104 protein-coding genes and 9 pseudogenes (1 of these 113 cut by a window edge) are annotated in these 113,104 nt (G+C 68.4%); 59 read left to right on the top strand and 54 right to left on the bottom strand.

All coding sequences use genetic code 11. The features are described 5' to 3' along the window. A protein-coding gene (locus tag KPL78_RS26240) for a FadR/GntR family transcriptional regulator (RefSeq protein WP_219765998.1) crosses the window boundary here: on the top strand, positions 1–118 show its 3' portion. Its footprint begins 524 nt before the window's first position; 118 of the gene's 642 nt are visible here — the last part of the coding sequence; its start codon lies beyond the left edge, outside the window; the stop codon is at positions 116–118. Positions 119–129: 11 nt separating this feature from the next. Here the strand turns inward: KPL78_RS26240 and KPL78_RS26235 are convergent, their stop codons facing one another. Further along, the gene (locus KPL78_RS26235) at positions 130–1,041 is read right to left on the bottom strand and encodes a phosphate/phosphite/phosphonate ABC transporter substrate-binding protein (RefSeq protein WP_219765996.1); all 912 of its coding nucleotides are present in this window, start codon (positions 1,039–1,041) and stop codon (positions 130–132) included. Between the two features lie 231 nt (positions 1,042–1,272). Here KPL78_RS26235 and KPL78_RS26230 point away from each other — a divergent pair, with 231 nt between their 5' ends. The 3 genes and pseudogenes from KPL78_RS26230 to KPL78_RS30925 form a co-directional block, all read left to right on the top strand. Then, positions 1,273–1,677: a cupin domain-containing protein gene (locus tag KPL78_RS26230; protein ID WP_219765994.1), complete on the top strand. Its 405-nt coding sequence runs from the start codon at positions 1,273–1,275 to the stop codon at positions 1,675–1,677. Positions 1,678–1,949: 272 nt separating this feature from the next. Further along, on the top strand, positions 1,950–2,315 hold the full coding sequence (locus KPL78_RS26225; protein WP_369412869.1) for a recombinase family protein: 366 nt from the start codon (positions 1,950–1,952) through the stop codon (positions 2,313–2,315). Next, a pseudogene (locus KPL78_RS30925) lies at positions 2,294–2,623 on the top strand (aldo/keto reductase); the annotation flags it as partial. The gene KPL78_RS26225 and the pseudogene KPL78_RS30925, both read left to right, overlap by 22 nt. Positions 2,624–2,732: 109 nt before the next feature. Here the strand turns inward: KPL78_RS30925 and KPL78_RS26220 are convergent. After that, positions 2,733–5,615, bottom strand: coding sequence for an ATP-binding protein (locus tag KPL78_RS26220; protein ID WP_219765991.1), 2,883 nt, complete (start codon positions 5,613–5,615; stop codon positions 2,733–2,735). Positions 5,616–5,795: 180 nt separating this feature from the next. On the opposite strand from KPL78_RS26220, the gene KPL78_RS26215 reads away from it, so the two are divergent. The 11 genes and pseudogenes from KPL78_RS26215 to KPL78_RS26170 all read left to right on the top strand — a co-directional run bounded on the left by KPL78_RS26215 (position 5,796) and on the right by KPL78_RS26170 (position 17,733). After that, positions 5,796–6,479 (top strand): type 1 glutamine amidotransferase domain-containing protein, encoded by a 684-nt coding sequence (locus KPL78_RS26215; RefSeq protein ID WP_255569474.1) that lies wholly within the window; start codon positions 5,796–5,798, stop codon positions 6,477–6,479. Then, positions 6,479–9,091, top strand: coding sequence for a 2Fe-2S iron-sulfur cluster-binding protein (locus KPL78_RS26210; RefSeq protein ID WP_255569498.1), 2,613 nt, complete (start codon positions 6,479–6,481; stop codon positions 9,089–9,091). The genes KPL78_RS26215 and KPL78_RS26210 overlap by 1 nt, the downstream gene beginning before the upstream one ends. Before the next feature lie 4 nt (positions 9,092–9,095). Further along, positions 9,096–10,199 carry a hypothetical protein gene (locus tag KPL78_RS26205; protein ID WP_219765987.1) on the top strand — a complete coding sequence of 368 codons (1,104 nt, stop codon included), beginning with the start codon at positions 9,096–9,098 and terminating at the stop codon, positions 10,197–10,199. A gap of 141 nt (positions 10,200–10,340) precedes the next feature. Then, on the top strand, positions 10,341–11,105 hold the full coding sequence (locus tag KPL78_RS26200; protein WP_219765986.1) for an alpha/beta hydrolase: 765 nt from the start codon (positions 10,341–10,343) through the stop codon (positions 11,103–11,105). A 14-nt stretch (positions 11,106–11,119) separates the two neighbouring features. Further along, positions 11,120–12,349: an MFS transporter gene (locus KPL78_RS26195; protein WP_219765984.1), complete on the top strand. Its 1,230-nt coding sequence runs from the start codon at positions 11,120–11,122 to the stop codon at positions 12,347–12,349. 35 nt (positions 12,350–12,384) lie between these two features. Next, positions 12,385–13,500 carry an SMP-30/gluconolactonase/LRE family protein gene (locus KPL78_RS26190; protein ID WP_255569472.1) on the top strand — a complete coding sequence of 372 codons (1,116 nt, stop codon included), beginning with the start codon at positions 12,385–12,387 and terminating at the stop codon, positions 13,498–13,500. Between the two features lie 98 nt (positions 13,501–13,598). Continuing rightward, positions 13,599–15,032, top strand: a complete 1,434-nt coding sequence (locus KPL78_RS26185) for an aldehyde dehydrogenase family protein (RefSeq protein WP_255569497.1) — start codon at positions 13,599–13,601, stop codon at positions 15,030–15,032. Positions 15,033–15,450: 418 nt separating this feature from the next. Further along, positions 15,451–15,699, top strand: a pseudogene (locus KPL78_RS30920) (efflux RND transporter permease subunit); the annotation flags it as partial. 19 nt (positions 15,700–15,718) lie between these two features. Beyond that, positions 15,719–16,273, top strand: a complete 555-nt coding sequence (locus tag KPL78_RS26180; RefSeq protein ID WP_369412863.1) for an efflux RND transporter permease subunit — start codon at positions 15,719–15,721, stop codon at positions 16,271–16,273. Beyond that, positions 16,207–16,929 (top strand): Bug family tripartite tricarboxylate transporter substrate binding protein, encoded by a 723-nt coding sequence (locus KPL78_RS26175; protein WP_219766130.1) that lies wholly within the window; start codon positions 16,207–16,209, stop codon positions 16,927–16,929. The genes KPL78_RS26180 and KPL78_RS26175 overlap by 67 nt, the downstream gene beginning before the upstream one ends. A 21-nt stretch (positions 16,930–16,950) precedes the next feature. Then, positions 16,951–17,733: an AAA family ATPase gene (locus tag KPL78_RS26170; RefSeq protein WP_369412868.1), complete on the top strand. Its 783-nt coding sequence runs from the start codon at positions 16,951–16,953 to the stop codon at positions 17,731–17,733. Between the two features lie 283 nt (positions 17,734–18,016). On the opposite strand, the gene KPL78_RS26165 is transcribed toward KPL78_RS26170, so the two are convergent. Then, a complete protein-coding gene (locus KPL78_RS26165) occupies positions 18,017–19,390 on the bottom strand; it encodes an MmgE/PrpD family protein (protein ID WP_219765978.1) in 1,374 nt (457 codons plus the stop codon). Beyond that, positions 19,387–20,379 carry a Bug family tripartite tricarboxylate transporter substrate binding protein gene (locus KPL78_RS26160; RefSeq protein WP_219765976.1) on the bottom strand — a complete coding sequence of 331 codons (993 nt, stop codon included), beginning with the start codon at positions 20,377–20,379 and terminating at the stop codon, positions 19,387–19,389. The genes KPL78_RS26165 and KPL78_RS26160 overlap by 4 nt, the downstream gene beginning before the upstream one ends. Before the next feature lie 205 nt (positions 20,380–20,584). Between KPL78_RS26160 and KPL78_RS26155 the strand changes: the two genes are divergently transcribed. Continuing rightward, entirely contained in the window at positions 20,585–21,538 is a 954-nt protein-coding gene (locus KPL78_RS26155; protein ID WP_219765975.1) for a tripartite tricarboxylate transporter substrate binding protein, read from the top strand. Positions 21,539–21,550: 12 nt separating this feature from the next. Here the strand turns inward: KPL78_RS26155 and KPL78_RS26150 are convergent, their stop codons facing one another. After that, positions 21,551–22,633 carry a mandelate racemase/muconate lactonizing enzyme family protein gene (locus tag KPL78_RS26150; RefSeq protein ID WP_219765974.1) on the bottom strand — a complete coding sequence of 361 codons (1,083 nt, stop codon included), beginning with the start codon at positions 22,631–22,633 and terminating at the stop codon, positions 21,551–21,553. A 194-nt stretch (positions 22,634–22,827) separates the two neighbouring features. Between KPL78_RS26150 and KPL78_RS26145 the strand changes: the two genes are divergently transcribed. Beyond that, positions 22,828–23,601 (top strand): SDR family NAD(P)-dependent oxidoreductase, encoded by a 774-nt coding sequence (locus tag KPL78_RS26145; RefSeq protein ID WP_219765972.1) that lies wholly within the window; start codon positions 22,828–22,830, stop codon positions 23,599–23,601. 21 nt (positions 23,602–23,622) lie between these two features. Here the strand turns inward: KPL78_RS26145 and KPL78_RS26140 are convergent, their stop codons facing one another. The 5 genes from KPL78_RS26140 to KPL78_RS26120 are packed head-to-tail and all read right to left on the bottom strand — an operon-like array spanning position 23,623 to position 27,885. After that, positions 23,623–24,060 carry a nuclear transport factor 2 family protein gene (locus tag KPL78_RS26140; RefSeq protein ID WP_219765970.1) on the bottom strand — a complete coding sequence of 146 codons (438 nt, stop codon included), beginning with the start codon at positions 24,058–24,060 and terminating at the stop codon, positions 23,623–23,625. 18 nt (positions 24,061–24,078) lie between these two features. Then, the gene (locus KPL78_RS26135) at positions 24,079–25,038 is read right to left on the bottom strand and encodes an NAD(P)-dependent oxidoreductase (RefSeq protein ID WP_219765968.1); all 960 of its coding nucleotides are present in this window, start codon (positions 25,036–25,038) and stop codon (positions 24,079–24,081) included. Between the two features lie 15 nt (positions 25,039–25,053). Next, positions 25,054–26,037, bottom strand: a complete 984-nt coding sequence (locus KPL78_RS26130) for a Bug family tripartite tricarboxylate transporter substrate binding protein (RefSeq protein WP_219765967.1) — start codon at positions 26,035–26,037, stop codon at positions 25,054–25,056. 31 nt (positions 26,038–26,068) lie between these two features. Beyond that, positions 26,069–26,890: an amidohydrolase family protein gene (locus KPL78_RS26125; protein ID WP_219765965.1), complete on the bottom strand. Its 822-nt coding sequence runs from the start codon at positions 26,888–26,890 to the stop codon at positions 26,069–26,071. After that, positions 26,887–27,885: a Bug family tripartite tricarboxylate transporter substrate binding protein gene (locus KPL78_RS26120; protein ID WP_219765963.1), complete on the bottom strand. Its 999-nt coding sequence runs from the start codon at positions 27,883–27,885 to the stop codon at positions 26,887–26,889. The genes KPL78_RS26125 and KPL78_RS26120 overlap by 4 nt, the downstream gene beginning before the upstream one ends. 171 nt (positions 27,886–28,056) lie before the next feature. Between KPL78_RS26120 and KPL78_RS26115 the strand changes: the two genes are divergently transcribed. The 5 genes from KPL78_RS26115 to KPL78_RS26095 all read left to right on the top strand — a co-directional run bounded on the left by KPL78_RS26115 (position 28,057) and on the right by KPL78_RS26095 (position 32,620). Continuing rightward, on the top strand, positions 28,057–29,073 hold the full coding sequence (locus KPL78_RS26115) for an NAD(P)H-quinone oxidoreductase (RefSeq protein WP_219765961.1): 1,017 nt from the start codon (positions 28,057–28,059) through the stop codon (positions 29,071–29,073). Beyond that, positions 29,070–29,870: an IclR family transcriptional regulator domain-containing protein gene (locus tag KPL78_RS26110; RefSeq protein WP_369412867.1), complete on the top strand. Its 801-nt coding sequence runs from the start codon at positions 29,070–29,072 to the stop codon at positions 29,868–29,870. Before KPL78_RS26115 ends, KPL78_RS26110 begins: the two co-directional genes overlap by 4 nt. A gap of 92 nt (positions 29,871–29,962) precedes the next feature. Then, positions 29,963–30,805 (top strand): amidohydrolase family protein, encoded by an 843-nt coding sequence (locus tag KPL78_RS26105; RefSeq protein ID WP_219765957.1) that lies wholly within the window; start codon positions 29,963–29,965, stop codon positions 30,803–30,805. A 10-nt stretch (positions 30,806–30,815) separates the two neighbouring features. Then, entirely contained in the window at positions 30,816–31,640 is an 825-nt protein-coding gene (locus KPL78_RS26100) for an amidohydrolase family protein (RefSeq protein WP_219765955.1), read from the top strand. 23 nt (positions 31,641–31,663) lie between these two features. Continuing rightward, a complete protein-coding gene (locus KPL78_RS26095) occupies positions 31,664–32,620 on the top strand; it encodes a Bug family tripartite tricarboxylate transporter substrate binding protein (RefSeq protein ID WP_219765954.1) in 957 nt (318 codons plus the stop codon). A gap of 28 nt (positions 32,621–32,648) precedes the next feature. Here the strand turns inward: KPL78_RS26095 and KPL78_RS26090 are convergent, their stop codons facing one another. Next, entirely contained in the window at positions 32,649–33,551 is a 903-nt protein-coding gene (locus KPL78_RS26090) for a cupin domain-containing protein (protein ID WP_219765952.1), read from the bottom strand. An 81-nt stretch (positions 33,552–33,632) separates the two neighbouring features. Then, a complete protein-coding gene (locus tag KPL78_RS26085) occupies positions 33,633–34,442 on the bottom strand; it encodes an IclR family transcriptional regulator (protein ID WP_219765951.1) in 810 nt (269 codons plus the stop codon). Positions 34,443–34,588: 146 nt separating this feature from the next. Here KPL78_RS26085 and KPL78_RS26080 point away from each other — a divergent pair, with 146 nt between their 5' ends. From KPL78_RS26080 to KPL78_RS26070, 3 genes and pseudogenes are all read left to right on the top strand, one after another. Next, the gene (locus KPL78_RS26080; RefSeq protein WP_219765949.1) at positions 34,589–35,380 is read left to right on the top strand and encodes an HpcH/HpaI aldolase family protein; all 792 of its coding nucleotides are present in this window, start codon (positions 34,589–34,591) and stop codon (positions 35,378–35,380) included. A 37-nt stretch (positions 35,381–35,417) separates the two neighbouring features. Continuing rightward, positions 35,418–36,341, top strand: a complete 924-nt coding sequence (locus tag KPL78_RS26075) for a DUF6282 family protein (RefSeq protein ID WP_219765948.1) — start codon at positions 35,418–35,420, stop codon at positions 36,339–36,341. A gap of 91 nt (positions 36,342–36,432) precedes the next feature. Further along, positions 36,433–37,218: pseudogene (locus KPL78_RS26070) on the top strand (transposase). A 615-nt stretch (positions 37,219–37,833) separates the two neighbouring features. Here KPL78_RS26070 and KPL78_RS26065 read toward each other — a convergent pair. Further along, a complete protein-coding gene (locus tag KPL78_RS26065) occupies positions 37,834–38,205 on the bottom strand; it encodes a hypothetical protein (protein ID WP_219765947.1) in 372 nt (123 codons plus the stop codon). A gap of 270 nt (positions 38,206–38,475) precedes the next feature. On the opposite strand from KPL78_RS26065, the gene KPL78_RS26060 reads away from it, so the two are divergent. The 6 genes and pseudogenes from KPL78_RS26060 to KPL78_RS26035 all read left to right on the top strand — a co-directional run bounded on the left by KPL78_RS26060 (position 38,476) and on the right by KPL78_RS26035 (position 45,070). After that, positions 38,476–39,261: an alpha/beta hydrolase gene (locus KPL78_RS26060; protein WP_219765945.1), complete on the top strand. Its 786-nt coding sequence runs from the start codon at positions 38,476–38,478 to the stop codon at positions 39,259–39,261. A gap of 30 nt (positions 39,262–39,291) precedes the next feature. Next, positions 39,292–39,717: an organic hydroperoxide resistance protein gene (locus KPL78_RS26055; protein WP_219765944.1), complete on the top strand. Its 426-nt coding sequence runs from the start codon at positions 39,292–39,294 to the stop codon at positions 39,715–39,717. A gap of 124 nt (positions 39,718–39,841) precedes the next feature. Continuing rightward, positions 39,842–40,792: a helix-turn-helix transcriptional regulator gene (locus KPL78_RS26050; RefSeq protein ID WP_219765942.1), complete on the top strand. Its 951-nt coding sequence runs from the start codon at positions 39,842–39,844 to the stop codon at positions 40,790–40,792. Between the two features lie 170 nt (positions 40,793–40,962). Then, on the top strand, positions 40,963–43,833 hold the full coding sequence (locus KPL78_RS26045; RefSeq protein WP_219765941.1) for an ATP-binding protein: 2,871 nt from the start codon (positions 40,963–40,965) through the stop codon (positions 43,831–43,833). A 183-nt stretch (positions 43,834–44,016) separates the two neighbouring features. Further along, positions 44,017–44,202: a hypothetical protein gene (locus KPL78_RS26040; RefSeq protein WP_255569471.1), complete on the top strand. Its 186-nt coding sequence runs from the start codon at positions 44,017–44,019 to the stop codon at positions 44,200–44,202. Between the two features lie 54 nt (positions 44,203–44,256). Then, positions 44,257–45,070: pseudogene (locus KPL78_RS26035) on the top strand (IS5 family transposase). 276 nt (positions 45,071–45,346) lie between these two features. Here the strand turns inward: KPL78_RS26035 and KPL78_RS26030 are convergent. Beyond that, entirely contained in the window at positions 45,347–46,561 is a 1,215-nt protein-coding gene (locus KPL78_RS26030; RefSeq protein WP_255569470.1) for a LysR family transcriptional regulator, read from the bottom strand. Between KPL78_RS26030 and KPL78_RS26025 the strand changes: the two genes are divergently transcribed. Genes KPL78_RS26025 through KPL78_RS26010 form a run of 5 tightly spaced genes read left to right on the top strand, consistent with a single transcriptional unit; the run spans position 46,529 to position 52,784 of the window. Then, positions 46,529–48,013 (top strand): ABC transporter substrate-binding protein, encoded by a 1,485-nt coding sequence (locus tag KPL78_RS26025; protein WP_255569469.1) that lies wholly within the window; start codon positions 46,529–46,531, stop codon positions 48,011–48,013. The genes KPL78_RS26030 and KPL78_RS26025 overlap by 33 nt on opposite strands. A gap of 26 nt (positions 48,014–48,039) precedes the next feature. After that, positions 48,040–49,068, top strand: a complete 1,029-nt coding sequence (locus KPL78_RS30505; RefSeq protein WP_255569468.1) for a serine hydrolase domain-containing protein — start codon at positions 48,040–48,042, stop codon at positions 49,066–49,068. Then, positions 49,065–50,063 carry an asparaginase gene (locus tag KPL78_RS30915; RefSeq protein ID WP_369412862.1) on the top strand — a complete coding sequence of 333 codons (999 nt, stop codon included), beginning with the start codon at positions 49,065–49,067 and terminating at the stop codon, positions 50,061–50,063. Before KPL78_RS30505 ends, KPL78_RS30915 begins: the two co-directional genes overlap by 4 nt. A 36-nt stretch (positions 50,064–50,099) precedes the next feature. Then, the gene (locus KPL78_RS26015; RefSeq protein ID WP_219765936.1) at positions 50,100–51,803 is read left to right on the top strand and encodes a M28 family peptidase; all 1,704 of its coding nucleotides are present in this window, start codon (positions 50,100–50,102) and stop codon (positions 51,801–51,803) included. A gap of 30 nt (positions 51,804–51,833) precedes the next feature. Then, positions 51,834–52,784 carry a Bug family tripartite tricarboxylate transporter substrate binding protein gene (locus KPL78_RS26010; RefSeq protein WP_219765934.1) on the top strand — a complete coding sequence of 317 codons (951 nt, stop codon included), beginning with the start codon at positions 51,834–51,836 and terminating at the stop codon, positions 52,782–52,784. Positions 52,785–53,004: 220 nt separating this feature from the next. Here KPL78_RS26010 and KPL78_RS26005 read toward each other — a convergent pair whose 3' ends face one another. Further along, complete coding sequence (locus KPL78_RS26005) at positions 53,005–53,550, bottom strand: TetR/AcrR family transcriptional regulator (RefSeq protein WP_219765933.1); 546 nt, start codon at positions 53,548–53,550, stop codon at positions 53,005–53,007. Between the two features lie 179 nt (positions 53,551–53,729). Here KPL78_RS26005 and KPL78_RS26000 point away from each other — a divergent pair, with 179 nt between their 5' ends. From KPL78_RS26000 to KPL78_RS25980, 5 genes and pseudogenes are all read left to right on the top strand, one after another. Next, entirely contained in the window at positions 53,730–54,743 is a 1,014-nt protein-coding gene (locus KPL78_RS26000; protein ID WP_255569467.1) for an efflux RND transporter periplasmic adaptor subunit, read from the top strand. Continuing rightward, entirely contained in the window at positions 54,740–57,877 is a 3,138-nt protein-coding gene (locus tag KPL78_RS25995; RefSeq protein WP_219765930.1) for an efflux RND transporter permease subunit, read from the top strand. The genes KPL78_RS26000 and KPL78_RS25995 overlap by 4 nt, the downstream gene beginning before the upstream one ends. Before the next feature lie 13 nt (positions 57,878–57,890). Continuing rightward, the gene (locus tag KPL78_RS25990; RefSeq protein ID WP_219765928.1) at positions 57,891–58,439 is read left to right on the top strand and encodes a GNAT family N-acetyltransferase; all 549 of its coding nucleotides are present in this window, start codon (positions 57,891–57,893) and stop codon (positions 58,437–58,439) included. A 149-nt stretch (positions 58,440–58,588) separates the two neighbouring features. Then, positions 58,589–58,950: pseudogene (locus KPL78_RS30910) on the top strand (plasmid partitioning protein RepB C-terminal domain-containing protein). A gap of 345 nt (positions 58,951–59,295) precedes the next feature. Then, positions 59,296–59,421, top strand: a pseudogene (locus tag KPL78_RS25980) (IS481 family transposase); the annotation flags it as partial. Here the strand turns inward: KPL78_RS25980 and KPL78_RS25975 are convergent. The 7 genes from KPL78_RS25975 to KPL78_RS25945 all read right to left on the bottom strand — a co-directional run bounded on the left by KPL78_RS25975 (position 59,391) and on the right by KPL78_RS25945 (position 64,408). Then, entirely contained in the window at positions 59,391–59,831 is a 441-nt protein-coding gene (locus tag KPL78_RS25975; RefSeq protein WP_255569492.1) for an acetoacetate decarboxylase family protein, read from the bottom strand. The pseudogene KPL78_RS25980 and the gene KPL78_RS25975 overlap by 31 nt on opposite strands. Before the next feature lie 192 nt (positions 59,832–60,023). Next, positions 60,024–60,845, bottom strand: a complete 822-nt coding sequence (locus KPL78_RS25970) for an acyltransferase domain-containing protein (protein WP_219765924.1) — start codon at positions 60,843–60,845, stop codon at positions 60,024–60,026. Next, on the bottom strand, positions 60,845–61,771 hold the full coding sequence (locus tag KPL78_RS25965; RefSeq protein ID WP_219765923.1) for an AEC family transporter: 927 nt from the start codon (positions 61,769–61,771) through the stop codon (positions 60,845–60,847). Before KPL78_RS25965 ends, KPL78_RS25970 begins: the two co-directional genes overlap by 1 nt. Further along, a complete protein-coding gene (locus tag KPL78_RS25960; RefSeq protein WP_255569466.1) occupies positions 61,768–62,577 on the bottom strand; it encodes a triphosphoribosyl-dephospho-CoA synthase in 810 nt (269 codons plus the stop codon). Before KPL78_RS25960 ends, KPL78_RS25965 begins: the two co-directional genes overlap by 4 nt. Positions 62,578–62,633: 56 nt before the next feature. Further along, positions 62,634–63,323: a malonate decarboxylase holo-[acyl-carrier-protein] synthase gene (gene mdcG / locus KPL78_RS25955; RefSeq protein WP_219765920.1), complete on the bottom strand. Its 690-nt coding sequence runs from the start codon at positions 63,321–63,323 to the stop codon at positions 62,634–62,636. After that, positions 63,316–64,035, bottom strand: a complete 720-nt coding sequence (locus KPL78_RS25950; RefSeq protein WP_219765919.1) for a biotin-independent malonate decarboxylase subunit gamma — start codon at positions 64,033–64,035, stop codon at positions 63,316–63,318. The genes mdcG and KPL78_RS25950 overlap by 8 nt, the downstream gene beginning before the upstream one ends. Beyond that, entirely contained in the window at positions 64,022–64,408 is a 387-nt protein-coding gene (locus KPL78_RS25945) for a Clp protease/crotonase-like domain-containing protein (protein ID WP_219765918.1), read from the bottom strand. The genes KPL78_RS25950 and KPL78_RS25945 overlap by 14 nt, the downstream gene beginning before the upstream one ends. Positions 64,409–64,745: 337 nt before the next feature. On the opposite strand from KPL78_RS25945, the gene KPL78_RS25940 reads away from it, so the two are divergent. Together KPL78_RS25940 and KPL78_RS25935 are read left to right on the top strand one after the other, a co-directional pair. After that, on the top strand, positions 64,746–65,354 hold the full coding sequence (locus KPL78_RS25940) for a helix-turn-helix domain-containing protein (protein WP_219765916.1): 609 nt from the start codon (positions 64,746–64,748) through the stop codon (positions 65,352–65,354). Positions 65,355–65,738: 384 nt separating this feature from the next. Beyond that, a complete protein-coding gene (locus tag KPL78_RS25935) occupies positions 65,739–66,359 on the top strand; it encodes a response regulator transcription factor (RefSeq protein WP_219765915.1) in 621 nt (206 codons plus the stop codon). A 298-nt stretch (positions 66,360–66,657) separates the two neighbouring features. Here the strand turns inward: KPL78_RS25935 and KPL78_RS25930 are convergent, their stop codons facing one another. From KPL78_RS25930 to KPL78_RS25910, 5 genes are all read right to left on the bottom strand, one after another. Further along, complete coding sequence (locus tag KPL78_RS25930; protein WP_219765913.1) at positions 66,658–67,698, bottom strand: cytochrome d ubiquinol oxidase subunit II; 1,041 nt, start codon at positions 67,696–67,698, stop codon at positions 66,658–66,660. A gap of 4 nt (positions 67,699–67,702) precedes the next feature. Beyond that, a complete protein-coding gene (locus KPL78_RS25925) occupies positions 67,703–69,088 on the bottom strand; it encodes a cytochrome ubiquinol oxidase subunit I (RefSeq protein WP_219765912.1) in 1,386 nt (461 codons plus the stop codon). A 2-nt stretch (positions 69,089–69,090) separates the two neighbouring features. Further along, a complete protein-coding gene (locus KPL78_RS25920; protein WP_219765910.1) occupies positions 69,091–71,391 on the bottom strand; it encodes an FdhF/YdeP family oxidoreductase in 2,301 nt (766 codons plus the stop codon). Between the two features lie 66 nt (positions 71,392–71,457). Further along, positions 71,458–71,976 (bottom strand): Dps family protein, encoded by a 519-nt coding sequence (locus KPL78_RS25915; protein WP_219765909.1) that lies wholly within the window; start codon positions 71,974–71,976, stop codon positions 71,458–71,460. After that, positions 71,897–73,216, bottom strand: a complete 1,320-nt coding sequence (locus KPL78_RS25910; protein WP_255569490.1) for a cupin domain-containing protein — start codon at positions 73,214–73,216, stop codon at positions 71,897–71,899. Before KPL78_RS25910 ends, KPL78_RS25915 begins: the two co-directional genes overlap by 80 nt. Before the next feature lie 314 nt (positions 73,217–73,530). Between KPL78_RS25910 and KPL78_RS25905 the strand changes: the two genes are divergently transcribed. The 6 genes and pseudogenes from KPL78_RS25905 (at position 73,531) to KPL78_RS25885 (ending at position 77,492) form a co-directional block, all read left to right on the top strand. Then, on the top strand, positions 73,531–73,899 hold the full coding sequence (locus tag KPL78_RS25905) for a hypothetical protein (protein ID WP_219765905.1): 369 nt from the start codon (positions 73,531–73,533) through the stop codon (positions 73,897–73,899). Positions 73,900–73,988: 89 nt separating this feature from the next. Further along, positions 73,989–74,840, top strand: coding sequence for a PAS domain-containing sensor histidine kinase (locus tag KPL78_RS25900; protein WP_219765904.1), 852 nt, complete (start codon positions 73,989–73,991; stop codon positions 74,838–74,840). Further along, entirely contained in the window at positions 74,837–75,304 is a 468-nt protein-coding gene (locus KPL78_RS25895) for a response regulator transcription factor (protein WP_255569465.1), read from the top strand. Before KPL78_RS25900 ends, KPL78_RS25895 begins: the two co-directional genes overlap by 4 nt. A gap of 12 nt (positions 75,305–75,316) precedes the next feature. After that, positions 75,317–75,493, top strand: a pseudogene (locus tag KPL78_RS30490) (LuxR C-terminal-related transcriptional regulator); the annotation flags it as partial. A 50-nt stretch (positions 75,494–75,543) separates the two neighbouring features. Continuing rightward, a complete protein-coding gene (locus tag KPL78_RS25890) occupies positions 75,544–76,002 on the top strand; it encodes a response regulator transcription factor (protein WP_219765902.1) in 459 nt (152 codons plus the stop codon). Between the two features lie 314 nt (positions 76,003–76,316). After that, positions 76,317–77,492 carry a cysteine desulfurase family protein gene (locus tag KPL78_RS25885; protein ID WP_219765901.1) on the top strand — a complete coding sequence of 392 codons (1,176 nt, stop codon included), beginning with the start codon at positions 76,317–76,319 and terminating at the stop codon, positions 77,490–77,492. A 7-nt stretch (positions 77,493–77,499) separates the two neighbouring features. On the opposite strand, the gene fdhD is transcribed toward KPL78_RS25885, so the two are convergent. The 3 genes from fdhD to KPL78_RS25870 form a co-directional block, all read right to left on the bottom strand. Next, on the bottom strand, positions 77,500–78,291 hold the full coding sequence (fdhD, locus tag KPL78_RS25880; RefSeq protein ID WP_219765899.1) for a formate dehydrogenase accessory sulfurtransferase FdhD: 792 nt from the start codon (positions 78,289–78,291) through the stop codon (positions 77,500–77,502). 298 nt (positions 78,292–78,589) lie between these two features. Continuing rightward, complete coding sequence (locus KPL78_RS25875; RefSeq protein WP_219765898.1) at positions 78,590–78,967, bottom strand: Rossmann-fold NAD(P)-binding domain-containing protein; 378 nt, start codon at positions 78,965–78,967, stop codon at positions 78,590–78,592. Between the two features lie 183 nt (positions 78,968–79,150). Continuing rightward, entirely contained in the window at positions 79,151–79,399 is a 249-nt protein-coding gene (locus KPL78_RS25870; RefSeq protein WP_219765896.1) for a hypothetical protein, read from the bottom strand. A 427-nt stretch (positions 79,400–79,826) separates the two neighbouring features. On the opposite strand from KPL78_RS25870, the gene KPL78_RS25865 reads away from it, so the two are divergent. The 3 genes from KPL78_RS25865 to KPL78_RS25855 are packed head-to-tail and all read left to right on the top strand — an operon-like array spanning position 79,827 to position 83,110. Beyond that, a complete protein-coding gene (locus tag KPL78_RS25865) occupies positions 79,827–80,702 on the top strand; it encodes a MurR/RpiR family transcriptional regulator (protein WP_219765894.1) in 876 nt (291 codons plus the stop codon). Then, the gene (locus KPL78_RS25860; RefSeq protein ID WP_219765893.1) at positions 80,699–82,069 is read left to right on the top strand and encodes an aspartate aminotransferase family protein; all 1,371 of its coding nucleotides are present in this window, start codon (positions 80,699–80,701) and stop codon (positions 82,067–82,069) included. Before KPL78_RS25865 ends, KPL78_RS25860 begins: the two co-directional genes overlap by 4 nt. A gap of 21 nt (positions 82,070–82,090) precedes the next feature. After that, positions 82,091–83,110: an amino acid ABC transporter substrate-binding protein gene (locus tag KPL78_RS25855; protein WP_219765891.1), complete on the top strand. Its 1,020-nt coding sequence runs from the start codon at positions 82,091–82,093 to the stop codon at positions 83,108–83,110. A gap of 140 nt (positions 83,111–83,250) precedes the next feature. On the opposite strand, the gene KPL78_RS25850 is transcribed toward KPL78_RS25855, so the two are convergent. The 22 genes and pseudogenes from KPL78_RS25850 to KPL78_RS25750 all read right to left on the bottom strand — a co-directional run bounded on the left by KPL78_RS25850 (position 83,251) and on the right by KPL78_RS25750 (position 103,507). Continuing rightward, on the bottom strand, positions 83,251–84,270 hold the full coding sequence (locus tag KPL78_RS25850) for an amino acid ABC transporter substrate-binding protein (RefSeq protein ID WP_219765890.1): 1,020 nt from the start codon (positions 84,268–84,270) through the stop codon (positions 83,251–83,253). Positions 84,271–84,302: 32 nt separating this feature from the next. Next, positions 84,303–84,989 (bottom strand): HAD-IA family hydrolase, encoded by a 687-nt coding sequence (locus KPL78_RS25845; protein ID WP_219765889.1) that lies wholly within the window; start codon positions 84,987–84,989, stop codon positions 84,303–84,305. Positions 84,990–85,030: 41 nt separating this feature from the next. Further along, entirely contained in the window at positions 85,031–85,726 is a 696-nt protein-coding gene (locus KPL78_RS25840; RefSeq protein ID WP_219765887.1) for a GntR family transcriptional regulator, read from the bottom strand. A gap of 379 nt (positions 85,727–86,105) precedes the next feature. Continuing rightward, complete coding sequence (locus KPL78_RS25835) at positions 86,106–87,608, bottom strand: AMP-binding protein (RefSeq protein ID WP_219765886.1); 1,503 nt, start codon at positions 87,606–87,608, stop codon at positions 86,106–86,108. A gap of 12 nt (positions 87,609–87,620) precedes the next feature. Beyond that, positions 87,621–88,793 carry an acyl-CoA dehydrogenase family protein gene (locus KPL78_RS25830; RefSeq protein ID WP_219765884.1) on the bottom strand — a complete coding sequence of 391 codons (1,173 nt, stop codon included), beginning with the start codon at positions 88,791–88,793 and terminating at the stop codon, positions 87,621–87,623. A gap of 3 nt (positions 88,794–88,796) precedes the next feature. Beyond that, positions 88,797–89,975 carry a dihydrolipoamide acetyltransferase family protein gene (locus KPL78_RS25825; protein ID WP_219765883.1) on the bottom strand — a complete coding sequence of 393 codons (1,179 nt, stop codon included), beginning with the start codon at positions 89,973–89,975 and terminating at the stop codon, positions 88,797–88,799. Between the two features lie 4 nt (positions 89,976–89,979). Next, entirely contained in the window at positions 89,980–90,765 is a 786-nt protein-coding gene (locus KPL78_RS25820) for an enoyl-CoA hydratase/isomerase family protein (RefSeq protein ID WP_219765882.1), read from the bottom strand. An 11-nt stretch (positions 90,766–90,776) separates the two neighbouring features. Next, entirely contained in the window at positions 90,777–91,751 is a 975-nt protein-coding gene (locus KPL78_RS25815) for an alpha-ketoacid dehydrogenase subunit beta (protein ID WP_408904499.1), read from the bottom strand. A 3-nt stretch (positions 91,752–91,754) separates the two neighbouring features. Next, on the bottom strand, positions 91,755–92,708 hold the full coding sequence (locus KPL78_RS25810) for a thiamine pyrophosphate-dependent dehydrogenase E1 component subunit alpha (protein ID WP_219765881.1): 954 nt from the start codon (positions 92,706–92,708) through the stop codon (positions 91,755–91,757). Positions 92,709–92,713: 5 nt separating this feature from the next. Further along, the gene (locus KPL78_RS25805) at positions 92,714–92,923 is read right to left on the bottom strand and encodes an SDR family NAD(P)-dependent oxidoreductase (RefSeq protein WP_219765880.1); all 210 of its coding nucleotides are present in this window, start codon (positions 92,921–92,923) and stop codon (positions 92,714–92,716) included. A 29-nt stretch (positions 92,924–92,952) separates the two neighbouring features. After that, positions 92,953–93,942 (bottom strand): Bug family tripartite tricarboxylate transporter substrate binding protein, encoded by a 990-nt coding sequence (locus KPL78_RS25800; protein WP_219765879.1) that lies wholly within the window; start codon positions 93,940–93,942, stop codon positions 92,953–92,955. Positions 93,943–93,965: 23 nt separating this feature from the next. Continuing rightward, positions 93,966–94,358: a MaoC family dehydratase gene (locus tag KPL78_RS25795; protein WP_219765877.1), complete on the bottom strand. Its 393-nt coding sequence runs from the start codon at positions 94,356–94,358 to the stop codon at positions 93,966–93,968. Beyond that, positions 94,355–94,735, bottom strand: a complete 381-nt coding sequence (locus KPL78_RS25790; protein ID WP_219765875.1) for a hotdog family protein — start codon at positions 94,733–94,735, stop codon at positions 94,355–94,357. The genes KPL78_RS25795 and KPL78_RS25790 overlap by 4 nt, the downstream gene beginning before the upstream one ends. Continuing rightward, positions 94,732–95,148, bottom strand: a complete 417-nt coding sequence (locus KPL78_RS25785) for a Zn-ribbon domain-containing OB-fold protein (protein ID WP_219765874.1) — start codon at positions 95,146–95,148, stop codon at positions 94,732–94,734. Before KPL78_RS25785 ends, KPL78_RS25790 begins: the two co-directional genes overlap by 4 nt. Position 95,149: 1 nt before the next feature. Next, positions 95,150–96,304 (bottom strand): thiolase family protein, encoded by a 1,155-nt coding sequence (locus KPL78_RS25780; RefSeq protein WP_369412861.1) that lies wholly within the window; start codon positions 96,302–96,304, stop codon positions 95,150–95,152. Further along, positions 96,301–97,437, bottom strand: a complete 1,137-nt coding sequence (locus tag KPL78_RS25775; protein WP_219765873.1) for an acyl-CoA dehydrogenase family protein — start codon at positions 97,435–97,437, stop codon at positions 96,301–96,303. Before KPL78_RS25775 ends, KPL78_RS25780 begins: the two co-directional genes overlap by 4 nt. An 8-nt stretch (positions 97,438–97,445) precedes the next feature. Beyond that, positions 97,446–98,228 (bottom strand): IclR family transcriptional regulator, encoded by a 783-nt coding sequence (locus KPL78_RS25770; RefSeq protein ID WP_255569463.1) that lies wholly within the window; start codon positions 98,226–98,228, stop codon positions 97,446–97,448. A gap of 359 nt (positions 98,229–98,587) precedes the next feature. Beyond that, a complete protein-coding gene (locus KPL78_RS25765; RefSeq protein ID WP_369412859.1) occupies positions 98,588–99,796 on the bottom strand; it encodes an MFS transporter in 1,209 nt (402 codons plus the stop codon). 10 nt (positions 99,797–99,806) lie between these two features. Further along, positions 99,807–101,249: an NAD(P)-binding domain-containing protein gene (locus tag KPL78_RS30485; RefSeq protein ID WP_255569462.1), complete on the bottom strand. Its 1,443-nt coding sequence runs from the start codon at positions 101,247–101,249 to the stop codon at positions 99,807–99,809. Between the two features lie 82 nt (positions 101,250–101,331). Next, positions 101,332–101,763 (bottom strand): PadR family transcriptional regulator, encoded by a 432-nt coding sequence (locus tag KPL78_RS25760; protein ID WP_255569461.1) that lies wholly within the window; start codon positions 101,761–101,763, stop codon positions 101,332–101,334. Between the two features lie 84 nt (positions 101,764–101,847). Then, positions 101,848–102,281: pseudogene (locus KPL78_RS25755) on the bottom strand (integrase core domain-containing protein); the annotation flags it as partial. 251 nt (positions 102,282–102,532) lie between these two features. Beyond that, positions 102,533–103,507, bottom strand: coding sequence for a Bug family tripartite tricarboxylate transporter substrate binding protein (locus tag KPL78_RS25750; RefSeq protein WP_219765866.1), 975 nt, complete (start codon positions 103,505–103,507; stop codon positions 102,533–102,535). A 156-nt stretch (positions 103,508–103,663) separates the two neighbouring features. Here KPL78_RS25750 and KPL78_RS25745 point away from each other — a divergent pair, with 156 nt between their 5' ends. The 3 genes from KPL78_RS25745 (at position 103,664) to KPL78_RS25735 (ending at position 105,208) form a co-directional block, all read left to right on the top strand. Beyond that, the gene (locus tag KPL78_RS25745) at positions 103,664–104,335 is read left to right on the top strand and encodes a GntR family transcriptional regulator (RefSeq protein ID WP_219765865.1); all 672 of its coding nucleotides are present in this window, start codon (positions 103,664–103,666) and stop codon (positions 104,333–104,335) included. 61 nt (positions 104,336–104,396) lie between these two features. Continuing rightward, positions 104,397–104,666, top strand: coding sequence for a hypothetical protein (locus KPL78_RS25740; protein WP_219765864.1), 270 nt, complete (start codon positions 104,397–104,399; stop codon positions 104,664–104,666). A gap of 245 nt (positions 104,667–104,911) precedes the next feature. Further along, positions 104,912–105,208 carry a LysR substrate-binding domain-containing protein gene (locus KPL78_RS25735; protein ID WP_219765863.1) on the top strand — a complete coding sequence of 99 codons (297 nt, stop codon included), beginning with the start codon at positions 104,912–104,914 and terminating at the stop codon, positions 105,206–105,208. Positions 105,209–105,271: 63 nt separating this feature from the next. Here the strand turns inward: KPL78_RS25735 and KPL78_RS25730 are convergent, their stop codons facing one another. After that, positions 105,272–106,027 (bottom strand): IclR family transcriptional regulator, encoded by a 756-nt coding sequence (locus tag KPL78_RS25730; protein ID WP_219765861.1) that lies wholly within the window; start codon positions 106,025–106,027, stop codon positions 105,272–105,274. A gap of 144 nt (positions 106,028–106,171) precedes the next feature. Here KPL78_RS25730 and KPL78_RS25725 point away from each other — a divergent pair, with 144 nt between their 5' ends. From KPL78_RS25725 to acnA, 4 genes are all read left to right on the top strand, one after another. Further along, positions 106,172–107,164 carry a Bug family tripartite tricarboxylate transporter substrate binding protein gene (locus KPL78_RS25725; protein ID WP_219765860.1) on the top strand — a complete coding sequence of 331 codons (993 nt, stop codon included), beginning with the start codon at positions 106,172–106,174 and terminating at the stop codon, positions 107,162–107,164. A 14-nt stretch (positions 107,165–107,178) separates the two neighbouring features. Continuing rightward, complete coding sequence (locus tag KPL78_RS25720; RefSeq protein ID WP_369412858.1) at positions 107,179–108,333, top strand: CaiB/BaiF CoA transferase family protein; 1,155 nt, start codon at positions 107,179–107,181, stop codon at positions 108,331–108,333. 62 nt (positions 108,334–108,395) lie between these two features. Next, positions 108,396–109,376: a Bug family tripartite tricarboxylate transporter substrate binding protein gene (locus tag KPL78_RS25715; protein WP_255569459.1), complete on the top strand. Its 981-nt coding sequence runs from the start codon at positions 108,396–108,398 to the stop codon at positions 109,374–109,376. Between the two features lie 49 nt (positions 109,377–109,425). After that, positions 109,426–111,987, top strand: coding sequence for an aconitate hydratase AcnA (gene acnA / locus KPL78_RS25710; RefSeq protein ID WP_219765857.1), 2,562 nt, complete (start codon positions 109,426–109,428; stop codon positions 111,985–111,987). Positions 111,988–112,081: 94 nt separating this feature from the next. Here acnA and KPL78_RS25705 read toward each other — a convergent pair. Next, a pseudogene (locus KPL78_RS25705) lies at positions 112,082–112,959 on the bottom strand (integrase core domain-containing protein); the annotation flags it as partial. Positions 112,960–113,104: the final 145 nt, after the last annotated feature.

Here is a 113,104-nt window from a genome sequence, read left to right as displayed (position 1 = left end):
CCGGTCGGTGGCGCATCACCGGGCCATCCTCGACGCGCTGCTCGGGCGCCGGCCAGAGGAAGCGATGCAGGCGATGCAGCACCATCTGCTCGGCGTGCGCAGCAACCTCGCGGACTGAGGGCCTGCGCGTCAGCATGGCCGGAACAGCTCGTCGAACGTCCAGCGGCGCGTCGTCAGTTCCTGCTCCATGAGATAGTCCTGCAGACGGTCGATGACGGCGCGGTTTGCGGCGCAGAGCCCGTAGGGCATCGGGTCTTCGCCGAACAACGCCATGGTGTCGCGCCACGTCGCCTCGCCCCATGGCAGGAAGGTCGACGCGAGGCGTCGCTGCCGCGCCCGCTGCTTGGCGTGCTGGTATGCCTCGACGACAGCGACCGGCAGCGCCGCCTGGCGTTCTGCCTCGGCCTGGTGCAGCACCACGACGTGGCTGATGGGATAGATGCCCGTCCGTTCGAACCAGCGCCGCTCGGCGGCCTGCCAGTCGGGCAGGAGGGGGCGGAAACGCCGTGCCGCCTGCGGGAGGAGGAGGTCACGACTGCGCGGCGCGAGCAGCGCGTCGATCTCCCCATCCGCCAGCGCATCCTCGAGGTCGCGATCCACCGGTGTGACGTGGGCGCTGACGGGGGGATCGAACCGTGGCGTGGCCGGGGCGAACCAACGCAGGGCCGACCAGTGCAGGCCAAGATCCTCGGCCATGATGCCGCGCGCCCACACGCCGGCCGTCATGCTGTAGTCGGCGATGCCGACGCGCCGTCCGGATAGGTCGGCGACGCAGGAGATCGGATCGTCACGCCGGACCAGCATGGTGCCGTGGCGGAAGGCGCGGGCGGGAAAGACGGGAACCGCGGTCAGCCAGTCAGCACCACGATCACGCATCATGATGTAGTTCGAGAGCGAGAACTCGCAGGCCGCGAAGGGCTGGCGATGCAGGACACGGGCAAAGAGCTCCGGCCGATCGAGGGTTCGGTAGTCGAGGGCGAGGCCGTGGCGCACGGAACGGATCTCAAGCGTGTGCTCGTAATCGCCGCCGTAGAGGATCACGCTGCGCTCCGTCGTTTCGTGGACGCTAGATAGGCGGCGATGGGACGGCGGCGTCAATTTGAACCAAGCGCAAAAGGTTCCGCTTTTGCGAAATGGTGATGGTGAGGCTTCTCAATTCACGCATATTAACTTTGATATGGCCGGCAGATTTTTCGGCCGGAGTTGAACCAACAAATAAATGGTTTCTTCTGCGCCACGCATTGGGCGTGGCGGATCGAAAGGAGGTCCCCTATGGCTGACGAACGCAGGGCCCATTGGCCAAAAGACCTACAGGACGAGATCGAGGCGCGCGCGTGGAACGGATGCGTTGGCACCAAGCTCCTATCGGAGACTGCCAGGGTCCGCGTCTGGCACCTGCACATTCCGCCCGGTGTCCGGTTTCCGTTTCACCGCCACGTGCTGAACTACTTCTGGACCGCGCTCGCGGACGGGCGCGCCCGCAACTTCTTCGAGGACGGGCGTGTCGCCGATTCGGAGATCCAGCGAGGCCTGACGCGGCATTTCGAGTTCGGACCCGGGGAATACCTGCTGCATTCGGTGCAGAACATCGGAACGACGACGCTCGACTATACAACAGTGGAATTTCTCGGCAGCCCCAACGCGCCGCTGCCGTTGCCGCCGGACCATTCGAACTGACGATCAACTTGGCAGCCTGTCGGCTTTGCGTCTGTGATCGTTGGGCCGGTCGGGCGGTGGTTCATACGGCCAGGCGCACGCGGTGAAGCCAGCGGCAATGGTGAGGCCGCGCAGGAGAAAGCCCTTGCCTCCGCAACGCCTCGGCCAGCAGGGCGGGCTCCTCCGCGGTAAGCTTCTCCCGCGCCGCCTTCTCCAACAGCGGCGGCAGCGCGTCCGCCAGGCCAGATGGATCGGCCCTCAACACCAGGGCAAGCGGGGCGAGATAGGCCTAGCTGGTCCGCGGCGCGGGCGGCGTCCGGCCCGGCGCACAGGCACCGCGTCTCGCGGTCGGACTGATCCGGGTCTTGATCGCCGAGCAGGGTCAGAGCGGGCTGGGGCTGGAGGCACAGCGGGCCAGCATCCGGTCCTTCGTCGCCGCGCAAGGCTGGATGCTGGTGGTGGATTACTCCGACATCGCCTCCGGCAAGGACGACCGCCGGCCGGGGTTTCAGGCAGCGCTGTCCCGCTCCCGGCAGCTCGACGCCGTGCTGGTGGCAGCGCAGCTGGATCGGATCACGCGCCGCGCCCACACGCTGTCGCAGCTGCTGGAGGACGGGTCTCCATCCGCGTTGCCGACATGCCTGACGCGGACGACCTGATGCTGCGGATCTATGCGGCGATGGCGCAGAAGGAGCGCGAGCTTATCAGCGAGCGGAGCGGACCAAAGCGGCGCTGGCAGCCGCCAAGGCTCGCGGGAAGGTCCTGGGCGGGGATCGCGGCTATGCGCCAGCGCCCCGGGATCCTCGACGAGCTGGCGAGGATCAGGGCGCTCACCGCGCGCCATGGGGTGAGCATGAAGGCGGCAGGCCTGCAATTCGCCTTGGCGCATCCTGCCGTCGCCGCCGTCATCCGCGGCGCCAGCCGGCCAGGCCGCATCGCCGAAAACCGCGCCGCGCTTGAGGAGACGGTCCCCCTCGATTACTGGCGGGCGCTTCGGCAGGACGGCATGGTCGACCCGGCGGCCCCGCTGCCCGGCGGCGGGGAGGTGACCGGCAGCCTCGATCGGGCGCGCCTGGCTACGCCAGGGCGCGGCGTGCCTCATCCTGCGGCGTTGCGCGCAGCGGATCCAGCAGGCGCCGGGCCGCCACGAGGTCGGCAATGTCATCCCTGGCATCGAAGCGCGCCAGGATGGGTGACAGCACCGCATCGGCATCGTCGCCCCGGCCATCGGCCGCCCAGCCCTCGGCCAGGGCCAGGGCCGCGCGCAATTCGAAGAAGCGCGCGCCAGACCCGGCCGCCATCGTCATCGCCGCGCGGAAGGCGCGTTCCGCACCGATCCTATCTCCCTCTCGCCGGTGGAGAAGCCCCTGCACCCGCAGCACATCCGGCTGACACCAGCGCTCCTCACTGCGCTCCATGATCTCCAGGGCGGCACCAAGGCTCTCCCGCGCAACCTCCACGTCACCAAGGGTCAGCGCCGCCTCCGCCAGCATGGTGAGCGAGCTGGGCAGCCGGATGAGGAAGCCGGAGGTCCTGCGCGCGGCGAGCACGCTCCGCACCCCGTCGATCGCCGCCGCATCGCCACGCACCATACGGATCAGGCCGCCATAGAATCGTACGCTGGGCGCCCAGATCGCGATGTCACGCCGGCTGACATTGGCAGCCAGGGCAGAGACATGCTGTTCCACCTCCTCGATCCGCCCGCTCCACCACGCGATGGGAATCACCGACAGCACCAGCACATTCGCCTGCGAGACACCGTGACCGGTCGCCGCCTCCAGCGCCGCCTGCGCCGCAGCGGCGGCCTCCCGCGGATGGCCGCTGATCCAGGCGACGAAGCCGAGCGACGTCTGGATCCCCACATGGGAATCGATCTGGAAGCGCGTGATGCGCGCTCGCCGGTCGGCATTGTCGTGGCGCCGCGTCAGCTGCCGCAGCGCCTCATGCGCGCCGCTGACATCGCCCAGGTAGAACTCAGTGATGACGCGCAGCCGTTCGCCCGCCGGCGCCGCGGCGCGGTCGCCCGCCGTCTCCCGCAGCGCCTCGAAGCGCCGGAGGCTCGCCAGGGCCTGGCGATGCCGCCCGCCATAGCACCACAGCATCGCGAGACCCCACTGCGCGCGGAGCTGATAGTCGATATCGCCGGTCAGCTCCGCGAGCCTCAGGCCTTCGAGCCAGGCCGCCTCGGCGGCCGGATCGAAGCGCTCGGTATAGCTCAGCCGCCAGGCATGCGCCGTCGCGAGCTTCATCCTCACGCTGGCGGCGCAGGCCTCGAGTGCCGGGGATTGCAGCGCGCGACGGAGGTACCGGCTGCTCTCGTCGACCGAGGACAGCTCGTCCCACAGCGGCAGCGCGCAGGCCGTCAGGCGGATGCCCAAGGCCGGGTCGCCATCCTCCCCGAAGGCCCAGTCGAGCGCCCGGCGCAGGTCATTGGCGTGGTGCCCGTAAAGCGCGGTCCAATCCTCGCGGACGCGCCAGTGCCACTCCGCCTCGGCCCGTTCGTACAGATCGAGCAGGAAGCGCGCATGGGCGGCGCAGACGCGCTGCATCTCGCCCGCGCCGCGCAGCCGTCCGGCGGCATAGCTGCGCGTCGCGTCCAGCAGCCGGTACTGCATCGCCCCCTCGGCGAAATGCGCGGATAGCAGCGACTTGCCGGCCAGGCTCTCGATGCAGGCCGCGATCGCCTCGGCCGGATGCGCAAGACCTTCCGCGACGCCGACCGCTTCCTCCAGGGTGAAGATGCCAGCGAAGACCGAGAGCAGGCGCAGCACCGCTGCCTCATCCTCCGACAGCAGGCGGTAGCTCCAGTCGAGCGTCGCCAGCAGCGTCTGGTGACGGAGCGGCGCCTGCGCCGGCCCGTAGCTCAGGGGCTCGAAACTGCCTTCCAGAAGGCGCAGCAGGGTCGCCGGATCACAGTCGCGCAGGCGCGGCGCGGCGAGCTCAATGGCGAGCGGGATGCCATCGAGCCGGCGGCAGATCGCCGCCACGGCAGCGGCGTTGGTGTCGTCCATAACGAAGCCCGCCGCCTCGCGGCCGCGCGCGACGAGCAGCGCGACGGCGGCGAAGCCCATCGCCCGGTCGCGATCCCCACCTTCATCCGCCGCGGGACAGGACAGGGGCGACAGGCGATAGACCGTCTCCGCCCGGGACCGGAACGCCTCCCGGCTCGTCGCCAGGATCGCGATATCGGGCAGCGCGCCGCGGATATGGTCCGCGGCCACCGACGCCGCGTCCAGCACATGCTCGCAATTGTCGAAGATGAGCAGCATGCGCTGCCCCTGAAGCCTGTCGACGATCGCGCCCAGAATATCCTTCTGCGCCCCGCTCGACCCGGTCGCGGCGGCAATCGCCGCGGAGACCAGATGGGAATCGCCGATCGCGGCGAAGTCGACGAAGCAGGCGCCGTCCGGATGGAAGGCCGCGGCCTGGCGCGCCGCCGCCACGGCAACGGTGGTCTTGCCCACGCCTGCGGGGCCCACGATGGTCAGGAAGCGCCGCCATGCCAGCATTTCGGCGATGCGCGCGATGTCGTCCTCGCGGCCGACAATCCCGGGCAGGGCGGGCAGCCCGCCATCCCGGCAGGAGGCGACGGCGGCGGGCGCGTCGGCGGGCGGCGCGTGCTCCACCTGCACCGTCGCGACGAAGCGATAGCCCCGCCCCGGCACCGTAGCGATGATGGGCAGCGCCGATCCGGTATCGCCCATGGCGCGCCGCAGGGCCGCGATATTGACCTTGAGGTTGTCCTCATGGACGTGGGTGTCCGGCCAGGCGCAAGCGATCAGCTCGGCCTTGCTGAGCAGCCTGCCGGGATGTTCGACCAGCAGGCGCAGCAGCTCCAGCGCGCGGCTTCCGACCCGGACCGGCCGATCGCCACGCAGCAGCAACTGCCGGCTGGGAACCAGCCGGTAGTCGCCGAAGCGATAGGCCCTGTTGATGTCTTCGGTGGCGCGCTGCTCCATGGCTTCCCTGGCGGTCAACGAGCAGACGGATAGGACCGGCGCCGCGCCTGCGGCACAAGCAATACCTTCGGCGTTTTACCGGATTTTACCGCCGGCACCGTGGAGCGCGGCCCTAGCCTTGCGCGCCCGGACGGAAGCGCCCCTCCGGCGCAGCAGCCGGCAGGTGGCATGAAAATTCTCATGGTTGTCACGTCACACGACCAGCTCGGGAACAGCGGCAGGAAGACGGGCCTCTGGCTGGAGGAGCTGGCCGCGCCCTACCTGGTGTTCCGCGATGCCGGTCTCGAGGTCACCATCGCCTCGCCCAAGGGCGGCCGGGCGCCGATCGATCCGGGGAGCCTCGCGGAGGCCGGCCAGACGGAGGACACGCGCCGCTTCCTGCAGCACACCGAGGCGATGGATGCGCTCGCCAAGACGGTGCCGCTGTCCGGGGTCAACCAGTCGGACTTCGACGCGGTATTCTTCCCCGGCGGCCATGGGCCGCTCTGGGATCTCACCCATGACCGCCATGCGCTGTCGCTGATCGAGCAGACCCTGGCAGCCGGCAAGCCCGTGGCGCTGGTCTGCCACGCACCCGGCATCCTGACCAATGTGAAGGCGTCGGATGGCGGCCCGATCGTGGCGGGGCGTGCGGTCACCGGCTTTACCAATGCGGAGGAAGCGGCCGTGCATCTGACCGATGTCGTGCCCTTCCTGTTGGAGGACGTTCTGCGCCGCCAGGGCGCGGCCTTCTCCGCGGCAGCCGATTTCACCCCGCATGTGGTGGAGGACGGGCTGCTGATCACCGGCCAGAACCCGCCCTCCTCGACCCAGGCGGCGCTGACGCTGCTGGATACCCTGCGAGCGCAGGCTCCCGCGTCGTGATGACGACCGAGGAGGATGCTAAGGTCGTCGTGATCGGTTCCGGCATCGGCGGCATGACCGCCGCGCGGATGCTGGCGGAGTTCGGCGGTCGCCGCGTGCTGATGCTCGAGCAGCACTACACGCTGGGCGGCCTGACACATGAATTTACGCGCGAGGGGCGCTACCACTTCGGCACCGGCGTGCACTACCTCACGGCCGGCCCCGGCGCGATGCTGCACTACCTGGCCGATGGGCGGGTGCAGTATCACCGCCTGCCGCATGACTACGACCGGCTGCATTTCCCCGGTTTCGACTTCGCCGTCCCGGCATCGGAAGACGAGTTCCGCGCCAGGCTGAAGGCACGGTTCCCGCAGGAAGCCGATGGCATCGACCGGTTCTTCACCACGGCGCGCAGGGCCGCGCGCGGCATGACGGCACGCAACCTCGTCGCCTCGACGCCTTTCCGCGCGGCGCTGATGCCGGTGCTCGAGCGGCTATATCCCGACACCTTTCGCACGATCCGGGAGGTGGTCGCACACCATGTCCGCGATCCGGCATTGCGGGCCATCCTCTCCGCGCGCTGGGGGCTGTTCGGCCCGCCGCCCGCGACAAGCGCCTTCGGCGGCCACGCCAATGTGGCGATCCAGGCCTTCATGCAGGGTGCGACCCATCCGGTCGGCGGGCCCAGGGAACTCGGCCGCGCCATCATGGGCGGGCTGGAACGCTTCGGCGTCGTGTTGCGGCCGCGCCAGCGGGTGCAGGGCATCATCGTCGAAAAGGGCCGCGCCGTGGGCGTCTCCGTCGAGGATCGCGCGACCGGGCGGCGCTACACCGTCCGAGCGCCCTGCATCGTGTCGGCGATCGGGGCGCGCAACACGGCGCGCCTGCTGCCGCCTGCCCAGGCCGAGCGGTGGGAGCGGGCGTTGGCGCCGCTGCCGAAGGAAGTCGCGACGCTACTGCTGTTCATCGGCCTCGACCGTTCGCCCGCCGCCTTCGGGCTGGACGGCGCAAACCACTGGTTCATGCCGGATATCGACGACGATGCCGGCATCGCGCGGCCGCTCGGGGAGGGCATCCTCTTTGTCTCCTTCAGCTCGCTCAACAACCCCGCCGCGCGCGCTCACACGATCGAGGTGATGCAGTTCGTCGATCCCGAGATGTTCCGCGCCTGGTCCGGGACCGAGCAGGGCGCGCGGCCCGATGCCTATGCGGCGCTCAAGGCTGCGGTGACGGCGCGGCTGATCGACCGGCTCGACGCGCGATGGCCCGGCCTCAAGGCCAGCATCGCCTTCGCGGAGCTGGCGACGCCGCTGTCCTTCGTGACCTACCAGAACAGCGTCGATGGTGCCTTCTATGGCCTGGCCACCAGCCCCGCGCGCCTACGCTCGCCCATCGCGCGGTGCCGGACGGATGTGCGCGGCCTGTATTTGTCCGGGCAGGATGCCTGGGGCCCCGGTATCGAGGCCGCGTTGTGGGGCGGCATCATGGCGGCGAATGCTGCCTTGGGCTTCCGCGAGACGGGACGCATGTGGCGGGCGATCCGCTCGGCCAGCGTGACGCCCGAGCCTGCTGCCCCATGGCGGGGCTACATGCGCGTGTCGCGCGTCGAGGCCATGACGCCGACAATCCGGCGAATCCGCTTCGAGCCGCTGAACGGTGGCGCCCTGCCCTTCCGGTTCCAGGCCGGCCAGTATGTGACGCTGGACCTGCCCGTGGCGGGCGACACCATCGCGCGCTCCTATTCGATCTCCAGCGCGCCCGGGGAGCACGGCTTCTTCGAGATCGCAGTGAAGCAGGAGGAGCAGGGCCTTGGCTCCACTTTCCTGCATCAGGCGCTGGCGGTCGGTGACGCGTTGCGGCTGAGCGCGCCCTTCGGGACCTTCACCCTCGATGCGGCAGCGGAGGCCGAGGCGGAGAGCCTGTTGCTCATCGCCGGCGGTGTCGGGATCACGCCGATCATCAGCATGCTCGCTGCCTTGGCGGAGCGGGGCGATACGCGGCCGATTACGCTGCTGGCGTCCTTCCGGTCGGAAGCGGACATCCTGTTCGCGCCGGAGCTCGACGCCTTCCGGCAGCGCCTGCCCGGCCTCGAAGCGCGGATATTCCTGACGGCGCCCGATACCGCCTGGCGCGGCGAACGCGGCCGGATCAGCGTCGCCACGCTGCGGCCCTGTGTCTCCGATGCCTCCCGCGCGTATCTGTGCGGCCCGTCCGCGATGATGCAGGCGATGATCGCAGCCTTGCAGGCGTGCGGCCTTCCGCGCGAGGCGATCCACACGGAGGCTTTCGTCTCAAGCCGGACCCGGGCGACACGCGCCGAGCGTGCGCAGGCGATCGCGATGGCGGCGGAAGCGGCCGGAATCGCTGCCTTCTGGATCACCACATCCGACGGGACGCGCTTCGACTGCCGGCCGGGCCAGACCGTGCTGGCGGCGGCGAATGCGGCGCAGGTGCCGTTCGCCCAGTCCTGCGGCGAGGGCTCCTGTGGCAGTTGCCATGCGCGCGTGCTCGCCGGGCCCTTCGTGACGCTCGGCCAGGCGCTGTTCTCGGAGGAGGAGGTCGCGGCCGGCCATGTGTTGGCCTGCCAGACCCTGCCGCAGGGTGACCTGGCCATCGCGCGGCCGGGAGCCTGATCGCATGACCCCCATCCGACGTGCGGGCGTCGCGGTTCTCGCCCTCATCGTCGCGTCGGCGCCGGCCGAGGCGCATGTGAAGTGGTTCGCGCCCTATATCGTCGGCGCGCCGCCGCAGCCGATCGGCGCGACATTGGCCAATCGCTGGTTCTGGGTCGGCATCGCCCTGGTCCTCCTCTTCTTCATCGCGGCGAGGCTGATCGAGCAATCCAGGGCCGGCGAGGCGGTCCTCCGCGCCATGGACCGGATCACAGATCCGCTGTGGGGGCGTCTCGACGATTTCGTGCGCGCCGTCATCGCGGCCTTCTTCGTGGCGATCTTCGCGGTGGGCGGCGTCTATCTGACGCCCGATCTCAGGACGCCGGCCGAATGGGTGTCCTGGATTCAGCTGCTGATCGCCTGCCTCGTCTTCTCCCGCCGGACGCAGCCACTCGCGGCGGCCGGCCTCGTCGGCCTCTGGCTGATGGCCTTGCGCGACTACGACGTGTTCCATCTGCTCGACTACCTCGCGCTGGGCATCGGCGTCGCGGCCTATCTGGTCCTGGAGGCATGGTCCAACCCGGCCTGGCGCAGGCATCGCTTCGAGGCGCTGCGCTGGGGCGTGGCAATCGCGCTGATGTGGTCCAGCCTCGAGAAGTTCGCTTACCCTGAATGGTTCGACCCGCTGGTGGATGAAAAGCCCTTCCTCACCCTCGGCATGCCGCGCGAGGCCTTCATTCCGATGGCCGGCGTCGCCGAGTTCACGATGGGGTTCGGGCTGCTCTGGACGCCGCTGGTGCGCAGGCTGTCGGCCATTGCGCTGTTCTTCATCTTCAACGCCGCGGTCTATCCCTTCGGTCGCGTCGACCTGATCGGCCATGCGCTCATCATGGCGATCATCGTTGCCATCGCCGCCGACCATACCCGCGAGATCCACCTCCTGCCCCAGATGAGGCGTGGCCTCATCACCATCCCCGCGGCCCTTGCGGTGGCGCTCGCCGTCTTCAGCACGGGGTATTGGGGCTTGCATGTCAGGATCTATGGCGTCGACGGCGTCGTCGCGACGAACGGCCAGAGGCTGACGCACACGCCCAATCCGGAACACCCGCACACGATGCCCGCGCGCTGACGAGCCACGCCCTTTTACCCGAATTAACCGGCCCATTCCGGCCGCCGGCCCTAGGGTTTCGACACGGCAGGCTCGGCGGAGTGGCCCGATGACCGAAGACAATCATGCGGTGGATGCGCGCGGGATGAGAGGGAGACAGGCATGTCGATCGGCAGGGTTCTGCGAAGCATGGCGGCCGTGGCCGCCTTCCTGCTGGCAGGGAGCGTCGCTGCGGATGCACAGCAGCTTCCGGCCGTGAGGAACATCGTTCTCGTTCACGGCGCCTGGGCCGATGGCGGAAGCTGGCAGGATGTGTACCGCCTGCTGCGCGGACGCGGCTATGCGGTGAGCGTCGTGCAGAACCCCTTGAGCTCGCTTGCCGACGACGTTGCCGCGACGCGACGTGTGCTGGACCGGCAGGACGGGCCCACGCTGCTTGTCGGCCATTCCTATGGCGGCGCGGTCATCGGCGAGGCCGGCAACCATGAGCGTGTCGCGGGCCTCGTCTATGTGGCGGCCTTCATGCTGGACGCTGGCGATTCGGTGGCGGCCCTGACGGCCAGCGGATCACCACCGCCGCTGCGACCGTCCAGCGACGGCTACCTGTTCTTCGAACCCTCCATCTTCCCGCAGGCCTTCGCGCAGGATCTGCCGGCGGAACGCGGCGCCTTCCTGGCGGATTCGCAAAAGCCTGTCGCCGGCGCCGCCTTCGCCGCCGCGGTCACCAGCCCCGCCTGGCGCACGCGCCCGGTCTCCTACGTCGTCGCGACCGAGGATCGTATCATCCCGCCAGCAGCGCAGCGCCAATGGGCGGCTCGTGCGAACGCAATCATCACTGACGTGCGCGGCAGCCACGCGATCTACATCTCGCAGCCCCAGGCGGTGGCAGAGGCCATCGACCGTGCGGCGCGCGCCGCGGCGCGCTGAGAGGAGGGCGCGCCATGCTGGACCGGGCGTATCACCCGCAATGCCGCGCCGCGGCGGCGTATTGCACGGATGCCGCGCAGCAGCGCAAACGCGGCCTGACCCTCTTCGCGCTCGCCTTCGGGACCTTCTGCATCGGCACCTCCGAATTCGCCAGCATGGGCATCATCCAACTCTTCTCGGCGAGCCTCGACATCAGCATCCCAACCGCGACGCATGCGATCACGGCCTATGCCTTCGGCGTCGTGGTCGGCGCGCCGCTGATCACGCTGGCGGCAGCTCGGCTGAACCGACGCAGCCTGCTGCTCGGCCTGATGGCGCTGTTCGTGTTCGGCAACCTGCTCTCCGCTGTCGCGACGGATCTCAGCCTGTTCGTGGTGGCGCGGCTCATCACCGGCCTGCCGCAAGGCGCCTATTTCGGGGCGGGCGCGGTCGTCGCCTCCTACATCGTCGGGCCGGGGCGTGGCGGTAGCGCCTTCGCGCTGGTGATGACCGGGCTGACGGTGGCGACGATCGTTGGCTCGCCCCTCGCCACCTTCCTGGGTCAGCTCATCGGCTGGCGCAGCACCTATGGTGCGGTGGCGGGGCTGGGCGTGCTGTCCGTGCTCGCGCTCTGGGCCTGGGTGCCGCGCTCGGACGCCCTGAAGGGCGGACCGGTGGTGCAGGAACTCACCGCGCTCCGCAAGCCGGCAGTCTGGATCATGATGCTGGTCGCAGCACTGGGCATCGCCAGCATCTTTGCGGTCTATACCTTCATCGCGCCCATCGTCACCGATGTCGCGCAGCTGGACCCAGGCTGGATCCCGGTCGCGCTGGCGCTGTTCGGCATCGGCATGACAGTGGGCAACCTGGTCGGCGGCAGGATGGCGGATGCGCATCCCTCGCGCGGCCTGCTGGTCGGCTATGCGACCACGCTCGCCGTGCTGGCCGCGCTCGCGCTCGGGGGGGCGGATGCCTGGGTGCTGATGGTGGCGCTGTTCGGCGTCGGTGCGACGACGATGGCGGCAATCCCAACCATCCAAGTGCGCCTCACGCGCTTCGCGCCGGAGGCGCCGACGCTGATGGGGGCGATGAACCTCGCTTCGCTGAATGTCGCCAACGCGATCGGCGCCTGGGCAGGGGCGGTCGTCATTGCCAGCGGCTTCGGGCTGCTCGCCGCGGCCTGGGCCGGCTTTGTCCTCACGCTGCTCGGCCTGGCTCTGTTTGCCCTCACCATGCCGCGGGCGCCGCAATGGGCGCCGGGCTGAAGCAGCGCGCTGCCAATTCGCGGGAAGGTACTCTCTTGGCGCGAACCATCACCCGCAAGGCCGCTGGCCTGGCCGCCGTCCTCCTGGTGATTGCCATCGGCTATCTCTGCCTCTGGCCGATCCCGGCGGAGCCGGTTTCCTGGCACGCGCCGACCCCGCCGGGCTATGTCGGCGCCCATGCGCCGAACACCCGGTTGGCCGGCCTCCGCATGATCGACCTAGGTGATGAGGTGGGCCCCGAGCACATAGCGATGGGTCCGGATGGTAAGCTCTATGCCGCGATAACGAGCGGCAATCTGCTGCGCATGGACCCGGATGGCGCCAACCGGGAAGTCTTCGCGAATACGGGCGGGCGGGTGCTGGGCTTCGATTTCGATGGACGCGGCCGCATGGTGGTGGCGGACGCCATGAAGGGGTTGCTGGCAATCACGCCGGATCGGCAGGTGTCGATGCTGACCGACCGTGTCTCGCCGGGTGATCCCATCCGCTATGCCAACGCGATCGTCGTGGCACCCGATGGAACGATCTACTTCACGGATGCATCCGCGCGCTTCGCGCCTTCCGCATGGGGTGGCACCTATGAAGCCAGCGTCCTCGATATCCTGGAACAGTCGGCCAGCGGCCGGGTTCTCGCCTTCGACCCGGCGACCGGGCGGACCCGCCTCGTTGCCCATGGCCTCTCCTTCGCCAACGGAGTCGCGCTATCTTCTGACGGCCACACGCTGTTCGTGGCCGAGACGGGCCGCTACCGCATCTGGCGGATCGATGGCCACGCCGAGGGCCTCGACGTGGGGAGCAGTTCACCACGGGCCCGCGTGCTGCTCGACAACCTGCCGGGCTATCCTGACAACCTGATGCGCGGGCGCGGCGGCCGCATCTGGGTGGGCCTGTTCAAACCGCGGAATCCGGCCGCAGACAGTCTCTCCGAGCGGCCATTCCTCCGCTCTGTCCTGCTCAGGCTGCCTCGCTTCATGCTGCCGCTTGGCGAGTCATACGGGCACGTCCTCGCCATCGACGAGGATGGCCGCGTCATCGCCGATCTGCAGGACCCGAGCGGCGCCTATCCCGAAACCACGGGCGTCACTGAGACCGCGGAACGGTTCTACATTCACAGCCTCCATGCGCGCGGGATTGGCTGGATGCCGCCCTAACCTGCGCCACAACACGCGCGCTATCGGCCCGGAGAGGAGCGCGTGCCGTGCCGGCGGGCACGCCGCACAAGCATCGGTAGAGCCGCCTCCAACCGCGGCTGTCTGGCTTCCACCCGACTCAACGCCGACCAGCACGCTCAGGGAGCAAGTCCATGCAAGACATCATCAGCAGGCAGCGCGCCCATTTCGACACCAGTGCGACCAAGCCGGTCTCCTTTCGGATCGAGCAGTTGCACCGATTGAAGCGGGTTCTCGAGCAGCACGAGGGCGCGCTTCAGGAAGCGATCGCTGCAGACTATGGAAAGCAACGCTACGAGACCTTCATCACGGAATTGCTTCCAGTCTACAGCGAGATCGATGCAGCGATCGCGAACGTCGCCGCATGGTCGACGCCCAGCCTGGTGGCGTCCTCGCCCTTCACCTCGCCGGGCCGGTGTTACGTCATGCCGGAGCCGCTCGGCGTTAGCCTGGTGATCGGACCGTGGAACTATCCCGTTCAATTGACCCTGGTGCCTGCCGTCGCCGCACTGGCCGCAGGCTGCACCGTCGTGCTGAAGCCCAGTGAGATGACCGCCCATACAAGCGCGGTGATCGCTAGCCTCGTTGCCGCAGCGTTTGATCCGGCTTATCTCACTGTCGTCGAAGGCGGCGTGAGTGAAACCAGCGCGCTTCTGGCACAGAAGTTCGACATGATCTTCTTCACGGGCAGCGTTGCCGTTGGCCGGATCGTCTATCAAGCCGCAGCCAAGAGCCTGACGCCGGTCGTGCTCGAATTGGGCGGCAAGAGCCCGACCATCGTGGCGCCCGACGCCAACCTTCCTCTCGCAGCGCGACGGATCGCATGGGCCAAGTTCCTCAACGCCGGCCAGACCTGCATCGCGCCCGACTACGTCTATGTTCATCGCTCGATCTATGAGGAATTTCTCGATGCTGTAGCGAAAGAAATTGCTTCCAGTCGATATGGACTGGAGAATCAGAACTTCGTCCGGATCGTCAACGCGCGGAACCTGGAGCGCGTGGCCGCTCTCATCGATCAGCGAAAGGTCTTCACCGGCGGCCTGGTCGACGTCGATCAGCGCATGATCGCGCCAACTGTGTTGCGCGACGTGGATTGGAGCGACCGCGTCATGGGCGAAGAGGTGTTCGGCCCCGTCCTGCCGACGCTCGTCTATGACGACATTGAGGACGTCGTCAGCCAGATCAAGCAACGCGACAAGCCGCTGGCCCTTTACCTATTCACCGAAGATGCCGGGACGAAGCGCAAGATCTTGTCCGAACTCTCCTTCGGAGGCGGGGCAATTAATGATGCCGTCGTCCAGGTTACAAACGGCGATCTGCCATTCGGCGGCGTGGGGACCAGCGGCATCGGCAGCTATCACGGCGAAGCCGGCTTCAGATCGTTCTCTCACTATAAGAGCATCGTGGACCGCGACGCCGTGACGACTGCGGAGGAGCAGCAGTTCCGATACTCCCCATACAATGATGATGATCTAGAGATTATGAGGCAAACCTTCGGCATCAGGCCGGGCTGATCGAGGCTCGCCTTAGCCACGGGGCCTGGGTTTCCGGATCGGGGGCGGTGATGGGGATCGCGGCGGGCGCCCTGGTGCCCACCTGGCCAGCTACGTAGTTGGGGGCGGATTCAGAGGTGACGGCACTACAGCAGCCATCCCGCTGACGGCACGCGCCGCTTCGGCGATGCGCCGGGCCGGCGTGCTGGCCGCATGTTTGCAAGGCCGCCCTCAGCCGCGGCGTGTTGCAACGACGGGCTCATGGGTGGGGGTTGCTGGTGCGGCTTTCACCCCCTGGGTGGCTGGCTCCCACGCGGGCATGACATGCGCGGTCGGCCTCGCCACCTCAACGGTCACGGGCACAACGAATGCAGGTGCGGCGAATGTCTGCTTTGCCGGGAAGCCGCCCTCCCAGGAAGCGGCGCGGACGTAAGCCTCGATGCGCCGCGGCCTGTCCTTGATCGCCCCGCCCGACCGCAGGTGTACCATCTCGACGACCCTGCTGCCGGACGCGCCGGCACGTCGTGGAATGGTCAGCAACTCGCGTCTGTTGGAAGCCTCGGGCCTCGCGCCGAAGGCGGCTGCGTGGCAGGCGATGGAGGAAGTGACCGGCCCCATCGTCGCCATCACCTCGGTGCTCGCGGCGGTCTTCGCGCCGGCGGCCTTTCTCGCCGGGCTGCAGGGCGAGTTCTACCGCCCTGTTCGCGGTGACCATCGCGGTCTCGACGGTGCTCTCCGCGATCAACTCGCTGACGCTGAGCCCGGCGCTCGCCGGCGTCATGCTGCGCCCGCACGGCGCGCCGCATCGCGGGCCGCTCGGTGCCTTCTTCCGGCTGTTCAACCGGGGCTTCGACGCGACGGCCGCAGCCTATGGCGGCTTCGTGCGGCGGGCGGCGCGGGCGGGGGCAGCGGCGCTCGTGCTCTATGCCGGGCTGCTCGGCCTTGCCTGGACCGGGCTGCAGCGGGTGCCAACGAGCTTCGTGTCGCAGCAGGACAAGTACTACCTGGTCGGCATCGCCATCCTGCTGGCCGGCACCTCCATCGAGCGCAGCGAGGCCATGGCGCGCGAGATGTCGCGCATGATGCTGGAGGCGCCTGGCGTCGAGAGCGTCGTCGCCTTCCCCGGTCTGTCGATCGACGGCTTCGCCACCCTGCCCAATGCCGCGGTGGTCTTGCCGCGCGAGCCGCAGCCCGTCTGGCGCCCGACGGAAACGCGGTCATCTTCAGCACGAACTCCACCCATGCCGCCAACCCGCAGCTGATGCGCGAACCCGGGTACGATCCGATCCGCGACTTCGCGCCAGTCACGTTGATCGGTCTGGCACCACTCGCCCTCTTCGTGAGGTCCGACTTCCCGGCGCAGACGCTTTCCGAGTTCCTGGAATACGCGAAGGCGGAGCAGCGCCAGATGAACTTCGGCACCGGGAACACCGGTAGCTTGGTAGCGGCGCACCTGCTGATGCGCCGTGGCGGCTTCCAGGCGGAGCAGATCTCCTACCGCGGCACTCCGGAAGCGATAACGGACCTACTCGCCGGACGCCTCCAGTTCGTCGTCACCGACATGGGGCCAACTAGGGGACATGTGCAGGCTGGCACCCTGCGGCCGATCGCGGTCACCTCGCGGACTCGCAGCGTCGCGCTGCCAGACGTGCCAACGATGCAGGAGTCCGGCCTGCCGGACTTCGACTTTGCGTCCTGGAATGCGATCCACGCCAGAGCCGGTTCGCCGCCCGAGATCATCGGGACGCTGAACAGGGCCTTCGTCGAGGCGATCCTTAGCCCGGAGGGAACGGCGTTCTTCCGTAACCTCGGTATCAACACTGCCCCCGGTACACCTGAGCAGCTAGGCGAATTCAACGCGAGCGAATTGCAGAGGTGGGGGGAGTTCGTGGCCCTGGCACAGATTCCGAAAACGTGAGCCGCGGCGCGACGATGGCTTATCACGAGGGGCCAGCCCCGTCCGACCGGTCGAGCGCCTCCGCCTCAGGAGTTCCTGCTCGCGCCGTTGATGCCGCTGGGGAAGGTGGGGCTGATCTTTGGCGCGGGAGGCATTGCGAAGTCATTGGTCGCGCTCGGCGGCTTCTCGGTCCTGGGCAGCCAGATCCCGCTGGAAGCGGCGGGCGCCAGCGTCTTCCTGACCCTCGAGGACGACACGGCGGAAGTGCACCGTCGGATCGCGGCATTGGATCCGCTGGGCCGGCGCGACGGCGCGCCCTGTTTCGTCATCCCTGCACTCGATCTTCCGGGCTTCGACCCCGCCCTCGTCACAGCGGAAGGACGTGTCGCGGCCTTGACGGCGTTCCCGATCGACGGCCTCGACCGCCTACGCACCAGCGTTGCAACGGAGACGGGTCGCAAGGTGCGGCTACTGGTGCTGGATCCCGCCGGTGACTTCCTGAACGCTAACGAGAACGACGCCACCTTCGTGAAGCTGCTAGTGCGCCATCTGCGCTCCATCGCGGCGCGTCATGGCTGCACGATCAGTCTGCTCGGGCACGTGGCGAATCCGACGTGCCGCTGGATGATCTCCGGATCTGACGTGATCCAGTCCACTTCGCCACCCACTTGCGCGCAGGCCGCGCCGACGGCGTTAGTGACCGCGTGGTGTTCGATCCGCGTGACATCGGAGACCCCTTCCATGCGATCGGGGACGATGAAGCTGCCGCCGCCGACCGCGGCGAACGGAACGGCAGCAGCATCCGTCTTCAAGGCATTGTCGTAGCCGTTGCCAAGGCTGCCAGCGCGCGGCTCGATTCCGGACTCGCCGGGCGCGCGGCGTAGTGGATGGAGCCGTCGTGTCTGAGCCTACCGCCGTGATGCACCGGGGGGTCTGTCACTGCCTCAGCTCGGTCCGCCAGCTCGCGCCAGTCGCCCCGTGCGCCCTGATCGACTCTTCCCGGGCGGCCTCCTCATGATCACACAATGTCCGTGCAAAGCAGTGCCTAGGATTGGATATCCGTCATCGGCCGCCGAGGCCCGCTGGCCACGCTTGGCCACCATCGGACTCAAGGGGCCAGGCCATGGAAGAGCGACGCGACATCGTCCAGCCTGTCGAGCCGAAGAAAGCCCTCGGCTGCCCGCTCCGCCTGCGCCGGCGTTAGGACGCCGTCCGTATTGGCGCGGAACTTCGCGAGGATGTCCGCTTCCGCCATAGGGTTGGCACGCGTTCCGCGCATGTCGTCGATACGATGCGATACCACCCGGCCATCGCGAAGCCTTACTGCCACCCCGCCGCCGGATCGCGTGGCGGTGGTGCCGGGATCATCCTCGTACTCGACGAGATCGGCGATGGCATTGATGGCGGGATCGCGCAGGCTCGCCTCGGCATAGGCGTCCTTGTCCATCCGTCCGCGGACCAGGGCCTCCGCCACCGTATGCTGCAGGCTGATGCGACCATGCCAGGTGGTGGCCGGACGGCGCTTGTCGGCCACCGGCTCGCACATCGTCGCGAAGGATCGCTGACCGATCCGGCAGGTCACGCCGACGAGGTCCTCCGGCCGGATCCCGTGCTGTTCGCGCAGCACCAGGGCGCATTCGATATGCGGCATCATGGTGAAGGCGCAGGGATGCACCTTGGAGGCGATGTTGAGCACCTCCCACACCTCGCCCAGCCCATCGCAGAACGCCGCGAAGCGCAGATCGTCGCGGCCCTGCACATGGCTGCGGAACCAGCCGAAGCGGCCGTCGAAGACCGGCCTCGGGCCGGAGATGCCGGCCTCGGCGAGTGCGAGGGCACGCATCGCGCCGGTCGCTGCCATGCCGACATGCATCATCTTGGTCGAGCTACCATCCTCGAAGGAGGCGTTGATCCCGGCCGACAGGCTGCCCGCCGCGCCGATCGCGTCCGCGATCAGCCCGGCGCCGTGGCCTCGCAGCTTCGCCAGCCCATAGACGCCGCCGAACACGCCGAAGACCGCCGTCGGATGGAAGCCCAGCGTATGCAGCCGCACCGGCGTGACGAGGCCAAGCCGGCAGGTCAACTCGCTGCCCACCAGCACAGCCTCGATCAGCGCGCGGCCGGACAGGTGGCGCCGCTGGCATTCGGGGAACGCGACGGCGACCACCGGGGCAGTCGGGTGGATGAAGCTCTCGATATGGGTGTCGTCGAATTCCAACGCGGCGGTCATGACGCCGTTCACGAAGGCCGCGGCCATCGGCGAGACATCCTCGGCATCGCCGAGGATGCGCGCCCCCGCGCCCTGATCCACCGCCAGCGCCGCCCGCTTCGCCGCGACGACGAGGTCGAGCTGGCGCGCCGCCAGCATCACGCCCACCAGGTCTAGGATGCGCAGCTTTGTGCTCTCCACCACCGCTTGCGGCACGTCCTCCAGCGACAGCGCGGCCACCCATGCAGCGGCACGCGCATTCAGACCCGTCATTCCCCGGTGATCCCGGCGGTGCGGATGATGGCGCCGAACTGCCGGTTGTCCTCGCGCAGATCCTCGGCGAGTTGGGCGGGCGAGCGGTAGCTCGGCACGACGCCGACGCGCCCTAGGCGTTCGAGGAAGGCGGGATCGCGCAGCATGGCCTCCACAGCCTCGGCGTAGGTGGCGACGATCTCGGGCGGCATGTTCGGCGGGCCCATCAGCGCCTGCCAGCCTGAGGTACGAACATTGGGATAGCCCTGTTCGGCGAGCGTCGGGATATCGGGGAATTGCGGTAGGCGGCGGTCGCCCACGGCCGCCAAGCCGCGCAGGCGCCCCTGCTGGACATGCTGGATCACCACGGTATCGATCATGAAGTCCACATCGCCGCTCAGCATGGCCTGCACCCCCGGCGCCGAGCCGCGGAAAGGGATATGCGTCGCGTCGATGCCGGCTTCGCGGCGGAACATCTCGGTCATCACATGCAGCGTGGAGCCGACGCCGGAGGAGCCGTAGTTGAGCTTGCCGGGGTTGTTCTTCCCATAGGCGACCAGCTCGGCCAGCGTCGTCACCGGCAGCGTGTTGCGCACCGCGAGCAGCCGCTGCGATTCGCTGATATTGGCGATGGCGGTGAAGCCGGTGACCGGGTCGTAGCCGACATTCGCGATATGCGGGAGGATCGCGAAGATCGCATTGCCCGCCAGCAGGATGGTAGTGCCGTCCGGTGCCGCGCGGCTGACGGCGCGCGCCGCGATGGCACCACCCGCCCCGCCCTGGTTTTCCACCACGACCGGTACGCCGAGCCGCTGCGACAGCGCTTCCGCCACCATGCGGCCGACCAGGTCGCCCGTGCCGCCGGCGGCATAGGCGACGATCATGCGGATCGGACGGTCGGTGAAGGCGGCCTGTGCCGGCACGCCCAGCGCGGCGGCGACCCCGCCCAGCAGCAGGCGGCGTGTCCAGGCCGGGGACCGCGCCTCCCGCCTCGTCCCGTCACCGGTCATCATTGCCTCCCTTGTCTTGGACGTCTGCGTGTTGCCGACGTCGCAGCGGCGTCGGTCCGCTCACCTGCTCTAGCAGCCGCCCCGGCGCGTCGCCCGGTTTGCCCGCGATCATTCCGCAATACGGAAAACGAACAGAGGTGACGCGGCCCGCTGCCCGCCATCGGGCAGGATGCGGGCTCGGCAGAAAGGTCGGGAGGAAGAAACGATGCAAACCACGCGCCGCCCTATGCTGCTTGCCGCCGCGACCGCCCTTGTCGCCGGCGGAGCGGGGCCAGAGAGCTATCCCAACCGCGCCATCCGCGTCATCGTCCCCTATGCCGCCGGCGGCACGGACCAGTACATCCGGCTGCTGCAACAGGAATTCGGCCAGGCGCTGGGCCAACCCGTGGTGATCGATTCCGTCCCCGGCGGCGGGGGCGGCGTCGGCGCCAACCGCGTCCGCACCAGCGCTGCGGATGGCTACACCCTGCTCTTCGCCAGCACGGCGGCGCTGACCGTGGTGCCGCGCCTGCAGAACCAGCCCTATTCGGCGGCGGATTTCGCGCCGATCTGCAACCTGGTTGCCATTCCCATCATGATCGCGGCCAAGCGCGGCGCCCGCTTCCGCGCCATCGACGAGATGCTGGCCGAGGCGCGGCGGCAGCCCGAGAGTGTCAGCATCGGCTCGCCGGGCATCGGCAGCACGCCGCACTTGGCCGCCGAGGCGCTGGCCCGCGCCGCTGATGTGAAGCTGCTGCAGGTGCCATACCAGGGCATCGCGCCGGCCATGGCCGCGCTGCTCGCCGGCGATATCGACCTGGTCTCCGGCGCGCCCGGCATCATCATGCCGACGGTCGAATCGCATGGCATCATCCCCCTGGCGCAGACCGGCGCATCCCGCATCACCGCGCTGCCCGACCTGGTCACGCTGAAGCAGGCAGGGCTCGATGTCGAGCTGGTGACGCGCTTTGCCTTCTTCGCGCCGAAGGAGACGCCGGTGCCGATCCTCGACCGGCTCGAGCAGGCCTTCCTGCAGGCGGCCGCGGCGCCGGCCTATGCCGATGCGATGCGGCGCGCCTACAACGAGGTGGTGTTGCTTGACCGCCGTCAGCTCGCCACGGCGCTGGCCGAGGAGGATGCGGCCAATGCGCGGCTGATCCGGACGCTCGACATCCGGTAGGACGCTGACGGTTCACGCATAGACGACGCCACAGCCCGGCCCCGCCGGCACCGCGATCATGCCGTCCTCGATCGGCAGCGGCGTGAAGGGATCGTCGAGGATGTGGTCGTGTTCCGACAGCTCGCAGGCGAAGGGTAGCTGCCGTAGCGAGGCGGCAGCATGGGCCGAGGCCGCCTGCAGCAGCGCCGGGCCGAAGGCGGCACCCATGCGCGTCGCGACCTGCCCGGCCTCCAGGATTCGCGCGGCGGTGACGAAGTTGCGCACGCCGCCGAGCTTGGTGAGCTTCAGGTTCACGACATCCGCGACGCGGCCTTCCACCACGCGCAGGACGTCGGCGACGGTCTCCACCGTCTCATCCGCCTCGACTGGCACCGGCAGGGTGCGGGTGAGCAGCGCCAGGCCCTTCCAATCGGCCGCGGGGACCGGCTGCTCGACCAGCGCGATGTCGAAGGGCTCGATCCGCGTCCAGGCCGCGAGGAAGCCTTTCGCGCTGTAGGACTGGTTCGGATCGAGGGTCAATGCGATGTCGACGCCGACCGCCGCGCGCACCTCGGCGACGCGCCGGGCATCGAGCGCGCCGTCGCCGGAGAGCTTGAGCTTCAGGCTACGATAGCCCTTCGCGGCGAGCGCGGCCGCAGCCGCGGCCATGGCCTCCGGCGCCTTGATCGGCAGGATGCGCGATTGCGGAATGCGGTCGCGGAAACGCCCGCCCATCAGGGCCGAAAGTGGCAGGCCGGCACGCCGCGCCGCGAGGTCGTGCAGCGCCATGTCGATCGCCGCCTTCACCGAGCGGCTGCCGGCCAGCGAGGCCTCGACCAGATCCATGATCGCGGCGAGATCCGCCACGTCGCGCCCCACCAGCAGGGGCCGCAGGAAGTGCAGCGCCGCTTCGGCGCCGGCGCCATGGGTGGAGATCGCGGGGATCGCATGGGCATAGCCGAGCCCGGTGACGCCATCCCCATCCGTCAGGGCGAGCACCCAGCCCTGCAGTTCCGGCACGGTGGCGCGGGCGAAGGTCCAGTTGGCATCCGCCTGGCGCTGGGTGCAGGGATGCAGCGTTGCGCTGGCGATGCGCGCGCCCGGAGTGTCGGTCATCGGTTGTGGTCCTTCGATGCTGGTGCGGACGATGAAGCGGCCCCGATTTCGCCATCCGGAACGGCCGGTGCGGCGTGTCGCGCGACCACGCGTTGCGGCCGCAAGATGCGCGGCGCAGCGGGACGAGCCGGCGGGCGGCCAGCGATCGGGCCCGGCCCTGCCGTGACGACCGGCGATACAGGGAGACAGACGGCATGAGCGAATTGAAGAACGGCAATCTCGGCCCCTTGAGCCTCGATGGACGCGTCGCGGTGATCACCGGCGCCAGCAGCGGCATCGGCGCGGCCTCGGCGCAGCGCCTGGCGGAGCTCGGGGCGCGGATCGTCATCGGCTACAATAGCGGGCGCGACCGGGCGGAGGCCCTGGCCGCGGCGCTGCCCGGCAGCGGCCACATGCCGCTGCACCTGCCGCTCACCGATACGGCGGCGATCCGCGCCGCGGCGGCCGAAGTCGACGCGCGCTACGGCCGCGCCGACGTGCTGGTGAATTCCGCCGGGACGACGCGCGCAGTGCCGCATGGTGACCTCGAGGCCATGGACGATGCGACCTTCGACAGCATCCTGATCACCAATGTACGCGGGCCCTTCGCGGTGATCCGCAGCTTCGTCCCGCTGCTGCGGCGCAGCGGCGATGCGGTGGTGGTCAACATCTCCTCGCTGGCGGCGATGACCGGGCTCGGCAGCTCGGTCGCCTATTGCGCGTCGAAGGCGGGGCTCGACACCATGGCGATGTCGCTCGCCCGGGTGCTGGGGCCGGAGATCCGCATCATCGGCATCTCGCCCGCCGGGGTCGATACCGACTTCGTCCCCGGGCGCAGTCGCGAGGCGGTGCTGAGGCAGGCCTCCCTGTCGCCGCTGAAGACGGTCTGCCAGGCCGATGACGTGGCCATCGCCGTGGCGGCGGCGGTGACGCATCTGCGCCTGACGACGGGGACCACGCTGCTGGTGGATGGCGGGCGACATCTGTGATCCCCGTCGCGCCGGCCGTCCTCAGCCTGAGGTCGGCCGGCTGCCCTTGAACAGCGGCTTCGTGGTGCGGGAGGCGTAGCGCCACTTGCCATCCGCGCCGCGCACGCATTCGTCGGTCACCGCACCGATCAGGATCGGCGGCTCGGACATCAGCGGCGGCTTGCCGTCCTCAGCGTAGAGGCACATGGTCCATTCTGCCGTCGCGTGGTTCTCGTCATGCACGATGACGTGGAAGTTGTGGATCAGGTGCCGTGCGACGCGGTCGCCCCGCGACTCTCGCTCGGAATAGAAGCCCTTGATCGCCTCATGGCCCTGCCGTGCCTTGTGGCTGGTGGTGTAGACGCCGTCCTCGGTGAAGAATTCGTGGGCATTGCGGCCCCAGTCGGAATCGACATCGCGCCAGAAGGCGATGTTCAGCATTTCCAGCTCCTGCCGGATGCGCAGCTCGTCGATGGCCATGGCGGTGTGTCCCTTGCCTTACAGGTAGTCGGTGAATTGCGCCGGATCGACCAGCGTCCCTTCGTCCAGCCCGCGCAGCGCGGCCTGGACCATGGCGATGCGCGCCTCCTTCGTGCTGGCCCCGGCATGCGGGGTGGACAGCAGATTGGGCTGGCGCAGCAGGCGGTCATTCTCCGCCGGTTCATGGGCGAAGACGTCGATGCAGGCGGCGACCAGCGCGCCGCTCTCCAGCCGTTCGAGCAGCGCATCCTCGTTGACGATGCCGCCACGGCAGGTGTTGACCAGGACGCAGTCGGGCCGCAGGCGGGCGAGCGTCGCGGCGTCGTAGAGATTCTCCGTCGCCCGGCCGCGCGGGATGTGCAGAGACAGCACCTCCGACCGCTCCAGCAATTCGTCGAAGCCGACCGGGGTGACGCCATGCGCGGCGTAGAACTCGGGATAGTCGCGGATGTCGTGGGTGATGATGGTGCAGCCGAAGGGCCGGAGGAGGCGCACCACCTCCTTGCCGATATGGCCGCAGCCATGCAGGCCGACGGTGCGCCCGGTCAGGCTGCGGCCGACGCGGGTGCGCGGCCTTTCGCCGTTGCGCATCGCCAGGCTGAGCGGCGTGACCCAGCGCAGCCCGGCGATCATGAAGCACAGCGCGAGTTCGGCCACCGCCAGGCGATTGACGCCGGGCGTGAAGCCCAGCCGCACGCCATGGCGCTGGCAGGCCGCGAGGTCCACCGTGTTCAGCCCGACCCCGAAGATGCCGATGTTGCGGATATGGGGCAGCGCCTCGAGCACGCGGTCATTCACCACGTCGCCGCCCATGATCGCGCAGTCGCAATCGGCGAGGAAGGCGATGATCTCCTCCGCCGTCATCCGGTGGCGGATATCCTCATTGAACTTCGCGTCCGGATACGCGGTGCGGATCAGGTCGCGCATATAGGGCACGCTACCGATGGCGCCGTTGGTGACGCCGGGACGACGGAACACGATGGCAGGCCTCCGTCAGTCGATCGAGATGCCGGCGGCCTGGATGATCGGCCGCCACAGCGCCACCTCGGCGGCCATGCGGCGCGTCAGGTCGGTGGGCGTGCCGCCGAGCGGCGTCAGGCCGAGCGGCGGCAGCATGGCCTTGGTCGCATCGAGCGCGAGATAGCTGTTGGCTGCCTCGTTCAGCGCGCCGATCATGACCTCGGGCATATGCGCGGGGCCGAGTAGGGAGATCCAGCCGGTGGCCTGGAAATCCGGGACACCCTGCGCTTGAACCGGCGGCGTCCGCGGCAATTGCGGGATAGGTGCAGCCGAGGTCACGCCGAGCGCCTTCAGCGTGCCGTTCTCGATATGCGGCAGATAGGTGGTGACGAGGTCGATGCCCATATCCACCGCGCCGGCCAGCAGGTCGTTCGTGAGCGGGGCGGAGCCGCGATAGGGCACGATGTTGAGGCGGATGCCGGTGCGGTACATCAACAGCTCGACCGCAAGATGCGCCGCCGAGCCGAGCGGCGGGGTGCCACAATTCACCTTGTCCGGATTGGCCTTGGCGTAGTCGATGAGCTCCCGCACGTTGCTGTAGGGCATCTGGCTGCGCGCGGCGAGCACGATCGGCAATTCGGCGAGCGCGGCGATGGGCGTCAGGTCTGTCGTCGGATTGTAGGGCATCGACTTGAACAACAGCGTGTTGTTGGTGATCGGGCCGTTCGTCGTGACCATCAGCGTGTAGCCATCCGGGGCCGAGCGGGCCACGGCGGCCGTGCCGATATTGCCGTTCGCGCCCGACCGATTGTCGATCACGAAGGACTGGCCGAACTTCTCGGTGAAGTAGTTGGCGATGGAGCGCGCCAGCACATCCGTCGAGCCGCCCGCCGGCCAGGGCACGATGATGGTGACGGGGCGCGCCGGCCAGGCTTGCGCCGCGACGTCGCGCGCTGCCACCGCGATGCCCGCGCCCAGCGCGAGCCCGCCGATCTGCCGCCGTGTGATCATGGACATGGTCTGCTCCTCCCCGGTTCGTTGCGAATGGTCAGGCGCCGAAATACAGCCGCATGGGCGTGTCGCCGCCGATCAGCCGGCGCGTCGCGGCATCCGGCACCCAGTCGTGCAGATCCGCGACGGCCTGGGCATAGGTCGCCTTGTCCTCGAAGGCGGCGAAGGGCCAGTCGCTACCCCACAGCAGCCGCTCCCCGCCCGAAACGCGCAGCAGCGCCTGGGCATAGCTGCGCGCGGCCTCGCGCGAGGGCGCGCGGAAGCCGGCGGACATCTTTACCCAGGTGCGGCCGCGTTCCACCGCCGCGAGCAGCGCCTTGAAGCCCGGGCAATTGACGCCGAGGCGTTCGTCCGGCTTGCCGAAATGGTCGATCACCAGCTTCACGCCGGCATCCTCGACGGCCTTGATGACGCCCGGCAGCGCCTCGCCGCTGACCAGCGTGTGCACATGCCAGTCAAGGTCCCGCACGCGGCGCAGCAGTAGCCGATATTCATAGGAGCTGAGGTCCGGCGGATCCGGCACGCGGCGGAAGAACAGGCGGATGCCGACGATGCCTTCGGCCTTCATCCGCTCCAGCGTGTACATGTCGGTGTCCGGCCGCACATAGGCGGTCGCGCGCAGCCGCGGATACCGGCGCAGGGACCGGATGACATAGTCGTTGTACTGCCCGTGCAGGCTCGCCGCCGCGACGACGCCGAAGCCGACGCCGTGACGATCCATGATGTCGACGAACTGCTCGGCCGAGGCGTCCTCGGGCGGGTGGTGCCAGGCCCAGGAGGTGAGCGGCATGTCCGTGGTGTAGAGATGAAAGTGCGTGTCCACGAGCGGCGTATCGGTCGGCCCGGCGGTCTCGGTCATTCGCGTGGTATTCCTGCGGCTTCGACGATGGTCTTCCAGAGCGGCACCTCGGCCCGCATGCGCGCCGCCAGCGGGTCCGGCCCGTCCAGCATGGTCTCGGCGCCGACTTCCGCCATGCGTTCGGTCAGCACCGAGCCCTGGCGCAGCGGTGCGAGCTCGCGCATCAGCATCGCTGCCGCGCCGGGCGGCAGGTCGCGCCCGCCGAACAGGGCGAACCAGAGCTGCACGCCGTCGTATTCCGGCACGGATTCCGCGATGGTCGGCACATCCGGCAGCAACGTGCGCGTCAGCGCGCAATTCGCCAGCGCGCGCATGCGGCCGGCGCGGATATGCGGTAACACCTCGATCGGGCTGAGGAAGCCGGAATCGACCTCCCCGGCCAGCACCGCCGTCGCAGAGGGTGCGGAGCCGCGATAAGGGATGTGCAGCAGGTCGACGCGGCCGCGCGCGCGCAGCACCTCGGCGGCGAGGTGCACCGTGGTGCCGATGCCCGAGGAGCTGAAGCTGACCTTGCCCGGTTCGGCCCGCGCCTTGGCCAGGTAGGCGAGGAAGTCGCGGAACGGCGAATCCTCACGCACCACCAGCAGGATGGGCGAGGCGGCCGTCATGGTGACCGGCACCAGGTCGGTCATCGGATCGAAGCCCGGATCGCGCTGCAGCGCCGGCACCACGGCGACCGCGGATGTGGTGTGGAGCAGCGTGTGCCCATCGGTCGATTGCACCGCGGCACGGATGCCGACGGCACCGCCGGCGCCGGAACGGTTCTCCACCACGAAGGGCTTGCCGAGCTTGCGCTGCAGGACTTCCGCGATGATGCGAGCCGGGATGTCGGTGGTCCCGCCGGGCGCGAAGGGGACGATGATGCGTGTGGGTCGGCCGGGCCAGGCGTCCTGTGCCAAGGATGGTGATGCCACGGTGAGGGCAGCGCCGGTCAGCAGCGCCCGGCGCGGCAGTCCGATGGGGCGGCGGGCATCCCGGTCGAGGCCTGGCGGCATGGTGTTCCTCCGCGGCGCGTGAGCCCGTGCCGTTGCGCAGCAGCCTATGCAGGCCGGCCAAGGCCATCCACGATGCCGTGCCCGAATTCCGGCATACGGAATGGCGGGCGAGGGGCCGTGCGCCGCTCGGGGGCCGTGATAGGTGACGCCCGGATCTGGGAGGATGCGCCGATGCGGGCAATCGAGATCAGGGGCAAGGGTGGCCCCGAGGTGCTGGCGCTGGCCGATCGGCCGGTGCCCGCCTGCGGGCCGGGGGAGGTGCTGGTGCGGGTCGCCGCCGCCGGGGTGAACCGGCCGGATGTGCAGCAGCGCAAGGGGCTGTATCCGCCGCCGCCGGGGGTCACCGACATCCCCGGCCTTGATGTCGCGGGCATCGTCGAGGCGGTGGCACCCGGCGTCGACTGGCCGCGCCCGGGCGATGCGGTCTGCGCCCTGGTCTCGGGCGGCGGCTATGCCGAGTATTGCGTGGTGCCAGCGCCGCAATGCATGCCGCTGCCGCACGGCTTCAGCTTTGCCCAGGCGGCGACGCTGCCGGAAGTCTTCTTCACCGCCTGGAACAACGTCTTCTGGCTGGGCCGCATCGCCGAGGGCGAGACGCTGCTCGTCCAGGGGGGCACCAGCGGCGTCGGCATGGCGGCGATGCAGATGGCCCGGGAACTGCGCGGCGCGACGGTCATCGCCACCAGCAGCTCCGCCGACAAGCGCGCGGTCTGTCTTGAGTACGGCGCGCAGCACGCGGTCGACTACCGCGAGGCCGATTGGCCCGACCAGGTGCGCGCGCTGACCGGCGGACGCGGCGTCGACGTCATCCTGGACGGCCAGGGCGGCGACTACACGCCGATCGAGATGGGGCTGCTCGCAATGGACGGCCGGCTGGTGCTCATCGCGAGCCACCGCGCCCCCACGGCGGAGATCAGCACGCGCGAGGTCTATATACGCCGGCTCACGTTGACGGGCTCCACGCTGCGTGCCCGCCCGCCGGCCTATAAGGGCCGCATCGCGCGGGAGCTGGTGGAGCAGGTCTGGCCGCTGCTGGAGGATGGCCGCATCCGGACCCATATCTGCGGCATCCACCGGCTGGAGGAAGCGGCAGCCGCGCAGGCGGTGCTGGACGCCAACGCGCAGATCGGCAAGCTGGTGCTGACGGTCGCCGACGACGCGATGGCCGTCCCGGAGCCCGCACACTGAACGACCCGCCTGTCCAGTCCGTCCTGCGTGCCCTGTCGATCCTGCGCGAGCTGAACCGGCAGCAGCACACCACGGTGGACCAGCTTCACCGCGTCACGCTGCTGCCCAAGCCGACCATCATGCGCCTGCTCGGCACGCTGATGACCGCGGGGCTGGTGGCCAAGGGGGAGCGCGGCATCGGCTATCGCGTCACCTCGGATGTTCAGGCGCTGAGCTCGGGCTTTCACGGCGGACCGCTGGTGGCACAGGCGGGCCGGCCCTGGGTCGCGGACCTGACGCGCCGGCTGCGCTGGCCGGCGGCCATCGCGGTGCTGGATGGCGCTCGCATCGCCATCAGCGTCAGCACGGCGGCGAGCAGTACCATGTCGCCCTTCCACGCGACGATCGGCGTGCGGCACAGCCTGGTGACGCGTGCGCTCGGCCGCGCCTATCTCGCCTGGTGCCCGGAGGAGGAGTTGCGCATCCTGCTGCGCATGCTTGAAGTCTCGAGCGACCCCGAGGACCGCCCGCCGAACCTCGAACGCGTGGTGCGAATGGTGATCGCCACCACGCGGCGCCAGGGCTATGCGCTGCGCGACCCCAAGGTGGAACCGCGCTCCTCCAACACCGTCGCCGTGCCGATTATGCTGGATGCGGCGGTGGTCGGCACCATCGGCATGAGCTTCTTCCGCTCGGCGGTCTCGCAGCGCGCCTTGCTGGAGGATCTGGTGCCGGCGCTGCGGCAGGCGAGCCTTGAGATCACGACTTCGATGAAGCGGCTTCAAGGCAACACGCCGGAGCCCGCCGGGCCGGTCTGACGCGGCATTCCAGGATGCGGAATGCGGGCAGATCGCCCTTCTGGGTCGCGGCAGGGCGGCACTAACCTTCCGCCAACATCCGAGGAAACGCCATGCAGTCCGACGGGCGGCACGCCACGCCGCGCTATGCTGTGCCGGAGCTGGCCTGCGACGCGCATTGCCACGTCTTCGGCCCGGCCGACCGCTTCCCTTATGCGACGACGCGCACCTATACGCCCGAGGACAAGCCCAAGGAGGTGCTGGCCACGCTGCATCGCCGCCTTGGCCTGGGCCGCGCGGTGATCGTGCAGGCGAGCTGCCACGGCACCGACAACCGCGCCATGGTCGATGCGCTGCGTGCGGATCCTGCGCGCTATCGCGGCGTCGCCATGATCGACGATGCCACGCCCGATGCCGAACTGCAGGAGATGCATGCGGCGGGTGTGCGCGGCATCCGCTTCAACTTCATCAAGGCACTGGGCGGCGGGCCGGACATGGCGCTGGTGCGCCGTGCCGCCGACCGCGTGCGGCCGCTGGGCTGGCACCTGGTGCTGCATCTGCAGGGCGATGGCGTGCGGGAGAAGGAAGAGTTCATCCGCGGCGCCGGCATGCCCGTGGTGATCGACCATATGGGCCGCGTCGATCCCGCGCTCGGCGTCGAAGGGCCCGCCTTCCGGACGCTGCTCGCGCTGATGGAGGACCCGCGGATCTGGGTGAAGCTGAGCGGTGCGGAACGCATGGCGCGCTCCCCCTTCGCCGAAGCTCTGCCTTTCGCGCGCGCGCTGCAGCGCGCCGCCCCCGATCGCGTGCTGTGGGGCACGGATTTTCCGCATCCGAACCTCGCCACGCCGGTGGATGAGATGGAGATGCTGAACCTCATCCCCGACTTCGCGCCGACACCTGCGGACCACCAGCGTCTGCTCGTCGACAATCCCGCCGCGCTCTACGGCTTCTGAGAGGACCACCATGCCCGCGGTCGATTCCCACGCCCATGCCTTCGATCTGACGCGCCAGGGCTGGGGCGGCGATCGCGGCTTCGACATCCAGCCCAATGAGTTGGGCACGGCGCGGCAGTTCCTGCACATGCTGTCCTGCCACGGCTTCACCCATGGCGTGCTGATCAATCCCCTCGGCGGCTACGGCGCGAACAACACCTATATGCTGGAGGCGATCGCCGAGGCGGGCGGCCGGCTCAAGGGCGTGGCACTTCTACCGGACGGCACGCCGGAGGCCGAGATCCGCCGCATGGTCGAAGGCGGCATCGTCGGCATCCGCTTCAACCTCGATTTCCCAACCAGCCCGCCGCTGCAGGGCCCGGCCGGCGAGCGTGCCCTGGCGCGCGCACGCGAGGTCGGCTGGTTCGCGCAGATCCATTACCACCATGGGGAGTCGATCATCGACGCGCTGCCGGTGCTGCGCAGCGCGGGGCTGCCGGTCATCATCGACCATAGTGGCCGGCCAGAGCTCGATGGCGGGCTGGACCAGACGGGGTTCCAGGCGCTGCTGGAACTCGGCCGCAGCAGCGACGCGGTGATCAAACTCTCGGGCGTGTTCCGCTTCAGCCGGACCGGATCGCCCTATGCCGACACCGACCCCTACATCGCCGCGCTGATCGAGGCCTTCGGCATCGACCGCTGCATCTGGGGATCGGACTGGCCCTTCCTGCGTGCGCGGGAGCGTGTCGATTTCGGCCCGCTGCTCGCGGCGCTGCACCGCGTGATCCCGGATGAGGCGGACCGCGAGACGGTGCTGTGGACCAATCCGGCGCGGCTGTTCCGCATGAGCGCGTGACCGGCAAGGCAAGGGAGACGACCATGAGCATGACGCGACGCGGCGCCCTGACGTCCGGCGCAGCCCTGGTCCTGGGTGCGCGCGCCGCCCGGGCCCAGCAGGGCTATCCGGACCGCGCCATCCGCGTGATCGTCCCCTATGCGGCGGGCGGCGCGGACCAGTTCATCCGCCCGCTGCAGAACAGGATCAGCCAGGCGCTGGGCCAGCCGATGGTGATCGATTCCGTCACCGGCGCCGGCGGCGCGGTCGGCGCGACCCGCGTGAAGACTGCGGCGGCGGATGGCTATACGCTGCTTTTCGCCGGCACCGGCGCGCTGACGGCGGTGCCGCGGCTGCAGCACCTGCCGCTGTCGATCGCCGATTTCGCGCCGATCGCGAACCTGATCGCCATCCCTTATGTGCTGGCCGGCCGGCGCGGCGCCCGCTTCACCGATTTCGTCGGCTTCCTGCGGGAGGCCAAGGCGCGGCCCGAGGGCCTCAGCTACGGCACGCCGGGCGTCGGCAGCACGCCGCATCTGGTGATGGAATCGCTCTGCCGGGCGGCCGGGATCACGCTGCTGCACGTGCCCTATTCCGGTGTGTCGACCGCGGTGGTGGCGCTGCTGGCCGGCGATATCGACCTGGTGATGGGCGCACCCAGCGCCATCATGCCGCTGGTCGAACGCGGCGTGATGCCACTGGTGCAGACCGGCGCGCAGCGCAGTGCCGTGCTGCCCGACCTGCTGACGCTGCGCGAATCCGGCCTGGATGTGGAGCTGGTCACCCGCTTCGGCTTCTTCGCGCCGAAAGGAACCGATACGGTGGTGCTGGACCGCTGGGCTGGCCTCATCCTGGAATTCGGGGCCGAGCCCGCCTTCATCGAGGCGATGCACCGCGCCTACAACGATGTGGAGCTGCTCGACCGCGCCCGCTTCCAGGGCTTCCTCGCGGCGGAAGATGCTGCGACGGCGCGGCTGCTCAGCGAACTGAACCTGCGCTGACGCCGCGATGCGCCAGCGCAGGCCCCCTTCAGCCCTTGGGCATCGGGTAGTCGGCGTCGTTCAGCACCCAGCCTGGCTTCATCGAGAAATCCACCCGCGGCGGGCAGAAGATGTCGACCATCTGACCCGCTTCCTCGGCGCGCGACGTGTGCAGCGACGGCGGCGGGATCACAGTGACGGACGGCGCCTTGCAGTATTCGTGCTCGTCCTCCTGCCAATGCGTGCTGTTGGTGGTCCAGGGCCAGCGGATGTGGTGCGTGTAGGCGCCGTTGAGCACCAGCGAGCATTGCTCGAAATCGTCGTGGTGATGCGGCGACAGTTTGGTCAGGTCGCGCGGCCCGGCGGCGGGGTCAAGGTAGTTCACCATGAAGGTGGTGCATCGCCAGATCTTGCCGAAGCGGCCCGGTTCCTTCGGCACGTCCAGCGTATAGCTGCGGATGCGGAAGCCGTCCGGCGGGGTCGGCCAATTCTGCAGCGGCGGGATGCGCGGATCGGGCTCGGTGAAGCCGGCGGCGTTGCTGCACTTGGCCGCGAGATCCTCGGAGCGCGGCGTGAACAGCCGCACGATGCGCCCGGCGGCCGTGACGGTGATGCTGCTGTCGCCCGGCGGGATGAAGGTGACCGAATAGCCGTCGATGGTCTTGGTCTCGCCGCCGGCGGTGACCTCCGCCGCGATGCCGCGGTCGGGCAGCAACAGCACGTATTCGTCGGGCTGGCCGCTGCGCGTGAGCGTGGCGCCAGCCGGCACCTCGGAATAGGCGACGATGAAGTTGCGGCCGCGCGCATACCAGGTCCGGAGGCCATCGGCCTCTTCCTGCGGCGGTGTCTCATAGAATTTCGCGTAGTGCGCCGCTGTGAAGGGGCCGGTCACGGCCGCGGGGGCGGCGGCGGGGGCCAGCGCCGCGCGCGGATCGGACGCATCATAGGCCATGGGACGTCTCCTGAGCGGGTTCTTCCGCTAATTTGTCTCGCAGAACGGAACATTATTCCGTTGACAGATCCCACTCTGTTGTCAGCGCGGCAAGCTGTCAACGCCGTCGCGCGCGACCCCGCCGAGCTGCGCGGAGATGCGCGCCGCCGCCTGTCGCAGATGCCGGATCTGCGGCGCGGAGGGCTCGGCCTCGATGAACTGGATGGAGCCGAGGATGGCGATGGCGCCGACCATGCCGCCGCCGCCCTCGAAGATCGGTGCGGCCAGCGCATTGACCCCGAGCAGGCTCTCGCTCGGCGCCACCGCCCAGCCGCGCTCGAGGATGCGCGCGAGCTCCTCCCGCAGCACGGTGGGGCTGGTGATGGTGTGCGGCGTGCGCATGTCGAGCCGCGAGAGCAGCACGCGCTCGCGCACCGCGGGTTCGGCATGCGCCAGGCCGAGCTTTCCCTGCGCCGTACAGTGCGGCGCCAGGATCGAGCCCGGCTTGACCGCGATTTCGATGGCTTCCCGGCCCGGCAGCGTCGCCAGCACCACGGCGCCGGTGACCTCGACGCGGCTGATCACCACCGATTGGCCCAGCGTGTCGCGCAGCGCGCGCATCTCCTCCCGCGCCAGGGCCGAGAGGTCGAAATTCTCCGCCACCGTCCGGCCCAGTGTCACCAGGCGGCTGCCGACGCGGTACTTCTCCGATTCCGGCGACTGCACGATGTAACCGGTCTCCACCAGCGTGCGCAGGTGGCGGTGCACGCGGCTCTTCGTCGTGCCGAGCGCGCGGGCGAGCGCGGTCACGCCAATGCCGCCCCGCTGCTCCGCCAGGAATTCCAGGATGCGGATGGCCATCGCCACCGCCTGCAGCCCATCGCCCGAGGGTGCGCCACCGATCTGCGACATGGCCTGTGCTCTCCTTGCCGGCGGGGTGCGCTTGACTTCGCGCTGGTCCGGCGGGATGGTCGATTAATAGGTCCGACGTTCCGTCTAACAGAACACACTTGGCTCGGTCAATCTGCCCGGGCCCGATCCGAGGGAACACCCAGTCCATGGTCCCATCACCGGCCGCCGACAGCTTTCGTGCGCGCCTGCAGCGCGGCGACATCCTTGCCGGCACCTTCCTGAAGACGCCGACCCTGCATGGATCGGAGATCCTCGGCAGCCTCGGCTTCGATTTCATGGTGGTGGATGAGGAGCATTCGCCCTTCGACCGCCAATCCACCGACGCCGCGCTGTTCGCCGCCCGCGCCACCGGTGCGGCCGGGCTGGTGCGGGTGCAGAGCCCCGCGCCACATCACCTGCTCTCCGTGCTCGATTGCGGGGCGACGGGCGTGCTGGTGCCGCATGTCGCCTCAGCCGCCCTGGCGCAGCAGGTGGCGGCGGCCTGCCGCTACCGCGGCGGCAAGCGCGGCTATTCCGGATCGGTGCGCGCCGCGGGCTATGGCGGGGGCAAGATGTGGGACTACATCGCCGCCGCCGATGCCGGCGTGACGGTTGTCGCGCAGATCGAAGACCCCGAGGCACTGGACGAGATCGATGCCATCGCCGCGACCGATGGTATCGACGCGCTGTTCATCGGCCGCGGCGACCTGACCGCCGCGATGGGGGCACCCACCAATGACGCGCCGGCGATCCGCGACGCGGTGGACCGTATCGCGGCGGCGGCGACGCGCGCCGGCAAGCCGGTGATGGTCTTCGTCGGCGGCATGAAGGAGGCCGAGTGGCTGCGCGACATCGGCGCCACCGCCTTCGTCTATTCCTCCGACCAGGGCCTGATGAAGCAGGCGGCCACGAAGGCGCTGGCCGATATCCGCAGCCTCGGCGCCGCAAAGCCGGCCTGACCGGCGCGATGCCCCCACGCCAGACAAGGATGAGAAGATGAGCACCACCACCCAGGACATGTCCCGCGAGGCTGAGGTCGCGGAGCTGCTGGTCGGCGCCGTGGACCTGCATTGTCATTCCGGCCCGGCCGCCATGCCGCGCACCCTGGATCATCACGAGGCGCTGCTCGACTGCGCCGAGGCGAAGTTCAGCGCGCTGCTCTACAAAGATCACTTCTACCTCGGCGTCTCCCACGCCGTGATGCTGGAGAAGCTGTTCCCGGAGCTCGGTGTGAAGCTGTTCTCCGGCCTTGCGCTGAACAACGCCTCGGGCGGCATCAACCCGCATGCGGTCGACCATGCTGTAAAGATCGGTGCGAAGATCATCTGGATGCCGACGCTCTCGGCGGCGAACCACATCGAGCAGATCCTCGGCCAGGGCAAGACCTTCCCGAAGACGGCGAAGAAGATGCTCGACGCCATCCCGCTGCGCGCGACCGACGCCAATGGCGCGATCACCGACGACACCAAGCAGGTGCTGGACATTATCGCGGAGGCCGATGTGATCCTGGCCGGTGGCCACCTGGATGCCGCGGAGATGATCAAGGTCTTCGAGGAGGCCGGCAAGCGCGGCGTGAAGCGCATGCTGGTCAACCACCCTACCTACCTGATCGGCTGCACCGATGACGACATCCGTACCCTCGTCTCGCTGGGCGCGCATATCGAGCATTCGATCTGCATGTGGGTGGAAGGCAAGTCGAAGAAGTTCACGCCGGAGGAGCTGGTGCATCTGATCGAGGTCGCCGGCGTGGATCGCACCATTCTCTCCTCGGATCTCGGCCTGCTCGGTTCGCCGCGGCCAGTGGAGGGCTTCCGCCAGGTGGTGAGCTTGCTACTCGACCAGCAAGTCTCGAAGGCGGATATCGGCAAGCTGGTGCGGTCCAACGCGGCGCGGCTGCTGGGGCTGGACGCCGTCGTCTAGAGCGGCGTTCGACCTGCTTGAATCGCGAAGGTCCTTCCCCCACGCGGTGTGGATCTGCTTCAAGCTGCCTGTCGGGAGGGGGCCGACAGGCATGTCGAAGGCATTGTCGGTGGATCTTCGCGAGCGTGTTGTTGCGGCGATCGAGGCTGGATCCTCGTGCCGGGCAGCCGCTTCACGCTTTGGCGTCGGCATCTCCAGCGCGATCCGCTGGGCGTCCTTGAAACGTACAGCGGGCTCGGTGGCGCCGGGGCCCCTTGGCGGCCATCGCCGCTCGGGATGGATCGAGAGCCATGCGCCGCTGATCCTCGGCCCGCTGGAGCTGACGCCGGACATCACGCTGAGCGAGTTGCGCGCGGAACTGGCCGATGCGGGCGTGCCAGTCGGCGTCGGCACCTTGTGGCGGTTCTTCGCGCGGCGGCGGATCACACTGAAAAAAAGTCGGCGCACGCGGCCGAGCAGCAGCGCCCCGGCATCGTGACGCGGCGCTGGGATTGGTTCGAGGGGCAGTTGGAACTCGACCCCGACCGCCTGGTGTTCATCGACGAGACCTGGGCGTCGACGAACATGGCCCGCACCCGTGGACGGTCACCGCGCGGCGGACGGCTGCGTGCCGCCATCCCGCACGGCCACTGGAAGACGACCACCTTCGTCGCCGGCCTGCGCAACAGCGGCATGGTGGCACCCATGGTGCTCGACGGGCCGATCAACGGCATCGCCTTCCAGGCCTATGTCGACCAAGTGCTGGTCCCCAACCTGCGGCCTGGCATCCGCGCGGACCATCGGCGGACTATGGTCCACCATCGGCAACATCATCGACACCTTCAATCCAACCGAATGCGCCAACTACTTCGCCGCCGCCGGCTACCACCCAGCATGATCGGAAGATGCTCTAGGCCCCAGAGAGTTTCCAACCCCGATTCTCTTTGCTACTTCATTCTTCTCTCTCACGACCTGTCTCTCCTGGTCGCCAGACTTTATCGGTGAGCGCGAAGCGCGTGTACCGCCTGCAAAGCGAAGACGGCCTGACCATCCGACACCAAAGTCCCGCGACACAAGAGGGCGTAGCGGTAGCCCGTGAGGCGGCCGGACGCGGCAGCACCGAACGAGATCTGAGCGATGGACTTCGCCGCCGACCATTGTTCCACGGTTGGCCAATCCGCATCCCGGCCGTGCTCGAGGCCCGCACGCGAGAGGCGCTCTCGACTGTGCTGAGAGGCAGTTTCCATCCTCCGACGTGGTGCAGGAGCTCGACCACGGATGCAGGCCGAATGCTCGAACGCCTCCTGGTTCGCGTCCCAGGCCGACGCAAGGCAGCCGCTTGAGGCCGCGAAACGAGAGTGCAATGAGGAGCGGCCGCGTGGGCCGCTGCGGAACCTGACCTCATAGGCGTTCGTCGAGCAGGCTCAACAAGCTCAAGAAGTTGCCTAGACGCCGGACCGGAGTTCGGTTCCGGGCCAGGATGTCGCCGTCCTACATTGCCGGCGGGCCGATTCTACGGGGTCAGGCCAGAGCCTTGGAATCTGGGGCTTGGCCCTTGATCAGTTTCTTCGGCCGCGCCGTCAGTGCCGGTTGCCGGCGTGGTGTCGTCCAGTGCCATCCAGACGCGCCCCGCATTGGCAGCGACCTGTCGTGCCGATGCCACAATCTCTACATCCACGATGCCTTGCCTGGCGGACCAGCGGCAGATGGCCTCCGCGTGCAGGAGAATCGCGGTAAGGGCGTTCGCGACTTCGCCTCTGACGCCGCACGCGGCAGGCGCGCGATCCCGGCCGCCGCATGGACAGCATGCGTCGCGCAGCGCTTCTCCGACATCAGAGGCGCAACGCTCGGCGCTGGGAATATCGGGCGCGGCCCATCGGCTCATGACGATCTCCTCTCCGCTCGTTGAGACGGCGGCAGAATGACCTGCGGCGGGTCTGATCGCCTGTAAGACACTGCAATGCGCCGTGTAGATACGAAAGAAGACATGCGCGCATCTGATGCTTCATGAGCAGACCAGGTGGGCTGCCGGAACATGACGCGAGGCATTGCGATTCCTTTCGGGTCTTTGCGCACCGATCCCCGTGGCCCGTGCCAGCCTTCCTCCGGTCGGGCTGCACCGACGCCACACCCGCCATGCCGATGAGGTGATGCCATGCTCTCCCGCCGTGCCAGCGCTGTCCTCGTTCCCGCCGCACTGCTCGCCCTCGCCGCGCCCGCCGTGGCCCAGGTCCCATCGATCAGGAACATCGTTCTTGTGCACGGTGCCTGGGTCGACGCATCGGGCTGGAAGCCGGTCTATGAGCTTCTGACGCGCCGGGGCTTCCGCGTCACCATGGTGCAGGAGCCGGAGACCGCCTTCGAGGCCGATGTCGCCGCCGCCAGACGCGTGCTCGACATGCAGGACGGCCCGGCGATCCTCGTCGGCCACTCCTATGGTGGGTCGGTCATCACACAGGCCGGGGTGCATCCGAAGGTCGCCGGCCTCGTCTATGTCGCCGCCCATGCGCCGGATGTCGGGGAGGACGAAGGCGCGCTCGGCCGGCGGATGCCGAGCGTGCTCGCCCGCACCGAGGGGGCGGTCAGGATGACCCCCGACGGCTACACCTATCTGGACCCGGAGCTCTTCCCGCGCCTTTTCGCCCCCGACCTGCCCCGCGAGCGGGCAGAGTTCGCGGCGCGCTGCCAGGTTTTCGCGAAGGCCGAAGTGTTCAGCACGCCGCTGACCGCCGCCGCCTGGAAGACGAAGCCGAGCTGGGGAATTGTCGCCGGCAACGACCAGATCATCAATCCAGGCCTCGAACGCTTCTACTACGAACGCGCCCGCGCGCCCTTCATCGTCATCGAGGGCGCCAGCCACTCCGTATACGAATCCCACCCCGTGCAGGTCGCCGCCGTCATCGAGGAAGCCGCGCGGAAGGTGCAGGAGCGGATGCCTTAGGCGGCCGCTCGTCAAGGAGATGCAGCGACCATGACCATTCTCTATGCGACCAAAGTCGCCGCGACAGGCGGCCGCAAGGGCAGGATCCGCAGCGCCGACGGCATCCTCGACCTGACGCTCGCCATCCCGAAGGAACTCGGCGGCATGGGTGGCGCGACCAATCCGGAGCAGCTCTTCGCCGGCGGCTATGCTGCCTGCTTCGAGAATGCGCTGCTGCGCGTGGCGCGCCAGTCCGGCCACCGCTTCGCCGACGGCGATGTCGAGGTCGTCGCCGAGATCGGGCTCAGCCGCAACGAGGCCGATGCCTTCGTGCTGCATGCATCGCTCGCCATCACCGTCGCCGGCGTCGACCAGGCGACGGCCGAGGCGCTGGTGCAGGGTGCCGATGCGATCTGCCCCTACTCCAACGCCATACGCGGCAATGTCGCGGTGGCGAAGACCGTCAACGTGCGGTGACGTCAGCGTGCGGTGACGCCGGCCCTGCATCCCATCCCCGCCATCGAGGCATCCATTGAACTTGGCCTCGGCCCGATGGCATGATCCGGTCCCGAACCGGGATGTCCGATGCGCGGGGATGCCGATGGATGCGCCACCGCCTGCCAGCAGCCGAACGGGTCGCGGCCGCGCCTATGGCGCGCATCTCGCTGCGTGCCTGGACCTGCCGCAGCCACGAAGCCATGTCAGCCGGACGCTTCGCAGGGGGCTGCTCGCCCTGTCCGAGCTGCGGACGGATAGGCCCTCGCGGGAGCTCAGCGCGTCCCTGGGCTATGACGATGCCTATTCGGTCGCAGTCCACCTTCGACCGATGCGGCGCGAGATGTGGCGGAACGGGCGGTTCCTGGCCGACGCGGCGCTCGAGGCCGGCACAGTCTTCATCGTGGACATGAGGCAGGATCCGCGGGTGCTCGTGCGGGATCCCTGGCACAGCATGCATGTCTACCTGCCGATATCGAGTCTGAGCGCCTGCGCTGAGGAGAACGGGATGCCGGCCTTTGCCGGACTTGCCGATCACGGTCCCGCCGGCCTCGACGATCCGGTCATGCGCCAGCTTGCCGACGCGGCTTCGGCGGCCTTCGCCCACCCGCACAGGGCGAGTGGCCTTCTTCTCGATGCGATCCTCGACGCTGTCTGCATCCACATGATCGGCCGGCACGGCGTGGCCAGGCGCGCGATGCAGGGCCGGCCCCATGGCCTGGCGCCCTGGCAGGAGCGCCGTGCCAAGGAGCTGATGGAGGCCAATCTCGACCTGTCCCTGTCGGACCTCGCCAGGGAATGCGGCCTTTCAGTTGCGCATTTCGGCCGGGCCTTCAAACGCTCGACCGGGATGGCGCCGCATCAGTGGCAGCTCAGCCGCCGCATCAGTCGCGCGCAAGCCATGCTCGCGGGTTCGGCGCTCACCATCGCGGAGATCGCGCTCGCCTGCGGTTTTTCGAGCCAGAGCCACTTCGCCACCGCCTTCCGCGAAAGCATCGGCATCGCGCCGGGGCGGTGGCGGCGGTCGACCATGACGGGTCAGCCCGGCCCCGGCTGACCGCGTCCGGAAGCAGCGGCGGACCATCGATCGCGTCATGTTCCGGCAAATCCCGTCAGGTTCCCGGAAGACAGCGCGACGCAGGCAGCCGAGATGCGCCATGGCGACCTGTCCAGAAGCCGGGGCGCGAGGAGACGACGACCGATGATCGGATCCGGATAGACGAAGTCATGCCCGATACGCCAAGCCGGGAAGCGACGGTGCAGAGGCAGGACACCTTCATTTCCTTCGGAAGCTTCCGCCTGGATCGTGCGGGCCGGCTTCTGCTGAAGGATGGCGTGCCCGTGCGTATTGGCTCGCGCGCCCTCGATCTGCTGATCGTTCTGACCGATCGCGCCGGCGAGGTGGTCGGCCGGCACGCCCTGCTGGACCTGGTCTGGCGGGACGTCGTCGTCGACGAGGCGGCGGTGCGCGTCCACATCGCCTCGCTGCGCCGGGCGCTCGGGGATGGGCAGGACGGCGCGCGCTACATCGTCAACGTCGCCGGCCGTGGCTACAGCTTCGTCGCGCCGATCACGCAGGTTGAGCCGGAGGAGTCGCCGGCCGCCGCGCCGGCGGCGCTCCGCGCCACGATACGCCCGCCCGCGCCGCCGCGGCCACTCATCGGCCGCGGCCGGGTCATCGAGAGTCTGAGCGAGTTGCTCCTCGCACGACGCTTCGTCAGCATCATCGGCGCCGGCGGCATCGGCAAGACGAGCGTGGCGACCGCCATCACCGACAGGTTGCGCACGCAATTCGGCGAGGAGAATGTCGTCTTCACCGATCTTGGCGCGATCTCCGAAGCGGCCCTGGTCCCGGGCGCCATCGTCGCCGCCGTCGGCTGCGCGCTGAGCGGCGCCGATCCGGCGACCGGGCTGCTCGACTTCCTCGCCGACAAGCGGATGCTGATCGTCCTCGATAGCTGCGAGCATCTCATCGACGCGGCCTCACGCCTCGCCGCCGACCTGTTCCGGCAGGCGCCAGGCGTCCATCTGCTGGTGACCTCCCGCGAATCACTGCGCGTCGAAGGTGAGACGGTGCATCTGCTGAGCGCCCTCGCCAGCCCGGTGGAAGACGTCCCTAGCGCCGCGGAAGCGCTGGCCACGCCGGCGGTGCAGCTCTTCATGGAACGGGCAGCCTCGGGCGGCTTCCTTGGGGCGCTGACCGACGGCGATGCTCCCATCGTCGCGGAGATCTGCCGCCGCACCGACGGCATCGCGCTGGGGATCGAGCTGGCGGCGAGCCGCGTCGGCACCTATGGCATCCGTGGCGTTGCCGACCTGCTGGCGGGCAGCGCGGAGCTACGGCTGGTCGGCCGGCGCAACGTCGCGCCGCGGCACCGGACACTGCAGGCGATGCTCGACTGGAGCTACAACCTGCTCTCGGAGGAGGAACGGCGCATCCTGGCGCGGCTCTCCGTCTTCATCGGCCTCTTCACCATGGAGGCCGCCTGCGCCGTCGCTGGCGAAGCGGAGCCCGCGACGCCCGGCGTCGCGACGATCGTCGCGAGCCTGGTCGACAAATCCCTGCTCTGGGTCGATGCGGCCGAGGGCCGCGTCTTTTACCGGCTCCTCGACATGACGCGCGTCTATGCGGCGGCCAAGCTGGAGGAGTTCGGCGAGGGGCGGCAGGTTGCGCTGCGCCACGCGCGCCATTTCGCCGAACTGTTCAGGAAACTTGGCCTCGAACATGGCGCCTATGCCGAGATCGGCCGACACGCGCCCCATGTCGGCAATCTGCGCAAGGCCCTGGAATGGAGCTTCGCCGAGCAGGAGCACCGCGCGATCGGCGTCGACCTCGCGGCCGATGCCGCGCCGCTGTTCCTCGGGCTGTGGCTGCTCGGCGAATGCCGGCACTGGTCGCGGCTGGCGCTGGACAGCATTCCGGCGGCCGGCGGCTTCTCCCAGCGCGAGGCACGGCTGCTGGAGGCGCTGGCGGTGTCCTCCATGCACACGCGGGGCAATACGGATGAGGTCAGCCAGGCGATCGAACGCGGGCTGAACCTGGCGGAGGAGGATGGCGCAGGACTGCCGCAGATGCGTCTGCTCGCGGGCCTCAACCTTTTCCTCACGCGGCTCGGCCATTTCGACAGTGCCCTGGCCGCCGCGCGGCGCTGCGCCGCCATCGCGGAGCGCAGCGGCGCGCTCAGCGACCGAATCATCGCCGAATGGCTGCTCGCCGCCGCGCATCACATCGCCGGCAATCAGGCCGAGGCGCTGGAGCATTGTCAACGCGGCTTCACCCTCGAAGCCGGTCTTGGGCGGCTGGAGATCAACCTCTTCGGCTATGACCACCGCCTGCGCGCGTCGATCGGGCTGGCCCGGCTGCTCTGGCTCCGTGGCTCGCCCGAGACGGCCTGCCGTCTGGCCCTGGAGGTGATCGAGGAAGGCGCACGCCTGCCGCCGCCGGGCAACTACAGCATGGCGACCGCCCACGCCATTCCGATCCTGCTGTGGAGCGGCAGGACGGCGGAGGCGGCCGAGCATATCGAGCTGGCCATCGTCCATTCCGAGCGGCATTCCCTTCGGCCCAACGCCGCCTGGAGCCGGGCCCTGAAGGGTGAGTGGCTGCTTCTTGAAGGCAATCCGGTTGCGGCGGCGGACACGCTTCGCGAGGCCATCGCCGCGCTGCGCCGCGAGCAGCAGCACATGGTCCTTCCCGCCGCGTCGAGGGCCATGGCCGAGGCGCTGGCGCGGACCGGCAGGCATGACGAAGCGCGTGCAACGATCGAGGAGGCCCTCTCCTCCGCGCAGGCGCTGGGCCAGCTCTTCTGGCTGCCTGACCTTCTGCGGACCCAGGGCGAGATCATGCTGCGCGGACCGCATCCGGATTCGGCGGCAGCGGAGGCCTTGCTGCGGCGATCCATCGGCCATGCCAGGGATCAGGCGGCTTCGGGGTGGGAGCTGAAGGCGGCACTTCCCCTGGCGCGGCTGCTGCGACGGCAGGGCCGGCAGGTCGAGGCCCACGCGATCCTCGAGGCAATCTGGCAGGGCCTCGCGGAGACATCCGGTTCGGCGGATCTTGTCGAGGCAGCCGAGATCCTCGTGGCCCTGCGATCCTGACGTTCGGCTGTCCGCGGGAGGTCGCGATCCCCGCGTCAGGACGTCGCTGCCTGCACCCATGACCGCGAGCCGGAGAGGCTGCGAAACTCCTGCGCCGCCCAGACCGCCAGCGCCTGTGACCGTCGCGACGAGGATCTCGGTTCGGGTGCCGCTGAAGATCCGGCGGCGGCCGGGCGAAAGACAGTGGCGACGCCGCTCCAGGACGGCAGCGACGCTACCGTACCAACCCGCGCCGACCCCGCGCGGGTTAAGGCGCTGGCACGGGCGTTCCGGTACCAGAAACTGCTGGATGAGGGGCGCTACGCCTCGATCACCGAGATGGCAGCGGCGGAGCGCGTCGAGCGGGGATACCTCGGGACGCTGCTCTAGAGCCCGTCTGAGAAGGGTCTGTAGCGGCGCAGAGGGGCGTGATTCACGCTTGGGATGTGGACCCGAGCGTGTCGAGGCCGGATGGCCGATGTCGAGAGACGGACGAAGCGGTATCCGACGGATCTGACGGACGCCGAATGGGCGGTGATCCAGCCGCTGCTGCCCAAGCCTCCGAAGCACGGGCGCAAGTCCGGCGTGGACATGCGCGAGGTGCTGAACGCGATCCGCTACATGGCGCGCTCTGGCGGTGGGTGGCGGATGTTGCCGATCCATTTCGGGCCGTGGCGGACGATCTATTGGTCGTCTCGCCGCTTCGTCCGGCGCCTTCTGTTCCGCACCGTCCACGACATCGCGCTGATGCTCGACCGCGAGCAAGTTGGGTGTGAGGCCAGCCCCAGCGGCGGCGCGCTGGACAGCCAGACGGTGAAGGCGCCGAGCGCATAGAAGCGCGGCTTTTGTGCAGCGAAGAAAGTCGTCGGCCGCAAGCGGCACGTCGCGGTGGACACTGATGCACGGCTGCTGATGGTCAATCTCACACCCACCGACGTATCGGACAGCGCGGGCGCGCAAACGATCATCGACGCCATCCGCAAGCGCTGGCCGTGGCTCAAGCACCTCTTCGCCGATGGCGCCTGTGACCGGGGCAGGCTCATGGACAAGGCCGCCTTCCGGGACTTCGTCATCGAGATCGTCCGCCGCACCGACAAGGAACCCGGCTTCAAGGTCATCCCGCGCCGCTGGGTGGTGGAGAGAACCTTCGGATGGATGGTCCGCTGGCGTCGTCTCGTCCGCAACTACGAGCGCGACCCCGGCGTCTCCGAGGCCATGATCCACGGCACTCCTCGTCAGACGCATCGCCCATCCATGAGCATTCTCAAGCGGGCTCTAAGCTTGAGGGCAGAATCGCCTACCCTCATGGTTTGGAGACTCTCCTGATCTCTCTCCAGGCTAAATTCGGCGCTAGTTGTGCCTTCCAACCATCAAGGTCCGTCCGCAAACCCAGGCCAAACTTGCGCCTTAGCGCGGTGCACCATGTGAGAGAGAAGAATGGAGCAGCGATAGGGACTGAGAACGCAACTCTCTCTGTGGAATCGCGGCTCAATCGACTGTCGGCGGTGCCAGATGTTTGGTCCCAGCGAACAACTCAGCTGACGCTGGAGCTGTCGGCCCCGATCGATGATCGCGTTGCCTTGCGCAGTACCGTCGCAGCCAACATGCCGCGCAACCAGGTGAGCCCTGCGTCACCGTCCACCGACTTGAGCCACGCCATATCGAGACGATGAGGACGCTCTGGCAGCGGCGAGGGCAGGATGTGCAGGCGCAGCGTCTTGGCAAAAGGGGCCACGGCGCCGAGCGGTAGGGTCGTCAGCAGGTCGGTTGTCGCGACGAGATGCAGCGCCGCCATGAAATGCGGCACCGTCACCGCGATCTGCCGCCTCAGCCCCTGGGCTTCCAGCGCCTGGTCCATCCAGCTTCGGCGCTCGGGGAAGGAGGAGATGCGGACATGGCGCAACCCCAGGAAAGCGGCCATGTCGAAGCGACGCTTCGCATCCCAGGCACGCTGCGCCATCACACAGACATGTGGGTCCTGGCGCAGGCTTTCCCGATGGCAACGCGCCGGCACCTCATCGATCTGGCCTAGCGCCAAGTCGGCCCGTCCCTCATCCAGCATCCGCGGGAGCACCGGACCATCCTGGTCCTGGCCGCGTGGCAGGTGGATCGCTTCCAGTGAAACCCCAGGCGCGGAGGTGCCAAGCGTCTGGATCATCAGTGGCAGCAGCGTCGCCGAGACGTAGTCGTTCATGCCGATGCGAAAGCGTCGCGTGCTGGAGTCAGGCCGGAACGGCTCCGCAGGAAGCACTGCCCGCTCCAGCGCCGCCAGGGCCGCTACGGCGGCAAGGCACAGTTCGGTGCCACGCGGCGTGGGCACCAGCGCACCGGGACCCCGCACGAACAACTCGTCCGCGAAGGCGAGGCGCAGGCGATGCAGGGCGTGGCTCATGGCCGGCTGGGACAGACCGATCATGCGGCCAGCGGCGGTAATGCCTCGGCACTGCCACAGCGCGTTCAGCGCCTTCAGCAGGTTGAGGTCCAGCGATAGCAGCGACCGTATCGGCGCAGGGGCATTCGCGTGGTGCATGTTTTGGATATCTAGCATCGATTTGACGGATTGTGGACCGCCGATGACAGTTTTCCGCGCTTTGCATGCCGGAGGAGGCCCGTGGCGATGGGAGCTGTTTGGAAGCGGATGGTGCGCCTGGCCGGCCTGTCGAGTCTGGCGACACTCGCGATCGGCCCGCTTCAGGCGGAGACTTTGAGCATCGGCATGGCCGGTGCCGTCACCTCCGTCGATCCGCATTTCCACAACGCATCGCCCAACAACAGCATTGCCATGCAGATCTTTGATCGGCTGGTGGAACGGGGGGCGGATGGCGCTCTGGCGCCGGGCCTGGCCGAATCCTGGCGTCCGGTGTCGGAGACGGTATGGGAATTCAGGCTGCGCCCCGGCGTCACCTGGCATGACGGCAGCCCCCTGACTGCCGACGACATCGCCTTCAGCTTCACGCGCGCCCGCAACGTTCCGAACAGCCCCGGCGGATTCGGGGGATTTCTCCGCAATGTCGCCGCTGTATCCAGCACTGACGCCACGACGTTGCGGATCGAAACGCACGGCCCATCTCCCGGCTTGCCTGGTGACCTCGTCAATGTGGCGGTGATCTCGCGCCATGCCGGGAAGGAGGCCACGACCGCGGACTACAATGCCGGTCGTGCAGCCATCGGCACGGGCGCTTTCCGCCTGCGCTCCTTCCGGCCCGGCGATCGGGTTGAATTGGAACGAAATCCAGCCTGGTGGGGCGCGCCCGTGGCGTGGGAGGCTGCGACCTATCGCATGATGCCGAATGCCGCGGGCCGCACCGCGGCGCTGCTGTCCGGCGATGTGGACATGATCGAGATGCCCGCCGCCTCCGACCTGCCTCGGCTGCGTGGCACCGCCGGGCTTGTCGTGGTCAGCGCCCCTGGTCTTCGCGTGATCTACCTGGCACCCGAGCATGGCGACGCGGTACCGGCACCCTTCGTCACGGCGGCAGATGGCAGCGCCCTGGCCGGCAATCCGCTGGCGCGGCGCGAGGTGCGGCAGGCGCTCTCCCTCGCCATCAACCGGACCGGCCTGGCCGAACGCGTGCTCGAAGGCACGGCGGTGCCGACGGTGCAGATCCTGCCGCTCGGCACCTTCTCGGCTGTGCCGACAGTGACGGTCGGCGAACCCGATCCAAACCGGGCCCGCGCGCTGCTGGCCGCGGCCGGCTATCCAAACGGCTTCCGCCTGACCTTGCATGTGCCGACCGACCGATATCCCGGCGCGCCTGCCGTGGCGCAGGCGGTGGCACAGATGTGGACGCGCATCGGTGTGCGCACCAGCGTCGTCTCCATGCCCTGGAGCGCTTATGCCACGCAGCGCGGCAGCTTCGCGATGCATGTCGTCGGGCTCGGCAACGCAACCTTCGATGCGACCTCGATGCTGGTGAATGTGCTGGGCACACCCGATCGCGCCCGCAACATCGGCGCCGGCAACACCTCCTCCTACAGCAATGCGGCGCTCGACAGCCTTGTCGAGCGCGCAGCCGGCACATTCGATGACGCCGTGCGGGAGGAGATGCTGCGCGAGGCCACGCGTCTGGCGATGGCCGATGGCGCCATCATCCCCCTCTACCACCAGACCAACAGCTGGGCGTTGCGCCGCGGCCTTGCCTACCAGCCACGCCTTGATGAGCGGACGCTCGCCAAGGAAGTCAGGCAGGCCACACCGTGACACCGACGCAGGACATGAATGGAAGCATGATGGACGCGATCTATCCGGGTGACGCCTGGGAGGATGTGGAGCCGCGGGCGGCCGGCTTCGACCCCGCGGCGCTGGAGCAGTTCACCGAAGGGCTGCGTGCGCTGACGACGACCTCCTTCATGGTCGTCTCGCGCGGCCGCGTGGCCTATCGCTACGGTGACGTCTCTGAAGTCAGCTACTTGGCATCGACGCGCAAGAGCATTCTCTCTTTGCTCTACGGTCCGCACGTCGCGTCCGGACGTATTGACCTTGGGCTGACGCTGGAACAGCTCGGCATCGACGATGTGAAGGGACTGCAGCCCGCGGAGAGGCGGGCGACGATCCGCGACATCCTGACCAGCCGTTCGGGCGTCTATTATCCCGCGGGCAGTCCAGGCGGCGACGACGACGGTACCCCGCCGCGCGGTTCCCACGCGCCGGGCACGCGCTTCCACTACAACAACTGGGATTTCAACGTCGCCGGCGCGATCTTCGAACAGCTCACCGGCATCGCCGTTCATGATGCGCTGCGTGACCAGCTTGCCATTCCGCTGGGCTTCGAGGATTTCGATCGCGACCGTCAGCGCATGCTCGGCTATCCTGACCGCTCGCGCTTCCTCGCCTATCACATGTTCCTGTCGGGCCGCGACATGGCGCGGGTCGGCTTGCTGGCGCTGCGTGGCGGGCGCTGGAATGGGCAGCAGGTCGTGCCGGAATCCTGGGTGCGGGAGAGCACTGCGCCGCATGTCCAGCCCGAGGACATGCAAGGCCGGTTTGCCGATCGTGGCCTGGGCTACGGCTACTACTGGTGGCTGCCGATGCACTCCCAGGCGCCGGAATGGGAAGGCGCCTTCCTCGCCTCGGGCCATTATGGACAGTTCATCCTGGGCCTGCCGCGGCTCGATCTGCTGATGGTGCATCGCCGCGCCATCACGGACGAACGCGCGATGCGGCGAAATGCCGGCATCGATCTCGGCGACCTGCCTTCCGTCTCCAGCACGCAGATGGTTGTGCTGGGCCAGGCCGTGCTGGACGCCCGCGCGTGACACCACGCGTCGCCTTCATCGCCACGGGCGGCACCATCGCCTCACTGGGGCATGGACCGCTCGACACCTTCGACTACGCTTCCTCCGGCAAGCCGCTGCTTGATGCGGCCGGTATCCTGGACTGCTTTCCCGAAGTTCGGGCCGTCGCCGATGTCAGGCCGGTCACCTTCAGCGCGGTGCCGAGCACCGGGCTGCATTTCCCCACCTGGAAGGCACTTGTCGTGCTGTGCGACCAGCTCCTGGCCGATGACCCCGGCCTTGCCGGCATAGTCATCGGCCATGGCACGGCGACGCTCGAGGAAACGGCCTATGCGCTCCATCTGACGTTGAAGGTGGCGGTGCCGGTCGTGCTGGTCGGGTCGCAGCGACCGGCTTCCGCCTTGTCCACGGATGCCGGCATCAACCTGGTCAACGCCGCACGCGTTGCGGTCGACCCGGCTTCACGCGGGCTCGGCGTGCTCGTCGTGCTGAACGACGAGATCCATGCGGCGCGCGACGTCGCCAAGACCTCGACGAGCCGCTTGCAGACCTTCCGCACACCCGATTTCGGTGCCCTCGGCCATGCCGATGGCGACGCGATCGCCTATTATCGGCGCCCGCTGCGAGGTGGCGCGCCGCAAACGGAATTCGACATCCGCTCCCTCGCGGCGCTGCCGCGCGTGGACATCAGCTACGCCTATGCGGGTGCCGACGGCGCGGCCGTGCGTGCTTTCCTGGGGGCCGGCGCCGAAGGCATCGTCTCGGCGGGCTTTGCGCCGGGTTCCTGCGCGCCCGGGGAGCTCGACCTGTTGAAACAGGCCGTCGCGAAGGGCGTCGTCGTGGTGCAGTCGAGCCGGGCCGGATCCGGCCGCGTGCCACGGACCACGAAGCTCGCGCAGCACGGCTTCATCGACGCCGACAACCTCACTCCGCAGAAAGCCCGGATCCTGCTGTCGCTCGCGCTGTCGGTAACACGCGATCCGGCGCGTATCTCGACCATCTTCGCGACCTACTGAGACGGCACGGGCCGCATCGCCATGAGAGGGAAATCCATGAACACGGTGTCAGCCGATATCTCGGCCGAAGTCAGCGGTGAGGCGATGATGGCGAACCTTACCCAGATTGCGCGGTGGGTGAAGCTCTCCGGCACGGCCGAGGAGCTGGAAGGGCTGCGCTTCGTCGAAAGCCGGATGGCGGCCTATGGCTGGCGCACCGGGATCGTGATGCACGATGCCTATATCAGCCTGCCGGGCGCCGCGCGCGTGCTGGTGGATGGGGTGCCGGTGAAGGCGATAACGCAGTCGTTCTCGCTGCCCTCCCCACGCGATGGCTTCTCGGCAGTGCCGGTCTATCTCGGCCATGGGACGGTCGAGGATTTCGCCGGGAAGGATCTGCGCGGCGCGTTGCTGCTGCTCGAAGGCATGGCGACGCCCGCTGTCGCCCGGCGCGCGACCGAGGCCGGGGCCGCCGCCCAGCTCCATATCAGCCATCACGAGCATATCCACGAGATGTGCATCTCGCCGGTCTGGGGCAACCCGTCCGCCGCCACGCGCCGCGACCTTCCCCGCACCGTGGTGTGCAGTGTCGCGCATAGGGACGGTGCGGCGATCCGCGATGCGCTGGCCGATGGCAAGCGCCCGATTGTGACTCTTCATGCAGCGGTGGATACCGGCTGGCGGAAGACGCCGATCCTCGTCTGCGATCTGGACGGGCCGGGCGGCGCGACGGATCCACTCGTCCTGCTCTCAGGCCACCATGACACCTGGTACCACGGCGTCATGGATAACGGGGCGGCGAATGTCGCCATGCTGGAGGTGGCACGCATTGTCGCGCAGCGTCGCAGTGACTGGCGCCGTGGCATGCGGGTCTGCTTCTGGTCCGGCCATAGCCATGGCCGCTACTCCAGCTCCGCCTGGTACGCGGATGAACATTGGGACGAGCTCGACCGCCGTTGCGTTGCGCATGTAAATGTCGACAGCCTTGGCGGCATCGGCGCGACCGTCCTGACCAACACCAAGAGCACGGCCGAGTTGCGGCGCCTCGCCGCGGAGGCGGTGCAGCGGCATGCCGGCCAGGCGCTGAAGGGCGTGCGGCGCGGGCGCAATTCCGATGAGAGCTTCGTCGGCATCGGTATCCCATCGGTGTTCGGATCGATCAGCGCCCAGCCGCACCAGCATCAGCAGGCGCGCAACGCGCTCGGCTGGTGGTGGCATACGCCTGACGATCTGATCGACAAGATCGACGAGGCGAACCTGGTGCGCGACACGCGGGTGTTGCTGGATGGCTGTTGGGCGCTGCTCAGCGAGTCGGTGCTTCCGCTGGACCATGGCGCCACGGCCGACTCGCTGGCGGCGGAGTTGAACCAGCTCGCCCCCTCCCTCGCCGGGCGCTTCGATCTCGCGCCCCTCGTCGCCGGGGCGGCAAGGCTTCGCGAGCTGGCGGATGCCGTCGACGCGCGGCGGCACACGGCCCCGGCGGCGTCGCTGGCAGTGGCGAACGCCGCCCTGATGCGCGCCTCCCGCGCACTGGTGCCAATGGACTGCGCGGAGGGTGAGCGCTTCACCCACCCCGATGCATTGCCGCTGGCCGCCTGGGCGCCGCTCCAGCCGATGCGATCCCTCGCGGCAAGCGCGCCGGGTTCGGAAGATGAGAAGTTCGTCGCTGTGGATGCGGTCCGTGCGCGCAACCGCCTCGCTCATGCGCTGCGCGAAGCCGAGGCTGCACTGGATGACGCGCGGAATGCCCTGGGCGCCTAACGCCGGCAACCGTTTCCGAAGGAGCAGAGCATGATCCATCGTCGATCGCTTGTACTCGGCAGTCTGTCTCTGCCGGCCATCGCCAACGCCCAGCCGGCAGGCCCACTTCGCGTCATTTGTCCCTGGGCCCCTGGCGGCACGACCGATGCTTATCTGCGCGGCGTCGCGCCTCTGCTCAGCGCCCGGCTTGGCCGCGACGTGGTGGTCGAGAACCGCGGCGGCGCCTCAGGTTCCGTCGCGCTCGGCTGGCTGAAGAATCAGCGGCCCGATGGGTCGGTGATTTCGCTCGCGACGGACGCGGCGTTCCGCGTCGCGATCGTGCAGCCTGTGCCTTATGATGCCCTGAAGGATTTCGACTATCTGGGCGGCATGGCCGACACGGTCAGCGGCTGGGCCGTGCGCCGCGACAGCCCGATCACCTCTCTGGGCGACCTGGTGGAGCGTGCCCGCGCGAAGCCGGAGGGCCTCACCTATGCCGCCGGCGGCACGCCGGACAATCCGCCGCTTGGCATGCGGCTGCTCGAGCATCGCAGCGGCGTCAGCTTCTTGTTCGTACCATTCGCGGGCGGCAGCCAGATGGTGACAGCGGTGCTCGGTGGCACCGTGGATGTCGTCTTTGATTCGATGGGCACCTTGGCTGGGCCGGTGGAGGGCGACGCGCTGCGGCTGCTCGCCCTGGCGGCCGAGGAGCGCGCGAGCCGCTGGCCGGACACGCCGACGGCGCGCGAGCTAGGCTTCGATGCGGTGCATACGCTGCATACCGGATTCATTGCCCCGCGCGGCCTTCCCGTCGCAGTGAAGCAGCAGTTCGCCCAAGCACTCCAGAGCGTGGCTGCGGACCCGGCACATGGCGTGCTGCTCCAGCGTCTGGCGCTCGTGCCCTGGACGCGCGATGCAGCCGGCTATGAGGAGGCGATCCGTACGATGTTTCGCGAACTCCCGGTGCAGCTGCGCGAACTGGGCTTGCCTACCCGTTTGTGAGAGGCGGTTGGGCAACGCTACGCCGTGGCTCGAAGGCGGGAGCGGCCAGCAGGCCGGGGCTGCTTTGGTTTGCGGGAACTGAGTTGGCCGCCGATGCGGTGCCGGCCTATCGGCAGGGTAGCGCCCATTCGCCGGCCAGGCATCGATTGTCCCGCGTGAGGTCGTCACGCTCGGCGCCTTCGCCCGATTCAGCGTGGGGCGAGAAGCTCCGGTGGCTTCGCTACAACTCGCCTGCCAGGAGCGCGTCGAGATCCTGCCCCAGGCTCTGCCATTCCTCCGGCGTGAACGTCATCAGGCCGAAGGCGCGGTACATATACGCGCCTTCGGCCGCCAGCAGCGCCAGGCGCGCCCGGCGTCCCTCGGGGGTCGTCAGGTCGAGCCCCCCGAACCTGCCACGGTACCAGTCCCTGAGGGCGGCAACATGCTGCTCCGTCTCGATGAGCGCCGCCATCATCCCAGCGGCGCGGGTATAGACATCATCCGTCAGGTCGATCGTCGCGCGGACATGGCCGCGCACGGCCTCGACCGGGCCGGGAGAGGCGCCGACCAGCGGAACAACCTGCGCGTCATACTCGGCCTGCCAGCGATCCATCAACGCAGCGATCAGGTCGTTCTTCGTGCCGAAGGACGATTGGATGCCGCCCTTGGACACGCCGGCCGCCTTCGCCAGGGCCTCGATGGTCAATCCGCGGGGGCCGTCCCTGAGGAGGATGTCCTCCGCCAGGCCCAGCACCCGTTCGCGATCGATGGCAGGGCCACGTCCCATTGAACCTCCTTGATCTCATTCAAATACGTTCGTATGTATTCTGCGCCTAACCGTGCCGTCAGGCAACCACTGCCTCTCACCGCCCCTGTCCCGAGACCTTCGCCATGCATCGTCGCGCCGCGCTGCTTCTTCTCGCTCTCGCCGCCTGTGACGACCAAGCATCGCAGGGAGTGGCCGCGATGCCGCCGGCGAAGGTGGGCGTCGTCGTCGCACGGCTGCAATCCACGCCCTTTGCGGTCGAGTACGGCGGCCGCGTTACCGCGGTGCGCCAGACCGAGGTGCGCGCCCGCGTCGGCGGCATCCTCCTGGAACGGGCCTATACGGAGGGAAGCCTGGTCCGGGAAGGCGACGTGCTGTTCCGCATCGATCCCGCGCCCTACCAGGCGAATGTGGCGCTCGCTGAGGCGCAGGTGCAGGAAGCCGCGGCGATCGTGCAGCGCGCGCAGCGCGACCATCGCCGCGCCACCGAGCTTCTGCGTGCGGATGCTGGCAGCCAGAAGGCGCGCGACGACGCCGCGGCCGCGCTGGCGCAGGGCGAGGCGAGCCTCGCCGCGGCGCAGGCGCGCCTGGCGCGTGCGCGGCTGGACCTCGACTACACCACCGTGACGGCCCCCATCTCCGGCGTCACCAGCCTCGAGACCTTTCCCGAGGGCAGCCTGATCGGCACGGGCGAGAACAATTCGCTGCTGACGCGCATCACGCAGCTCGACCCGGTGCATGTCGCCTTCGCCTTCAACGGCGGCGCCCTGGCCGTCCTGTCGCAGCAGGGCGTCCGAGGCCTGCCCGCCAAGGTGCTGCTGGGCCCGGGACCGGAGGACGGCCCGGAAGGCGAAGTCAGCTTCACCGATGCGACCGTGGACCCGACCACGGGCATGGTCCGCGGCCGCGCGACTTTCGCGAATGCGGACAGGCGCCTCATTCCGGGCCAGTTCGTGCGCATCCGCATCACCGGCGCGGCGCGGGACGTCATCCGCATCCCGCAGGCAGCCGTCCAGCAGGATGTGCAGGGGCTCTATGCCTATGTCGTCGGCCCGGACGGGAAAGCGGAGCGCCGTCCCATTCGAACTGGCCGGATGATTGCGCGCGACTGGGTCATTGAGGAAGGGCTGCACCCCGGCGACCGTGTCATCGCCGAAGGCGTCGTGAAGGTTGTCGAGGGCGCGCCTGTCGAGATCCAGGAAGCGACGCCATGAGCCCGCGCTTCTTCGTCGATCGGCCGGTCCTGGCCGGCGTGCTGTCGATCGTCATCGTCCTGGCCGGATTGCTGGCGATGCGCGTGCTTCCCGTCGCGCAATACCCGCAGATCGTGCCGCCGCAGGTCGTCGTCTCCACGACCTATGCCGGGGCCGACGCGGCGTCCGTGGCGCAGACCGTGGCGGCGCCGCTCGAACGCGCCATCAACGGGGTGGATGGGCTGCTCTACACGCAATCCGTCAACACGGATGGCGCGCTCACGCTCACCGTCAGCTTCCAGATCGGCACCGATCCGGACCAGGCGACGATCAATGTCAGCAATCGCGTGCAGAGTGTGCTCGCCACCCTGCCCAGCGAGGTCCAGCGCGTTGGCGTGACCGTGTCGAAGCAATCCAGCGCCTTCCTCGCGGTGGTATCGCTGACGGCCACGACGGACCGTTTCGATGAGGTCTTCCTCAGCAACTACGCCCTGCGTAACGTCATCGACGAGATCAAGCGCGTTCCCGGCGTGGGCAACGCCGCCCTGTTCGGCCAGCAGGAATACGCGATGCGCGTATGGCTGAATCCCGAAAAGCTCGCGCAATTCTCCCTGACGGCGTCGGATGTGGCGGCTGCCATTCGCGAGCAGAACCAGCAATTCGCGGCGGGGCAGATCAATGCCGCGCCGACCGCCGGCGGCGGCGCCTACACCTATGCGATGACGACGCAGGGGCGGCTGCCGGATGCGGCGGCGTTCGGCAATATCATCCTTCAGGCGCGCGAGGATGGGTCGACCCTGCGGCTGCGTGACGTCGCCCGCGTCGAGCTTGGCGCCCAGCAGTATGATTTCGTGGGGACCCAGGACGGCCGGCCGAGCGCGCCGTTCGGCGTCTATCTCCAGCCCGGCGCGAACGCGCTGCAGACGATGGCCGCCGTGACCGCACGGATGAACGAGCTGGCGGCCTCCATGCCTCAGGGGATGATCTACTCCGTCCCCTACAACACGACGACCTTCGTCCGCGTGTCGATCGAGCAGGTCATCTACACCTTCGTCGAGGCGCTCATCCTCGTCGTCGCGGTCGTCTTCCTGTTCCTGCAGAACTGGCGCGCGACCGTCATCCCGCTGATCGCCATCCCGGTGTCGATCATCGGCACCTTCGCCGGCATGTATGTCCTTGGCTTCAGCATCAACATGCTGACGCTGTTCGGCATGATCCTCGCGATCGGCATCGTGGTGGATGATGCGATCGTCGTGGTGGAGAATGTCGAGCGCCTGATGGCCGAGGAAGGATTGTCGCCGCGCGAGGCCTCCATCAAGGCGATGCAGGAGGTGACGGGGCCGGTCATCGCCATCGTGCTGGTGCTGTGCGCCGTCTTCATTCCCGTGGGCTTTCTCGGCGGGCTGAGCGGCGAGCTGTACAAGCAGTTCGCCATCACGATTTCCGTCTCGGTCGCACTGTCGGGCTTTGTCGCGCTGACGCTGACCCCCGCCTTGTGCGCGAGCATGCTGAAGGCCGGTCACCGCAACAGGCCGCTGCTGCCCTTCCGCATCTTCAACCGCGGCTTCGACGCCGTGACGCGCGGCTACACCACCGGCGTGCGCTTCTTCCTGCGGCGCAGCCTGCTGGGTCTGCTCTGCCTCGCCATGGTGTGCGTCCTGACGGTGGCGCTGTTCCGGCAGGTGCCGGGCGGCCTGGTACCGGAGGAAGACCAGGGCAGCCTCTTCGTCGTCTGGAACATGCCGCCGGCGACGGCGCTGGACGTCACGGCAGCCTCCGGGGCGGAGGTCGAACGCATACTGCTGGCCCATCCGAGTGTCAGGACGGTCACCTCCTTCGCGGGCTTCAACCTCCTGTCCAACGCACCCAGCACCAGCGCCGGGGCCGCCTTCATCGAGTTGCGCGACTGGTCTGAACGGACCGCCCCCGACCAGGATGCCCGTGTCCTGGCCAATGGCCTGTTCGCCGCGCTGTCGGAGGTGCGGAATGCGATCGTCCTCGCCTTCAACCCACCGGCGATCGATGGCCTCGGCAATGTCGGCGGCTTCGAGATGCGGGTGCTCGATCGTGCCGGTCTGGGCCGGGAGGCGCTGGCCGAGGGCGCCCGCGCATTGGTGCAGGCCGCAGCGCAGCGCCCCGAACTCACCGGCGTGAGCACGACCCTGCAGACGAATGTGCCGCGCTATCGCCTGGATATCGACCGTGACGCCGCCAAGGCCCGGGGCGTCGCCTTGTCGTCGCTGTTCGAAGCCGTGCAAAGCACCTTCAGCAGCCTCTACGTGAACGACTTCTCTCTGATGGGCCGCAACTACCGGGTCAACCTCCAGGCCGATGCCGATTATCGGCGCGATCCGACCGATCTCGACCGCGTCTTCATCCGCGCATCCAACGGCCAGATGGTGCCGGCCAGCGCCATGCTGACGCTGACCCGCGTGGTAGGCAGCGACCTGGTCGAGCACTTCAACGGATTCCCGGCAGCCACGATCAACGGATCCGCGGCGCCAGGCTATTCCTCCGGCCAGGCGCTTGCGGCCATGCAGGAACTCGCCGCCGCGACGTTGCCGCGTGGCCTTGGCATTGCCTGGACGGGCGCCGCCTATCAGGAGCTCGCCGGCGGCAACGCGGGTGCCTTGGCGGTGGGCTTCGGCATCCTGATGGTGTTCCTGATCCTGGCCGCCCAATATGGGCGGTGGACAATGCCGATCGCCGTGCTGCTCGCTGTGCCGTTCGGACTGCTGGGCGCGCTGGCGGCGGTGTGGCTGCGCGGGCTCAACAACGACATCTACTTCCAGGTCGGGTTGATCACGCTTGTCGGGCTGGCTGCGAAGAACGCAATCCTGATCGTGGAGTTCGCGGCGCAGCAGCGCCGGGCAGGCAAATCCGCCGCCGACGCTGCGCTGGAGGCCGCCAGGCTGCGCTTCCGGCCGATCATCATGACGTCGATGGCGTTCATCCTCGGCTGCCTTCCCCTGGCGCTCAGCACAGGGGCCGGGTCCGGCAGCCGAGTGTCGATCGGCACGGCGGTGGTGGGCGGGATGCTCGCGGCGACCTTCCTGGCGATCTTCCTGATCCCCCTGTTCTATCGGGTGTTTGCCGGCCGCGCTCAGGCCGAGCGGGACCAGGACGCGACCAGCGTGCCAACGCCCCAGGCATGATCGAGAGCGATTGATGGACGCCATTCAGACGGACCGGTTGATTCTGAGGAACTTCAGGAAGGTGGATGCCGCCGGTCTGCTTGCGTATCTCCACGAACCAAGGGCCGGCTGCTTTCTGTCCGAACGGCTTGAGGATCTGGCTGCAGCAGAGGCGGAGGCCATGCAGCGTGCCGCGAATGATCAGCATGTCGCCGTATGCTTGAAGGGCACCGAGACTCTGATCGGCGACATGTTCTGTTTCCTCGAGGAACCCGATACCTACAGCGTCGGCTGGAACTTCAATGCGGATTTCGAAGGCAAGGGATTTGCCCTCGAAGCCGCGCAGGCACTTTTCACGCATCTCTTCGACACGAGGGGCGCGCGGCGTTTGTACGCCTATGTGGAAGAGAACAACGCACGGTCGTGGCAGCTGTGCGAGGAGCTGGGCATGAGAAGGGAAGGAGTCTTTGTCGAGTTCATATCGTTCCGAACCGACGACAAGGGCGAGGCCGTCTACGAGAACACTTTCCAATACGCGATCTTGCGCAGGGAGTGGCATCGGCCACGGCTCACCGCCCGATGAGGACGACAGACATAGCGCGTTAAGCCGGCATCGCCACGGCTCACCCTTAAGATTGATCTATCGGACAGCGCCGGGAGTAGGCCCGAAGCTGCTAGAGCTGCTGTAGGATCGGCCTGTTGCCGCTGGCCTTTATTCGAGTCCTGAAGCGCATGCTTCCCTTGCGCCAGATCGAGGCTGTCGAACTCATGATCGCCATGGCCCGCTTTACGATCACCTATGCGGAGACGCTGCTGGGCGCGACACCGCAGAGTCAGCTCGGGCCGGAGGAGAAGCCGAAGCAGGTTCGTGGCCTGACGACGGAGACATGGAACGCGAGAGCGGGCAGCTCGAGCGGGAGCTTCGCGTCGCAGAGCGGAGCTATGGTTCTGACCACAGGCATCTCGTGGTCGCGCGTAGCTACCTCACGAAGCTGCTCGGCAACGTGCGTCTGGTGCGCCACCTCGCGCAGCATCATTCCGAGTTCCTCGCCGAGTTCCAACGGATCGCCGATGGAGATGCCGCGACGGCCTGAACCGGTGGGCCGGGCGGCGCCGGCCGTTGGGATGGGGACCCGGCCCCTCAAGCGCAGGGACCGCCGGAGACGCCGCGCGGTGGGGCGGATCGAGGGCGGTGGTGGGGAGGGCGGCGAACCCGCTGGCGCCCAGCAGGCCGGGCGTCATCGGTCTGGCCGGATAGATCGCACCGCATCGGCCACCGTCTTACCTTGGCCAATCAGCACCTCCGCCTGCCGCAGCTTCGCGACCATCTCCTCCGGCGCGTGCGCCTTCTTTCGCCTCATCCCCAATCCCCCCTCGGAGCCGCCGGGACTACATTACCGGCGGACCGCTTCTACGGGGTCAGGTCAGAAGGGCGCGCTGTGGGCCAGGCTCTCCACGGGAGCGCCCGCACGACAAAGGCGGTCCGTCACGCGATCCAGCATGGTCAAGCGAGCCTCAGGGATCTGGCGCGACGCTACGGGACGGACCCCAAGACCATCGCCAAGCCCTGGATCCAGCCGCGCGCGATGGCGGCGTCGCGGTCCACGAAGATCAGGGGGCAGTGGTTGACAGCTATCCCCTCGAAACGCGCCTCGGCGAGGATAAACGCTTCGCGGTACTGGTAGCGTGCGGGATCCGTCAGCTCCTCATTGGATCCGGTGAACTGCCAGTCGAGACACCAGAAGAGGCAGCGGCCATTCGACCCGGCATCTGGCACCATGCCGGGCGGCAGCAGCGCCTCGACCGCTGCCGGATCGGACCAATACTCGACGGCGATGCAGTCGCTTGGATAGTGCCAGGACGGCGGTCGCGTGATAGCGGAGTCACCCTGTAGCGTCAGCGGGACGGCAAAGCCCTTCAGCACCAGATGACATCCGTCCCTGGGCGGTCGCCGACCGCGATGCCGCGTCTTCATCCTGCGAGGCATGCGGGATATTTCACTCCGCACTTCAGGATTTCCGCGTTCTCGGATGGACGTAGCGAGAAGCCAGCGTCAGCGGATCGCCGCCTGCACCCAGCTGCGCAGACCCGCGATGCTGCGGAAATCCTCGACCGCGCGCAGCTCCTGCGTCGGAAACCACCCTGCAGCGCCACGACTCAGCACCGCTCAAGGCCCAAGTTCCAGCGCCGCCGCCGCATGGCAGGCGCGGCAGCTTTCGAGACAGGCCGCCCAATCGATCGGACTGGACATCTGACGCGCGAGCTTTTCGATACCGGTGTCAATGTCGCGCAGGATCGCACCGCCGATTCCGCTCAGCAGGTGGCAGCCCGACTCCGGAAGACGGGGAGCCGCCGCGCGCAGCGCCGCCAGGAAAGGCTCCGAAGCCGAGGACAGCAACGGCGTGTGCGGCGGGACCGCGACCCGCAATCGCACCACGCGCCTCGCACCGGCCGCGTTGGCGTCCTGACAGGCCGCGTCGAGATCAGTGCCCGAGCCACCGATGACGAAAGTGTCCACGTCATCGATTCGCGCGATGAAAGCGGCATGGTGCGCAACGATGCTGTGCAGAGTTGTCGGTCGAATTCCGACGATGACTGCCAGGCCGCCATCCGCCGGAGCAGCGGCATCCATGCGTATCGCCCGTTCCTGTATGAGGGGGAACAGGGCCTCGGCGCCGATTGCGCCGGCGCAACCCCAGGCCGCGACTTCACCAACGCTGTAGCCCGCCATGACCACGACGCGCGGCCTCGCCTCGCCGAGCGCGGCCCATGCCGCCATGGCCTGCGTACAGCACAGGATCTTACCGATCCGGTCCGAGTAGAGCGTTGCTGCATCGGCAACACGCACGACATCCCGCGGATCCTGCCCGAGGACAGCCGCCGCCGCGGCGAAGATGGGCTCGGCTTCGGGGTTCGCCGCGACCAGGTCGAACGTGGCGGGGTGCTGCGCGCCCTGCCCCGAGCACAGGATCGCCAGTGGCCGTTCCATCAGGTCAGGATCAGCGCCACGGGAAGGGCCACGGCGCTGGCGAGCGAGCTGACGATCAGCGTCGATCCGGCAAGGCTGGAATCGACACCGTAGCGCAAGGCGAACAGCGCCCCGAAGAAGCCGGACGGCAGGGCACACAGTAGAATCGCTGCCCGCCGCGCCTCCACATCCAGCGGCATCGCAGCCAGCAGCAGCACGGCAAGCACGGGATGCACCGCGTTCTTCAGCAGCACCCCGCTCCAGACATTTCCGCTCAATGCCATCCGTTGCGCTGATAGGATCAGCCCGGTCAGGAAGAGCGCCACACCGCCCGCTGTTTGGCCAATCAGCTCGAAGGAACGGCCAACCGCATCGGGCATAGATACGCCGAGCAACGATAGAGCGATGCCCGCCAGCGGTCCCAACACAACCGGCTTGCACAGCGAGCGGCCGATTGCGCGCATCACGCCGGTCGTCCCGGACCGCTCCGCGCCGGTCGCCTCGAGAACCGCAAGCGTAAGCGGCGACAGCACCACAGAGCCCGTCGCGATGGACAGCGCGACGTAGAGAGTACCAGCCGGTCCGAAGACAGCAGTAATCAGCGGCAATCCGGCCGCGGCATAGTTTGGCAGCGCCACCGTAAGGGCCTGGACCGAAGCTTCCGCCGCGCTCAACCGGAACAGCGCGCGCTGCATGACAAAGGATATCCCGTATAGCAGGAGCATCGATGCTGCGAAGATCGTCACCAGCGGAAGCTGCGCCAGCAGCATGGCGCGTGGTGTCGCGGCGGTGGCAGCGAACAGGGAGGCCGGCAACGCGAAGTCCATCACCAACGCGTTGAGTTCCCCGACATGTCGATTGTCGATGTCCCGCATCCAGCCTGCGAAGTAGCCAAGCGCCATAACGGCAAAGATCGGCACCAGCGCGTCGAGTAGTATTGCCGTCACTGCCGTTCGCCCGGTCTGCTGATGCTGTCGACGAACAGCGTCATGGCCAAGAGGTCGGCACACCCGCCCGGGCTCAGGCCAAGGGCGACGAAGGCCGCGTGGGCGGCAGCCGCGCGTTCGCGCCAATCCATCATTCCGACGCCACCGCGCCCGAGGAAGGCCTCGGCCATCGCAGCGGCGATCTGTTGCCCCTCGGCCCCTCCCCGGTGCAGCAGGTTGGTGTCCTGCACAGTGGCGATCAGTGCGAAGCACGCCTGAACGGCCGCCGCGTCGCGATCGTCGGGCCGCAGGAGGCGGTCCCGTTGCAAGGCGGGCAGGCCGATCTCATGGACGCTGCAGAACCCGGCCGCCGCCTCGGCTCGTGCGCCGCCGGCCCCATGCTGTCGAAGGGCCGCGGCGCCATGGCTGAAGAGCGGTGAGGGACCGCGCATGATCGCATGACCCCAACGGCGTCGGAGCACCTCGGCCACCCGGGAGGGCACAATCGCGGACTGCATGTACCCTGCCGCGGCACAGAGCAGCCCCAACCCGAATATCGCACCGCGATGCATGTTCACCCCTCCCCTGGCCGCAAGCATCGCGGCCTCGACGCGCAACCCAAGCTCCCGCAACTCCTCCATCGGCGCGTCATGCTGGCCGGCAGCAGCGAACTCTACGAAGAAGGATCGCAGCGTCTCGGCGCTCGTCGCGAGCAGGTCGGCGTCCATATCGTTGTGGCTGCCGCTGTCGATGCGGCTCACAAGGCCCGGTTTGCGCCATGCGTCCAGTTCCTTCAGCAGCGCGTCCGCTGCGCGATCGGCGATCATGCGCGATGCCTCGGGACGGGATGTCCCGAAGGCGGGTGGAGCCGGCGCGGCGGCTGTCATGCGTCGGAACCGACAGGCGAGAGGCTCGCCCGGAGGACCAGGCGGACGCCGGCCAAGCTCTTGCCAAGAACGTCGATGTCGCCGGACGCGGTGTCCGCATTCCAGAGTTCACGCCAGTTCCCCGCCACGCCGTCCGGTAGGATCACCTCGCCATCGATCCGAAACGGCGTGTCCCGCTGCAACCTCGCAATGCCGCGCAGCAGCGGATGGATATCGCCGAGACGCCGGACAGGCCACAGCAGATCCAGGTCGGAGGCGGGCGTCAGGTAGGGCAGTCCCGTGACGTGATGCCACAACAGGCTGCCGACCACAGCAGGCTCGACACCGTAGCGCTCGCCGAACTGAAGCAGCGCCGGGACGGTGGGCCGCCGGCCTGGATCGACAACCCAGGCCGCCGCCCGAAGGGAGGGTGGCCGTCGGACCCGAAGGATGGCCTCGGAGGGCAGGAGCAGGCCTACGCGATGTCGCCCGGCCCCGGGCGGCAATGGCAGGCCGACGGCCACCAGATCGTTGTCCTCCGCCTCGGCATGGCGGCGGAGTATGACGGGCCAGCCGCGCTCCACCCAGCCTCGAACGAACGGCAACTCGGCCATCGCCGGCGACCGATCCAAGGCAGAGCGCCAGGCATCAGACGCAATCAGCAGAAGGTCGTGACGCCGCCGCGAGGCAACGGGGATATCAGCCATGGACCGCGGCCTCGGCGACCTTCCTGGCGATCTCGCCGGCAAACAGACGGCCATGTCGCTCCAGCCCGAGCTGATCCCTGACGTCCGCAGCCGGAGCATCGCGCGCCAACAGCGCGGCCAGGCGCGCAGCGAACTCCTCCCCTGCTTCCCAGGCTTCCGACACGGCTCCAGTCGCGAAGAGTGGCGCAACGCCCGGGGCAAAGATCGGCGAGGACTGCGCCAGGCTTTCCAGCCTGTCGAGCGGCAGCTTGGTGACGCGGGAGATAGACGGCAGATCCATCACGCTAGGTGCGGCGTCCGGCAGGGCGACCAGGGTCTGGCTGGACAGCGCCGCGGCAATGATGGCCCCGGCCGCCGCGGTGCCGTACAGCACACTCACCGACCGATGACCCTGCATGGCCGCGAGGGCCAGGCTCTTGGCGAGATGCGCCAGAAACTCATTGAGTCCGAGCAGTTCCTCGCGCCGCGCCATGGCTTGACTGGCGGTATCGACCAGCACGACGATCGGCTCCGTGCCGCCGGCCCGCACCGCATCGAGGACGTGGCCCGCAAGCAGTAGAGCACCGTCGACGCCAAGCGGCGTGCCGCCGACGATGCCGATGACGTCACCGACGCCGGCGACGCGCGCGGTGCCGTCGATCGTTCCGAACGGCCCCGGCTGCACCATATGGCCATCGGGCAAAAGTGCTGTCAGGATCTCATCGGGCGTCATGCTGCGCTCCCGCTACCCGAGGCGTGGCGAGAAACGCCGCGTCGTCGAGCTCGCTGACCCGCTCGGGCTCCGGCAAGTCGGCGAACCGCCAGATCTCCGGCGTGTCCCTGCAAGTCCCGAATAGGTTCAGCCGATCCGTGAGGCGCTGCTGCTCCGCCGTGAGCGTCGCGAGGTCAATAGCGGGCGCCTGCGTCGTCAAGGCGATGGTGGCCGCGCGCATCGCACCGATGCTGCCGGTCACATAGCGGTCGGCGCCGCCCAGCAGATAGCGCGATCGGGCCCCGCAGATCCGCCAGACCAGTGCGCGGTCGCGGGAATCGAGTTCCTCCAGGCGTGCATCACGGTCCTGCTGCCGGGTGTTCCAGCCGTTCATGGCCGGGCCTGCTCAGCGATATCGGCCCGCAGGCGGTGACAACCCGTCGCGCGGCGTTCGATCCTCATGCGTGCCATTTCCGTGTCCCGTTGCAGGCAACGCGTTGTTCGCCCCGGCACGATACTGACGACGGCACTCCGACTTTTTCGGCACTCTCCCGAAAATTGCCGTCTCGCATGCCGCCATCCTCGATGGTGGTTTGCCGCTTCAGAATTCTTCAGGAACGCGCCCAGGATTCGTCGCCGATCGGCCCCCACTGTCCTGGCCCGGGTTCCCAATTCAAAAAGGCCACCACGCCGGATCCCGTCGGCGGGCCCAAGCAGAAGGAGCGAAGGCGATGCAGACGATCTGCACCACCCCACGGCTCTCGGAGGCGGAGCAAATCCGCCCACTTCCCGCGACGGTCGCGGAACAATCCAACCATGACGATCCGCCGGACCTCGCCATCACACACTTCGTACGTGCGATCCTGCCGGAGGAGCAGGCGGAGGAAATCCTCCACGGCTTCTACACCGACGCCTTCCATAGGGCCGTGATGGAATGCCGCTCCATGTTGCGGACGCAGCCGCGCCTACGCAGCGGCCAGCGGCTCTCTCCGTTGCCGCGCTGGAAGCTGCGGAAGGCGCTCATTCATGTCGACGAGAACATTGGCGGGCGAATCCGCCTTGGCGATGTGGCGAGTCATGTTGGCCTCAGTGCGATGCATTTCGCGGCACAATTCAGGTTGGCCACGGGTCAGAGACTGCATGACTACGTCACGCCTCGTCGCCTTTCCTCCACGACGGCACCGGGCCAAACTTGGCTCATCAACACAGCCTTGGGGACGAGACGTCCGTTGGCTCCGACGAGGATGCTTAGGATTTTGAAGGCGCGGCTGCCCAAGGGAGAGACCGTGCCGCTATTGCCCAACTCGCGCCGCACCGTGTCGATCGCCCACCCGCGATAGACGTTGGCGAAAGAGGTATCACGATCAGGTCTGTCAGCCTGCATGCTACCCGCCTCGCGTGCCAGGAACCGGTGTTCGGCCATGACAGCTCATGCGCCGTGAATCGGCGCTCTCACGTCCGGCAACCGAGGTAGACGAAACGCGAGGGCAGCCCATTGTGGATTTCTGTTACTCGGATTCCATGTGTCCTGGGATCGTATGTTCCAGCCGGGTCAATTGGGCGGACACGGGCGCTTCGAGCGGTACGCGGGTCGGCTTGGCTAGCGACGCCACGCCGGTCGTGCACAGTTCGCCATAATCTCGAGGAGCCGCAGCGATTAAGGCCTGGACGAAGCGGATGCAGCGGCTACCGGCTTCGCGATGCTGCGGGAACGGATGACGCAGATGCAGGACAGCATCGTCTACGACGACTGGCGCATTCGTGAAGCAATCGTGGAACGTCTCGCCGCCATCGGCAGCATGTCATGTGCCTTTCAATCAATCGACGAATACCTGAAGCACCCGCGGCCCGACGCGCTAGGCTGTCTAGTCCTCGACGTCGAGTTACCCGGCATCGATGGCTTGGATTTTCAAGAACAGGCCAAAGACGGTCATCCGCCCATCATCTTCCTCACGGGCCATGGCGATATTCCGTCCTCAGTGCGCGCGATCAAGGCTGGCGCAGTGAACTTCCTGACCAAGCCATTCAACTCGCCAGAGCTTCCGGCGTCCATCGACACCGCGGTCGTGCAGGACCACGCCGCTCGACGGGAACGCGAGGAGCGTAGTGCCCCGCGTGCTCGCCATGCCACCCTCACAGCCCGCGAACGGGAGGTATTGCCACTCGTGGTCAGCGGCCTTCTCAACAAGCAGGCGGCGGCGGAGCTCGGCATCAGCGAGGTAACCATGCAGATCCATCGCGGCAGGGTCATGCAGAAGATGCAGGCGGCATCTATCGCGGATCTGGTCCGCAGCGCCCACGAGCTGGGAATTCCGATCAACCATTCCCGGCGACGAGATGACTGATCGGCGTGATGAGGCCTCAGGGTCTGTGTCCGTACGCACCATATGGCGCGCTTCTACACATGCTCGACAGGTGTGTCTTGACCGAGGGGTGATGGCACGATCATCCGCCTCACCACGCCAGGCATGTCCTGGATACGCTTCAGGACATCACTCGAGGCATTCGCGGGGCAGGTCGACCAATGAATCTTCCTCGACATCTCCGCGCATTTCACGAAACCCCGGCGCGGATCGCCGATCCTCCCGTGACACGCCGGACATGCGATCGCGGCCGGCGCCATCGGGTTCGACGGCCATGCGGTCATGGCTCGCCAGGTTCCGTCGCCGCAGCGTATCCCTCTCCAGGCTTCACCTTGCCGCGGAACACCCAGTAGGCGTGCGCCTGGTAGGCAAGGACGATTGGCATAATGCAGGCCACGCCGAAGCCGACAAAGGCCAGCGACCGCCGGTCGGCGAGCCCATCCCAGATCGTGACATGGCGCGGCACGACATAGGGCCAGAGGCTGACGACCAACCCCACGAAGCCCATGGCGAACACCAGCAACCCCATGACGAAGACGAGGCCATCCCGTCCGCTCCAAATGCGCCGCCAGGCAATGAGCAACGCGGCCATCGCCATAAGCGGTGCCGGCACCAGCCACAGGCTGCGGGGCCAGTCCAGCCAGCGTGCCGCCACCTCGGGAACGAGCAGGGCACTCAGCCCGCTCACAACGACCATCATCGCCGCGGTGAGCAACAGGGCCGAATGGGCGACCTCTCGCGCGAAGATCTGGGTCTGGCCGTCTGCGCGCCAGATCAGCCATCCGGCGCCGAGCAGGGCATAGCCCCCGAGCAGCCCGAGCCCGCAGGCGAAACCCAGGAGCGTGAAGAAATCGAAGGTGCCGCCGGCGAAAATGCCATTCCGCATCGTCACACCGGTGATGAGACCGCCGAGGACAAAGCCCTGGCACAGGGCGGCGACGACAGACCCGCCGGCGAACACTGCTTCCCAGATCCCACGGAATCCTACCGACTCCTGGCGGAAGCCGAAGGCCACGCCGCGCAGGATCAGGGCGAAGAGCATGAAGATGATGGGCAGATAGAAGGCCGGCAGCAGCACGTAGTAGCCGGCCGGGAAGGTCGCGAGCAGCAGGACCCCACCCATGACGAGCCAGGTCTCGTTGCCGTCCCAGACGGGCTCGATGCTCGCCAGCATCGCATCCCGCTCGGACGCGCGGGGTGCGAGCAGCAGCAGGATGCCGATGCCGAGATCGAAGCCGTCCGCCAGCACATAGACGACGACACAGAACGCCACGATCGCGGCAAAAAGGACTGGCAGGTTGGCTGCCATCTCGGCTGTCATGGCTTCATTCTCCCGGACCAGTTGCGATGGCGGACGCTGTCGCGCCGGCGAGCACGCCTTCCGGCGGGCGCGCGACAGCTGCGAGAACCGCCGGTCCGCGCAGCAGGAGGCGCGCAATGACCCACAGGAAGATCAGCAGCAGTGCCGCATAGATCAGGACGAACAGCAGGAGGCTCGTCAGTACTGCATGGGCAGCGACCGGCGACACCGCATCGGCGGTACGCAGCGCGCCATAGACCACCCAGGGCTGGCGCCCGGCCTCCGTCGTCGTCCAGCCGGCCAGCACGGCAATAAAGCCAAGCGGCGCTGCGCCCATGGCGAGGAAGTGAAACCGCCGACTGGTGTAGAGCCTGCCGCGCAGGCGCAGGATCGCCCCCGTCACAGCGGTCGCCAGAAGCACGACGCCGATGCCCACCATGATGCGGAAGGCGAAGAAGACGATCGGGACATTGGGCCAGTCTTCCCGCGGCACGGCATCGAGGCCCTGCACTTCGCCACTCCAGGAGTGGGTCAGATAGAGGCTCGCCACATGCGGCACCTCGATCGCGTAGAGGTTGCGCGCCTGTTCCATATCCGGCCAGGCGATGAGGGTCATCGGCGCACCGCGCACGGTCTGCCAGAGCCCTTCCATCGCCGCCAACTTTGTCGGCTGATGAGCGAGCGTGTTCCGCCCGTGCATGTCGCCAACGAGGATCTGGGTCGGAGTCAGCACCAGCGCCATCCACATGGCCAAGGAGAGCGCGATCCGGCTCGCCTCCGGATGGCGCCCGCGCCAGAGATGAAAGCAGGACACGCCGGCGATGACGAAGGAGCAGGTGATGAAGCTCGCCATGACCATATGCGCGAGCCGGTAGGGAAAGGAGGCCGTGAAGACAACGCTCCACCAGTCGACGACGTGATAGATGCCGTCGGCATCCGCCACCGCGCCCGCGGGCGTCTGCATCCAGCTGTTCGCGGCGATGATCCAAGTCGCGGACAACAGCGTGCCCAGTGACACCATGCAGCAGGCGAAGGCATGGGCGCCACGGCTGACCCGACCTTCGCCGAATAGCATGATGCCGATGAAGCCGGCCTCAAGGAAGAAGGCCGTCAGGGCTTCATAGGCAAAGAGCGGCCCGACGACGTTGGAGACGGCGCGGGAGAAGCCGGCCCAGTTGGTGCCGATCTCGTAGCTGAGCACGAGGCCGGTCACGACGCCCATACCGAAGGCAAGGGCGAAGATCCTGCTCCAGTACCGCAGTAGGTCGCGATAGACGGGCCGCCCTGTGCGCCACCACAGGACACTGAGCAGCGCGAGGAAGCCCGCCAGCCCGATGGTGAAGGTCGGCCACAGGATGTGGAACCCGATGGTGAAGGCGAATTGCAGCCTGGCGACGATGACCGCGTCCATGGTTAGAACGCCTCCCCTGCGGGCCGGGCGGGCCGGATGCGGATCGGGATGCCCTTGTAGGAGGGCGTGAAGCTCATCGGGTCGTACGCGCCGAGCGGCACCAAGGGATTGGTTTCCGGGTAGTAGGCCGCGCAGCTCCGGTCGGGAAAGGCATAGGGGACGAGTTCGAAGCCGCGCACGGCGCGTTCGATGCCGTCCTCGCTTGCCGCCACCAGATCGACACGGTCGCCGGCCGCGAAACCCAACCGAGCGATCTCGACCTCGTTGACGAACAGTACGTCGCGCCGGCCGAAGATGCCGCGATAACGGTCGGACATGGAGTAGATCGTCGTGTTGTACTGATCGTGGCTGCGCACGCTGGTCAGCCACAGAACGTCGGGATCCGTCGGATCAGGATCCTCAGCCAGGCCGTCATAGGGCAGGAAGTTCGCCTTGCCGGAGGGCGTGGCCCAGATCCTTTCGCGCGCCGTCGAGGTGAGATGGAAGCCGCCGGGCACACGGATACGCGCGTTGTAGCCCTGGAAGATCGGGAAGACGGCTTCGATCGCGTCGCGGATCTGATCGTAATCGGCGACGAGGCCCTCCCAGTCGACGACCGAGCGCATGCCGAGCGTCGCGCGCGCAATGCCGGCGATGATGGCTGGCTCGCTCTTCAGATGCTCGGAAGCCGGACGGTTCATACCGCGCGAGGCGTGGACCATCGACATGGAATCCTCGACCGTGACGGATTGCCGGCCGCCTGCCTGCCGGTCGATCTCGGTGCGGCCCAGGCAGGGCAGAATCAGCGCTTCCTTGCCATGCACCAGGTGGCTGCGGTTGAGCTTGGTCGAGACATGTACGGTCAAGTCGAGGCTGCGGAAGGCGTCGTGCGTAACTTGCCAGTCCGGGATGGCCGCGGCAATGTTGCCGCCCATGGCAAAGAAGACGCGGGACTGGCCGCGCCGCATCGCATCCAGCGCCGTGACGACGTTGTGGCCATGGGCCTGCGGTGGCTTGAATCCGAAGCGCGCTTCAAGCCGCGCGAGGAACTCGGGTGTCGGAATCTCGGTGATGCCGACCGTGCGGTCGCCCTGCACGTTGGAATGGCCACGCACCGGGCAGATGCCGGCACCGTCCTTGCCGATATTGCCACGCAGCAGGCAGAGATTGGCGAGCTGCTGCACGTTGCGCGCGCCATGGCGATGCTGCGTCAGCCCCATGCCATAAACGACGATGGCACGTTCGGCGCGCATGTAGACATGCGCGGCGTCCTCGATGGCAGTGCGCGTCAGGCCGGAACGCGCCTCGATATCTGGCCAGGTCGTTGCCTTGAGATCGGCGGCCAGCGCCTCGATGCCCGTCGTGTGGCCACGGATGAAGTCCCAGTCGAGGATGGCGGCCGCACCGTCGGCCCGGGCCCGCTCATCCTCCTCGACCATTACCTTCATCAGGCCCTTCAGCACAGCGATGTCGCCGCCGACGCGGACCTGATGCAACGCCTCGCTGATCGGGGTCGAGGTCAGGGAGAGCATCTCGACCGGCACCTGAGGCGCCTGGAAGCGTTCGAGAGCGCGTTCGCGGAAGGGATTGAAGGAAATGATCGGCACCCCGCGACGCGAGGCATTGCGCAGGCTGGTCATCATCCGCGGAGAGTTGGTGCCGGGGTTCTGGCCGAAGATGAAAATGCAGTCGGTCTTGTCGAAATCGTCGAGCAGCACCGTGCCCTTGCCGACGCCGATCGATTGCGGAAGGCCGACACTCGTCGCCTCGTGACACATGTTGGAGCAGTCGGGGAAGTTGTTGGTGCCGTATTCCCGCACAAAGAGCTGGTAGAGGAAGGCCGCCTCGTTCGACGTGCGGCCCGAGGTGTAGAACTCCGCCATGTTCGGGTTGGGCAGAGCGGTCAGGTGCCGTGCGATGGTGGCGAAGGCCTCTTCCCAGCTGACGTGCAGGTAGCGGTCGCTCGCAGCGTCATACGACATCGGGTGGGTCAGGCGCCCCGCCATCTCGAGGTCGTAGTCGCTCCAGCCCGCCAGCTCGGTGACGCTGTGCGCGGCGAAGAAGTCGGGCGTGCAGCGCCTGGTGGTGACCTCCCAGGCGATAGCCTTCGCCCCGTTCTCACAGAACTCAAAGGACGAGGTGTGCTTCGGGTCGGGCCATGCGCAGCCGGGGCAGTCGAAGCCCTCCGGCTGGTTCATGCGCAGCAGCGTCGTCGTCCCCTTGATCGGGATATCCTGCTCGATGAGGTGGGTTCCGACGGCGCGCAGCGCGCCCCATCCGCCGGCTGGCTCGTCATAGCGTCGGATGCTTGGCGTTTCCGGCATGCTGCCCTCCAGCGGTGAAGCAAGTTTCATGACGGGGCGCACAGGCCCCGGAGGCACGTCAGGACGTCAGTCCGCCGCACGGGTGCACTCGAAGAGGAACCAGGCGCGGCGCTCGGCCTCGTCGATCCAAACCTCGATCAGGCTCGTCGAGGCGACGTCGTTGTGATCCTCACAGACCACATGCGCGGCGCGCAGGAATCCGATCACGCGGCGATTGTCTTCCGCCAGCTCCGCCAGCATGTCCTCGGGCGTGACGTAGTCCGCGTCGTTGTCCGCCAGGCGCTGCAGGCGCGCGATGTGACCGATAGAGCGCAACGTCGTGCCCCCGACCTTGCGCGCGCGCTCGGCGAGCGCGTCGGTGGTGGCGAAGATCTGGTCGCCCTGCTCGTCCAGCATCAGGTGGTAGTCCCGGAAATGCGGGCCGGAGAGATGCCAGTGGAAGTTCTTGGTCTTGAGGTAGAGGGCGAACATGTCCGCCAGCACGCCGGTCAGCGCCGCGGATATGTCAGCGGTGGCGTTCGCGCCCAGATCCGTCGGCGTCCGCAGTGGTGCCTTGCGGCGGGTGGTGAGAGTGGTGCCGGCCATCACGATCTCCTTTTCCGGGGCTCAACTGGGGGAGACGGTAAGGAGCCCCGGCAATCCGGTGAATCAGAGGAAGGCGTGGTGCGCTCATACATTGGTCTGATGCGCCTCGCGGCCGCCGCCCGTCGGCTATCGCGGCGCGACGCCCGGATCGTCGGACGCCAGCCGCGCGAGGATGTCGGGATCCATGCTGAGATGCTGTGCGACCAGCGCCGGCGGTGCGCTTCAGCCAGTCGATCAGCGAAACCTTCTGGTATTCCGCGGTTCGGAAGATCGTGACGAAGACCAGGTCCGTATCGCCGGTGTTCTGCACGTAGTGGCCGCTTGCGCGCGGCACTACGCCAACACCGCGGGGCCTGATGGTCTCCAGCGTCGCGGCGATGGTGTTCGATGCCTTGAAGATCGAACTATCGGCGAGCCGCAGCGATCCGCTCCGCGTCTCCTTCAGCGGTGGCCGCACAGCGAGCGAGAAGGCGAAAGGCTCGGGTGGCGTGCTACCGGCTCGCACCGCCGCCTGATCGGCGGCGAGCGGGCTCGGTTCGGTGCCCTGGAAGATCCACAGGTCGCTCAGCGGAATCTCGCGGAAGGTGTCCGCGGGCACGCCGCAATTCGTGGCGAGGATCTCGGGCGACGCATGGGCCAGCCAGTCGCTTAACAGCAGCGTATTGTATTCGGGCTGCGATCCATCGGCGAAGGCGATGAGGAATTCGCTGCCATCGGGACCGGGGCCCTGAAGCGAAGGCGGCGTGCCGGCGGGGAAGTACCAGAGGTCACCGATGCCGACATCCTGCACATAGGCGCGGCCCTTGGTGTCCATGACGGTGATGCGGCAGCGCCCTGTCGTCATGTAGGCCCATTCGGCCGCCGGGTGCCAATGCAGTTCCCGGATGCCGCCGGCGGCAAGACGCATGTTCACTCCGGTGATGGCTGAGGAGAGGAGGAAGCCCTCCTGCGTTACTTGGCGCGCCCCGCCGCCGTCCTGGATGCGGCGATGCGCGATGTTGAAAGAACTCCAGAAGGGCGGCATCCCCCCGATATCCGTCGCGGGTGGGGAGAAGGCGAAGGGGAATTGCCGCGCGATCGTCGGGGCCTGCGGCCCGGGATCGCTCAGCGCCTGGGGCGAGGCATTGACCGCACCCTCCGACGGGCGGTCCGGATTGCCGAAGTCGCTGGCGGCAGCCGGGACGGCGAGTGTCGCGCCGGCAGTCCCGGCAAGGCTACGGCGGCTGATCGAAGACGCCATTGGGACCTCATCTGACCACGGAAGCAGGGCGCTGCCTGTTCGCCATTGAGGCATTCCTCCCGTCGCGCGGTCTTTCACCCCGCAGCAGCGGATCTTTCTTGAAGCCATGACATCGCAGCGCCTGAAACGGGCGCGCCACGCAAGCCTGAGTATAGTTCCAACCATCCCTTCGGCGGGGCATGGTCCGAAGCGGCAGGGATGGCGGGCATCCCGAGCATGCGGGGTAGCGGTACCGCGAGCGAGCACAGGACACTGGAACTGCCCGGCCGCGATAGCACGTCGCGCCTGTTTCCCTGCGGTTCCTTGCCGGCCTGTTGGCCCTCGCCATCTGTTTGGTGGACATCCTCACGCCAATCGACGGCGCAGTGGTGGTTCTCTACGTCGTGGTCATGCTGATCGCCGGGCGCTGGGGGCGGCGGCGCGATATCCTTATCGCCACCAGCGGGGCAATCCCGCCGACCATGATCGTCCATGTCGACATGCTTGGGCTTCGGCATATCGGCTCATCGACCCTCCCGGCCTCCGTCAGCCTCTTTGCCGTTGCCATCGCTGCGCCGCTGGTGCTGCAAAGTCAGGCCGCTGCCGATGCTCTGTCACGCAGCGAACGCCGCGATGCCGCATGTTCGACTCCAGCCGCACCGGCGTCGTGGAGCAGGATTAGCGCGCTATCCGCAAGGCGCTGAGCGTAGAGCCTGTGCCATCCGCCAAGCGCAGCCCGCCCGCCATCGGGTGCTTGCGCGCTCTGTGCCGCACCGTCGACGTCCATCCCGTCATGTTGACCATGCTTCACCGCGGCACGACCGCAGCAAGCAACCTGCTGATGGCAAGCGACCGTGTCTCCTTTGATGCGCTCGACGCCTGGTTACGAGGCGACGCCTTCTTTGAGGCGGAAGCAGAGATCCATCGAACGGACGGGAGCCCCTTCCCCGCGCTGTTCACCGTCACCTTCCTGCCGCCCGACGGACCCGAGGGCACCGTGCTGATCTCCGTCGTAGACATCGCCGAACGCCGACAGGCGCAGCACGCGCTGCTCCACGCTCAGGCAGAGTTCGCCCGTGCCACGCGTGCGGCGACGCTTCGCGAACGATCGGTCTCCATCGCGCATGAGGTGAACCAGCCCCTGACAGCGGTCGTCACCAGTGGCGAAACCGGCCTGCGCTGGTTGCGTCGCGACCTGCCCGACCTAGCGGAAGTCGAGCAGTCGATTGGGCGCATCGTCGGTTGGGGCCGTCGCGCCAGTCAGATCGCCGCCGAGTTGCCGGCGCTGGGTGGCGACCGCCTCCGGCTCCAGCAGATCCCCGTGAACCTGATGGTCAATGCGAGCCAGGCCATGGCCGAACAGTCGGCGTCTCGGCGCTTGCGCATCGCCGCGCGCCGCGATGGCCCCGACCGCGTCCTGATCACGGTCAGCGATACAGGTCCCGGCATCGCGCCGGAAGACCAACAACGGCTCTTCGAGCCGTTCTTCGCGACGAGCGAGGAAGGAATGGGCATGGGCTCGCGATCTGCCGTGCCACTGCCGAGGCACATGGCCGTGGGCCTTCCGTCGAGAGCCGCCTGGGCGAGGGCAGCACGTTCACCCTATGCCTGCCGGCGGCCATCATGGATGGCTGTGGCGGCATGATGCGTTCGGTCCAGGGCGGCGCGCCGCCGCAGAAGCCGGCGCCGGAGACGATGGTTAGCATCGTCGACGACGATACGATGGTGCGTGAATCGCTTGACAACCTGTTCCGCTCAGTCGGCTTCGCGACCCGGCTTCATGGCTGGTCAGTCAAACTCCTCGCAATGGCTCTGCCGGACCTGCCCGGCCGCATCATCCTCGATGTCCGGCTGCCGGGAATCAGCGGCCTCGACCTCCAGGCCGAGCTCGCTCGCATTGGCATTGCTTTGCCCATCGTCTTCATGACCGGCCATGGCGACATCCCGATAAGCGCCCGCGCCATGAACGCGGGCGCCGTGGATTTGCTCGCCAAGCCCTTCCTTGACCCGGACCTGCTGGACGTCGCCACGGCCGCAATCGCGCGGGGCCGGCTTCGGCGTCACGAGGCGCAGGCAGAGGATCATCTCCGCGGCCGCTATGATACCTAGTCGCCGCGAGAGCGCGACGTGATGATCCATGTCGTCGCTGGGCTGATGAACAAGCAGGTCGCGGGCATTCTCGGGCTCAGCGACATCACCGTGAAGATCCATAGCGGCAATGCCATGCGGAAGACGCAGGCACGCTCGCTCGCCGATCTGGTGCGGCAGGCCGAGGCGCTCGGCCTGCCGCACCCCTGACAAGCGTCCTGTAAACCTCCGTATAGTTCCAGGCTCGCTGGCGCCATGGCATGAGCAGTCACGCCGCGCATCGGACGCTGCCCCTCATGATGCGGCGCGGAAGTGTGATCCGGATGAATCCTGTTCCCCTGGTGGCTGTCATCGATGATGACGAGGCCGTGCAGGGTGCGCTATCGAGCCTGTTGCGGTCGCTGGGCTATGCCGTGCGTTGCTATGGTTCGGCGAGAGAGTTTCTCGGTGACGATGCGCAGCCCCAACCCGCCTGCCTCATCCTGGACGTGCAGATGCCGGGCATGACCGGGCCGGAGCTTCAGGCGGTGCTGGTGGAATCGGGCCGCTCGATCCCGATCATCTTCCTGACCGCCTTTCCCACCGAGGTTATCCGTCGTCAGGTCATGCAGGCCGGCGCCCGGGCCTATCTCGACAAGCCCGTTGATGGAGACACCATCGAACTTCAGCTCATGCACGCTTTGGTCGATGAAAAGGCAGCGCGACCGCGCGGCGCGTGAAGCAATGCTTCGCATCCTGGCGCCGGATGCTGCACGCCCAGGGTGGCTGGGAAGGCGCCAGACGTCCGCGGCATTGCCGTGAGGAATGGCAAGGAACCATGAGGCGCGGGAAGCCAACGGCGTGGTGCATCGACAACAATAGTGGCCGATTGCGCGTTGGGGTGCTCTGAATATCGGGCACCGGGCGGTATCACCGCAAGGAAGGCATATCTGTACAATGGGTGACAGTATCACCATGCCGACCACTCCCGCCACGCATTGATCGGTTGCTCGCGGCCGGCCGCCGACATGGCCGACAACAAGCGGAGGATGGCATGAATGCAGGATGGCAGGCCGGACCGGACACCACCGCGACGCACATGCCGATCTATCTAGACCACCACGCGACGACGCCGCTCGATCCTCGCGTGCGGGAAGCCATGTTGCCTTACCTCGACACCTTCTTCGGCAATGCCGGCTCGGCCGAGCATCGGCATGGCTGGCGTGCGCAGGAAGCGGTGGAGGCAGCACGGTCCAAGGTCGCCGCCCTGATCGGCGCGCGGCCTGCCGAGGTCGTCTTTACGTCGGGCGCGACCGAAGCGAATAACCTCGCCCTGATGGGCAGTGCCGATGCCGCAGGGCCGCACGTGATCACGACCGGCATCGAACACGCTTCCATCGTTGCCTGCGCTGCGGAGCGCGAACGCCGCGGCGACCCTGTCAGCATCCTTCCCGTCGATCGCGAGGGCCGCATCGATCCGGCGCAGGTCGCGGCGGCGATCCGTCCCGGCACCGGCCTGATCTCGATCTCCCTCGCGAACCACGAGATCGGCACCATCCAGCCGCTGGCCGAGATCGGCATCCTGGCGCGGCAACATGGAATCCTGTTCCATGTCGATGCCACGCAGGCGGTCGGGCGCATCCCGGTCTCGATGCCCGCGCTGGGGGCCGACTTCCTGAGCCTCTCCGCGCACAAGTTCCATGGCCCGAAGGGTGTCGGGGCGCTCGTCGTGACCCGTCCGGCGCGACGGCACCTTCGTCCCATCCTCTTTGGCGGCGGGCAAGAACACGGCTTTCGGCCCGGCACGCTGCCCGTACCGCTGATCGTAGGCTTTGGCGCCGCGGCGGCAATTGCGCAGGCGGCGATGCCCGAAGAGTCTCTGCGCCTCGCCATGCTGCGCGACCGGCTACTCGATCGCCTGGCCGCGCTGCCGGGCTTGCGGGTGCATGGCGGGACGCGTTTCCGGCTGTCGGGGAGCCTCAATATCGGCTGGCCGGGGCTGGTGGCGCGGGACCTGATCCATCTGCTCCGCGACGACGTCGCGATCTCTTCCGGCTCGGCCTGCGGCTCCGCCGTGCTGCATCCATCTCCCGTGCTGCGGGCAATTGGAATGACGGAGGAGGAGGCGCTGGGTGGCCTGCGCTTCGGTCTCGGCCGCTTCACTACCGAGGCCGAGGTGGATCGCGCCGCCGCCGCCATCCTGCGGGCGGCGCCGCTGCTCCGCCGATGAGTGGCCGCTACGCCGGCAAGACGCGATGGGGATGCGTGCAGAGCGTCCAGCGGTCGCCGCGCGCCCAGGCCGCCAGCGTCACCCCTGCCTCCGTCGCCACATCCAGCGCCAGCTGCGTCGGCGCCGACATGGCGATGAGCACGCCGATGCCGGCGGTCACGGCCTTCTGCACCATCTCGTAGCTGCAGCGGCTGGTAATGAGCGCGAAGCCTTCCGCGGCATCCCATCCTTCGGCGGCCATGGCGCCGATCAGCTTGTCGAGCGCATTGTGCCGGCCGACATCCTCGCGCAGCAGCAGAATGTCGCCACGGGCCGATGCCCAGGCCGCGGCGTGCACGGCATGGTCGCTGTTGCGCAGCAATTGCCGGCCCGGCAGTGCCGCCATGGCGCGGCGGATCGCATCGCCGGGAAGGATCGGGCCCGCCCCGACCGCGTCGCCGCCAAGCCGGATCTGGTCTAGGCTTTCGACGCCGCACAGGCCGCAGCCGGTCCGCCCGACCAGGTTCCGCCGCCGCGACAGCAGCGCGGCGAAGCGCTCATGGGTGACGGTCATCGCCACGACCATGCCGCGGCAAGCTGGCGTCACCTCGATATCCAGCATTTCGTGGCTGCCCGCGATGAGGCCTTCCGTCAGAGAGAAGCCGAGGGCGAGGTCCTCGAGATCCTGCGGCGTGGCCATCATCACCGCGTGGGACACGCCGTTGTAGGTCAGGGCCACAGGCACTTCCTCGGCGACCGGGCAGCACTGCCCGGCGTGGCCCTTCGGAAGAAGCACTATGCTGTCTGCGTGACCGATCATGGCTGTCCGGGCTCCTCCCCACATCGCCCTTCCTATCGCGGCAGCGGCTGGCGGGCTTTCCGATTACCAGCGCGGGATCGCGCCAAGGCCACGATCGCCTCCCGCAAGACCGGCCGCTGCCCGGTGGGGCGCTTGAACTGCGCGGCGAAATGCAACTCGCTCAACCCGCCAACGCCAGCGAGATCACCAAAAGTGATGCGTTCGCTGATATTCTCATCGACATACGTTTCCGCCCGACGAAGCCGCCACCTCAGAAGCGGGGAGATGCGCCGGCGGCCATTCGGCTCCGCCCCGCCAGCTAGGCTTGCGCATGATGCGCCTGGTCCATGTCGTCCGGAGCACCAGGTCCGCCCATCCGGGTCGGTACCCAACCGGGTTCGAGCGCGCTGGACACTACCTCCGGCCAGCGCCGCGCGACGGCGGAGGCCAGCATGGCGTCGTGCAGCTTGCTTTCGGCATAGACCGCCGATCCGTACCAGCGCCGCTTCGGCCACTCCATCAGCGCCGTCAGAATATAGGCCGGCGGCGTGTTGATGGCGAAGACATGCGGCAGGCCATCTGTCGTGACGCGCAGGGCCTCGCGATAGCCGACAGCGTTGTGGATCACCGCGTCGAAGCGGCCGAGCACATTGGCCTGCGCGGCGACCTCCTTCGTGCCGGCGGGTGGTCTCCACATCGCCGATGACCACGGCTTCAGCCTGCTGCAGGGCTGCGCGTGCATCCTCCGTGCGTCGGGCGCTGTGGGCCGTGCAGCACGACCCGGGGCCCCGGCCCGACCAGCAATTCGGCGGCCATCGGGCCGAGCCCGGTGGACGAGCCGCAGATGACGATGCGTGGCATGATGATGGTCTCCCGTGCGTCAGGATCGGGCTCGGCGCGCGGCGAGGACCACCGCCGCACCAACCAGCGCGCAGGCGGCGCTGAACAGGTAGACCGCCGCGTAGCCGAATTGCCCGGCGATGAGGCCCGCGCTGAGACCAGAGATGCCGTAGGCGCTGTCGAGGAAGGCCGTGAAGCCGCCATCGCGCTGCCGCGATTGGCGGGATGCTGCGCCGCGAAGCCGGCCAACACGCTGCGCAGTAGCCCATAGGCCATCATCGGCGAGCAAGCGAGGCGGACCATGCCGTGATCCAGGTTGCGATAGCTGTCGAGGCTCCTCTCGGCCTCGCACAGCGTCCTCAGCACCTGCGCGCGTCGTCGTAAAGCTCGGCTGCAGCATCGAGCGGCACGACCTGGCGCGCGCTGCGTTCGAACGCTGGATGCCCAGATTGGCTTCCAGTTCCGCGCATAGCTTGCTCGCGGCTGACTACGTCATATGGATCGCGGCTGCGGCGAGCGCGAAGCCGCGCACATCGTACACGATAGTAAAGACGCGCAACTGCTGCAGCGTGACGCCCATGCCACCGATCCTGCGCTGGATCGGGCCCGGCTGGAGCCGACCCGCACTTGGCTGGCCCGAACGCAAGGCAGGCGCTCGGTTGCCCCCGAATGAAACATTCGTTGCGTGAAGTTGCAAAGTATGAAACATTTGTCTTATGTCGCCGCCGCCACCGCTCGACCTCGTGCGTCGCGCCCTGCCCGAACTGCCGCCAAAGCTCCGGGAAGCCGCGCGCTTCGTGCTGGGTCACGATTTCGACGTCGCCACGCGGTCGATGCGCGACCTTGCTGCCTCAGCCGGGACCAACCCAGCCACCTTCACGCGCCTCGCCCAGGCGCTCGGCTATGCCGGCTGGGATGCGTTGCGCGACGCGATGATCGAGGTGCGGCGGAATGGCGCCGAGGGCCCCTATTCCCGCCGCGCCCAGCTGGACGCCGACGCCAAGGGAGGGGCGGCGGCCTCGGTCCCGAGGGCGATGCTGGCGGCCGACGCCGCTGGCCTCGCCCGACTCGATGCCGACCCGATTGCCGCGGCGGCCGAGGCGCTATGCCGTGCGCCACGCGTCTGGTCGGCGGGCTTCCGGTCCTGCCACAGCGTCGCGCAGCTCCTGCACTACCAACTCCGCCTTTTCCGTCCCGATGAGGTTCGCCTCGTCGGCGGTAGCGGACCCGAGGATCTCGATCATGGCGCCTTCCGCCGTGGCGACGCCATGGTGGTGATCGGCTTTGCACCCTATTCGCGCTCCTCGGTGCTCGCCACTCGGATGGCGCGCGCAGCGGGATGCATCGTGATCGCGATAGCGGATACTCCAACCGCGCCGATGGCCGAAGGCGCGGACCACCTGCTGCTGTTCGACGCCGCCACGGGCCCCGGCTTCTTCCCAAGCCTGACGGGTGCGATCGCTACCGCGCAGGCTCTCGTCGCGGCGTCATTCGTATTGGGCGGCCCCGCTGCGTTCGAGCGCCTGCGCGACAGCGAGGCGCGGCTTGCCGCGCAATCCCAATACCTCCCTGAAGTGGATCCCTCCGCATGATGGACACCCCCATCGCCGCCATGCAGCCGCGCCGAACGCTCGTGCTGCATCGCTCTTCCCGCCTCGCTCCGCCCATGGCTGTCGGTGGCCACGGCGTCTGGCTCGTCGAACAGGGCGGGCGGGAGGTGCTGGACGCCTCTGGTGGCGCGGCAGTCTCCTGCCTCGGCCATCAGCACCCGCGCATCGTCGCGGCGATTCAGGCGCAGGCCGGCAAGCTCTGCTACGCGCATACATCCTTCTTCACTTCGGAACCGGCTGAGGCGCTGGCGGACGAATTGGTCGGGGACGCGCCTGGCGGCCTCTGCCAGGCCTATTTCGTCTCGGGCGGGTCGGAAGCAGTGGAAGCCGCCCTGAAGCTCGCCCGCCAATATTTCGTCGAGATCGGCCAAACGCAGCGCAGCCACATCGTCGCGCGGCGGCAGAGCTATCACGGCAACACGCTCGGCGCGCTGGCGGCCGGCGGCAATGCCTGGCGGCGCGCGCCCTATGCGCCGCTGCTTTCGCCCGCCTTCAGCCATGTCTCCCCCGCCTTCGCCTATCGCGAGCAACGCGCGGACGAGGACGAGGCCGGCTTCGTCGCGCGCCTCGCGGCAGAGTTGGAGGCGGAGTTCCAGCGCCTCGGCCCCGACACCGTCGCCGCCTTCATCGCCGAGCCCGTGGTCGGCGCGACGGCGGGTTGCGTCACCGCGCCCGCCGGCTATTTCCAGGCGGTGCGAGCGATCTGCGACCGTCACGGCGCGCTGCTGATCCTCGACGAGGTGATGTCCGGTATGGGCCGTACCGGCACGCGCCACGCCTGGGAACAGGAAGGCGTCGCACCCAACATCCAGGCCGTGGCGAAGGGCCTCGGCGGCGGCTACCAGCCGATCGGCGCGGTGCTGGTCTCGGAGCGCATCGTCGCGGCGATCGAGGCGGGCTCCGGCGCCTTCCAGCATGGCCATACCTATCTCGCGCACCCGATCGCCTGCGCCGCGGCGCTCGAAGTTCAGCGGGTGATCCGCGAGGATCGGCTGCTCGACAACGTGATCGCCATGGGTGGACGGCTCGAGGAGAAGCTGGTCGAACGCTTCGGCAATCACCGTCATGTCGGGGACATCCGCGGCCGTGGCCTGTTCCGCGCCATCGAGCTGGTGGCCGATCGCGCAACCCGTGATCCCTTCGACCCCGCGCTGCAGCTCAACGCACGCATCAGGAAGGAAGCCTTCGCACGCGGCCTGGCCTGCTACCCATCGGGCGGCACCGCGGATGGACGGTGCGGCGACCACGTGCTGCTCGCCCCGCCCTACATCGTCTCGCCCGCCGAGGTGGACCTGATCGTCGATCGGCTCGGAGAAGCCGTCGATGCGGCCATCGCCTCGCTGCGCTGACATCCAACCAAGGAGAACGACATGAAGCGCCGTTTCATCATCGCTGCGGCCGCCGCGCTGGCCGGCTGGGCCGGGGCAGCCTCGGCCGCCACGCTCGACACCATACGCCAGCGCGGCACCCTCGCCTGTGGCATCAGCCAGGGCTTCGCGGGCTTTTCCGCGCCCGACAGCCGCGGCGAGTTCCGCGGCCTCGATGCCGATTACTGCCGCGCGATTGCTGCCGCCGTGCTCGGGGATGCGACCAAGGTGCGCTTCGTCACCCTCACCGCGCAGAACCGCTTCACGGCGCTGCAATCGGGCGAGATCGACGTACTGCTGCGCAACTCCACCCAGACCTTCCTGCGCGGGAATACGCTCGGACTGCGGCAGCTTCCGGTGAACTTCTACGATGGCCAGGGCTTTGTCGTGCGGCGCGATGCGAATGTGCAGCGCGTCCAGGACCTGGACGGCGCGACGATCTGCGTCGCCCAGGGCACCACGCATGAACTCAACCTGAACGACACCTTCAGGGCCCGCAACATCCGCTTCCAGCCCGTGGTGTTCGAACGCATCGACACCATGTACCAGGCCTTCTTCGCGGGCCGCTGCGACGCCATGACGCAGGACGCCTCGGCGCTGGCCGGCGTGATCGGCACCGTCGCACCGGATCCCGCGCAGTTCGTGGTGCTGGCGGAGACGATCAGCAAGGAGCCGCTGGGCCCCTTCGTGCGCAACGGCGATGACGCCTGGGCGAACATTGTCACCTCCGTCCACTATGCGCTGGTCGAGGCCGAGGAGTACGGCGTGACTCAGGGCAATGCCGAACGCATGGCCGCCGAGAGCACGGATGCCACAGTGCAGCGGCTGCTCGGCCGCAGCGGCGAGTTCGGCTCGCGTCTCGGCCTCGACAATGGCTGGGCGCTCGCGGCGATCCGTTCTGTCGGGAACTATGGCGAAATCTTCGAACGCAATGTCGGCCAGGCCAGCCCGCTCAAGCTACAGCGCGGGCTGAACGGCCTGTGGACCAGCGGTGGACTGATGTACGCGATCCCCTTCCGGTGATCCGCGCTGCCGGGCGGCCGCTTCCAGGCCGCTCGGCTTAAGCGCGTTGCTCGACGAGACGGCCTTCCGAGACCGCCCGAGCGAGCCGGAGCCGCGCCGCATTGGGAAGCGCGCCGACTGCCGCGCTTCCAGACGGATTGTCAGCGAGCGGGTGGTGGATAATGGATACCGCCATCCGTCCACAGACGATTCACACCGCGATCGAGACCAAGCGGGGTGACGTTGCGATCCCAGGATTCTGCGTAGTTGCCGACCTGACGCACGATCTGGAAGGCCCAGTCGTCGCGCACCCCCAATATGGTGCCAAAGCCGCCGGAACGACCAAGAAAACGCTGCACCTCGGGATCAGGGTCGTTCAACCGCGCTTCCACATTGGACGAGGTGATGCCGAACTCCTCGGCCAGCAATGGCGCGAAGCCCGACCAGCGCACAAGGTCGAACCAGCGCTGGTCACCCTTCCGCACCACCGGGCCGAGTGGTTCCTTGCTAATCACTTCCGGCAACAGCACGAACTCGTCCGCCTGGCCCCCGAGCCCGGCACGGAACGCGGCGAGCGCGGCGCGGCCGATGGTATAGGCGTCGCAGCGCCCACTGAGGAAGGCGCTGCGCACTTCCTCCAGCGTGTCGATCACCAGCGGCGTCAGTTGCATGGCGTTGCGCCGGAAGTAATCGGCAAGGTTCAATTCCGTCGTGGTGCCGGGCTGCACGCAAACCGTCGCGCCTGCGAGTTGCCGTGCGGAGGTGACGCCCAGCGAGCGCCGCACCAGAAAGCCCTGTCCGTCATAGAAGGTAACGCCCGTGAACTCGAGGCCGAGGCTCGCCTCGCGCGTCAGGGTCCAGGTCGTGTTGGAGGCCAGGATATCGATCTCACCGGTCTGGAGCATCGGCAGCCGGTTCTGGGTCGTGGTGGCGACATAGCGAACCCGGCTCGCGTCCCCGAACACCGCGGCGGCGACGGCGCGGCATACGTCCACATACAGCCCGGCCCATTCGCCGCGTCCGTCGACGGCCGCGAAGCCCGGCAGATTGGGCGCGGTTCCGCATATCAAATGCCCGCGGGCCCGCACCGCATCGAGCGTCGGAGCCGGAATCGACGTCTGGGCTGCGGCCGGGCGCAGCAACGCCGCGCCGGCGAACAGCAAAGCGGCAAGAAGACGCATGTGCAGACTCCTATTTTGTCGATTGTCGAAAATCAAACCGCCAAGGCGTCAGCAAGTGCGGCAAGGCTCTGCACCCGCGCTGTCGGCACCGCTGCGTTTGCAATCGTGGCGCCGGTACCGCGCTGACCGTAGCGACGATTCACCCACACCACCGGCAGGCCGAGCTTCGCCGCAGGTTCCACGTCATGGTGCCGGCTCTGGGCGACATGCAGGATGGAACCCCGGTCGTAGCCCCGCGCCGCGAGATCCTCGAAAGCCGTCTCGAAATGCGGCAGTCCGGGCTTGTAGGAGCCTACGCGCTCGGCCGTGACGGTCAGCAGAAAGGGTACTTCCAGCCGGACCAGACTACGCGCAAGCGACGCCTCATCGACATTGGACAGGATCGCAAGGGCGAAGCGGGTCGACAGCCGCCGCAGGGCAGAGACGGTATCCGGGAATGGCGGCCAGTCGCCGCACGATCGCGCGAAGGCCGCGCATTGCTCCGCGTCTTCGGGCAGACCGAAACTTGCCTGGATGTCGGCCCAGGTCCTTGCCATCACCTCGGTATAGAGAAGCGCCGGACGCGTCTGCTGATGCCGCGCCTGGTGCAGCGCAAAGGCCGAAAGCACGAGATCGTCAGGAATCTCAGCCCTTCCCGCCGCCTCAAGCCAAGGCCGCACGGTCGCGATGATGCCGCTTTCCCAATCGATCAGCGTGCCGTAGCAGTCGAAGGTCAGCACGCGCTTGTCCTCCGCTGCGATATGCGTGTCGAATCCGTCGCTCATCCAGTCTTCTCCTTTTGCGCAAGCCAGGCGGAGACGCGGGTGCGCGCCTCCTCGATCTGGCGAGCATTCATGGCTGCGGCCTCCACGGCCTCTCCGCGCCGGAGCAGCGCGAGCAGCGCGCGATGCGATGCAACCCAGTCCCCGGACAATCCCACCTCGGTCCAGGCCGGCAGCAGGTAGCGCGATATCGCGATGTGAAGGTGGTCGACCTGGGCGAGGATGCGTGGCCTTTCGGCCCGCGCCATCAGCAGGCGATGGAAGCGCCAATGAAGATCGGACTGCCGCAGCGGGTCGGCCGGCGTCGCCTCTGCCTCATCGAGGATCGAAGCCGCCTCACCGAGATCGCCTTCGGTCAACCGCATCGCAGAAAGCTTCAGCGCATGCCCTTCGAGCATCGCCCGCATTTCCGCTATCTCCTGAAGATCGGCGGCATCCGCTTCCGCGACGGCGATGCCCCGGTGACGGCTGACCGTCAGCAGGCCTTCGCCGGCCAGGATCTGTAGAGCCTCGCGTACCGGCGCGCGGCTGGTGCCGAAGTGACGGGCGAGGTGGTCCTGCTTGAGTTGCATCCCCGCCGGCAGCAATCCGGTCAGGATCCCCTCCCGCAACGTCTCCGCGACGATGTCGGGAATGGATCGCGTATGGGCGGATCGACGTGCGGTGATTTGCGCCAGGCTGCTTGCAATCTCCATTCGGGCAGCCTGGGACGATTGTCGAAAATCGGCAAGTCCAAATCGCCTCCGGATCCGCGCCGTCGCGCCGCCACGCAGCCGAACGATACCACGGCGAAGGCTACGGCCGGTCCGCCGCTTGACCTGCCCCCGATTGGGGATCCAAGCGCTATGAGAGACTTGGCTGGTGTTCTGGCCTGGCCGTCTGGCCCTGCCGGAGCGTAGGCGGGGCCAGACGGCCAGGGAAGAACTTGGGCCGCCTCTCTTATAGCCCTTGGATCCCCAATCGGGGGCAGGTAAGGCGCGCGCGTCGTCTCGCTGAGAGCGGTGGTGCACGGCCATCGCGCATCCCCGTGTTGAGCCTACCGGGATGTCGTCCTGCGTGCAGCGGTACGCCGGCCTACGCCTTGCGCGCCAGATCCTCGCGCAACACGCGTTTGAGTATCTTGCCCGAAGGGTTGCGCGGCAGTGCCTCCCTCAGTTCCAGTGCCCGCGGCACCTTGAAACCGGCCAAGTGCGCGCGGCAATGCGCCTGCACCGCAGCGAGGTCGAGCCGTGAACCCTCCCGCAGCACGATGACCGCGACCGGTGCCTCGCCCCATCGCGGATCCGGCACACCGATCACCGCCGCTTCGCTGACTTCGGGCATCCCATAGAGGACGCGCTCCACCTCCGAGCTTGCGATGTTTTCGCCGCCGGAAATGATCATGTCCTTCCTGCGATCGGTCAGGAACAAAAAGCCATCGGCATCGAGGTAGCCGACATCGCCGCTGCGGAACCAGCCATCGGGATGGAACGACGCCGCGGTCTTGGCCGGATCCTTCCAGTACCCCTTGAAGACCTTTGGGCCACGCAGGCAGACCTCGCCCTCCTGGCCGGCCGGCAGAGTGCCGCCGGCGTCGTCGCGGATCGTGATCTCGACATGCGGCGTGGCGCGGCCGGTCGATCCGATTTTCGCGATCTCCCAACCAGCTTCCATCATCGTGTCGCCGCTGCAGGTTTCGGTGAGGCCATAGGCGTCAATGTAGCGGCCATTGGGGAATAGGCCGGTAAAGGCGCGGATGCGCCCCTCGGGTGTCTTCTCGCCGCCCCCGATGCACCAGCGCAGCGTCGAGAGATCGAGCCCGTCCGGGTTGCCGAGCTCAAGGGTGCGCGAGAGCATGACCGGGGCCATCCACGCACCCGTCAGACTCTCGCGCGCGATGGTGGTGATCGCCGCGGAGGCATCGAATTCGCGCAGGATGTGAAGCGTGCCGCCCACCCACAACACCCCGAGACCCGGCAGGTCGAAGGCGCCGACATGGTAGAGCGGCCCGACGATGAGCAGCCGGTCAGCGGAACTCAGACCGAGCGCGACGACATGCTCCATGCATTTCCAGTAGAAATTGCCGTAGGAATGCGCGACCCCCTTCGGGCGGTCCGTCGTGCCGGAGGTGTACATCAGCCGGAACAGGTCGTCTTCCTGCCGTGCGGCCGGTGGCGGCACGGCGAGCCCCTGCGGGACAAGGCGTGTCGGATCCTCCTGCGCCGCGGCGTCCAGCAGCACGAGGCCTGGGTGCCCTTCAACGATCACGCCGAATTCGGCGTCCGCGAAGACGAGCCGCGCGCCCGCATTGTCGAGGATATAGGCGACCTCGTCGCGGGCGAGGCGGAAGTTGATCGGCAGGAAGACCGCGCCGATGCGGCTGGCGGCAATGGCGATCTCCACGAAGGCGGTGGAGTTCTTCATGAAGGCGGCCACCACCTGCCCGGCGCCGACGCCCCGCACGGCCATCAGCGCCGACAGGGCCTCGATGCGCCGCTGCAGCCCGGCATAGGTGATGCGCTGGCTCTCATAGGCGATCGCAAGCGCATCCGGCCGCCGCCGCGCATGGAAGGCGACGAAGGCGGACAGGTTGAGCATGACGAGGCCCCCTCAGTAGCCGCGCGGCATGCCCAGATCGTGGATGGCGATGAAGTTCAGCACCATTTCCTCGGACACAGGCGCGAAGCGGAACAGGCGAGCGTCGCGCCACAGGCGTTCGACGTCGAATTCCTTCGCATAGCCCATGCCGCCCATGGTCTGCATGGCGCGTTCGGTTGCCTGCGCCGCGGCCTGAGCGGCCAGCAGCTTCGCCTGGTTAGCGGCGGAGCCGTACGCCTCCCCGATGTCGCAGAGCGCCGCCGCCTTATGGTTCAGCAGCCGCGCCGCCTCGCCCAGCGCATGTGCCTGGGCGAGCGGGAACTGCAGCCCCTGATAGGAGGCGATGGGCTTGCCACCAAACACCTTGCGCCCCTGCGCATAGTCCACGGCGCTGCGGATCGCGAGTTCCACCGTGCCGACCAGCCCGGCGGTGGTCACGATCCGCTCCGTGTTCAGCACGTCGAGCAGCGCCGACCAGCCATCATCCAGCGTGCCGACCAGGTCGTCCGGCTCGAGGCGCACATCGTCGAAGAAAACCGAGGAGGATGGCAGCGTGTTGGTGCCCAGCTTGTCGATCGGCGCGTGGCTGACGCCGGCACGACCGGGTTCGATCATGAACAGGCTGATGCCCTGGGTGCGGCGCTGCACCTCCTCGACCTTGCGTGTGCGCGCCACCACCAGCATCCGGCTGGCCTGCGGGACCGCGGTGATCCACACCTTGCGGCCGTTCAAGCGCCAGCCATTGCCGTCGACACGCGCGAAGGTCCGGACCTCCAGGCTGTTGGTGCCGGCATCGGGTTCCGTCAGTGCCATGCAGAAGGTGATCTCGCCCGCTGCCAGACCGGGCAGCAGCGCCTGCTTCTGCGCCTCCGTCCCGAACTTCGCGATGCTGACGCCGCCGAAGATCGGGTTGAGCATGAACATTTGCGCCAGCGTCGCGCCAGCGCCGGTGGCGGTCAGCGTCTCGATCGCCAGCGCCATCTCAAGCATGCCGAGGCCCGAGCCGCTATATTCCTCCGGCAAGGTGATGCCGCACAGACCGGCCTCGCAGATCGCGGCCCATGCCTCGGCCGGATAGGCCTTCCGCGCATCAAGGTCGCGCCAGTATTCGGGGCCGAAGCGTTCGCCGACCTTGCGGGCGGTGTCGACCAGCATGCACTGGGCTTCGGAGAGCCGGAACTCCATGATTCAGATCCTCTCTTCGGTCGGCGGGCGCAGCAGGGCCAGCGGCCTCTCCAGGCAGGCGACGATACGCGCGAGGAAGGCGGCGGCGGCCGCGCCGTCCAGCACACGGTGATCGGCGGACAGGACGAGTGTCACTTCCCGGCGCAACGCGGGTGCACCGTTGACGTCGGGGCGGAACAGCGACTCCATCGCACCGAGCCCGAGGATCATCGACTGTCCGGGATTGACGATGGGCACCAGGAAGCGCGCCCCGAACATCCCGACATTCGAGAGTGTGATGCTGCCGCCTTCGAGTTCATCGGGGGTAAGCTGCCCGGCGCGGCCACGGTCCACCAGCGCGCTGGCACGCTTCGCCAGCGTGTCCAGCGCCATGCGGCCGACATCCCGCAGCACGGGGGCGAAGAGGCCGCGCGGCGTATCCATGGCCAGGCCGACATCGGGCATCGCGAGGCGCCGCCAGCCCTCGCCTGCCCAGACGCGGTTCAGTTCCGGCATGGCGAGCAACGCGCGTCCCATGGCAGCGAGCACCGCATGCGTCACGGTCAGACGCGGCGCGCCCTGAATCTCGCGCCACTCGTCGCGCAGGGCGAGCAGGCGGGAGATCTCTGCCGTCGCGCCGACATAGAAATGCGGCATCTCCTGCTTGGCCTGGGTGAGACGCCGGGCCGAGGCGGCGCGCACGCGGTCGAGCGCAATGATCTCGTCATCTGCGGGTGCGGCCGGCGGCGCGCTTTGCGGCACGTCCTTCGCCTTTATCCGGCCGCGCGGACCGCTGCCGGCGAGGCCCAGGAGGTCGATCCCGCGCTCCCTCGCCAACCGTCGCGCGAGCGGCGTCGCCAGGACGCGCCCGTCCCCGGGGGCCCGCCGGGGCGGCGGCGGTGGCGATGCTTCCGCCAGATCGGCAGGGGCGGCGGTGACCACTTCGGACGATCCCGATGCGGCCCCGGTCCAGCGTGCCACCGGCGTGCCAACCGACACGGTGCTGCCGGCGGGGGTGAGGAGGTCGAGGATCTCGCCCTCGCCACTGGCCTCCACATCGGTCGCGATCTTCTCCGTCTCCACGACGAAGAGGATGTCGCCCGCCGCCACCCGCGCGCCGGGTGCCACCCGCCATTCGGCAAGCAGCCCTTCGGTCATGGTAAGGCCGAGCTTCGGCATCACGATCTCGGCGGACGTCGCCATCGCCTCAGCGCCCCGTGAAGGCGGCGGGGCGTTTCTCGAGGAAGGCGCGGCAGCCCTCATGTGCATCGGCGGCGTCGAGCACCAGGCCGATCATCGCCTGCTCATGCGCGAGGGCCTGCGGCAGAGGCATCTGCGCGCCTTGGCGCAGCGTGCGCTTCAACAGCTTGAGGATCAGCGGTGACTTGGCGGCGCAGCGCTCGGCGAGCTTCATCGCCTCGGCCATCAACTCCGCCTTCGGGACGACGCGGTTGCACAGGCCGATCTCCACCGCCTCCTGCGCCGTGATCTGGCTGCCGGTGAACATCATCTCCCGAGCCCGGCAGGGCGCGATTTCGCGGATCAGTCGCTGGGTGCCGCCGGCACCGGGGAACAGGCCGAGATTGATCTCCGGCAGGCCGAGCCGCGCGGTATCCGCGACCAGGCGCATATCGGTACAGAGCAGCAGCTCGGTCCCGCCGCCAAGCGCGAAGCCGTTCACCGCGGCGATGGTCGGCTTGTCGCAGGCCTCGACACGACTGAAGACGCGGTGCAGTTCCTCCCCGAATTCGAGGTAGTGCGCGAGGCCCTGGCGGCTTTCGAGATCACCAATGTCGCCACCGGCAACGAAGGCCTTGTCCCCCGCGCCGGTGATGACGATGACGCGCACGGCCGGATCGGCCTCGGCGGTGATGAAGGCGGCTTCGAAGGCTTTCAGCGTCGCGGCGTCGATCGCGTTCAACGCGGCCGGGCGGTTGAAGGTGAGCACCGCGACGGCGCCCTTGGTGTCGGAGAGGATGACGGGGTCGGCCATGGGGGCGTCCTCTAATCCAGCGTGCGGCGGACGGCGGCGGCGATGCGCGCGGCGTCGGGGCGGTAGGCGCGTTCGAGCTCCTTGGCGAAGGGCACCGGAGTGAAGGGCGCGCCGACGCGCAGGATCGGACCGTCAAGCTCGTCGAAGCCGATATCGGCCATGCGGGCGGCGATCTCCGCGCCGACGCCAAAGGCCTCGACCGCTTCCTGCGCGATAACGAGGTGATGCGTGCGCGCGAGGCTTTCGAGCACCGTCGACTCGTCCCAGGGCTGCAGGCTGCGCAGGTCGATCACCTCCGCCTCGATGCCATCGGCGGCGAGGGTCGTCGCGGCGTCGTTCGCCCAATGCACGGCGGCGCCATAGGCGACGATGGTGGCGTCCCGGCCCGCGCGGGCGATGCGCGCGCGCCCGATCGGCACCGCTTCGGGCGCGTCCTCGACCTCGCCCTTCATGGCGTAGAGCGCCTTGTTCTCGACGAAGACGACCGGATCGGGGTCGGCAATGGCGGACCGCAATAGTGCTTGCGCATCGGCCGGCGTCGCCGGGCATACCACCTTCAGGCCGGGGATGTGGCACAGCCACGCTTCGAGGCATTGCGAGTGCTGTGGCCCGGCGGACAGGCCGCCGCCATGCGGCGTGCGGAGCACCATCGGCACGCCGCGCTGGCCGCCGAACATGAAGCGCGCCTTCGCCGCTTGGTTCACCAACGCATCCATGGCGAGGGTGATGAAATCCATGAACATGATCTCGGCGACCGGCTTGAGCCCCGAGAGCGCCGCGCCAACCGCCGCGCCGACCAGCCCGGCCTCGGAAATCGGCGTGTCGCGCACCCGCTCCGGCCCGAAGCGATCGAGCAGCCCGCGCGTCGCGCCAAAGGGGCCGCCGGCCGCACCGATATCCTCGCCCAGCAGGATGACCGCCGGGTCTTCCGCCATCGCCTCGGTCAAGGCCCGATTGACCGCCTGCACCATGCGAAGTTCCGCCACGGCTCAGACCTCCACCGGGGCATAGACGCCGGACAGCGCGGCCATCCAATCTGCGGGCGGCGCGGTACGGGCGGCGGCGATGGCGGCGATGACGGCGTCGCGGGTTTCGGCCTCGGCGGCTTCCAGTGCGGCTTCCGCCGTGCCCGCGGCGAGCAACGCCGCGCGCGTACGGGCGATGGGGTCCTGTTCCGCCATGCGGCCGGCCTCCTCGGGGTCACGGTAGCGTTGCGGATCGCCCTCGAAATGGCCGCGCCAGCGATGGGTGCGCGCTTCGATCACGCGCGGGCCCTCGCCACGGCGCAGAGCGGCGACGGCCGAGGTGGCCGCCTCCGTCACCGCGGTGACGTCGTTTCCGTCCACCTCGACATGGCGCACGCCATAGGCAGCGGTCCAGGCCGCGAGCTTGGCCGCCACCTGCGTGTCGCTCCGACTGAACTCGGCCCAGCCATTATTCTCGCAGACCATCAGCAGAGGCAGGCGCCAGATGGCGGCCATGTTCAGCGTCTCGTGCATCGTGCCTTCCGCCAGCGCGCCATCTCCGAAGAAGGCGACCGCGACGCCATCGGTGCCGCGCGTCCGATGCGCCAGCGCCGCGCCGAGCGCGATCGGCGCGCCCGCACCGACGATCCCGTTCGCTCCGAGCATGCCGCGCTGCAGATCTGCGACATGCATCGAGCCGCCGCGCCCGCGGCACAGGCCGGTGGCTTTCGCCATGACCTCGGCGAAGAAGCCTTCGAGCGCCATACCGCGCGCAAGCGCGTGGCCGTGCCCCCGATGGGTCGAGGCCACGGAATCCTGTTGCCCGAGCGCGGCGCAGATACCCGCCGCCACCGCCTCCTGCCCGACCGAGAGATGAATGAAGCCCGGCACTTCGCCATCGGCGAACAGGCGTGAGAGCGCGAGTTCCGCCTCACGGATCGTCAGCATCATGCGGAACAGGGCGAGCGGATCGGCCATGCTTGTCATACCTGAAGGGCGCGGGCCTGGAGGGATGCATGTGGGATGGCGATGCCGCCGATCTCGGTCGCGATGGCCTCGGCGCGCGACAGGTCGCAGTCGGTCACCGCGACCCGGGCACCGCGTGCCGCGAGCATCCGGCAGCAGGCGGCGCCGATGCCGCTTGCCCCGCCGGTGACCGCGGCGACCTTGCCACTGAAGGGCCGATCGCCCATCCCGCCTCTCCCCTTGCCTCGGCCGGCTCTCAGTTGATGTCGAGTTGCACGCCCTCGCGCCGGACGACGACTGCCCATTTCGCGATCTCGCTGCGGATGAAGGCGTCGAACTCCTCGGGCGTGCCATAGGCCGGCATGCCACCCATCTCGGCGAAGCGCGCGATGGTGGACGGCATTTCGAGCAATGCCTTGATCTCGAGATTCACCGTGCGCAGCGCATCCGCCGGCACGCCGGCCGGGGCGAGGATGCCGAACCAGGTGTTCACCTCGTATTCAGCAAGCTCCGGCATCGTCTCGCGGACGGTAGGCAGGTCGGGCAGTGCCGGGTTGCGCTCGGCGCTGGTGACGGCGAGCGCGCGCACGCGTCCGCCGCGCACATGCGGGATGGCTGTCGAGAGATTGTCGAACATGAACTGGATATTGCCCGCCAGCAGATCGAGCATCGCCGGCGCCGAGCCGCGATAGTGCGAGGGCACCGCTTGCGCGTTCACCAGTTGCAGGAACCAGGCGGCGGAGAGATGCGGCGACTGGCCGACGCCCGCCGTGCCATAAGTCAGCTTGCCCGGCTCGCGCCGCAGCAGCGCGACCAGTTCCGGCACCGTGGTCGCGGGCACGGAGGGATGCACCACCAGCACATTCGGCCCGCGGATCATGTTGGAGACCGGTTGGAAGCTCTCCGGCCGGTAGGGCAGGTTGCGGAAGAGCGAGAAGGCTATGCTGCTCGGCCCGATGTTGGTGGTGAGCAAGTTCAGCATGTCGGGTGCGGCGCGCGCGATCTCGGCGGTCGCGATGGTGCCGCCGCCGCCGCCCTTGTTCTCTACCACCACGGCGGCGCCCCAACGTTGCTGTAGATGCGCGGAGAGCATGCGCGCCATGATGTCGGTGGTGCCGCCGGGCGCAGCATTGACCAGAAGGCGCATCTGGCCGGCCGGGCGCCAGGCTTGCGCGGCAGCCCCGCGCGGCAGGGTCAGCGGGGCGAGCGTTGCGGCAAGCGCAGTGCGACGGGTGGTGATGGCCATGCGTGACGTCTCCTCCGGTGTTGTCATGCCGGTTGTTCCGGCTTGGTCGTGGGGGCACCGCCCGGCCAGGCGGTGCCGACGATCACGTCCTGGCCCGAGGCATCACGGACCCAGACATCGTAGCTACCGTCGTCGCGCCGGCGGCCGCCGGCGATGACGTGCGTGTCCTGCAGCACCGGCCGCACGAAGCGGACTTCGAGGGCGATCGGCATGGCCCGGCCGAAGGCGCGGCGCAGCGACTGCCAGACGAGGTTCAGCGACAGCATTCCGTGCGCGATGGGCTTGCCGAAGGGCGTGCCAGCGGCGAAGGCCTCGTCCACATGCAGGGGGTTGAAATCCTCGGTGATGGCGGCGTAGGCGAGGATCGCGGCACGATCGACCATCCTGCCGATCTCGGGGAGTGTGTCCGGCATCATGCGGCCCACAACACCGTCATGATGCCGCGGAAGGCCGGGCCGGCCGGGCCTGCGCAGTCCATCTGCAGGGTGACGCGGCGGCGTTCCTTGCGGATCTCCTTCGCGACGCAGGTGATTGTCGTCGTCAGCGTCTCCCCTGCCTGCGGCAGGCGGAACAGGTCGAAATGCTGCACAGCATGGACATTGCCCGGTGGGCGCGGCTGCACCAGCTCGGCATAGGCGCCCATGGCGATGGCAGCGACCATGCCATGCGGCATCGTGCCGTTCAGGTCATCCTCGGGAAACAACGCGCGCCAAGCCTGCAGCTTCACCGCATCGAGCAGCGTGGCCTGGCTGCCCATCACCTGGCCTGGGACGAAATCCTCATAGGTGATCACGGCGCATCCGCCGCGACGGCGTGGGGCAGCGCGATGCCATGCGGCCCGGCCGGCGGGTCAAAGCCGATGCGCACCGCATCGCCGATGCGCGGCGCCTCGGCCACTGAGTCGCGCAGGTTCACCATGATGCGCGGGCCCTCCTCGAGCGCGACCAGCGCGACGACATAGGGTAGGTCCGCCTTGAAGGTGGGCGATGGCGGCCGATGCACCCGGGTGTGGCTGACGATGCGGCCGCGCGCGCTCGACTTCTCCCAACCCGGCGCGGCGCCATGGCACTGCGCGCAGAGCGCGCGCGGCGGGAACTGCGCCGCCCCGCAGGCGGTGCAGCGCTGCAGGCGCAGCTCGCCCGCCGCGCAACCATCCCAGAAAGGCGCCGTATCGGCATTCGGCACGGGCCACGGTTTGTCGGTCATGTCACTGCCTCCCGAGCACGAGCGAGCAATGGGCGGAGAGGATCCCGCCATCGCCATGGACGAAGGCGAGTTCGGCATCGCCCACCTGGCGTCCGGTCGCTTCTCCGCGCAGCTGGCGCACCGCCTCCACCACATGGAACAGCCCGCCGGCCGCACCCGAATGGGCATAGGACATCAGCCCGCCATGGGTGTTGCAGGGCAGCCTGCCGCCGAGGTCCAGTGCGCCGGCCAGCGCGGCGGGCCCGGCCTCGCCCTTGTCGAAGAAGCCAATGGATTCCAGTTCGACCAGCAGGGTGATGGTGAAGCTGTCGTAGATCTCGGCCACGTCGATATCGGACGGCCTCACCCCGGCGCGACCGAAGGCCTGGGCGGCGCTGTCGCGGCATCCGAAGGCGGTCAGGCTCGGCGCTGCAATGAGGTGCTCATGCGTGTTCTTCTGTCCGGTGCCGAGCATGGCAATGCCGCGCTTCGCGGTGTCCCGCGCCGCATCTGCCGCGCTGACGACGAGGGCGGCGCCGCCATCCGAGATCAGGCAGCAATCGAGCAGCCGCAACGGTTCGGCGATGAAGCGGCTGGCCAGCACATCCGCCACGGTGATCGGCTTGCGCATCTGCGCCTTGGGGTTGCGCGCTGCATGCGTGCGGCTGTTCACCGCCATCGCCGCCATATGCTCGGGCGTCGCGCCGTATTCATGCATGTAGGCCTGCGCCACCAGCCCATAGAGCGCGGGGATGGTCACGCCGAAGGGCCGTTCGAATTGCGGATGGCCGACATCGGCGAGGGTGGCGACCGCCTTGTCGCGCGACAGGCCGCTCAGCCGGTTGTCGCCGGCCACCACCAGCGCGTGGCGGCAGATGCCGGCCTCGACCAGCGCCGCGGCCTGCATCGCCATGATGCAACCGGTCGCGCCGCCGGCCTGGATCGCTGCGGAATAGGCCGGCTGGATGCCGAAATACTCGCAGAACACCGAGGCCAGCATCAGATGCGGCTCGGTGAAGGAATAGGCGCAGAGCACGCCGTCGATGTCGGACGGCTTCAGACCCGCATCGATAAGCGCGGCCGAGGCCGCCTCGGCATGCAGCCCCATGCAGGATGAGCCGGGCACTTCGCCCACCGCGGTATCCGCCGCGCCGGTGATGATGGCGCGCCGCGTCACAGGCCGAGCCCCCGTGCGATGAGGTTTCGCTGAATTTCCGAGGTGCCTTCACCGATCACATAGACCAGCGCATCGCGATGGATGCGCCCGACCGGGTAGTCGCGCATCAGCCCCGCCCCGCCATGGATGCGGATCGCAGCTTCCGAGACACGCACCGCGCATTCCGAGGCGACGAGCTTCACCTTCGCCGCCGTCGCGGCGTCGAGCGTGCCCTGATCGACGCGCCAGGCCCCATAATAGACGAGCCAGCGCGCGGCCTCGATCTCGGCCGCCATGTCGGCGAGCTTGTGCGCGATGGCCTGGAACTGCCCGATCGGCTTGCCGCGCACGAGGCGTGTCTTCGCGTAGTCGAGCGCCGCCTCCAGCGCCCCCTGCGCCATGCCGACGGCATTGGCGGCGACGCCGACACGATTCTCGATCAGGCTTTCCAGCACCACCGGATAGGTGCCGACGCGTTCGCCGAGCAGGCAGTCATCGGGCACGAAGGCATTGTCGATGTAGAGCAGGCCGGTGTCCGAGCCCTTGATGCCTTCCTTCTTCAGCCGGTCGATCTTGATTCCAGGATTGGGTAGCTCGACGAGGAAGAGGCTGATCGCATCGGGCGTCAGCTCCGGCCTTGTGCGTGCGGCGAGCATCAGGAAGTCAGCGATCGGCGCGTTGGTGATGTAGAGCTTCGAGCCGGTCAGCCGCCAGCCGCCCTCGACCTTCTCGGCGCGGGTGCGCATGGCGCGGATGTCCGATCCGCCATCAGGTTCGGACAGCGCGAAGCCGGCGATCTTCTCGCCCGCGAGGCCGGGGTGGAAGAAGCGTTGCTTCTGGGACGCCGTGCCCGCCTTCCAGATCGGCCAGATGCCGAGATGGCTGTGCCCGGACCAGGAGGAGGAGAAGGCCTGGCAGACCCGCGACATCTCCTCCCGCAGGATGCAGTCCGAGACCTTGTCGAAGCCCGCGCCGCCATCCTCGGCCGGGTAGCGTACGCCGATCAGGCCGAGCTCGCCGAAGCGGCGGAACAGGTGCTTCGGGAAGACCTCGGTGTCGTCGGCCTCGCGCACCAGGGGGGCGAGCTCGGTTTCGGCGAAGCGGCGCACCGTGTCGCGCAGTGCTTCCTGCTCCGGGGTGAAGGTGAAATCCATGCTCTACCTCAGGCGGCTGGGAGGACGGCTGCACCAGCGGGGCGCGCGCCGAGGGCGCGGCCGACCTCCTGCGCCACGGCGGCCAGCGCCACGCCGAGGCGTTGGGCAGCCGCGGCGTCCAGGCGCGCTGACAAGTCGACAGCGGAGATCGCCAGCACCGGCTGCCCGGCGCCATCGCGCACCGCGGCGGAGACTGTGGTGATACCGGAAACGAAGTTGTCCGCGTCCACCGCATAGCCGTCGTGCCGCGCCTGCTTCACCTGGTCGAGGAATGTGGCGAAGGGCGGCGGCGCATCCGCGCGGATCGCGGCGTAGCGACGTTCAAGTTCTTCATCCGGCAGATCGGCATGCGCCGCCATGCATCGGCCTAGGGCCCCAATCAGCAGGGGCAGGCGCTGGCCGATATTCATGTGGATGCGGACCATGGCGTTGCCCTCCGCGCGGTCCACCATCACCACCCGGTCAGGTCCGGTGCGCAACCACAGTGTCATGGTCGCGCCGAAGCGCTCGGCGAGAGCCTCGAGATGCGGGCGCACCACGCGCACGGGACCGACGCCGTCCAACGCCGAGGCGGCGAGTTCCGCCAGACCCAGCCCGGGTGAATAGGCCTTCGCGGCCGGATCGAAGGCAACCAGCCCTTCGGCGGTGAGGGTGCGCAGGATGTTGAAGCAGGTGGACGGGTTGAGCGCGAGCGTGCGCGCGACTTCCGTGGCGCCCGCCGGGCGGCGGAGGGTGGCTAGCAGCCTCAGGATGCGCGTTGCTGCAACAACTGCACCGACCTCCTTGGACATAGCCTTGAAATTCTCCATAGAGAATGTATATCTCTATGGAGAAAAATGGCGTGTCGCTTGTGGCGGGTCAAGCGAAACGTCGTGTGACCCTTTGTGCGCCGAGCGACAGGTTGTCCTGGAGACGCGCCCGGTCTGAACCCGTCAGCCGACGTGGGTGGGATGGAGGCGCGAAGCGCCTAGCGCATCGACGGTGCTCGGCGGCACGGTCCATGAGGAGGCGCCCGAGCGGCTGATCGTCCAGGCGGGGCTGATGGCGGCATCGCGGATCGTCGGCGATGCGAGGCCGGCCGGCAGTTGCTGTCAGGCGGGCGATTGCTGCGCGGGGTGACCGGCGCTTCCGGTCCGCCGCGCGGGGGAGGCTAGCGTGGTCGCATGGCCACGGGCAGCAAGGGCAAGACCAGGAGCAGGTTCACCATGCCCGCCACACTGAGCGCGACCAGCGTGCCCTCCGCCCCGAATGCTTCCAAGGCCCAGACGCCAAGCATTGGCGCCGCTGCCGTGGCTAGCAGCGTGGGGACGGCAAGCCGTCCCATCAGGATCGCGTAGCCCTCCTTCCCGAAGAGCACGAGCGGCACCGTCCCGCGCACGATGGAGCGGAGCCCGCTGCCAATGCCGTAGAGGATGATCGCGCCTGCGGCCCAGCCGGGTGCGAGGAGCAACAGAACCGTCCCCAGCGCCACCAGCGCCGACGAAATCAGCAGCGTCCAAATCGGGTGCGCGCGCCCGCCGAACGCCATCTCGATCAGGCGGCCGCCGACCTGCGCCGGCCCAATCAGCGTGCCCAGCGCAACGGCGGCAGCCAGTTCCAGCCCGCGCGCCTGCAGCAGGGTCAGCAGGTGCACGGCGATCACGGTCATGACGGCGAAAGCGAGCGTGAAGACCACTGCGATCAGATTGAAGGCAAAGCGCTGGTCCGGCCGGAGATGGCCCGGCGGGTGCATCGCCGTAGTCCCCACAGTCGGCCTTGCGGTGGCTGCCTCCTTCGGAATGACGCGGAGGTAGAGCGGCAGCACGAGCACGAGGTGAATGACGGCATAGGCGAGGCAGGCGCCGCGCCAACCCAGGGCTTCGTTCAAGACAGCCGTCAGCGGCCAGCAGACCGTGCTGGCGAGGCCACCGTAGAGCGTGACCTTGGTGATCGCCGGCCGCGCCGCCTCACCGTAAAGGCGGCCAAGCGTGGAGAAAGCCGGATCGTAGAGGCCCGCGCCCATTCCAATGCCGATCACGACCCAGGCCGCGACGAATGCGGGAAGGTTCGGCGCCAGCCACAGCCCGATCTGGCCGAGCGCGATGAGCCCCGCGGCAGCGGCCAGAACCGGCCGCCCGCCATGGTGATGGATCAGGCCGCCGACGCGCGGCGACACCAAGCCTGACGCCACCAGGCCGACCGACAGCGCGCCGAACAGCCAGCCGAGCGACCAACCCGTGTCCTCGGCGATCGGCACGGCCAGCACCGCCGGCAGGTAGTAGGTCGAACCCCAGGAGAGGATCTGCCCGAGCCCGATGGCGGAGATCACCGCCAAGCTCGGGCGTTCGGCCGCCTCGACGGCGGCCGGCACCGCGCTCACGCCTATTCTCTCAACCGCAGCAGCCGCCGCTCTTCGGCGCCGGCGCCACAGCCGGGCCGCAGCATGCGCCGGTGGTGACCGGCTCAGGCAGGGCCGCCGCCATGGCGGAACCGCAACAGGACGCAGCCGAGTTCGCCGCGTTGCGCTCGGTCGAGCACACCCCCGTTTCCGGCAGGACGAGCTCCACACGGCGGGCCGCCTCGACATCGCCAGCCAGATAGGCAGCGACGGAGCGCACCTGCTCGTGGCCGGTCGCGAGCAGGAAGGTTGGCGCGCGGCCGTAGCTCTTCATGCCGGCGATGTAGAAGCCTGCCTCCGGGTGGCGGAGCTCCGCTTCGCCGTGTGGGCGCACCGTGCCGCAGGAATGCAGGTTCGGGTCGATCAGCGGCGCGAGTGCCGGCGTCGCCTCCACCGCCGGGTCCAGCCCGAGGCGGACCTCGCGCAGGAAGGAGAGATCAGGCCGGAAGCCGGTCGCGACGATCATACGGTCGGCCTGCACCGTCCTTGTCCGGCCCTCCTGCCGACCGAGGACGGACAGCGTGCCGTCCGCTTCGCCGATGCGATCGATCAGGAAGGGGGCGAGCGCGGTGACGGCGCCGATTTCAACCAACGCCTGCGCTCGCGCGCCTAGCTCACCGCGCTGGACAAGGCCATCGCGCGCGCCGCCGCCGAAATTCACCGCGCCGAGAGGGCGGCGGAATGCCCACAGGATCCGCGTGCCTGGCGCCGCCTTTGCGAGTTCGACGAGGTCCAACACGGCGTTCATCGCCGAGTGGCCGGCACCGACGACCAGCGTCGTGCGGCCGGCATAGGTGGCGCGCTCGGCGCCGAGAACGTCCGGGATGCCGTAGGCGATGCGGTCCGCAAGCCGCCTCTCGCCCGGGGCCGGCATGCCATGGCTGCCGGCCGGGTTCGGCGCATTCCAGGTGCCGGAGCAGTCGATCACGGCGCGGGCCTCGATCGCCTCGGCGCGGCAGCAGGTTTCGACGTGAAGGACGAACGGCGCCGCATCGCGGCCTTCGCCGTTATGTAGGCGCCCGAAGTCGCGCCGTGCCACGCCGACCACGCGCACGCCGGTGCGGATGCGACTGCGCAGAGCGGCGGTGGCGGCCAGCGGCGCGAGGTAGCGATCCACCAGCTCCCCGCCAGTCGGATAGGTATCGGGATCGGGCGCCACCCACCCCTCTGCCGAAAGCAGGGCACGCGCGGCAGCATCGGTGTTGAAGGTCCAGGGCGAGAACATGCGCACATGGCGCCAGGCGCGGACGGCGTGGCCGACCTCAGCGCCGGCTTCCAGGACCATCGGCTCGACGCCGCGGGCGAGGAGTTGCGCCGCGGCGGCAAGGCCGATAGGACCGGCGCCGATGATCGCTACTGGCAGCCTTGCTTCGGCTGCCGGGCCACGCGTTGCATCGGTCGAAGCGGCTTCGGGCCGCGAACAGCATGAGGTCATGGGGTCTTCCACGCGCAAAACTCTGAACCTTGATGCATCGATGATCGAGGCATTGGCCGACAGGAAAAGATCGGATCGCCGGTCACGGGCAGCACCCATCGCCGCCTGCGCGCGCCTTGCGCGCCTGATCGGCAGCCGCGAAGGCGCGGCCGGTATCCTGCAAAGCCGCCGTCGCCTCCATCCAGGCGTCGAGGGCGACGCGGAACGCGGCACGGCCTGCCTCGGTGAGTTGGTAGACACGGCGCTGCCGACCCTGCACCACCTCCTCGTGCACGGTCACGAAGCCACCGGCCTCGAACTCCCGCAGCACCGGGTAGATCGTGCCCTCGGTCGGCGAGCAGCAGCCTCCCGTTGTCCGCTCGACGGCACGCGCGATGTCATAGCCGTGCATCGGTCCGTCGTGCAGGACGCGCAGGATGAAGAACTTGGAGAGGCCCATCTTGATCGTGCCCGCCCAGTAGTCGCGGGAGGCGTAGTCGACGCGCGGTGCGGGAGCTGGGCTGAGGGCCTTCATAGAGGCTTTCTATACATTGACCATCTATGCATCAAGGTAAAAAGCAGCCTGACCCGGCCCCCATCGAGTGATCCAGGTGGAAGTTTAGTGGGCCACCGCCGCCGCGCCTGCTTCTGAGCTAATCGGGGACCTCACCATTGGCACCGTCTCTGGGACTGGCGGGCGGCAACCCAGCGACGAGTGCGGCCGTACCCGGTTGTAGTGCCGGCGCCATTCCTCGATGTGCAGCTGCGCCACCCGAAGCGTGTTGAACACCCCGTGGTTCAGCGGTTCGTCGCTCAGCTCGCCGTTGAAGGATTCGACGCACCCGTTCTCCCAGGGACTGGCCTTCTCGCTGTAGGCCGTCCGTACGCCGACGCCGGCAATCCACGCCTTGACCGCTTCGGCGATAAGCGCCGGCCTCTGTCCGAGCGAATATGCGCGGGCGTCCCGTGCGCGAGGAACAGGTCCGCCAGCACGTCGATCACGTCCGACGAGAACAGCCTCCGCGCCACACGGATCGCCGGTGCCTCGCGCGTGAGGCCACCAGCGCCGGCGCCGCTTCGAAGGTCTCCGCCGTGCCGGGCGTAGCGCGGTGGGCGATGATCGCCTCGCATCCCGCCGCCGCGGCCGCCAGGTCACGCCCGGCCAGGACATGGCCGCTGCGGTTCAGCACCACATCCGCGCAGGCGCGCAGCGCCTCCAGCACGCCGGCTGGGAGGCGAGCGGCAGGTCGGCCTCGGTATGGGTGAGGAAGACTCGCAGCCGCCGCGTCACGGCGCGGCCGCAGTCATTGCCGCAGCCCGGCGATCGCCGCCGCGCGGCGGGCCATCGCCCCCTCTTCATGCAGCACGCGCGTCAGGCCGGCGGGCGTCGCCTCCTCAGCCGAGGCAACCTCGGTGCCCATCTCGCGCAGCCGCGCGACCACGCCGGCATCCGCGATGGCCGCCACCAGCGCGTCGCGCAATGCGGCGACGATATCGGCCGGGGTACCCGCCGGCACCAGCAACGCCGTGTAGCTGCCGGCGGTGTATTCGGGCAGCCCGGCCTCCACGAAGGTCGGCAGATCCGGTGCGACCGGCGAACGCTGCGCCGAACCCACGGCGAGAATGCGAATGCGCCCTTCGCGATGCAGCGGCATGGCAGTCGAGATCTCCGTCATGGTGCTGGCGACATTGCCTGCCATCAGATCCGGGATCAGGTCGCCGCCGCTGCGATAGGGCACATGGGTCAGCCCGGCGCCCGACGCCGCGTTGAACAGCTCGAGCGCCAGATGCGTCGAGCTCCCCGTCCCGGCCGAGGCGATGGTCACACGGCCCGGATTGGCCTTGGAGTAGGCGATCAGCTCCGTCAGCGTGCGCGGGGGCAGGCTGTCGGTCACAGCCAGCACCAGCGGCGTGCGCGACAGCAGCCCGATCGGCGCGAAGTCGCGATCCGCATCATAGGGCAAGGTCGCCTGCACCGCGGGGTTCACCGAGAGCGGCCCGCTCGACCCGAACAGCACGGTGTAGCCGTCGGCGCGGGAGCGCGCCGCGGCGGTCGCGCCGATGCTGCCGCCGGCGCCGGCGCGGTTCTCGACCACCACTGCCTGACCGAGCGTCGTGCCCATGACCGGCGCGATTAGCCTCGCGACGATGTCGGAGTTCCCGCCGGGGGCGAAGGGCAGGATGATGCGGACCGGCCGCTCCGGGAAGCCTGCCGCGCGGGCCAAGGCCGGCATGGAGGCCGCGGCAAGGGTCAGCAACGTTCGGCGAAGAAGCATCATGGTCGTTTCCCTATCCTGAGGCCCTTGAAGCGGGACGGATTGATTTGCTTATCGCGGCCCTGTTGGACCGCTTCTTTGCAACGATATATGAAATGTCGTTTGTCGACAAACTGCATGATGGCCAATAGCGGCCCGAGCGCATTGCCAGGGAGACGTATGACACAGCATCGGCTGCCCCAGCCCCTACCCTACCATCTGATGGAGCGCATCCGGCGCGGCATCATCGCTGGACATCACGCCGCCGGCATGCCGCTGCGTGAGCAGGCGCTGCAGGCCGAGTACGGATGCTCCCGCGCCCCGATCCGCGAAGCCCTGCGCCTGCTCGAACGCCGCGGCCTGGTCACGCAGGAGCCACGCCACGGCTTTCGCGTCCGCGAGGTCGGCGCGGCCGAGGTGCGCCAGATCTACGAGGTGCGCGCGCTGCTCGAACGACAGGTCGTCCTCGGTCTGGAGGGCCGCGTCACCCCCGGCCTCATTGACGCCTTGCGCGCGGCCAACGGAGTCATGAAGGCCCATCGCGCCGCCGGCGATGTCGATCGCTACATCGAGGCCAACATCGCCTTCCATGCCGTGCTGCGGGCGCACGCGCCGAACGAACCGCTCGGCCGTGCCCTCGACGTGGTCTACGAGATGGCCGAGCCAATGCGGCACGCGCTCCTGCAGCGCTCACTGAAGACCAGCAAGGCGGCGGAACAGCACGACGCCATCATCGTGTTGCTTGAGGCGAACCGCGTCGCTGAGGCCGCGGAGGCGATGCATCGCCATGTGTTCACGGGCATGCCCGTGGCTCTCGGCTCCGTCGCCTCGCCGCCCGCCGGAAAGCCGTGACCGGCCGCCCAGCGATCGCGAATCCGGCCGGCACGACCTGCGGCTCTAGGATGAACTCGGCATGTGGCTGTTCGACCGCGACGTCCGGCTGACCGATGCCGGCCGCATCTTCCAGAAACACGCGTGCGTCATCCTGCGCCACATGGACCGCGCCAGGATCGAGGCCCGCCAGTCCGACCTCGGCAGGCCCGCTTCGGTGACGATCGGCCAGCCCAGCTCGATCAGCAGCAAGGTCGGCGCGCGGTTGATCGTCGCCGCGCGCGAAACCCTGCCCGACGTTACGATCCAACTCGACGAAGCCTTCTCGGGCCACATCCTGGCGTGGCTGTAGGACGGGCGGATCGAGCTTGGCATCCTGCATCACACGCAGGCGCTGGAGCATCTCTCCATCCGGCGTCTCGCCCTCGAGCAATGCTGCCTGGTCGGTCCGCCCAGCAGCTTTGGGCCGTCGGGGCCGGGGGCGGCATGGCGGCCGGTCCTGTACCGTTGCCCGAGGCCGCCTGCCACCCGCTGATCATGCCGAAGCGCGGCCATGGCCTGCGGCAGTTCGTCGACCGGAAGAGCCAAGCCTGAGGCGTGACCCTCGATGCCGGCATCGAGCTGGATTCACTCAACCATATCCGGACGCTGGTGGCGGCCGGGCATGGCTTCGCCGCGCTGTCCCATTCGGCCGTGCTGGACGACCTGGCCACGGGGCGGCTTGCTGCGGCGCCCTTGGGACGGCCGGTGATCCGGCGCCCGATCTACCTCGTCCGCAGCCCGCCCCGGGCGGTGACGCGGTCGTCGGCACGTGTCGAGAATCTGCTCGTCGCGATGCTGCAGGGGATGGCGCTGAATGGCACCCGGCAGGCAGAATGGATCATCGAGCGATGAGGTGTCAGGCCCCCGCTTCGCCGGACATCATACCGTCGCCCCGACGCGCTCCGGCCCGGCGCATCAACAGCCCAGCGCCCGGCTGAGCGCCTTCGCTTCGGCGGCAAGCGTCGCGATCAACGCATCCAGTGCCACACCTTCGAAGCGCGCGCGCGGCCCGCTGATGCCCAGCGCGCCCAGGAAGCCATCGTCCCGCCCGAATACTGGTGCGGCGATCGCCGCGATCTCGGGGTCGCGCTCCCCGACCGAGGCGGCGATCCGTCGCGTCCGCACCTCCTCCAGCGCCGGCGACGCTCCGCCGGTGAAGGCCAAGAGCACATGCCCGCCCGCGCCCCGGTCGAGCGGCAGTATGGCACCCTCGTCGATGTGGTAACGGAGCGTGCGTGGCGATTCCCGGCGGTAGAGGCAGACGCGGCGATCGCCCTCCCGAACGAAGAAGGTCGAGGTCTCCCCCGTCCGCTCCACCACGCGATCCAGCGCCGGCCGCACATAGTCGGCGAGGTCGAAGGCGTTGCGGTAATGCAGACCGAGGCGCAGCACCGCCGGCCCGAGCCGGAACTGCCCTCCCTTGCCACGATGCAGATAGCCGAAGCGGTCAAGCGATGTGGCGATGCGCAGAATGGTGCTGGGGTAGAGCCCTGTCCGCCCCGCGAGATCCGCGAGCGAAAGCGACGGGACGCCGCCATTGAAGGCTTCCAGGATTGTCAGGGCCCGTTCGACGGAATCAACGCCTGAGGGAATGACCGCGTCGGGTGCCGAGGATGTCCGCGGCCGTCCCCGTCGCCGCAATGCGTTCGATCCATCTGGTGGGGTTGTCATCTGCGGCATCCATGACGGGCGCCGCCACGCCATCAGGTTTGACAGCGCGAGAGCGGCTGGCTTATTTTTCTAATAATAGAAATAATTTCTGTCAAATAGAAATTAAAGATGACAGGACCACCGAGGAACAGAGGAAGGACGTCCATGACTATCTCCCTGCCGCGTCGTGCCTTGCTGTCGGCAACCGCTGGCGGCGCCTTCGCCGCATCACGCCCCGCGGGCGCCCAGTCGGGATCCGACTGGCCGAATCAGCCCATCCGCATGGTGCTGCCTTATGCCGCGGGCGGGGCGACTGACGTCATCGGGCGCCTGCTCTCGGACACGCTGTCGCAGCGCTTGCCCCAGCGCGTCGTGGTGGAGAACCGCACCGGCGCGGGCGGCAACATCGGCGCCGCGTCGGTGGCACGGGCGCGGCCGGATGGCGCGACCTTCCTCTTCACCAACACCGCCCATGCGGTGAACCGCGCGCTTTATGCGCGGCTCGACTACGACCCTGCGAAGGATCTCACTCCTGTCACCGTGCTCGCCGAAGGGCCGATGGTGGTGCTGGTTCCGAACAGCACCCCCACCCGCACCTTCGCGGAGTTCGCCGAGCATGTCCGCGCCAAGCCGGGCGACTTCGGCTATGGCAGTACCGGCACCGGCGGCATGCTTCAGCTCGCCGCCCTGCTGGTCACCCGCGCGGCGGGGCTGCGCATGCAGGAAATCCCCTATCGCGGCGGCGCGCCTGCGGCGCAGGACCTGATCGCCGGGCGCATCGAGATGCTGGTCGATGCCGGCGTCACCGGCTTCCCGCTCGCGAAGTCCGGCCAGGTGCGCGCGCTCGCCGTCACTTCGGCGGAGCGCAGCACGCTGATGCCGGACGTGCCGACCATGGCCGAACTCGGCTATCCGGAGGCGACCGTCAGCGTCTGGCAGGTGGTTCTCGCCCCCACCGGCACGCCTGCGCAGATCCTCGGCCGAATGCAGCAGGAGATCGCCGGCATCCTCGGCGACGGCCCGTTGCGCTCGCGCTTCATGGATCTCGGCGCCGAACGCATCGTCGCCAGCACGCCGGACCAAGCGCGTGCCTATGTCGAGGCCGAGATGGCGCGCTGGGAACGCGTGCTGCGCGACGCCGGCATCAATCCGCAATGAATGAGGAGGGCCCCGTGACCACGGCCGAATCCCTGCCGCTCGCCGGCATCCGTGTCGTCGAGTTCTCCCACATGGTCATGGGGCCTACCTGTGGCCTCGTCCTCGCCGATCTCGGCGCCGAGGTCATCAAGGTGGAACCGCCCGGCAAGGGCGACCGCACGCGCTACCTGACCAGCGCCGGCACCGGCTTCTTCGCCGCCTTTAGCCGCAACAAGAAGTCGGTGCAGGTCGATCTCGAGAATCCCGAGGAGCTGGAGGCACTCCGCCGCCTGATCGACGGCGCCGACGTGCTGATCGAGAATTTCCGCCCCGGCGGCCTGGAGGCGAAGGGCCTCGGCTATGCCCCGCTGTCGGCCCGCAACCCGCGCCTCGTCTATTGCTCGCTGAAGGGTTTCCTCTCCGGCCCCTACGAACAGCGCACCGCGCTGGACGAGGTGGTGCAGATGATGAGCGGCCTCGCCGTGATGACCGGCCCGCCTGGCCGCCCGCTGCGCGCGGGCGCGCCGGTGAACGACATGATGGGCGGCATGTTCGGCGCCATCGGCATCCTCGCCGCGCTGCGCCAGCGCGAGGAGACGGGACGCGGTCGCCACATCCAGTCCGGCCTGTTCGAGAACGCGGCCTTCCTCGTCTCGACCCACATGCTGCAGCAGGCTATCACCGGCACGGCACCGCCCTCGATGGCTGCCGGCAAGCGGTCCTGGGGCGTCTACGACGTCTTCCAGGCGAGTGACGGCGTCAGCATCTTCATCGGCGTCGTCACCGAACGGCAGTGGCAGATCTTCACTGAGGCGCTCGGCGAACCCGCACTGCTCGATCCCGCCTATGCCACCAACAACGCGCGGTCCGCCGCGCGGGAGACGCTGATCCCGCTGGTGCAGAGCCTGCTCGGCACACGCCCGGTGGCCGAGCTGGAGGCGCTGTGCCTGAAGGCCGGCCTGCCTTTCGCCCGCATCAATGCGCCAGGGGACCTATTCGAGGACCCGCACCTCAACGCCGGCGGCGGGCTGCTTTCGCTCACCCTGCCGGATGGACGGCAGGCGCGGGTGCCGGCCCTGCCCCTGCAGTTCGGTGACGAGCGGCTTGGCGTGCGTAGCGATCTGCCCGCACCGGGCCAGCACACCGCAGAGATCCTGGCGACGGTCCGGCGCGACCAGCCGGCGGTCTGAGCCCAGTCGCACGAAGCGCCGTCGCCCCATCGCCTTCATCCCCAGTCCAGGAAGCAGCAGTCATGCCGATCGAACGTCGTTCCTTGCTCCTTGCCGCACCGATACTCACGCTTTCGGCAGGGTATGCCTGCGCCCAGCAGACCTTCCCCGACCGGCCGCTGCGCCTGGTCATTCCCTTCGCGGCGGGTGGCAGCAACGACGTGGTCGGGCGGCTCATCGCCGAGGGGATGGGCGCGCGGCTGAAGCAGCCCGTCGTGGTGGAGAATCGCGGTGGGGCCGGCGGCATCCTCGGCAACGACATCGTCGCCAAGTCGCGGCCCGATGGCTACACGATGCTGCTCGCGGGCAGCGGCAGCTTCGTGCTCAGCAGCCTGGTACAGCCACGCATGCCCTACAACCTCACCAGCGACTTCACGCCCATCGGCTTTATCGGTGACGCGCCGAACGTGATCGCCGTGAATCCTGGCGTGAACGCCCGCACCATGGGCGAGCTGCGCGACCTGGCGCGCAGCGCAAACCCGCCGCTCTCCTATGGCACGGCCGGCGTCGGCACGACGGGCCATGCCGCCGGCGCGCTGCTCGCACAGAAACTCGGCGTGACGCTCGACCATGTGCCCTACCGCGGGACGGCACCGGCGTTGACCGACGTGCTGGCCGGCCGTGTCAACCTCATTACCAATGCCGCGGCGCCACTGAAGCCCTTCCTCGCCGATGGCACGCTGCGCGGCATCGCCCTGGCCTCCCCCACGCGCAGCGAGATCCTGCCGGACCTGCCGACCACTGCCGAGCAGGGCTTTCCGGAGATCATCATCACCACCTGGTATGGGTTGGTCGGCGCCGGCGGAACGCCTGGCCCGATCGTCGCCACGCTGCATCGCGCGCTGAACGAGACGCTGAACGACCCCGCGGTGCGCCAGCGCATGGCCGAGGAAGGCGTCGAGCTGCATCCGAGTGACACCCCGGCCGCCTTCGGCCAGTTCCTGGCCGAGGACCGGCAGCGCTGGGCGGACGTCATTCGGAACGCCGGGCTGCGGATCGACTGATGCGGCGCGGCGCGCTTTCCTGCACGACTGATCCAAGGAACTGAACCGCATGACGTGGCGCCGACCGCTTCTGGATGGCATCGAGCATGTGTCGCTCAACGCGGCCGAGCAGGAGGGGGTAGCGGATTTCCGGACGCTGCCCGCGAGCCTGCGGGTCCTTGCCGAGGACGCGTTGCGCCACGGTGACGCCACGGCGGCGGCGGCGATCGCCGCGCGTTCGGCCGAGGCGACGCTGCGGTTCCATCCCGCCCGCATCCTGATGCAGGACAGTTCCGGCATTCCGGTGCTGGCCGACCTCGCCGCGCTGCGCGACGCGGCGGAGGACCCCACCACGGTGGAACCGGCCATTCCGGTCGACATCGTGGTGGACCATTCCGTCGAGGTGGACCGCCACGGCACGCCGGATGCCGAAGCCTTCAACCTCGCCCTCGAATTCCGTCGCAATGATGAACGCTACCGCTTTCTTCGCTGGGCCGAGAGCGCCTTCCGCAAGCTGCGCGTCATCCCACCCGGGGCCGGCATCTGCCACCAGATGAACCTCGAGATCCTGGCGGATGTCGTGGTGGTGCGGGACGGGCTGGCCTTCCCGGATTCGATGCTCGGCACTGACAGCCACAGCACCATGGTGAATGCGCTCGGCGTGCTCGGCTGGGGCGTTGGCGGGATCGAGGCGCTCGGCGCGATGCTCGGCCGCGCGGTCGCGATGCGCGTGCCGAAGGTCGTGGGCGTCATGCTGGCGGGACGGCTCGCGCCCGGTGTCACCGCGACGGATCTGGCACTGGCCATGACCGAGCGTCTGCGGGCACATGGGGTGGTCGGCAAGATTGTGGAATTCGACGGGGCCGGGCTCGATGGCTTGTCGCTCGCCGATCGCGCGACCATCGCCAACATGGCACCGGAATACGGCGCGACGGCCGGCTTCTTCCCCATCGACGGGGAGACCCTGCGCTACCTTCGCCTGACCGGCCGCGCCGAGACGCAGGTCGCGCTGGTCGAGACCTATGCCAAGACGCAGGGGCTGTGGCGCGCGGATGACGGCCGCGCCTTCGACGAAACCCTCGCCTTTGACCTCTCGGCCGTGGAGCCCTGCGTCGCGGGGCCGTCGCGCCCGACGCAACGGCGGAGGCTGACCGAGGTGCCGGCAAGCCTGCCGGCTACGCCCGCGCGCGAGGACACCGCGCCGATCGTCGACGGCGACATCGTCCTCGCCGCGATCACGAGCTGCACCAACACCGCCAACCCGGCCTCGATGCTGCGCGCAGGGCTGCTCGCGCGTGCCGCGCGGCAGCGCGGGCTGACAGCGCGGCCCTGGGTGAAGGCATCACTCCAGCCGGGGTCTCGCGCGGTCACGGACTATCTCGCCGAAGCCGGTCTTCTGGCCGATCTGGAAGCCCTCGGCTTCGCCCTGGTCGGGCATGGCTGCATGACCTGCATGGGCAATTCCGGTCCGCTCGACCCGGCCATCGAGGCGGCCGTCGCGCGGGACGGGCTGCAGGTCGCCGCCGTGCTCTCGGGCAACCGCAACTTCGAAGGCCGCATCCATCCTGCCTGCCGGCTGAGCTACCTCGCTTCGCCGCCGCTGGTCATCGCTTATGCGCTGGCGGGTCATCTACGCCTGGACCTGACGCGAGACCCCATTGGCACCGATGCGGCGGGCAAGCCCGTCCTGCTGTCCGAGATCTGGCCCGACGACGCGACGGTGGCGGAAGCCGAGGCGCGGATCCGGCCAGAACTTTATAGCAGCCGCGCGCGCTTCGCTTTCGCCGGGCCACCCGCCTGGCGGGCCCTGCCCGCCGCGACGACGTCGCGCTTCGCCTGGGAGGCCGGCAGCACCTTCCTGCGCCCATCACCCTTCGCGACAGGTGCGCTGGCCTTGCCGAGCCTCGCCGGCGATGTGACGGGCGCGCGCATCCTGGTGATGCTCGGCGACGACGTGACGACGGACCACATCTCGCCGGTCAGCCGCATCGGGCGCGACAGCGAGGCCGGGCAGTGGCTGATCGCGGGCGGCGTACCGTCGGACGATCTGCAATCCTACAGCGCCCGGCGCGTGAACCACGACGTGATGGCGCGCGGCACCTTCGCCAATATCCGCCTGCGCAACCGCCTGGTGCCGGACTGCGAGGGCGGCGTCACGCGCCTGCTGCCACAGGACGAGGTGATGACCATTTACGCCGCTGCCCGAGCCTATCAGGCCGCGGGCGTGCCGGTGGTGGTGATCGGCGGGCGCAACTACGGCGCCGGTTCGGCGCGCGACTGGGCGGCGAAGGGAACACGCATCCTCAATATCCGTGCCGTCATCGCGGAGAGCTTCGAACGCATCCATCGCGCCAACCTGGTCGCGATGGGCGTGCTGCCGCTGCTCTTCCCCCCCGGGGAGACGCAGCTGACACTCGGCCTGACAGGGACGGAGGAGATCGATCTTCCCGGCCTGCGGGAGGCACTGCGCCCCGACGGGTCGATCGAGGCACGCTTCCGTGACGGCAACCGCAGCCGCACAGTGCGGCTGCTCTGCGCCATCGCAACGGAGGAGGAAGCCCAGGACCTGCTGACCGGCGGCATCTTGCCCGGCATGGTGGCCCGCTTCGGCAGCGGTGCAGCACCCGGGTAACGCCTCGCCGGCTGATGTCCGGCGCCGCGGAGCCATCGCATTTGTCGATATCAGTTCCGACGATGCGGCGGCGTGCCGCGCGACACCGAGGGCGTTACTCTCCGTGCCGCGGCGCGCCGCATGGCGGCTGACCCTGCCCCCAAAGAACCCTCGTTCGTGGGCAGAGCCTGTTCTCCATGTGCCCCGACGCGGGGCGGGTTGCAAAGGCTGCTGAGGTGAGCCCATTCAGGCTCGTGTGCGGGCGGGTCGTGTTGTAGTCGCTCCTCCAGGCTTCGAGGATCCGGCGCGCCGCGGGCAGGCTGCCGAACAGGGGCTCGTTGAGGCGTTCGTCGCGGAACCGGCCGTTGAAGCTCTCGACGAACCCGTTCTGCTGCGGCTTGCCCGGCGCGATGTAGTGCCGAGGCCCGTTCCTGCTGCCAGCGCAGCATCGCGTGCGAGGTCAGCTCGGTGCCGTTGTCGCTGACGATCATCGCCGGGCGGCCATGCAGCGCCACGATCCGGTCGAGCTCACGCCCGACGCGCAGCCCCGACAGCGAAGTATCCGCCACCAGCGCCAGGCACTCGCGGCTGAAGTCGTCCACCACCGCCAGCACGCCGAACCGCCGGCGTTCATTCGCCAGCGTCCGCGGCCTGACGCGGACCTCGCCATCATCAGGACGCCGCGAGACGTAGCGGTACGTCTTCGGCACCATGCCGACGAGCTGGCAGGCGCCGTGCTGCGAGTAGTCCTTTTCCTCGATGGCCCAGGTCACGGCTTTCCGCCGCGAGCCGGGCGTCAGACGCCCTTTGCCAGCATCTCCCGCAGCGTCGAGACATTGAGCATGGATGCCGCCAGCAGCTTCTTCAGCCGCGCGTTTTCCTCCTCGAGGTCGTCAGCTTGCGCGCGTCTGACACCTGCATGCCCCCATACTTCGAACACCAGGCGTAGAACGTCGCCTCGCTGATCCGGTGCTTGCGGCACAGATCCGCGGCCGATGGATGGAAGAGGCTTTCGTTTGTGGGGTTGAGCGGGCGCTGGTGGAGGATGGTGAGTTGGCGATCGGCTTGTTGGGTGACCTTGCCGGTGTGCTGCGCGGCGATCTGGCGGGCATTGTGTCGCTGGCTTCAAACGCAAAGC

This window comes from Roseomonas alba, from assembly GCF_019430885.1.
Lineage (GTDB): Bacteria > Pseudomonadota > Alphaproteobacteria > Acetobacterales > Acetobacteraceae > Neoroseomonas > Neoroseomonas alba.
The sequence above is the reverse complement of the archived record's forward strand: the minus strand, read 5'-3'. Positions and strand labels throughout refer to the sequence as shown.

Excerpts from the sequence above, each read along its gene's own strand:
- KPL78_RS25990 (WP_219765928.1), top strand. The coding sequence starts at position 57,891 with ATGGACGCCATTCAGACGGACCGGTTGATTCTGAGGAACTTCAGGAAG.
- KPL78_RS26055 (WP_219765944.1), top strand. The coding sequence starts at position 39,292 with ATGACCATTCTCTATGCGACCAAAGTCGCCGCGACAGGCGGCCGCAAG.
- KPL78_RS25725 (WP_219765860.1), top strand. The coding sequence starts at position 106,172 with ATGACTATCTCCCTGCCGCGTCGTGCCTTGCTGTCGGCAACCGCTGGC.
- fdhD (WP_219765899.1), bottom strand. The coding sequence starts at position 78,291 with ATGATCGGTCACGCAGACAGCATAGTGCTTCTTCCGAAGGGCCACGCC.
- KPL78_RS25850 (WP_219765890.1), bottom strand. The coding sequence starts at position 84,270 with ATGCGTCTTCTTGCCGCTTTGCTGTTCGCCGGCGCGGCGTTGCTGCGC.
- KPL78_RS26195 (WP_219765984.1), top strand. The coding sequence starts at position 11,120 with ATGCTGGACCGGGCGTATCACCCGCAATGCCGCGCCGCGGCGGCGTAT.
- KPL78_RS26210 (WP_255569498.1), top strand. The coding sequence starts at position 6,479 with ATGACGACCGAGGAGGATGCTAAGGTCGTCGTGATCGGTTCCGGCATC.
- KPL78_RS25895 (WP_255569465.1), top strand. The coding sequence starts at position 74,837 with ATGATGCGTTCGGTCCAGGGCGGCGCGCCGCCGCAGAAGCCGGCGCCG.
- KPL78_RS26025 (WP_255569469.1), top strand. The coding sequence starts at position 46,529 with ATGGCCGGTGCCGTCACCTCCGTCGATCCGCATTTCCACAACGCATCG.
- KPL78_RS26080 (WP_219765949.1), top strand. The coding sequence starts at position 34,589 with ATGGTCCCATCACCGGCCGCCGACAGCTTTCGTGCGCGCCTGCAGCGC.
- KPL78_RS26030 (WP_255569470.1), bottom strand. The coding sequence starts at position 46,561 with ATGCGGATCGACGGAGGTGACGGCACCGGCCATGCCGATGCTCAAAGT.
- KPL78_RS25910 (WP_255569490.1), bottom strand. The coding sequence starts at position 73,216 with ATGGCGTCTTCGATCAGCCGCCGTAGCCTTGCCGGGACTGCCGGCGCG.
- KPL78_RS25745 (WP_219765865.1), top strand. The coding sequence starts at position 103,664 with ATGACACAGCATCGGCTGCCCCAGCCCCTACCCTACCATCTGATGGAG.
- KPL78_RS25840 (WP_219765887.1), bottom strand. The coding sequence starts at position 85,726 with ATGGAGATTGCAAGCAGCCTGGCGCAAATCACCGCACGTCGATCCGCC.
- KPL78_RS26105 (WP_219765957.1), top strand. The coding sequence starts at position 29,963 with ATGCAGTCCGACGGGCGGCACGCCACGCCGCGCTATGCTGTGCCGGAG.
- KPL78_RS26200 (WP_219765986.1), top strand. The coding sequence starts at position 10,341 with ATGTCGATCGGCAGGGTTCTGCGAAGCATGGCGGCCGTGGCCGCCTTC.
- KPL78_RS25885 (WP_219765901.1), top strand. The coding sequence starts at position 76,317 with ATGAATGCAGGATGGCAGGCCGGACCGGACACCACCGCGACGCACATG.
- KPL78_RS25950 (WP_219765919.1), bottom strand. The coding sequence starts at position 64,035 with ATGACGCCCGATGAGATCCTGACAGCACTTTTGCCCGATGGCCATATG.
- KPL78_RS25785 (WP_219765874.1), bottom strand. The coding sequence starts at position 95,148 with ATGACCGACAAACCGTGGCCCGTGCCGAATGCCGATACGGCGCCTTTC.
- KPL78_RS26075 (WP_219765948.1), top strand. The coding sequence starts at position 35,418 with ATGAGCACCACCACCCAGGACATGTCCCGCGAGGCTGAGGTCGCGGAG.
- KPL78_RS26130 (WP_219765967.1), bottom strand. The coding sequence starts at position 26,037 with ATGTCCATGATCACACGGCGGCAGATCGGCGGGCTCGCGCTGGGCGCG.
- KPL78_RS26095 (WP_219765954.1), top strand. The coding sequence starts at position 31,664 with ATGAGCATGACGCGACGCGGCGCCCTGACGTCCGGCGCAGCCCTGGTC.
- KPL78_RS25800 (WP_219765879.1), bottom strand. The coding sequence starts at position 93,942 with ATGGCCATCACCACCCGTCGCACTGCGCTTGCCGCAACGCTCGCCCCG.
- KPL78_RS26060 (WP_219765945.1), top strand. The coding sequence starts at position 38,476 with ATGCTCTCCCGCCGTGCCAGCGCTGTCCTCGTTCCCGCCGCACTGCTC.
- KPL78_RS26165 (WP_219765978.1), bottom strand. The coding sequence starts at position 19,390 with ATGACGGGTCTGAATGCGCGTGCCGCTGCATGGGTGGCCGCGCTGTCG.
- KPL78_RS25875 (WP_219765898.1), bottom strand. The coding sequence starts at position 78,967 with ATGTGGAGACCACCCGCCGGCACGAAGGAGGTCGCCGCGCAGGCCAAT.
- acnA (WP_219765857.1), top strand. The coding sequence starts at position 109,426 with ATGACGTGGCGCCGACCGCTTCTGGATGGCATCGAGCATGTGTCGCTC.
- KPL78_RS26150 (WP_219765974.1), bottom strand. The coding sequence starts at position 22,633 with ATGACCGACACTCCGGGCGCGCGCATCGCCAGCGCAACGCTGCATCCC.
- KPL78_RS25960 (WP_255569466.1), bottom strand. The coding sequence starts at position 62,577 with ATGATCGCCGATCGCGCAGCGGACGCGCTGCTGAAGGAACTGGACGCA.
- KPL78_RS25795 (WP_219765877.1), bottom strand. The coding sequence starts at position 94,358 with ATGATGCCGGACACACTCCCCGAGATCGGCAGGATGGTCGATCGTGCC.
- KPL78_RS25975 (WP_255569492.1), bottom strand. The coding sequence starts at position 59,831 with ATGAAGACGCGGCATCGCGGTCGGCGACCGCCCAGGGACGGATGTCAT.
- KPL78_RS25730 (WP_219765861.1), bottom strand. The coding sequence starts at position 106,027 with ATGACAACCCCACCAGATGGATCGAACGCATTGCGGCGACGGGGACGG.
- KPL78_RS26140 (WP_219765970.1), bottom strand. The coding sequence starts at position 24,060 with ATGGCCATCGACGAGCTGCGCATCCGGCAGGAGCTGGAAATGCTGAAC.
- KPL78_RS25930 (WP_219765913.1), bottom strand. The coding sequence starts at position 67,698 with ATGACAGCCGAGATGGCAGCCAACCTGCCAGTCCTTTTTGCCGCGATC.
- KPL78_RS25935 (WP_219765915.1), top strand. The coding sequence starts at position 65,739 with ATGCAGGACAGCATCGTCTACGACGACTGGCGCATTCGTGAAGCAATC.
- KPL78_RS25805 (WP_219765880.1), bottom strand. The coding sequence starts at position 92,923 with ATGGGCGATCGGCCCTTCAGTGGCAAGGTCGCCGCGGTCACCGGCGGG.
- KPL78_RS25775 (WP_219765873.1), bottom strand. The coding sequence starts at position 97,437 with ATGGATTTCACCTTCACCCCGGAGCAGGAAGCACTGCGCGACACGGTG.
- KPL78_RS25940 (WP_219765916.1), top strand. The coding sequence starts at position 64,746 with ATGCAGACGATCTGCACCACCCCACGGCTCTCGGAGGCGGAGCAAATC.
- KPL78_RS26155 (WP_219765975.1), top strand. The coding sequence starts at position 20,585 with ATGCAAACCACGCGCCGCCCTATGCTGCTTGCCGCCGCGACCGCCCTT.
- KPL78_RS26005 (WP_219765933.1), bottom strand. The coding sequence starts at position 53,550 with ATGGGACGTGGCCCTGCCATCGATCGCGAACGGGTGCTGGGCCTGGCG.
- KPL78_RS25835 (WP_219765886.1), bottom strand. The coding sequence starts at position 87,608 with ATGCTCAACCTGTCCGCCTTCGTCGCCTTCCATGCGCGGCGGCGGCCG.
- KPL78_RS25855 (WP_219765891.1), top strand. The coding sequence starts at position 82,091 with ATGAAGCGCCGTTTCATCATCGCTGCGGCCGCCGCGCTGGCCGGCTGG.
- KPL78_RS26125 (WP_219765965.1), bottom strand. The coding sequence starts at position 26,890 with ATGACCGAGACCGCCGGGCCGACCGATACGCCGCTCGTGGACACGCAC.
- KPL78_RS25890 (WP_219765902.1), top strand. The coding sequence starts at position 75,544 with ATGAGCAGTCACGCCGCGCATCGGACGCTGCCCCTCATGATGCGGCGC.
- KPL78_RS25920 (WP_219765910.1), bottom strand. The coding sequence starts at position 71,391 with ATGCCGGAAACGCCAAGCATCCGACGCTATGACGAGCCAGCCGGCGGA.
- KPL78_RS25900 (WP_219765904.1), top strand. The coding sequence starts at position 73,989 with ATGTTGACCATGCTTCACCGCGGCACGACCGCAGCAAGCAACCTGCTG.
- KPL78_RS25945 (WP_219765918.1), bottom strand. The coding sequence starts at position 64,408 with ATGAACGGCTGGAACACCCGGCAGCAGGACCGTGATGCACGCCTGGAG.
- KPL78_RS25820 (WP_219765882.1), bottom strand. The coding sequence starts at position 90,765 with ATGGCCGACCCCGTCATCCTCTCCGACACCAAGGGCGCCGTCGCGGTG.
- KPL78_RS26215 (WP_255569474.1), top strand. The coding sequence starts at position 5,796 with ATGGTTGTCACGTCACACGACCAGCTCGGGAACAGCGGCAGGAAGACG.
- KPL78_RS25970 (WP_219765924.1), bottom strand. The coding sequence starts at position 60,845 with ATGGAACGGCCACTGGCGATCCTGTGCTCGGGGCAGGGCGCGCAGCAC.
- KPL78_RS25770 (WP_255569463.1), bottom strand. The coding sequence starts at position 98,228 with ATGTCCAAGGAGGTCGGTGCAGTTGTTGCAGCAACGCGCATCCTGAGG.
- KPL78_RS25995 (WP_219765930.1), top strand. The coding sequence starts at position 54,740 with ATGAGCCCGCGCTTCTTCGTCGATCGGCCGGTCCTGGCCGGCGTGCTG.
- KPL78_RS26000 (WP_255569467.1), top strand. The coding sequence starts at position 53,730 with ATGCCGCCGGCGAAGGTGGGCGTCGTCGTCGCACGGCTGCAATCCACG.
- KPL78_RS25915 (WP_219765909.1), bottom strand. The coding sequence starts at position 71,976 with ATGGCCGGCACCACTCTCACCACCCGCCGCAAGGCACCACTGCGGACG.
- KPL78_RS25825 (WP_219765883.1), bottom strand. The coding sequence starts at position 89,975 with ATGGCGACGTCCGCCGAGATCGTGATGCCGAAGCTCGGCCTTACCATG.
- KPL78_RS26085 (WP_219765951.1), bottom strand. The coding sequence starts at position 34,442 with ATGTCGCAGATCGGTGGCGCACCCTCGGGCGATGGGCTGCAGGCGGTG.
- KPL78_RS26230 (WP_219765994.1), top strand. The coding sequence starts at position 1,273 with ATGGCTGACGAACGCAGGGCCCATTGGCCAAAAGACCTACAGGACGAG.
- KPL78_RS30505 (WP_255569468.1), top strand. The coding sequence starts at position 48,040 with ATGATGGACGCGATCTATCCGGGTGACGCCTGGGAGGATGTGGAGCCG.
- KPL78_RS25830 (WP_219765884.1), bottom strand. The coding sequence starts at position 88,793 with ATGGAGTTCCGGCTCTCCGAAGCCCAGTGCATGCTGGTCGACACCGCC.
- KPL78_RS26220 (WP_219765991.1), bottom strand. The coding sequence starts at position 5,615 with ATGGAGCAGCGCGCCACCGAAGACATCAACAGGGCCTATCGCTTCGGC.
- KPL78_RS25760 (WP_255569461.1), bottom strand. The coding sequence starts at position 101,763 with ATGAAGGCCCTCAGCCCAGCTCCCGCACCGCGCGTCGACTACGCCTCC.
- KPL78_RS26010 (WP_219765934.1), top strand. The coding sequence starts at position 51,834 with ATGATCCATCGTCGATCGCTTGTACTCGGCAGTCTGTCTCTGCCGGCC.
- KPL78_RS26050 (WP_219765942.1), top strand. The coding sequence starts at position 39,842 with ATGGATGCGCCACCGCCTGCCAGCAGCCGAACGGGTCGCGGCCGCGCC.
- KPL78_RS26090 (WP_219765952.1), bottom strand. The coding sequence starts at position 33,551 with ATGGCCTATGATGCGTCCGATCCGCGCGCGGCGCTGGCCCCCGCCGCC.
- KPL78_RS25740 (WP_219765864.1), top strand. The coding sequence starts at position 104,397 with ATGTGGCTGTTCGACCGCGACGTCCGGCTGACCGATGCCGGCCGCATC.
- KPL78_RS26065 (WP_219765947.1), bottom strand. The coding sequence starts at position 38,205 with ATGAGCCGATGGGCCGCGCCCGATATTCCCAGCGCCGAGCGTTGCGCC.
- mdcG (WP_219765920.1), bottom strand. The coding sequence starts at position 63,323 with ATGGCTGATATCCCCGTTGCCTCGCGGCGGCGTCACGACCTTCTGCTG.
- KPL78_RS25860 (WP_219765893.1), top strand. The coding sequence starts at position 80,699 with ATGATGGACACCCCCATCGCCGCCATGCAGCCGCGCCGAACGCTCGTG.
- KPL78_RS26205 (WP_219765987.1), top strand. The coding sequence starts at position 9,096 with ATGACCCCCATCCGACGTGCGGGCGTCGCGGTTCTCGCCCTCATCGTC.
- KPL78_RS30485 (WP_255569462.1), bottom strand. The coding sequence starts at position 101,249 with ATGACCTCATGCTGTTCGCGGCCCGAAGCCGCTTCGACCGATGCAACG.
- KPL78_RS25925 (WP_219765912.1), bottom strand. The coding sequence starts at position 69,088 with ATGGACGCGGTCATCGTCGCCAGGCTGCAATTCGCCTTCACCATCGGG.
- KPL78_RS26160 (WP_219765976.1), bottom strand. The coding sequence starts at position 20,379 with ATGACCGGTGACGGGACGAGGCGGGAGGCGCGGTCCCCGGCCTGGACA.
- KPL78_RS26115 (WP_219765961.1), top strand. The coding sequence starts at position 28,057 with ATGCGGGCAATCGAGATCAGGGGCAAGGGTGGCCCCGAGGTGCTGGCG.
- KPL78_RS26015 (WP_219765936.1), top strand. The coding sequence starts at position 50,100 with ATGAACACGGTGTCAGCCGATATCTCGGCCGAAGTCAGCGGTGAGGCG.
- KPL78_RS25865 (WP_219765894.1), top strand. The coding sequence starts at position 79,827 with ATGTCGCCGCCGCCACCGCTCGACCTCGTGCGTCGCGCCCTGCCCGAA.
- KPL78_RS25810 (WP_219765881.1), bottom strand. The coding sequence starts at position 92,708 with ATGGCCGATCCGCTCGCCCTGTTCCGCATGATGCTGACGATCCGTGAG.
- KPL78_RS26045 (WP_219765941.1), top strand. The coding sequence starts at position 40,963 with ATGCCCGATACGCCAAGCCGGGAAGCGACGGTGCAGAGGCAGGACACC.
- KPL78_RS26100 (WP_219765955.1), top strand. The coding sequence starts at position 30,816 with ATGCCCGCGGTCGATTCCCACGCCCATGCCTTCGATCTGACGCGCCAG.
- KPL78_RS26120 (WP_219765963.1), bottom strand. The coding sequence starts at position 27,885 with ATGCCGCCAGGCCTCGACCGGGATGCCCGCCGCCCCATCGGACTGCCG.
- KPL78_RS25715 (WP_255569459.1), top strand. The coding sequence starts at position 108,396 with ATGCCGATCGAACGTCGTTCCTTGCTCCTTGCCGCACCGATACTCACG.
- KPL78_RS25750 (WP_219765866.1), bottom strand. The coding sequence starts at position 103,507 with ATGATGCTTCTTCGCCGAACGTTGCTGACCCTTGCCGCGGCCTCCATG.
- KPL78_RS26145 (WP_219765972.1), top strand. The coding sequence starts at position 22,828 with ATGAGCGAATTGAAGAACGGCAATCTCGGCCCCTTGAGCCTCGATGGA.